This is a genomic window from Agrobacterium rubi TR3 = NBRC 13261 (assembly GCF_000739935.1).
Lineage (GTDB): Bacteria > Pseudomonadota > Alphaproteobacteria > Rhizobiales > Rhizobiaceae > Agrobacterium > Agrobacterium rubi.
Genome location: NZ_BBJU01000010.1, coordinates 115343 through 202506 on the forward strand (window position 1 = coordinate 115343; position 87164 = coordinate 202506).

Genomic DNA, 87164 nt, shown 5'->3' on the forward strand with positions numbered 1-87164 from the left:
CGATGGAAAGCCCAAGGCCAAGGCCCGCGGCCGTCTTTGCCCCCTCGTCCAGCCGCGCAAACTCCTTGAAGATGGTGCGGAACTTGGAAGACGGGATGCCGATGCCGGAATCGGAGACCTGAATGATTGCTTCCTTGCCCCGGCGGCGGACGCCGACGATGACCTTGCCGGAAATGGTATATTTGATGGCATTGGAGACGAGGTTCTGCACGAGGCGGCGCAGCAGGTTGATATCGGACTTCACCGTCAGCGAGGTGGGCATGACGATCAGTTCGAGGTTTCTCTCCCGTGCCAAGGGCGCGAAATCCGTCTCGACGCGTTTGAACAGATCATTGAGTGGGACCGATGCCATACGCGGTTTCATCGAGCCCGTATCGAGGCGGGATATATCGAGTACCGCCCCCAGGATCGTTTCAACGGATTCCAGCGCCGAATCGATGTTCTGGACAAGGGAGCCGTTCTCAGACGCGCCCACCCGCTCCACCAGCGCCGACGAATAAAGCCGGGCCGCGTTGAGCGGCTGGAGAATGTCGTGTCCGGCAGCAGCGAAGAAGCGCGTCTTGCCGATATTGGCCTCGTCGGCAGCGGCCCGTGCCTCGGCCAACTCATGGTTCACCCGCGTCAACTCGCCGGTGCGCTCTTCCACCCGCTGCTCCAGTGTTTCGTTTGCCTGCTTCAGCGCCTGATCGCTTGCTACCCGCTGGGTGATGTCGGTGAAGGTCGCGACGATGCCCTTGTCCGGCATGGCATTGGAGCGCACCTCGATGATGCGAGCACCTCCCGCCAGCACCAGCGAGAACGGCATGTCCATGGTCAGGAACAGGTCGATGGTCTGCTTTTGCTGACCCGCTGCGATATCGCCGCGCTCTTCCAGCATCGCAACGATCTCGTTGAGCGGCAGACCCACGCGCCCGAACTGTTCCGGCAGGTCCAGCAGCGTGCGGAACCGGCGGTTCCAGATGGTCAGTTGCTGCGAACTATCGAACACGGCAATCCCCTGCTCCATCTGCGCCAGCGCCGTTTGCAGCATGTCCTGATTATATTGCAGCGCTTCGCTGGCCTGATCCAGCAGCCAGACCGTGTCGGCACTGGTATCCTCCACCTTCTGCAGGATCAGCGACAGCACCAGCCGCGCCGAAGACGAGCCGATGGCACTGCCCAGCAATTGTTCGGAAAAATGAATAAGGGCCATGTCTGCCGGCTGGTCATCTTCCAGCTTGCGCCCGGCGGTTTTCTCGTAGGCCGACAGCGAGCGCAGCATGCGCTCCTCGCCCAGATAGCGTGCCACCGCCGTCTTGAGATCACCCACGCTGACGCGCGTTTTCCAGCCGCGCGTCGCAAATTGCGATCGCGAATGGCGCTTCACGAAAATGCCCGACTGGATGCGCTCCACTGGGCGCGGATTGCGCGACAGCGACCCCAGCACGAAGGCGGCGCAATTGACCAGCAGGCTGAGCGTGACGGCGTTGACCAGTGGGTCAGCGCCGGGACCGCTGAACACGGTTACGCCGGGCAGCAGGAAGCTCAGAACCGTCGTCGCGATGTGGGAATTGTCAGGCCCGCCGAGGCTGGGCAGAAACAGCAGATAACCCCAGACGAAGAACCCTGAACTCAGGCCCGCAATGGCCCCGCGCGCATTGGCCCGCCGCCAGACGAGCCCGCCCAGTAGGGACGGTGCCATTTGCGCGATTGCCGCGAATGCCAGCAAACCGATGGAGGCGAGACCCGACGCGCTGTCTGCGGCGCGATAATAGGCATAGCCCAAGAGCAGAACCGCGAAGATAGCGGTACGGCGAATGTTCAGCAGCGTCTTGGCAAAGTCGTCGCGATGCGCGGTGCGGTTCAACAGCTTCTGCCGCAGGAAAATCGGCATCACGATATCATTGGAGACCATGATGGAGAGAGCGACTGAAGCGACGATGACCATGGCGGTTGCCGCCGAGAAGCCACCGATGAAGGTGACCAGCGACACCACCGGCATCTGGTTCACCAGTGGCAATTGCAGCACATAGAGATCGGCGTCACCGCTGCTACCCAGCGTCAGCAGCCCGGCAATGGCAATCGGCAGCACGAAGATGTTGATGGCGATGAGGTAGAGCGGAAACAGCAGCCCCGCCATGCGCAACTCGTTCGGCGTGCGGTTCTCCACCACCGTTACATGGAACTGGCGCGGCAGGAGAATGATCGCGAAGGCCGAGAGCAGCGTCAGCACGATCCAGCGGCTGATCGGTGTCTGGTAGGACATGGCCTGCATGACCTGTTCGTTCTTCGACGCCAGTTCCCAGAGCTGCGACGGACCGTCGAATAGGAAGAACACGACATAGACACCCGCCGTACAGATGGCGACCAGCTTGACGACCGATTCCATTGAAATGGCGAGGATCAGCCCGTCCTGATGCTCCGTTGCATCCGTGTGGCGGGTGCCGAAGATGACGGCAAACCCAGCCATGACGACCGTCACCAGCAGCGGCAGATCGAGGAAATAGAGGTTGCCGCTGCCAATCCCGTAATCGCTCGGGTCCACCATGGCGGCGACCGAGTTGGACACGGCTTTCAGCTGCAAGGCGATATAGGGAATGGCCCCGACCAGCGCGATGATCGAGACCAACGTCGCCACCGTCGGATTCTTGCCATAGCGGGCCGCGATGAAATCGGCGACCGAGGTCAACTTTTCGGCCTTCGCCAGTTCCACGATGCGCCGCAGGATGGGCATGCCCAATGTGAAGGCGAGGATCGGTCCGGTATAGATGCCGAGGAACTCAAGCCCGCGCTCGGACGCCAGACCCACGCCGCCGAAATAGGTCCATGATGTGCAGTAGATCGCAAGGCTCAGCGCATAGACAATGGGCCTGCCCTTTTTCGAGGGCGGCTTGCCACGGCTCTTGGCGTCGCCATAACTTGCTACTGCAAACAGCAGCAGAATATAGGCGAATGCCGAACCGAATATGACCCACCCCGGAAGCACCTGGCTGTTCTCCCCCACCGTCCTCGCGGTCGAGCATAGGACAGTTCCACAAAAATGAGAATTGGCCAGGCCTTGGCATAAAGTTTAAGATGGCGGAACCAATCGTGTTTTTGTTGCGTATATCTGCACATTCGAAAATTGGATGTTATTGTGCGTTGGCCGTCGCGGATGCGACGGCTGAGAGAGGGCTTTAAAGAGGGACATCTGAATGCTCAACGAATTTAAAACCTTTATCGCCCGCGGCAACGTCATGGACCTCGCCGTGGGTGTGATCATCGGCGCTGCCTTCAGCAAGATCGTCGAATCGGTGGTCAACGATCTGATCATGCCGATTGTTGGCGCCATCTTCGGCGGGTTCGATTTTGCCAATTACTTCCTGCCGCTGAGCTCGAAAGTAACCGCTGAGTCGCTTGCCGCTGCGCGTGAGCAGGGTGCGGTTTTCGCCTATGGCAACTTCCTCACCGTCGTCATCAACTTCGTCATCCTCGCCTGGATCATCTTCCTGATGGTCAAGGGCGTGAACAAGCTGCGCTCGTCGGTCGAGCGTCAGAAGATCGAGGAAAAGAAGGAACCTGCTCCGCCGCCGGAAGACGTGCGTCTTCTCATGGAAATCCGCGATCTGCTGAAAACTTCTGGCACCAATCGCATCTGATCCATCAGAAAAATCCGTGATCTCTTCACGGAATATCATGCAAGACAGGCTTTTCATGCGCTAAAGAAGGCACTCACACTGGAGTGCCTTTTTTCATGTCGGTTCTGCAAAGTCTAAGTGCCCGTTCTCTGGCTGCGCCTGAAAGCGGCATCGTCGAGGTCAAGAAATACGCCCATGCGCGCGAAAACCTTTTGCCGCTCTGGGTCGGCGAAGGCGATCTTCCAACGCCTGCCTTCATCGCACAGGCGGCGGCAGATGCGCTGGCGGGCGGCGAGACCTTCTACACCTGGCAGCGCGGCATTCCAGAACTGCGCGAGGCGCTGAGCCGTTACTACCAGCGCCACTTTGCGGCCAGCCTCTCGTCCGACCATTTCTACGTTACCGGTTCCGGTATGCAGGCCATCGTCCTTGCCGTGCAAGCGCTGACATCGCCGGGGGACGAGCTTGTGTACCTCACGCCGACATGGCCCAATATCGTCGCGGCCATCGGCGTGGCCGGTGCCAAGGCGGTGCCTGTGGGTATCGATTTCACCAACGGCAAATGGGATATCGATGTCGCCAAGCTGGAACAGGCGATCACGCCGAAGACCAAGGCGCTGTTCATCAACACCCCATCCAACCCGACCGGCTGGACGGCGACGCTCGATAACCTGCGCGATATTCTAACCCTCGCCCGCAAGCATGGTCTCTGGATCATCGCCGACGAGATTTACGCGCTCTACCATTATGCCGGGACCCGCGCGTCATCCTTCCTCGACATCATGGAAGATGGCGACCGGATCGTGTTTGCCAATTCCTTCTCGAAAAACTGGTCGATGACCGGCTGGCGCGTCGGCTGGCTCGTCGCACCGCCTGAAATCGGGCAGGTCATCGAAAATCTCATCCAGTATTCCACCTCAGGTGTGGCGCAGTTCATGCAGCGTGGCGCCATTGCAGCGCTCGATCATGGAGATGACTTCATCAAACAGAATTTCGCCCGCGCCGCCCAATCCCGCGACATTCTCTGCGATGCGCTGATTGCCACCAATCGCGTCGAAACGCTCAAACCCGATGGGGCGCTTTACGCGTTCCTGAAAATCGATGGTGTCACCGATAGCCGCGCAGCCGCCTTCGACATCGTCGACAAGGTCGGCGTCGGTCTGGCACCCGGCACAGCCTTCGGTTCAGGGGGAGAGCTGTTCCTGCGCGCCTGCTTCCTGCGCAATCCGGCACAGATCGAAGACGCCGCAGATCGGCTGTCGCGCTACATTCTCGGCAAGAGCCTCTGACACCGGGAAAACCAGCTACCGAGAATCGAGTATGATTGTCGGTAGCTGCTTCTCGATGTCATGGATGTAGAAGTTCGGCGCGCGTTGCGCCTAATGCGTCATGGTGGCGGCGGGCTTGTCGGTCGTGCGATAGAAGGCCGCATGACGCAGACTATCGGCTAGAAATGCCGTGTTTTCATTCGGATCGGTCGACGGGTTCTGGAAATTGATGTGATTGATATTCACACAGGCCTGATCCTTGCCCAGCATCAGCTGTGCATAGATGGTCACGCCCTTCGGCTTGATTTCCAGATCCAGCGTGATTTCGGGATAGGTGTCCCAGTCGAGCGAATAATCGCCACCAATTCCGAAATAGACCGTGCCGGGATGGAAATAGAGCTCGGCAGCCGAATCCACCAGATCGGAAAGGCTGCTGTAATATTCAAATTTCAATAGTGAGATCAGATCTCCCGCATCGATCATACGAAGCTCGGCGGCCACAGGGCTAATCGCGCGAGCCAATATTTCTTCTCTTTCGGCCGAATATGAGCACTTTTTCATATTGATCAGTTTACCCGTCTTTTGCTTTGGCGTGCGGCGTAAACTTTATGGATAAGTTCCGCGACTGCCTTATAAAATACTGACGGTATGACACTATCGACCGAGACTTGCGCAAACATGGAGCGGGCAAGTGGCGGGTCTTCAAAAATCGGTATTCCGTTCTCGGTCGCGATTTCCCTGATCCTCAATGCGATCAAATCCTGACCTTTTGCAACCACGATCGGCGCGTCGCTCTCCTCTTTCACATAGCGAAGGGCAACGGCGTAGTGAGTCGGGTTGGTGATGACGAGCGTGGCGCGTGGCACGCCGTCCATCATTCTGCGGCGGGCGCGATCACGCGCAATCGAGCGCTGACGGGCCTTGACGACAGGGTCGCCCTGGGATTGTTTGTGTTCGTCCTTGATTTCCTGCTTGGTCATGCGCAGGTCGCTGTGCCATTTGTATTTGGTCCAGAAGTAGTCGCCCACGGCCAGAATGCCGGTGGAAAACAGAACGACGATCACCATCTTTTTCAGGATTTCGTAGCCTGTCGTCATGATGCTGTGCGGGTCGGTCATCAGGGCATTGAGAAGATTGTAGTAATCCTTCTTCAAAACCATGACCATGATGATCGCAACGACGACGACCTTGAACAGCGATTTGCCGAAATTGACCATGCCGTTGACGCTGTAGATGCGCTGAAAGCCTTTGACGACGGATATTCTCGACACCTGTGGGGTTATTCGATCCAGCACGAACTGCGGCAGGTTTTGCGCAAACGCCTGCCCGAGACCGAAGACAACGAGCATGATCGCTGCCGGCATCAACAGCGCACTCATTTCTTTCGACAGGTGCAGCCCCAGCGAAACCAGATCCGCGGCCGTGTTCAAACGCCATTGTTCCGGGCGCTCGATGATGTCTTTGAGCGTTTCGCCAAGCCTCTTGATACCATCGGGAACGAAGAAAACGAGATAGATGTAAATAGCAAGTGTCGAGGCAAAGAGAGAGGCTTCGTGCGAGGAAGGGACATTGCCCTTCTCCATCGCATCGCTCATTTTTTTCTCTGTTGCGTCTTCTGTTTTACTGTCTTTGTCTTCGCCGTCTGACAAGACACGTCCCCTGAACAAAAAAGGCCCGCCGGAATCGGCAGGCCGTAATTCGTAGGGTACAGAGGCTCACCTCTGCTCGCAAGCCATCCGTGGCTACCACACAGGTTTATCGACCAGCGAACGATCAGGCTGCGGCGGATTGTTCCGCCACGGCGGCTTCTTTCAGAAGGATCTGGCCGGAATTGGCCAGACGAATGGCTTCCTGTGCAACGGCGCGGCGAGCGATCGCCACTTCGCGGGTGTTGAGCGATGCCGCCGGCACAGCCAAGTCCGATTCGATCATGCGGCGCTGACGGGGGCTGATGCATGCCAGCACACATTCCTTGATTTCCATCGTGGCGCCGCGAAGCGCCATGGTGAGAATGTCGGCGGAAATGTCGTTGAGCAAAAGCACGCGGCTGCGCTGTGGCATGTAGAGAAGATCTTCGAACAGGAAAATCTTCGGCTTGACCTTGTTGGCGGCTTCCTTGCTGAGCGTTTCGAGCGAGCTGAGCAGGGTATCGACCTGCGGCTTGTCGAGTTCGTTCATCAGATCGGCGACCTTCGTCGAACCGGCTGCGTTGCGCTCGGCGTCGAGTTCCACGATCAGGTTCAGGACACGCTTTTCGATGATCTGGGTGGCGGCAGGGCTGACTTCCTTCATGTTGACCGTACGGTTCATGATGTCGGCGCGCTGCTCGTCGGGAATGGTCAGAAGAACCTTCGCACCGAAAGACGAAGGCAACATGGACAGGATATAGGCAATCGTCTGCGGATGCTCGCGCATCAGGAACTTGCCGATAATCAGCGGGTCTGCGTCCTGAAGCTGGTCCCAGATCGAGGTTTCGTAGGACTGGAATGCCGCACGACGACCCAGAAGGCCGTCGACCTCTTCAGGTGTCAAACCTTCCTCGAGAATGCTTTCGATGGCCTTGGCATTGTCCATAAGGCCAGTGCCTTCGGTGAACAGGTCTTCGAATTCAGCCACGATCACTGCGAGTTCATCGGGAGGAATGACCCGCAGCGTCTGGGCTGAATTGATGATGGTCTGCAACTCGGCCTGCGTGAAAAACTTGAGAAGCTTTCCCGCCACGCCTTTTCCCATCGCCAGAAGTACGGCGGCGGCCTTATCGGCCTGAGACAACGGTTTCCCTGCTAAAGGGTTACCGAAATCTTCAAAGTCCATCATGGTCTTTCCTCTCCGTCCCCACAGGGATTAGGCTTTCTTCGTACTCATCACTTCGATCAGCTTTACGCCAAAACGTGTATCGTCATCTTCCAGAACGGTAATCTCGCCACGCGCGATGCAACGGCCATTCACCATGATGTCCACAGGCTCGCCGATTCTGCGCTCAAGAGCGATCGTCGCACCTTCTTCCAGTCCCATCAATCCGGAAACCAGCATGCGGCTGGTGCCCAGAACGATCTGCACATCGATGGGGATATCCATGATCAGATCGAGATTGTCGGAGAGACCGCTGCCCAATGGCGATGGCGATCCCATGGCCGGTTCGGCAGAGCCGAAATCGGACGTTCCGAATGTGTCCATGCCACCGCCGAATGCAGCAAGATCGCCACCTTCCGGTTCAGCGGTCGTCGAACCGAAGTCGCCAAAATCGCCGAAGTCCGAAAGCGATCCTTCCGAATCACTTTTCAGCACACCGCGCAGATCGCCAATTGCCTGATCCAGATCGCCCGTATCATCGAGCGAAGCCATCAAATCATCTTCGGGTTTTGCTGTCTTTTTCGTAGCCATGCGCTAATTATTCCCTTTGAAACTTGCGTCAAGCTGCCCATGCCTCGTGGGGAGGCACGTTCAGGATTTAACCCATCAAATGTCTGAGAATTTCGTCATCCGTGGAGACGTTATTCTTTACCCGAACGGTGTATCGATCGCCTGCGCGGCCGAACTCGCAATTGTACATATTGGCGCCATTGGCGCTGACTTCGACGCAGATGTCGTCCTGGCGAATATCGCGGAATGGAATGACATCACCGGCGACCAGCCGCGAGATCGTCTTGAGCGTCAGGCTCTGCAAGCGTATCTTGGCTTCGAGCGTGACCTGCGAGCGCTTTACCTGCTCGGAAATCATCTCCATCCACTCTTCCTGCTTCTTTATCGCCTGCGCCGATGGTCTGGGCGCAACGATTGTCGTCTTCAACAGCGTGCGTTGAGGAACGACCAACACGATTTCGCAAGCCACCTTGCCGATATCAACCTTGAGGCGGATCAGCATGCCGAATTGTGCAGCCATGGCGTCTTCGAACGCGCTTTTGCCATTGCCGTTGAACGGTGGGTTGATCGTCGCTTCAAAACTGCCTTGCGCGTTGATGCCGGATTGCAGCACATCACCGATGCGCCCCATGACAAGGGCTGCAAGATCCAGTTCGATCTGGGACAGCGCCCGCACTTCCGGCTCGATGACCGTATCTGAGGCAGCGCCCAGCATCCGCTCCATCAACGCCATGATGAAAGAGGTACTGGTCGCCATCATGAAGTTGGAGCACCAGTTGCGCAACGAGCAGTCAGCGACGGCAAAATCCTTGTCGAGCTTGCGAACGAGATCGGTCATCAGGCCAGATTCGCAGCCGACATACTCGACCTCGATGGCGATGCCGGTTTCGCTGTGGAATATGTCGGGCAGGAAATTGCTGTAGAGCTGGCCGATTTCGGCACCTATCTTGGCGACTTTCTTGCTGTCCCCAAGACCACCCGTCAACTTTGCGAGAAGCGCCGGTTCCATGGTCGTGACAGTGGTCTGGGCAACATTTGCCATCATCAAGCCGCCTTCTGGTCGCCACCCGGGTTCATCATTTCCTGTTCAACGGCATCGATGGACGGACGCTCATAGTTGGAAATGGTCTTGCGTCCATATTCCAGCGCAACCTGCGGAACCGAGCCGTTCATATAGGCGAGCAAGGTCTGTTTCACGATGATGTAGAGACGGTGCTGCTTGGTGCGCACGATCTTGATCTGCGCCGACAGCGGATTACAGATGGAGTAGGACAGGATGATACCCAGCATGGTGCCGACGAGCGCTGCACCGATGAGGCCACCCAGAACTGCAGGCGATTCATTGATCTTGCCCATGGCTTTGATAACGCCGAGAACGGCGGCCACGATGCCGATGGCGGGGAAGGAATCGCCCATCGCGGTAATGGCATGATACGGCTTCATCTTGTCATGCAGAATGGTTTCGATTTCTTCGTCCATCAGCGCTTCGATCTCATGGCTGCGGGCGTTGCCGATGATGATGAGGCGAACGTAGTCGCAGATGAAGGACGTCAGTTCCTTGTTCTTCAGAACCGATGGAGCGGTCTGGAAAATCGAGGATTCCTCGGGGTTGTCGATATGGGCTTCGATCTCGTTGCGCGACTTCGTGCGCAGATCGCGCATCAGCGAGTAGAGAACACCGAGAACGTCCAGGTAGTTGCGCTCCTTGGGAACGGCAAACTTGAAGGCTTCGCCAAGCGCCTTACCGCTGTCCTTCACCACCTTCATGGGGTTGGCCATGATAAAGCCGCCAATACCCGCGCCGCCGATGATGACAAGCTCGAACGGCTGGAACAGCACGTTCAAATGGCCGCCCATGGCCATGTAGCCGCCGATAATACAGCCGAAGGTAATCACTAGTCCGATAAGAATGTTCATCTGAAGCTCGCGTCTGATGCCAATTTCGCATGTCAGGAATAGGTGACATGCCTTGTGCGAGGCTGGCTTATCAGCCGCCGTTGCCGCGCTTGTGATTTTGGCAGCGCCGACACTCGGTCGGAATATCCCGCAGACCCAGATGGCTGCGTTCAAAAGCTTCGCGCAAGCAAGCGCTTCTAGTTTCAGGGCATATACGAGGTTGCTGTGAAGCAGTGCGCCTTTTCTTCATTGTCCGAACAGGAGAGCACCATGCAATCAGGAATTTACGTCGGCATTTCCTCCCAGATCGCTTTGGAGCGCCGTCTCACAACCATCGCCGACAACATTGCCAACATGAATACGGTTGGCTTTCGCGGTACGGAAGTGAAGTTCGACCAGGTGATGAGCCAGACGCGCAACGATCTGAAGGCAGACATCGCCTTCGTGACGCAGGGCAGCGACTACCTTTCAACCCGCAACGGCGAAATGATAAAGACTGGCAACCCGCTGGATTTCGCCGTCAAGGGTGATGGATGGTTCGGCATCAACACTCCGGCCGGCCAGGTGATGACGCGTGACGGTCGTTTTTCCATGTCGGTGACGGGTGAACTGGTATCCACACAGGGCTATCCGGTTGTCGATGCCGGTGGCGCGCCCATTCAGCTCAACCCTGCCGCTGGTGAGCCGACGGTCGGCTCGGATGGGCGTATCGTTCAAAACGGCGCCACGGTTGCCCAGCTCGGCCTGTTCTCCGCCGATGCGAAAAAGGGCTTCGTGCGCTATGAAAACAGCGGCGTGATCTTTTCCGAAGCGCCGCAGCCAGTGGTCGACAATTCGGCCGTTGGTGTCATGCAGGGCTATGCCGAGCAATCCAACGTCAACGCCATCAGCCAGATGACCCAGCTCGTGCAGGTCAACCGCGCGTTCGACGGCATCTCTTCGCTGATGAAATCCACGGAGGATTCCTTCTCGCAGGCCATCCGCACCCTTGGTGGCGGACAGTAAGCGGCGGTTGACGTAAATGGACACCCAGATCGACATCGAAACAGATACGGTTACCGACACTCCCGTCGCGCCGCCGGCCCGATCAAACATCTTTCCAAAGCTGGAAGCGCTTGCGCAAATGATGGAAGCGCAGGTCGCAGCCGGCATGCCGATGTCGCACGGAGGAAAGGTCAGGACGATTGCGGCGGGCCACTACACCGTTTCCGGTCTGTCGGAACACGTGCGGCTGGGCGAATTCGTCGTGCACAAGAGTGTCGCGGGATTGCATCTGGGTGAAGTGGTTCGCGTCGAACCGGACCTGATCTATGTCTGCCCCATCGAGCCGGGCGATCCCATCGGGGTCAACGACATCGTGCTGCGCGAAGGCGAATTTCGCGTTCAGCCTGACGATAGTTGGTGCGGGCGCACCATCAACTCGCTGTGCAAGCCCATCGACAACAAGGGGCCTTTGTTGAAAGGCCCGAAAAAGCGTTCGGTCATGGCGCTGCCGCCGCCGTCGATGACGCGCAGCCGTGTCATCTCGGGTTTTCGCACCGGCGTCAAAGCCATCGACATCTTCACGCCACTCTGCTTCGGGCAGCGCCTTGGTATTTTTGCAGGTTCCGGCGTCGGTAAATCGACACTGCTCTCGATGCTGGCGAGAGCCGACGCCTTCGACAAGGTCGTGATTGCGCTTGTCGGCGAACGTGGTCGCGAAGTGCGTGAATTCATCGAGGACACGCTCGGTGACAACATGCACAAATCCATCGCCATCGTCGCGACCAGCGATGAAAGCCCGATGCTGCGCAAGATGGCACCGCTGGTGGCCATGACGATTGCCGAACACTTCCGCGACAAGGGCGAAAACGTCCTCTTCATCGCCGACAGCATCACCCGATTTGCCCACGCCATTCGCGAGGTGGCAATTGCTGCCGGAGAGCCCCCGATTGCGCGTGGTTATCCCGCATCCGTGTTTACCGAGCTTCCGCGCCTGCTGGAGCGTGCAGGACCCGGCCCTGAAGGCACGGGAACGGTCACGGCCATCATCTCCATTCTGGTGGATGGGGACAATCACAACGACCCGATTGCCGATTCCACACGCGGTATTCTCGACGGGCATATCGTACTGGACCGTGCGCTGGCAGATGAGGGCCGCTATCCGCCGATCAACCCGCTCGCCTCCATTTCGCGCCTGTCGCACAAGGCATGGACGCCGGACCAGCAGAAGCTGGTCTCACGGCTGAAATCGCTGATTCACAATTACGAAGAGACCAAGGACCTGCGCCTCATCGGCGGCTATCGACCGGGCGTGGACGCCGAACTCGACATGGCCGTCAAACAGGTGCCCTTCGTCTATGACGTGCTGAAACAATCGCCGGGCGACCGACCCGTTATCGATGCCTATGCCGAGCTTGCGAATGCATTGCGCAACGCACCCGTCAACAATCAGCCAGCGCCCTTGCAGCGGCGGGGATGACCATGAATCTGATCCAGACAAAGACAAACGAAACCATCAACCGGGATGCACGGCAAAGACGGTCGATCCGGGATTTCGACCGATATCTGACCGGCGGCCTCATCGTGGTCGCAGCGACCGCCGCAGCCCTGCCATGGTACGTATTCTTCAACCCGGAAAAATTCGGCATCAGTGGCAATGGCTGGGAAGCGCTCAAACATGTGCCACAAAGACAGGGCGGCGGCTTAACCAGCGTGATGCCACACGATAAAAGCATCGCCCCTGACACCAAGACCGACGCGGCGTCTCTTGAGGTCGATCCTCTGACGACAGCCACACTGCCGACCAGTGGAACAGGTGAAAGCCGAAGCGACAGAGGCGCCTCTCAACCCTTTCCAGGCGGCACCCGCTTCAAGCTGCTGCACGTCTCCAACGGCCGCGCCCTCATCGAAGACAAATCCGGCATGTTCCTCGTCCAAATCGGCTCCGTCCTCCCCGACGACAGCCGCCTGCTCTCGATGAACAATATCAATGGCAAATGGCAGATCGTGACATCAGCGGGCGAGGTTTACGCGGAGTAGGGATGCCGGGTATCTCAAGGGATACCTGTGCCCTAAAAACATGCCTGACTAATCGGCCGACATCGATCCAGCTATCGCAACACGTGAGACTGCAACACAGCAGCACCATGAGCTCAATCATTTCAAAGATGAAAAGTTAAATGGTGCCCGAAGGCGGATTTGAACCACCGACACGCGGATTTTCAATCCGGGCCGTTGATGTGGATTTCAATGCGATAACAGTCACGGATTTGTCTAGACGGCGGGCCGAAAGCAATCGGTTAGCGTAAGTTTGTCTAGAAGGCAAAACCTTGGTGGCGGTCGATAGTATCGAACCTACGGCACCTGATTCCGTCCAAAATAAAGTCTTCCAATCAACGATTTAACCAGCCTGCCGGCCATCGCCGGTGGGCCGCGCTCGTGCGCCGAAAGGAAACCAATGAGAGTTCTCTACTGCCACCCAACAGGTGAGCGCGGTGCGAAAGACTGCATCGCCTTCGTTGACGTTGAGCTCAATGACCACATCCGCCTATACGGATTGCGCCTGGTGCGGCAGCCCGACGGCGCGCACTTTCTGTTCTCGCCGCAAGCTGGCCCACGCCGCACGGCAACCTTTTCTAAGCCGCTTGCTGAAAGATTGACTGCCCTTGCGGTTGAAGCGATGGAGGGCCGCCGATGAGGGACATTGACTGGTTCGGAGCCGAACGACCAAAGTTCGCGGCCAACACTACGTCGAAGTTTCGCTTTCATCGCACGTTCGGCAACATCCCCCCGAAGAATTATATCGTTGACGGCTTCCTAGCCAAGGGGGAGGTCTCTTGCTTCTTCGGCGAGCCGGGAGCAACGAAGAGTACCATCGCCTTGGATATCGCTTGCCATGTCGCGAGCGGCCTTCCTTGGATGGGGCGCGGCGCTGGTATGTATTGCGAGGCAAATGCCACGGAACCCGCAGAGTGGCTGAGGGGTGACGTGCTGTACATTGCCCTTGAGCGCGCCGACCAGGTGCAGCGCCGTGTCGAAGCGTTCACCGATGAGCACAATCTTCAAGAGGCTATGAGGCTGGCCATCTATGACGGCGATCTGGACTTCATCGGTGATGATTCCGATCGCCTGTCGCAGATTGTCTACGATGTCGAGCAGCAGTCGTGGGATGTTGAGCAGGATACCGGAAGCGACGGGTTCAACGTGGACCTCATTGTCATCGACACCCTATCGCGCACATTAGGTAGCGGTTCTGACAGCGGCGGTGAAGAGACGGCCAAGCTGGCTCGTCATCTCCAGCGCACGTTGAAATGGACTGGCGCGCACATACTTCTTGTCCACCACACCCCGATCGGTGACGACAGCCGTCTGCGTGGGCATGGCAATTTGCTTGCCGCATTCGACCAGACAGTGCGCGTTCAAAAGCTAAAAGGTGGTTCGCTGGCCACGGTTCAGAAAGACAACGACGTTGCAGAGAACCTAAAGCCGAAGTTCGCCTACGGCATAAAGAGCCGAGTTGTGCAGGTCGATGAGCGCAGCGGCCGAGAAATCACGGCATCGGTTGTGGTGCCGCTGGAGCTCGATCAAGTCAAGCAGAAGCTGCCGAAGATCCCGAGCGCAAGCAACGATAACGCAGCCTCGGCCAGCAAGAGCGAAGAGCCGGTACTTGCCGCCCTATATTCAATTGGCAGGCCCGCAACGGAAGCGGAGTGGCGGGAAGCATTCGACACCCACAAAGAAGAGGGCTTGTCAGGCTCGGCTCATCGCAAACGCTTCTCTGTTGGCAAGCCTAACCTTGAGAAAAAAGGGCTGGTTTCGAAAGATGAAATTGGCCTCTGGAGCGTTACCGTTACCGCGTTACCATCTGCGTTACCGTAACGCCTCCTAGTAACGGTAACGATTTCTCACTGGGTTAAGGCGCAGGCGTTACCGCGTTACCGTTACCCCACCCCTTCTTAGAAGGGTGGGTACGTAACGTAACACGTAACGCTTCGCCCAGTTGGATCTTGAAAAGGGTGAGAGATTTGTAGGTCAGATTTCATACGTGCCTCACAGGAACTCATCTTCGTGTCTTTGCATTTGCGGGCCGTAAGGAGAATGCAAAATGAGCCAGACCAAAATCAAACGATATACCGCTGAGAAGCTTCAGGAAGTGTACTCGCTGAGTTTGCCGAAGGCTGTCGAGGTCTTAGATCGTTTCGGGGGAGATGCGCATCTGATCGACAAGATGATGAAACGCCTCGTGCGTTGACGTCCGGCAACGAGTGCGGCAAGCGCTTACCGGTGCCAAGCACTCATGGAGGTGTCAGCAGTGTGAGCCCGTACAACAGGTGAGCAAGTAGTTCGGGGATGGCGGACAACTCAAACCTAATCGGGTTCAATTTACCTACTCGTCGTCAGAGTCCTCATCCGCCACGACGATCGATTTTTGCTTTGCTTCCCTTTGTAGAGTTCGTTTGCTCGCCAAAAGTTCTTTCAATGCGGATGATGACCGTTCCCGCTTCTCTCGAACCTCATACCAATCTTTGAAAAGGCTCTCGATCAGCGCGAGCAGTATGCGGGCTTCATCGGGGGATATGTCAATAATCTGGTCGACATTGTTGTCCATATGAGCGCCTATGTCGCCCACGGCTCGGACGGCGAGCAGGTTTTCCCACATGTCGGAATCTATTCGATCTTTGACTAACGAGAGTTCCGCACCGAGGTTGCCCCTTTTGTTAGTAGGGATATCGAAGAAGTGGCGGACCATGCCTTGAAGGCAGCGACGCGACATAGCAGCTGAAGCCCTGCCACTAATATCTGCGATTCTCGCCGCTTCTCTGTACGTAATCGCAATCTCTTCTGGGACATTTGATGGCACAGATACAGAGACACCGTCTGGCAGGAGACTTTTGCTGAGCTCAATCTGCCAGTCGTTGATCTGATAACTCACGAATCCATTGGCGGATCTCGATGAATTATAGGGGCCGAAATCTACGTACAGAGAGAGCTCCCTGCAATCTTGGTCAGCGCACGAAATGGAAGTTATTGAGACAGCCCGATTTCCGTGTCTGGACACGCCGTTGACCAAAGCAATTGACCTAGTCAAATTATCTTTGCTTACTATAGAGTTATTGCTGCAAAACGGGCAGCGCCAACGAGAGCCAACAACTATCTCTGCCATGCACGCGCCCCGGTCTAAGTTTGCTTATATTTCTACCAACGCAGGATATAGACGAAAAGTGGTCGAAATGGAAAACCCCTCCTGCGGGAGCAAGAGGGGTTTCTTCATTACAGTCGAAAGATCCAGAAGAGTGGAGCCAAATTGATCCGGAGATCAAGAGCCACTCGGACGGAACCCGTCGACTGGTTGGCTTCGAGAAGAAAGATCGCCTGCATGGGCTTCTCCGCTCTCTATGACAGCAGGCTCTTGTTGTAGCCGCTTGCTGCCGTCCAACCATGTTTTGAGGGTTTTTTCCTTAAGCCTGGGTGACCCTCAACACACGCGGCTATTTCGTTGTTGATTAACAATTTGGGGAGTGTGACCTTTACGTTCAAGCCACCCCCCGAAATTTATTTCACACCACCCCACACGCTTTCCCGACGAAAAACCTAAAATGTCTTTGTCGACCAAAATTGACAGTAACCACAGACATTTCACTCTTTCGAAGGTGACGGCCTTATGGAAAAAGATATCCCGGTATTCGACCGGCGCGACACGCTGCCCGCTATTCTTGATGAGGGCGAATGGTCGCCAAGGCGCGCGCGGATGAAGCGCGGAGACGTCGTTCTCATGGCAGGCGATCCCCTGCCGAAAATCTTCCTCTCGATTGCCACTCAAGCTGAAGTCGAGCAGTTCTGCACCAATGGGACGGCCTGGTATTCGTCCGATCGTTTCAATGGCCAGGCGGCGAATGACAACGAGGACTGGCCGCTCCAGAAGCTTCTTCGCACGGAGGGCAAGGACCATTGCCTTGACCTCGCCATCCGCTACCGCGACCTGCACGACACGGCGTCACGGCCCACGCAGCTGATAGGCAAAGAATGCGAAAACCTATTCCTCGTAGAGAACCAGGACGATGAAGGCAGGCCCAAGGGTGTGAAGGTAGTCACTGGTAAGAAAGCGCAGGTCTACACGCAGCCGCGTCGGAACATGGCGGCACCCGTCCCGAAAAAGTGGAATGGCGACTGGCCAATACTTGCGGCGATCGACGCGAAGCGGGAATTGGCATTTGTCCGAGCCAAACTCGCCTACGTTCCCACCATCCTTGATGCGTTCGAATGGTCAGTGGTTGATGGTCTGACACTCGACGAGATCGGCAAACGGCTTGGCGCTGGTAGCAAAGGTGCCAAGGGCGAGGCTCGCGCCCGCGTCTTCGATGGCTTCGGCATCTTGGACCGCTACTGGAGCACTCAGGACAGGCTGACCGCATAGGGGTACCCCTTTTCCCCGCGCCAAAAGGTATAAGAGAGAGATTGGCTCGCAGCGATGCGGGCCTTTTGTTTTTGGGGCAGCCGTCACTGCTCTGAAGGTGGGTTGCCCCGCGCGGTGGCTCACCACCAATCCCCGTCACGGTGAGCACGGATGTACTGCCACCATGAAATCCCGAACGTCCCCGTTCGGTTTGATCGCGCGCACCAGCCCTGTTTCGTCTCTTCGGCAGAACGGCTGGTGCGCATGCGGTCATTTTTTTTAAAGCCCCAAAACATTCATTTTGAAAAACGAAAGGAGGCGCACCGTGCGAAAAGCTGCGGCATGCTTTGCCCTATCAAAAACACTTGGCATCGGTCTTGGTCGCGTCACGTCGCTGGCACAGCGCGCCTCTGACGCAGGCGTTCTGCCAAAAGCGGCGGGACGTACTTATCCACCCTTATCCGCTGACCAGATGGCGCGGCTGCTTATCGCTGTACTGGCTGACAACGGCCTGGGTACCGTCGGCGAGAGCGTGGAAAAGTTCGCTCGTATTCATTCCAGCGAGCTTTGCTTGTCGCTTGTCGAGGCTATCGCTGCCGCTTTCGATGGTGGCAGGACCAACCCTTTCGCCCCGGTCATCAAGAGCATGGTACTTCGTAATGATCTGGAAAACCCCGGTGTCGACATTCTAGCCGATGTCGGTGGCCATGGTGTTCACGCCGTCTTTGGTGCCACGCAGACCACTGGCGCTGTCAAGCAGTCGCTAGTGTCGGGATCGGCATTCGAAGCGCTGGCGCGAGAATGGCGGGCCGCGCAATGACCTCTGAAATATCGCAACTTCTCGAACAGATTAGAGAAGAGGCCGCTGAGGCTGACTTTCAAAAACGCCTGCAAGCATCCCAGATTGCCGAGCGCGAAAAGACCTCCAAAAAGCACCGGACGCCCGACCAGATCGCAACACACCGCGAAATGTACCGGGCCGCAAAGCGCCACGTCGAAACAATGGACACGTGGAACGCCGCAAACCCAGACAAAACCGCCCGACCGTATTTGCCGCACATGTTGGCCTACCTCGGCGCATTTTCTTACACAGAGAAAGACACCTGAATGACTGACACTATTGCAGAAAAAATCGAGCAGCTCGGCTCTGCTTTCAACGCCTCTACTTCCGATCTGTCTGAGCGAATTTCGGGGCTGGAGAAGCGCGCGGCCCGCGAGAAAGACAACGCCGGTTTCGACGATGCCGACAGTCTTGCATCTTCGCTGGTAAACAGCCCTGCGTTCAAGCAACTCAACGGTGGTGCTAATCGCGGTCGCGCCCTGGTCGAATCTGCGGCCATCACGTCGGGCAACACAACAGTCGGCACTGGCCGTTCTCTCGGCACATCTTTGGTACCCGCTGACCGACGCCCCGGCATCGTCACTCCTGCGCAGCGCGTCCTTACGGTTCGCGACCTCATCGCGCCTGGCACCACGACGGCAGGCAGCATTGAGTATGTGCAGGAAACTGGCTTCACCAACAATGCTGCACCCGTGGCCGAGACAACTTTGAAACCGTACTCGGATATCACTTTCGATTTGAAGACGGCTCCAGTCCGCACAGTTGCGCATCTCTTCAAGATTTCTAAGCAGATGCTTGACGATGTCGCGGGTTTGGTTTCCTACCTTGATCTGCGTGGCACCACCGGCCTGAAGATCGTCGAGGAAAATCAGCTCCTCTTTGGCTCTGGTACAGGTCAAAATTTGCAGGGCCTGATTCCGCAGGCGACTGAGTTCGACGAGAGCTTGCGCAAGGTTGGCGATACGCGCGTTGACACGATCCGCCGAGCAATTCAGCAGGTTCGCCGCGCTGAGTACCGCGCGACGGGCATTGTGATGAATCCGGACGACCTGGCAGAACTCGAACTGACAAAGGATGCAGACGGCAACTACATCATTGTCGATCCGGTCGAAGGTGGTCAGGGCCGCATTTGGCGTCTGCCTATTGTAGACACCACGGCCATGCCAGCGGGCCAGTTCCTCGTTGGTGCCTTGGCTACCGCTGCCCAAGTCTTTGACCGTCAGCAGGTCACGTTCGAGATCAGCACCGAGAACGTAGACGACTTTGAGCGCAACCTTGCGACGGCCCGAATTGAGGAGCGCTTGGCGCTTGCGGTTTATCGTCCTGAGTCTCTGGTAACGGGCGAATTTGAGGCATCTTAACTACCAATCCAGATGGCAGGGTTGCTCCTATCCCTGCCATCAAAGGCCAGTCGATGAGCCCCGTCGGCTGGCCACCCCTTTCACACACATGAGGACTACACATACCATCAGGCCGAATTATCAAATGGGTAAGAGACCGTGGCTTTGGCTTCATCCAGGCAGACGGCGATAGCGGCAACGCTGGCGAGTTCGTGCATATCAGCGCGATGCCTGACCATGAAGAGCCACGGCTAGGCCAGCGCTTCGACTTCGACAAAGTTGTTGGTGTCGACGGCCGATCAAAGGCAGTGAATGTGCGCGAGGTCACGAGCTGGGGTGAGGCCGCGTACCTTTAACGGGTGTCTCCGAAGTCCAGACCCATCGGCAGATGGGGACCGGCGAGGGTCATTCGCGTACACTTTTCCAATTCAAAATATGAGGGTCGGCTACCCCTGGCATATGAAAAAAGTCTAGACCTGCTTCGGCCAGGGACCGGCGGGGGAATGCAACGTTAATGCAAACACAGAAAAAAGCCTCCCGTGCGCGCAAGCGCGCGCGAGAAAACATTAGGTTTTTTGGCTTTCTTGGCCGATTCAGGAAGTCTTGTTGATAGTTGAGCGCGACCGGCGTGGCATGTGCGGCCCATGCCATAACATGGGGCAAGAAAAGCTAAATGCTCATGCCTAAGCGCTTCGCGGCTTCCTGCTTTATGTAGGCGACGGCTATATCCGGTACAATCGGGAAGTCTGGCAAGCTTATGGCCCGCGGTAGCCTCTCATCACCACATTGGACGAGAAGACTGTGATTTTTATTTGCACAAGTAGTGGCGTAATCACAGAGGTTGCTCAGGGACAGCGCTAGAACAGACCTCGCAGCCGCGAGCTTCGCAGTCCTTCGACCCTCTTCTAATCTTCGCTCTTGGTCGATCTGTGCACGAATAGCTTGAATACTTAGGTAGGCAGCAACCACCGCAGCAAGGCCGGTAATCAATGTCGTATCGACCCCACCCAAGCCTGCCGACAGCGCGTAACGCGTCGCTGAACAACTGCGGCCACGATCTCTCGTCGAGTGCAATCTCACGCCCGACTGCGAACAGCACCAAACCACCAATAAATCCAACAGCGACGGCAAGCGATTTTTTCATCTTCTGATGAAGCGCTCAATCTTGAGTCCCGTCGATACATGCCACCTGCAATCCACAAGGAAAATCTAAAATGACAGCACAGCCCTTTGCACTTATCGACGCCGACTTTGCCGACGGCACCTACAAATTCGGTCTGACATGGCCTCTGGCCACAGAATGGGAACGATCAACCGATCGAAGCCTCTACGCGACGCTTATCAATATCATGCGGACCGGTGTTGCCGCCCTGAACGATACCCGCGAACTGGTGCGGCTCGGTCTCATTGGCGGCGGCATGGCCCCCACGGACGCATTGCGCATGGTGCGCACAAATGTAGAGGAAAGGCCAGCTGCCGAGAACTTCGGCTTGGTCGTGAAGATCGTGGACGCGTTTTTCCACGGTAAGGGCGTGCCTGACGCGGACGGCGACGAACCAACAGATGGCTAAAACGCTCCAAGGCTGGGATCGAATTAAGCGCAGGCTTGAGAGGATACCGAAGGCCGTGCGCGAGCAGACGCAGCCGGTTATCACGTCGGCCGCACATGACATCGCCAGCGTGATGAAAGCCTTGGCACCGGTCGACGACGGCGATTTGAAGGACAGCATTGAAGTTACCCACGGCGGGCAGCGAACGCCGTCCCACAGCCAACCTGGTGGCGCTACCGTGGTTCCTGAGAATGCGGCGATGATCACCGCCGGCAATTCCAAGGTCCGCTACGCTCACCTCGTCGAATTTGGCACCTTAGCCGCGCGAGCGCAGCCATTCTTTTTCGTTGGCCATCGCATGGCAAGCAAGAAAGCCGCAGCAAAAATCAAACGCGGCATTTCCAAAGCAATTCGGAGCACCAAAAAAAATGGCAACTGAATATGAACGGATGGCGGTGTTGCTTGAGGCCCGCGTGACCGAATTCGAAAAGAAGATCGCCAGCGCCACCCGCAATGCTGATCGCAATTTCAAAAAGATAGAGAAGAGCGCCGAAGGCATGCGTGACCGCATCGGCAAGTCGGCAAGCGCGGCTGCGGCTAGTTTCGCTGGTGCATTTGCAGCCGGCGCTGCAATCAAGGCTGCCGTCCAACTCATGGACGCCTCCAAGCGGATCGAAAACTCTCTCAAGACAGCAGGCTTGTCAGGCCAGCAACTGACCGATGTTTATGAGCAGTTGTTTGCTTCCGCGCAGAAAAATGCAGCCCCCGTAGAATCACTGACCACCCTGTACTCCAAACTTTCCCTCACTCAGAATGAATTGGGCGTTGGCCAGGCTGAACTGATCGGCTTCACCGACAAGATCGCAATGGCATTGCGCGCGGGCGGCACATCAGCAACCGAAGCCTCCGGTGCATTGCTTCAGTTGTCGCAAGCGCTGGGTGGTGGCGTAGTTCGCGCCGAGGAATTCAATTCTGTCCTTGAAGGTGCGCCGACAATCGCCCAGGCCGCTGCGGCCGGCCTAAAAGAAGCGGGCGGCTCAGTCGCCAAGCTGCGCCAGCTTGTCGTTGACGGAAAGGTTTCGTCGCAGGCCTTCTTTCGCGCTTTCGATGTTGGTGCCGCCACACTTGAGGGCCGCCTAGCGGGTGCGCAATCCACCACAGCGAACAACTTCGTCCGGCTTCAAAACGTCTTGGTGGATACCGCTGGAAAAATCGACAAGGCCACCGGATCGAGCGAGAAACTTGGCTCGGGCATCAGTGAGCTTGCGGGCATCGTTCAAGATTTCGGGCGTGTCGTCGTCAGCGTGGCCGAGAGTGATCTTGGTAGGTTCGTCGGATGGATCACCGACGGGGTTGGGCAGGTAAATGAATTGAAGCGCGCGCTGGGCGGTCTGCCTGGTGTGTTCGACAAGATTTCAAAGCTCCAGAATGATGCCTTTCTCGGACGCCCGATCGGCTCGTCGCTCCAGCAAGAAAACATTCAGAATCGCATCAACACGGCCTTCGAAGAGACGGCTATGCCGAAGGTCTCGAAGAGTGGTCGGCTCCCGGCCGCACCAACGGTGGATCCAGTTTCCATCGACGACTACAAGGTGACCGTTACCAAATCCAAGTCGGGTGGCAGCAAGTCACAGCGCGAAAACGAATATCAGCGCGAGATCGAGCAGATCAAAGAACGGACTGCAGCATTGACCACGGCATACGCCGCACAGGCCGCGCTTAACCCGTTAGTGGACGACTATGGTTTTTCGGTAGAGAAGGCTGCTGCTAAGCAAGATCTTATCAATGCTGCGCAGAAGGCAGGCAAGGAAGTCACTCCCGCGCTTGCAGCTGAAATTGACGCCGCGGCAGAAGCATACGCTCGAGCCGGTTCGGCAGCCGAGCAACTTGCCGAGAAGCAGAATGAGATCCGCGAGTCGGCGCAGCAAGCGTTGGACACCGCCAAGGACGTGACACGCGGCATCATTGATGGCTTTGTCGAAGGCGCGAGTGCGGCCGACATCTTCAGGGACAGCCTCAAGAAGATTGCGGACTCTCTCCTCAACGACGTGCTCAACAGCATGTTTCAGGTCAAGAACTTTTCGGGTGCTGGCGGCGGAGGTGGTTTTCTAAGCAGCCTGTTCGGCGGTGGCGGTGGGGGCGGTGGCTTTCTCAGCGGCATTTTGAGCATGTTTGGTGGTTCAGGCGTACCGATGTATGCCAAGGGCACAAGCTCGGCACGACCCGGCATGGCAATTGTTGGTGAGGAAGGCCCGGAACTTGTGCGCTTCGGTGGCGGGGAAGAGGTTATACCTAATCACAAAATGGGCGCAACTCTCGGAAGCGTGCCTTCAATACAGCCGCCCAGCATTCCAAAATTGTCACCGCAACAGTCGCAGGCCAGCCCAACCATTGCCCCTGTTTACAACATCGATGCCCGCGGCGCCGACGGTGCGGCGATTGCCCGTCTTCAGGCGCAGCTTGACCGGCAGAACCGAGAATTCGCAGCGAACACAATGAAGGTGTTAAAGCAAGCGGGCCCACGCGGTATCAAAATCTAGGTATGGGCGGCATAGCGCCGCCCTTCCTATAAATACTTGACGAACGGACAAATAAAGGCTTATGTTCACTTTATGTTCTTATTGAGCTAACTAAGTATTCGGTGATTATGCTGATAATTCAACCAGCCATTGATTCTGGAGACATTATGCAGCTCGAAAACCTGAAGATTAATCGAATAGTAATGCACGAAGTGCTGAAGCGCGACGAGGATAGGCAGCCAAAAACACCTGTTTTTGGCGCGGCCCTCGAAGATCTGTCGCTTCCGGCTAAAGTGGCGTTTACGTTGCGCGTGACAGAGGCTCTTTCTGCACAAGCAAAAAGCATAGAGATGCAAATTTCTGATTTTTCGTCAGGGAGCATGGTTGATATCGCTTCAGACCTTTTGGAGGCAAATGACGAAATATTTCTAGAAAAATCTAGGCATATTGCAACTAAACTCGCATCTGCGCAAAAAGCCAGAAGTATTCCTGGGGGTGTTGTCATCACTTTTGATGGATCGTTTGGCGTTCCCAAACGGAACTTTTTAGGAGTAATCAAAGCGGAAACACAGAGCGGCTTTAGGCGGAGGAAAGACGCCGAAACAATTCTGACTGAGTTCCTCGAAAATATCTTCCTGACACCTGCAACAAGGTTATATAAGATTGGCTTCCTTCTCCAGGAGCCAAAAGACGAGAGCTTTGAATGGCGCGCGATTGTTTTTGACAGCAACATATCGAGTAACCATCGCGAAAGCGCCGCTCAATATTTCTATGAAGATTTTTTCGGATGCCTTTTCCCTTCAAATGGACCCTACGAAACATCTAAATTTTTTGATTTGACGAAAGACTTTGTAAGACGCGGGGCTTTCAGTCATGAGGAGCGCCGCGATTTGAATGACGCTCTGTACACTTTCATAAAGACGGAAAAAGCACCGACATTCACCGCGCAAGAGTTTGCCGACAGCTACCTTCCTAATGAACAAAAAGACAACTTCCGGCAGTTTCTAGCCTCAAAAAAATTCCCTGATCGTGCAGTCGTTCGGGACACCGCAAACATGGCAGGCCGTCTGCGACGTCGTAAGTTCAAATTCGGCGAAAATGTAGAATTTTCGGTATCTCCAGAGCTTCTGCACACTAAGGAGGTGACTATCGATGAAATTCCCGCTGACGCAGAGAGCGATGAACGGACATGGACTCAGATAACTATCCGGCGAAGGATTACTGATCAGTTGTGACAGACATAAGATCTCAATTCATTGATAGGTGGCAACGCGAGAAAGCCCTCTACGAGGCGTGGGGTCGGTTCGTGTCGGCCCACGTTCTCGAATTGATTCAACAACAGATCCCCATGCAAGACGCGGGATTTTTTCTTCGAATCCCAGTTAAACCACGAGTAAAAACAGACTCTTCTCTCCTTCAAAAAGCGTTTATCCGGAAGGCTTACAGCAATCCATACGATGACATAGAAGACAAAGTCGGCGTCCGATTTGTAGTTTTACTTAGTGAAGACGTTCGTTTGGTTGGAGGTTCTATAGAAGTATCTGACGCCTGGACAGTCGAGAAATCTAGAGACGGGGAAGCAGAGAGAAAGGCAAACCCGTCAACGTTCGGATATCAATCTTTACACTATGTCGTCAGGTGTAAAAATCGAATTGTATTCGATGGAGTCACCATACCCGAAAACATTCCGTGCGAAATACAGGTGAGAACTCTGCTTCAGCATGCCTATAGCGAATTAACACACGATACGATTTACAAACCAAGTGTCTCCACGACCCCCTCAATGGTGAGAGCTGCGGCCAAGAGCATGGCACTCATTGAAGCAACCGATGATTATTTTTCGCAAGTGGTGGAGCTAATCAGAGATTCTGGAAAAGAATATCAACTAATTGAAGAATTAGTATTCTCAAGATACAGAGAAATTACAGGAAAAAATCCAGTAACATCCCCTCTAAACACAGCGATTATCGATCATTACAAAGAAATTTTAGATTCAGAATTTAAGGTAAAATTTGAAAATTGGCTAGAAAGAAAGCCCTACGTGAAAGATGCGCTACAAGAACGTTCTCCCGTTGATATTTTATACGACGTGCCTGCTGTCCTACTTCTGATGTATGTTGTTTCAGAGAAACCAGAATCCGCAAAATTGGGAAGCCCCCTTACAGATGACGAGCTTGCACCTATTTATTCTCTATTCGGCCATGCGCTGCATGGTTAACCTATCTGCCAGCGCAATGTAGCCGATCACCGCAGCGTCTTTTTTTGACCGGTTTTTCCAGCCTTTCTCGCATTTTGCTCGCGCTCCCATTTTTCGAATTCATCTTCGATCGTGTCAGAGGCGAGATCAATGCCGCTTATGGCGTCGAGCTTCGCGTCTATCGCCTTCCTGTCCCACCTGCGCGTGCCAGGCACCGGGGGCGGCATCTTGTGCGTTGATACCCAGAGGGAGAACGTGGATTCGCCGATGCCGAGATAGGCGGCGGCTTCCTTGCGGCCGATCAAGCGGGGCGGTTCAGACATTGACTTTCGCCTTCTTATTCGACCGCCGCGATAGCGCGAGCAGGCTGTTGTGAAGCTGATAATCTGACGGAGCCGGAACAACTGCCCGTCTCGGCTCTTTTGCAGGCTCGCGTAGCACCTGCCATATCGCCAGCAAGTCAGCCTCTGAAAACAGAAAGTCCCGGCCGAACCTCGAGCAGCGACCATACTTCCTGGCGAGCTTGATGAGAGCCCGATTTGACAGCCGCAATATGTCTGCAGCTTCATTGGCGGTGTAGATTCTATCTAGAGTTTCTTGGCTCATGCACGCCCACCATCCTGCGCTTAGAAGCGCATTGAACATATCCCGTTCGGTGGTGACAGGCGGGTAGCCTTGCGGTTGGTGACCGCAGGTAGAGGTTAATGGCCGCTCAGTCGAGCGTCAACCGCCCGCCCCTGTCGGCGCGTCTGGCTCAAGATGCTCTGGATATTGAACGGTTTGTGATTGGTCCGTATCGAACTCGCCGGGAGACTTCAAGAGACGCACACCAGGGCCGCCGGCTGCGGATGCTTGACCATCATCGACAAACCTAATCCCGGCTTGTTCCAGAGCGGTAATGACAGCTGCAACGTTGTTCGTAGAATTAAGGAATCCGTTTCCAGAACCCTCCATCCTTTTAATAGTTGGTACCGACACGTTCGCACGTTCTGCCAGGTCCTTCTGAGAAATCTCAGCAAGCATGCGCGCGGCCGATATCTGATTCCCTGTCACATTTTGATCTTTAGGCATAAATTTGATCCAAAGGTATTGACTGTATTGTTTTTGTGATCCATAGGTATCACGTAGAAACAAACGGATCAACGAGGAGACCACCGAAATGACGCATGCAGACAGAAGAAGATTAGGAACCGTACACGTCACACCTCACGTGTCGCCCGTTTTCTTTCCAAGAAGATCGCGGGAAGCATTTGCAAATCTGCTGGAATCAGGAAACGCCGACCGCTTTCAGGTCGGCGATCAAATCGAATTCACCAAACCTGACGGTAATCGCTACTGGGTAACAATTTTCGCCATCGACCCTGATGGCAAGGTCGAGGCCGCTTTCTGGGATGGTCTCCCGAACTTCTTTGAAACCACACTCGATGCCCTTGAAGGGTTGCGCATCATTGGCTTCGACCGCGTATCCGTGGAGCAGCTTGCCGAATGGCGGCGCTGGCCGACGCGGCAGCACTAAAGTTTCCTCGCCAAATCAGGCGACCAAAGACAGCGGCGGTGTAGTCACCACCTCGGCCTCACCAGCAACGAACCGCCGCGGCCCTGCTCACCACAGGTTGAGTGGGGCCAAACTTTATTTCGAGCCCGTTGTGGACTTTTGGCATGTGAAATCCAAAAGACCCATTGTGATGACATAAGAGGAGGACACATGCGCGTAGCAAATGACAACAGCCCTCCGCGGCTTCTGACGAAGTCGCAAGCCGCTACTTATTGCGGGCTCAGCGTGCCGCCTTTCGGGTCAGTGTGCCCTGTGCGCGCAATCGCGTTAGGTGTTGGCGTTCGCATGGAGCGATATGATGTCCACGCTATCAACGCATGGATAGATCGCCTTGCTGGGCAGGAAGACGCACCGCGCACGGCCGACCAGTTACTGGATGCGCTATGACCGGGACGGTGGTTCGTATTAAAGGTCTCAAACGATACTTTGAGCCGAAGACTGGCAAATGGTATGCCTATCATCGCAAGTCCGGTCGGCGCATTGCTGCAGAGTTTGGTTCTGCTGAATTTTTTGCCGAATTGGCAGCTATCGAGGTAGACACCAAAGGCGAGGCAGCAAAGCCTGGCACGTTGGGAGCGTTGATCGTTTCCTATCGGACGTCAGCTGGCTTCCAGTCGATACAGACACGTAGTAAGTCCGATTATCAGAAGGTCCTCGAGTATCTTCGACCGCTTGCGGAATCACCTCTGACTGAGCTCACTCAAGGCTGGGTTGCGCGCCTTCGAGACAAGACCTTTCAGAAGAAGAGGCGCAAGTTTGCGAACTACACGCTTACCGTCTTGTCGATCATGTTCGAGCATGCGATTGAGCAGGAGTTAATGGCCGCCAACCCGGTCTCTAAGGTAAAGCGCGTCCGCAAAGCGATTGATGCGCCTGAGGCGAACAGGCCTTGGATGGATTCTGAGCGCGACGCAATTTCAGCCGCCCTACCCGCTCATATGCGTCTTCCCGTGATGTTGATGATGTATTGTGGACTTGACCCTCAGGACGCCCTCAAATTACCGCGTACGGCCGTTTCTGGAGGCAAGCTGGACACTAGGCGAGGCAAGACAGGAGTGCCTGTCTGGGTGCCGCTTCCCAAGCCGGTTGTTGATGCCATCACCGAGCAGCCGGAGCACAACGCAATCACGCTCTGCGCAAACAGCTACGGCAAGCCGTGGACCGTTTCGGGCTTCAGGGCGTCATGGCTTCCAGTGAGGGTAAAACTTGAAGAGGCTGGGCATGTCCAACCAGGCCTAACCCTCAAAGGCCTACGGCACACCGTCGCAACCATATTGCGCGAAATGGGTAAGGACTACTCAGCCATCGCAGAGATGCTCGGACAGAAGACAGAGGCCATGGCACGGCACTATTCCCGCCGCGCCGATATGTCGAAAAAGATGACCGAAACAATCGCCGACTTTGAGGCGGAGGTGAACAGAAGGAAAACACCAAGCGTCTAGAGAAAACCGAAAGTGTGTCTAGACGCGACAGGACTAACACATAGCAGGATGCCAAAACACCAAACAATATCATGTAGATAGAATGGTGCCCGAAGGCGGATTTGAACCACCGACACGCGGATTTTCAATCCGCTGCTCTACCAACTGAGCTATTCGGGCACTATAGGCTCGTCAGAACCTTCGCTTTTGGCCAGCGCCGGAGAAGCTTGCTGCCCCGGAAGTGAGCGGGGTTATAACATCTTGTTCGGCCATGGCAAGCGCTTGACGAAACTTTTTTGACAGTTTTTTCGGTCGCACGCGGCTGGGTCCTCAATCATCGTAAACCGGTGAAACTTTGTTGCGAAACACACAATTGGCTTGCGCCCCGCTTTTCCTTAAAGAACAAATGAGAGGGACCTCTCACCGCGCATATGAAACAGCCCCTATTCATCACGGTACAGCCAGGGGAACACATAAATGAAGAAGATGTCACTGATAACGCTTGCCATTGCAGCCGTCATGTTCACGGCTCCGGCTTACGCCGACGAAAGCGCACTTGCGACCATTAAGCACGCAGGCATTTTGAAAATCGGAACGACAGGCGATTACAAGCCCTTCAGCTACAAAAGCCCGTCGGGCGATCTGACGGGTGCCGACATTTCCATGGCGCAGGAACTGGCAGCCTCCTTGGGCGTCAAGCCGGAATTCGTGCCGACCACGTGGAAGACATTGCTGGAGGACTTCAAGGCCAACAAATTCGACGTTGTGGTGGGCGGCATTACGGTCAATCCGGCACGCGCCGAGGTTGGAGATTTCTCCGTGCCTGTTATCACCGACGGCAAGCGACCCATTGCCCGTTGCGAAGATCAGACGAAATATTCGACCGTAGACGCCATTAACCAGCCGTCCACCCGTGTCATCGTCAATCCGGGCGGTACCAACGACAAGTTCGCCCATGAGCATTTCACCAATGCCAAGATCGAAGTCTTTCCCGACAACCGGGTGATTTTTGACGAGATTGCTGCCAAGGAAGCGGATGTTATGGTGACCGACGGGGTAGAGGTTGACCTTCAGTCCAAACTCCACCCCGGTGTGTTGTGCCCAGTGAAAGTGGAAGAGCCTTTCACGCATTTCGAAAATGCGTATCTGGTGCGCAAGGACCCAGCGTTGAAAGCGGCCGTGGATGAGTTCGTTCGCCAGCAACTGGACGGCGGTGGCTGGAAGGCGAAGCTCGATGGCGCAATGAAGTAACACAAAAGGCCCTACCGCGAGCGGCAGGGCCTTTTGTGTTCGATATTACAGCAGTGGCTTCTGCTACTTCGAACCGGCAGATAGACCCAGTGCGAAGGGCACGGCGGCCACCAGCAGCGCCATGATCGGCGATGACGAGAAGATTCGGCCCGCAATCGAGGTGATGGCGACCGAACGTATGACGGGCAGCCAGTTTGCCACGTCTGCGCTGTGGCTGGATGTATGCGGCTTTGGCTGGTGTTTTCGTTCAGCCTGAAGCTTCTCCACCTGTTTTCTGATGGCATCGACCTGATGACGCAGCTCATCCACTTCTTTTCGAAGCGAGGCGTCGACGGATGTCTTCTCGGAGGCCTTTGCGCGGGCGGCGGGCTTTCTGGGTGTTGTGCTCATATCATCGTCCAGTTCATAAAGTTCGTCTTCAAGGTCTGATGGTTTGTCGAAACCATGGGAACGTACCGGCGCCCGCATTGAAATTCCTCTCGCTATACGCGTTTATCGCCGTGATGGTCACGGCTTGACGGTGGATAGTCTGCAAACGCGGAAGGCGGAAAAAGGATGCAGGATTTCAGTTCACAGGCTTGAGCGACTGCAAGATACCAACCAGTTCCTTGCTGTGTGCATCCTGCGTGGCTTTCGTGCCCCAATAGGTCACGACCAGCATTTTGCCTTCTCTGGGCGCGGCAAAACCGAGGGAAACTTCGACGGGGCCGTCTTCGTCCTTGCCGTCGAACTCGATGCTGCCGAATTTCATGCCATTGATCTCGACATCGCCAGAATCCGACTTGGTGCTGGCATCGATCTCCACGCCATTGTCGGTGAGGAACTTGATGGCGTCGTCGATGACCTTGTCCATGGTCTTGTCGCTGGCGACATCGATGGAGAAGTAGATTGCGGCATCGGGCGATGTGGCGTCAACGCCGGTCTCGGTTTCCTTCGGCTCCCAGTCATTGGGAATTTTGACCGATGCTATGGGCGCTTCGCTGGGAAACTTGAGTGTTTCGGCCTGCGCAAAAAACGGCGCCAGCACAAAGGCGGCGGCCAAGATGGTTCTTTTCATGGAAAAATCCTCTGGAATCGAGGCGCGCAATATCAGGTAAGCAATGGTGCCCCAGCCGTTGCCAAAATTGGATATAAAGGAAAAGCCGATATTATGTCATCAGAATAATATCAAGTAATGGAGAATGTTACGACCAGAGTTAACGTGGCCAAGGACGGCCATTCCCTGTAACGGTCCTCTATAATTTTTATATTATACACTGGCGCCGCAATTACAGATTGATATCGAGAGAGATCGACAAAGAAACAGGCCCCGAAGGGCCTGCTGATGGTTGCGTGATTTTGGTCTCAGGCGGCTTTTGCAGCAGCCCCATAAGGGTCGAACCTCCCGTAGAAGGTGTCGCCCTTGGCGGCCATGTCTTGCAGCAGCGAGGTGGGCTTGAAGTGCGGGCCGTAGGTTTGGCTGAGCTTTTCGGCCAGTTCCACGAAGGTCTTCACACCCATGCCATCGATGTAGGACAGCGCACCGCCGGTGTATGGCGCAAAGCCGAAGCCGAGGATTGAGCCGACATCGGCTTCGCGCGGATCGGTCACGATGCCTTCTTCGACCGTGCGTGCTGCTTCCAGAGCGATGGTAACGAGGAAGCGCTGTTTCAGCACGTCCATGTCGACGTCCTCCGGCTTCTGCTGCGGATAGAGACCTTTCAGGCCGGGCCAGAGAGATTTTTTGGCAGGCTTGGCCGGATAATCGTAAAAGCCCTTGGCGTTCTTGCGGCCAAAGCGGCCCTCGCCTTCCACCATCTTCTTGACCAGCTCCATGTGGCGCGGATCTACGGCCTTTTCGCCGAGATCGGCAACGGTGGCCTTGAGGATTTTGTAGGATAGGTCGATGGCGACTTCGTCGTTGAGCGCCAGTGGTCCCACAGGCATGCCAGCGAATTTCGCGGCATTTTCGATCATGGCGGCGGGCACGCCTTCGATCAGCATGTCATAGCTTTCCGCCATGTAACGCAGCACGCAGCGATTGACGAAGAAGCCGCGGGTATCGTTGACGACAATCGGCGTCTTCTTGATCTTGGCGACGTAATCCAGAGCCACGGCCAGCGCCTTGTCGCCGGTTTCCTTGCCGATGATAACTTCCGTCAGCATCATCTTTTCGACAGGCGAGAAGAAGTGAATGCCGATGAAATCGGTCGGGCGCTTGGAATTCTGCGCCAGACCGGTGATGGGCAAAGTGGAGGTATTGGAAGCGAAGATCGCGCCTTCGGGAAGGACGGCTTCCACGGCTTCGATCACGGCTTTCTTCACGTCGCGGTCTTCGAACACGGCTTCTATGACGAGGTTTGCGGTCTTCAGCGAAGCGTAATCCGAGCTTGGTGTGATGCGGGCGAGGATGGCGGCACCCTCTTCCTGGGTCATGCGGCCTTTGTTGACGCTGTCCTTGACCAGACCTTCGCAAGTGGTCTTGCCCTTGGCAGCAGCTTCGTCATCGCGGTCGATGAGGGTGACATCGAGACCAGCGACGGCGGTGACGTAAGCGATGGACGCGCCCATGAAGCCCGCACCGACGATGCCGACATGCTTCAGATCGCTCTTGGGCTGGCCAGCTGGACGGCGGGCGCCCTTGCCGAGTTCCTGCATGGAAATGAACAGCGAGCGGATCATCGCAAACGCTTCTTTCGAGCGAAGGATTTCCGTGAAGTAACGCTGCTCCACTTTCAGGGCGGTGTCGAAAGGCAATTGCAGGCCTTCATAGACGCATTTGAGAATAGCGAGGGCTGCCGGGTAATTGCCAGCACTTTCGCGGCGCAGAATGGCCGGGGCTGCGGGCCAGAGCTGGGCCGCAGCTGGTGTCCAGATGCCGCCGCCGGGGGCCTTGAAGCCCTTTTCATCCCATGGGGCGACTGGTTTCAGGCCGTCCTTGATCATCTGCTTGGCGGCGGGGATGAGCTGATCCGGCTCCACCACCTGATGCACGAGGTTCATGGACTTCGCACGGCTTGCCGTCAGCGACTGGCCGGTCGTCATCATCTGCAGCGCGGACTGCGCATCAGTAAGGCGCGAGACACGCTGCGTACCACCGGCACCGGGGAAGATGCCGACCTTGATTTCCGGCAGCGCCAGCTTAACGCTCTTGGCGTTGGAGGCAACGCGGCCATGGCAGGCCAGCGAAAGTTCCAGCGCGCCACCCATGCAGGTGCCATTGATGGCGGACACCCATGGCTTGCCGTTGGTCTCGATCTTGCGGAACAGGCCATTCATCTTGCCGACGAGATCGAACAGCTTCTTGGACGCTTCATCCGGGTTCTTGGCCTTCTCTTCATTGTAGAAGGAGAACATGGACTTGATCATCGACAGGTCCGCGCCGCCGGAAAAGCTGCTCTTGCCCGATGTGAATACCACGCCTCTGACGGCGGCATCCGCGACGGTGGCATCCACGATGGCATCCAGCTCTTCCAGCACTTGGGCTGTGAAGACATTCATGGATTTTTCCGGCATGTCCCAGGTGACGAGGGCAATGCCGTCTGCGTCTGTTTCGACGGTGAAATTGGTATAAGTGCTCATAGTGGGATTCCTCTTCCCTGAATTTTTCGATGCCGCCTGCCCACTCTCTCCGTCATTCCGGCCTTGAGCCGGAATCCAGTGACGCGACGTCTGTCGCGTCAAAGAACCCTTTCGCGCGGCAGACGCCGCGCTGCTGGATCCCGGCTCAAGGCCGGGATGACGGACGTAAGGGCAGCGACGCTACGCATTCAAACCCGCTCGATAACCGTTGCCGTGCCCATGCCCGCGCCGATGCAGAGCGTGACCAGTGCGGTGTTGAGATCGCGGCGTTCCAGTTCGTCCAGAACCGTGCCGAGGATCATCGCGCCGGTGGCACCCAGAGGGTGGCCCATGGCAATCGCGCCGCCGTTCACGTTCATCTTGTCGTGGCTGATATCGAAGGCCTGAAGGTAACGCAGCACGACGGCGGCGAAGGCTTCGTTGAGTTCGAAGAGATCGATATCGGCAATCGACATGCCGGTTTTCGCCAGCAGCTTTTCGGTCACGTCAACCGGACCGGTCAGCATCAGCGCGGGGTCGGAGCCGATATTGGCGAAGGAGCGGATGCGGGCGCGGGGTTTCAGGCCCATGCTCTCGCCGCCAGCCTTGGAGCCGACCAGAACCGCAGCGGCACCATCGACGATGCCGGATGAGTTACCCGCATGGTGGACGTAGTTGATGCGCTCCACTTCCGGGTGGGCCATGATGCCAACAGCTTCGAAGCCGCCCATTTCGCCCGGCATCTGGAAGGATGCGTTGAGCGAGGCTAGCGCCTGCATTTCAGTGCCGGGACGCATATGCTCATCGCGGTCGAGGATTGTGATGCCGTTCTGGTCTTTCACGGGGACCACGGAATTCTTGAAATAGCCGTTCTCCCAGGCGTGGGCGGCGCGTTTTTGGCTCTCTACCGCGAAAGCATCGACATCATCACGGCTGAAACCGTATTTGGTGGCGATGAGATCGGCGGACACGCCCTGCGGCATGAAGTAAGCCGGGAAGCTGACCGAGGGGTCCATGTACCAGGCACCGCCGGACATGCCCATGCCGACGCGCGACATGCTTTCCACGCCGCCTGCAATCACGATCTCGTCAGCGCCCGCGGCAACCTTTCCGGCTGCGAAATTGATGGCGTCGAGTCCCGAGGCGCAGAAACGCGAAATCTGCATGCCCGGTGCCTTGGTCGAATAACCGGCCTCGAAGGCCGCACCCTTGGCAATGACGGCACCGGCATCCATGACAGGATCGACACAGCCCATGATGATGTCATCGACGGTGGATGTATCGAGCCCGTTGCGGTCGCGAATGGCTTCCAGCGTCTTGGCGGCAAGGCGAACGGACGGCACTTCGTGCAGCGAACCATCCTTCTTGCCACGCCCGCGCGGGGTGCGGACGTGGTCGTAGATGTATACGTCAGTCATTTCTCATCTCCCTGTCGGCATCTGCATGCCTTCGAAATCTTTGGAGGCCGTGAGTGGACCCCTCACTTGCGATTTCTAGCACTTAGCTGAAGCTAAGATGCTGAAATCGCTTTCTCTCCCACAAGGGGAGAGATAAACACGCCGCGCTCTCCGCGCCCTACCTCTCCCTCCTGAGCTTGTCGAAGGGGTGGGAGAGGACACAAAATCAAGATCTTAGCGAAGCTAAGTCTTAGATTTTGTTGGTGAGGGGTTTGCCCCTTGCTCCCACCCTCAAAACGCTTCCGCAGCCAACTCCATCATCGTATCGGCACCTGCCTCAATGCGGATTTTGCGAACCGCCGTTTCCGGCAAAATGCGCTCCATGAAGAACTTCGCCGTTACGAGCTTGGTCTTGAGGTACTGCTCGTCAGAGGCAGAACCAGAAGACAAGGCAGCCTGCGCGGCCTTGGCCATGCGGGCCTGCATGTAACCGAGCACGACCAGACCGAAGAGGTGCATGTAATCTGTGGAACCGGCACCGGCATTGTCGGGCTTCGCCATGGCGTGCTGCATGAACCACATGGTGGCTGCCTGCAGGTCGTTCAGGCCCTTCTTGAGGCCCTTGGTGTAGAGTGTCAGGGCTTCATCGCTACGGTTTTCCTCGCAGAAATCACCGATTTCCTTGAACAGCGCCATCACGGCACGTCCGCCATTGAGGCCCAGCTTGCGGCCCACGAGGTCGAGCGCCTGAATGCCGTTGGCACCCTCGTAGATCATGGTGATGCGCGCATCGCGCACATACTGGCTCATGCCGTGTTCTTCGATATAGCCGTGACCGCCGAAGACCTGCTGGGCCATGACGGCGTGGTCGAAGCCCTTGTCGGTCAGCACACCCTTGAGGATGGGGGTGACGAGGCCGAGAATATCGTCAGCCGCCTGACGTTCCTTCTCATCTGCTGCGCGATGAGCGATGTCGGATTGCAGCGCGGTCCACAGAAGGAAGGCGCGGCTGGCTTCATTATAGGCCTTGATGGTCATCAGCGTGCGGCGGATGTCAGGATGGACGATGATCGGATCGGCCTTCTTGTCCGGTGCCTTGGCACCTGAAAGAGAGCGACCCTGAATGCGCTCACGGGCATATTCCACGGCGTTCTGATAGGCGATTTCGCCAACCGACAGGCCTTGCAGGCCAACGCCGAGGCGGGCTTCGTTCATCATCACGAACATGGCCGAAAGGCCTTTGTTCTCGGCGCCAATGAGGTAGCCGGTCGCGTCATCGTAATTCATGACGCAGGTGGCGTTGCCGTGAATGCCCATCTTGTGCTCAAGCGCACCGCAGACCACGCCGTTGCGGCTGCCGGCCGAGCCATCCTCATTGACGAGGAACTTCGGCACGATGAACAGCGAGATACCCTTGGTCCCCTCTGGCGCGCCTTCGATGCGGGCGAGAACCAGATGGATGATGTTGCTGGTCATGGAATGTTCGCCAGCCGAGATGAAAATCTTCTGGCCAGAAATCTTGTAAGAACCGTCGCCCTGCGGCACGGCCTTGGTGCGCAGAAGGCCGAGGTCGGTGCCGCAATGGGGCTCGGTCAGGTTCATGGTGCCGGACCATGTGCCCTCGACCATCTTCGGCAGATAGGTCTGCTTCTGCTCGTCGGAGCCATGCGCCAGAACGGCAGCGATCGCGCCCTGCGTCAGGCCCGGATACATCATCAGCGACAGGTTGGCCGACGACATATATTCGCCGATGGCGGCGTGAAGCGTATAGGGAAGGCCTTGGCCCCCATATTCAGGCGGCACGGCTAGGCCGGTCCAGCCGCCTTCGCAATAGGCATCGTAGGCCTGCTTGAAACCATCCGGCACAGAGACCGAACCATCTTCGGCACGCTTGCAACCCTGCTGGTCGCCAGACAGGTTGAGCGGGAAAAGCTGTTCTTCAGCCAGCTTTGCGGCTTCGCCGGTGATCGCCTCGATCATATCGGGCGTGGCGTCTTCAAAACCGGGAAGATTGTTGTAGCGCTCGATACCGAGCACGTCGTTCAGAATGAAAAGCGTATCTTTAACAGGGGCCTTGTAAACAGGCATTACCGATGATCCTCCGCATCGCTCGCCGGAGATCATCCGGCCTCAAGATAGGTCAACAATATTTGACGTGCGCGTAAACGTCAAATGGCTTTCAGAACAAAATTTCGTCAGGGAAGGCTGGGATGTTGGACGAGAAACGTTGCGGCTATGTGAAAGCGGCACGCAGTTTTTACACAACTGGATGGCGTAATCTTACCGCAAGCGGTGCGCGCAGGGCTTAAATGAGTACGAAGCCGCACTTTGATTCAAATGAGGACGCACAATCCAAGAAAATCAGCGCATTTACCGCCTTATGCACAGCGATTACGTCAATCCAATAATTATAATTAGATATTTCTAAATCAATTTAATGGTGAAATTTCGCCATTTTGGCAAGTTTCGCACAAGCTAAATGCTGAAGAAATCGTTAAACAAGGAACCTCTAATTAATAAATAATTAACCACACTTCGTCAATTGTTCCTCTTCAGGGGACTGCTTCGGGAATCGTGGGGGTCCTTTAATGAAATCGAAAAGACCTATGTTCGCCTCGACGGTGTCGACCAGAAGGGGGAACACCATCGGGCAAAGACGAAGCGGGCAGGACGATGAACGGATTGCGATCGAATTCCCAGCAGCATAGCGACAGATCGTCTCTGGATGCGCTCAATCGCACTATCGAAGGCCTGGAAGCCCGGATAGAGGATTTGCTGGGCGCCACCACCGCTCGCCCTTCCCTCGACAATCAAACGACACGCGTCGAAACCGAACGCCCGGCGCCTCAGTCCCGCCCGACGAGAGCCTCCACATCCGCCCGTTTCGATCCGGTCAATGAAATTCGCCAGCGCCAGCAGGCGCTCGATGCCCGTTGGGAACGCCAGAGAGCCGAAGCGCCACGCGGCGAAACCGTGATCGAGCGTGATCTCGACCGTCGTTACGTCGAGCGCGACTACCGCGCTTCGACCGCTATTCCCCCAGCGCGTCCGCGCCCCACAGCCCGTTACGAGCGCTCAGCCCCTGCCCCCGCTCCCCAAGCTCAGAGTGATGCGGCGCTGCGCGAAGTCGCAGAAGCGCTGGTCAGCCTGCGCCAGGAACTGAAGCACGAGATTTCCGAAGGCGTTGCCCGCGAAATGCAGGGCGTGCGTTCCGAACTGCGCAACATCAGATCCTTTGCAGAAGATCAGGATTTCGCCGAAGACATTCGCGAGGACGTCGCACGTTTGGCCGCCAGCATCGAGCGGATGGGGGCAGCCACTTCGCCCGACGCCGAAGCGTTGCGCAGCGAATTCGAAGAACTGCGCGTTTTGATGGATCAGGTCGCCCGTGAAGACAGCGTGCACCGGATCGAACGTCGCTGGGAGACAGTCGAAGACACCTTGCGCGGTTTTGACCCCGCGCCGTTGCAGGACGAAATCATTGGTCTGGCCTATCGGCTGGACGATATCAAAACCCAGCTCGCCTCCATGAACGGCAGCGGCCCGGTCCGTGCGCTGGAAGAAAAGCTTCTGACCATCGCCAGTGCCGTCGAGCATCTGGGCAAGCACGTTCAGCCCAACGAACGCATATTTTCCGAGCACTTCTCCGGTGTTGACCAGCGGCTTGACGAAATCAGCCGTGCCATTGCTGCCGCCGGAAACAGGCCCGCCCCCACCTTCGACCCCGCCCTTGCCGAGCGCCTGGAAAGCCGCCTGAGCGCGCTGGCGTCGCAGATCGACACGCTGAAGGACGTTTCTGACGCAGAAGAAAAGCCATCGGACGCGCTCGGTGCCCGTCTCGACGCGCTGACGAACCGCATCGAGGAATTGTCTAACGAACGCAGCGTTTCCGAGCTCGGCGAACGGCTGGATCAGCTTTCCAAGATGATGGAGCGTTCGCAGCGCCCGTCCAGCCAGCCGGAACTGACATCGGCGCTGACAGAGATTTCGCGTAAGATCGATGAACTTGGAACCGGTGCCGTCAACGACAAGCTGGCCGAACGGCTGGAGAAGATCGCGCGCCGCATCGAGGAAATCGAAGCCAAGCCCGCACCGGCAAAGGCCGTATCCTACGACACAGCCTTCAAGCGCCTGGAAGACCGTTTGAGCGACATCGCCGCCAAACTGGACGAGACCAAGGCTCCTGTTGCAGCTGACCCAGCTGGCATGTCGCCGGAACTCGACCAGCGCATGTCCGCTATCGAAGAATACATGGCGTCGAGCGATGAATACATCATCGAAGCCGCTCGCCAGGCGGCGGAAGCCGTTCTGGAAGCGCACACGCGCAACAATCTGGCGCAGAACGCCAGCAGCTCCGATATCGCCATCCTGACCGAACTGGCGAACGATCTTCGCAAGCTGGAAGGTTTGAGCCGCAACACCGAAGAGCGCACCCACCGCACGTTTGAAGCGCTGCATGAAACGCTGGTGCAGATTGCTGGCCGCCTCGACAATCTCGACAACCGCAATGCGCCGCGGACCGCGACCTCTCCTTCTGCCAATGGCGAGAACGACTGGGCGGATTACGATGGCGCACGCATGCCTGCCGCCAGCTTTCCCGAAGAAGGCCTGATCGGCAAGCAGGACCGTACGACGTTCGAAAGCGACCTGTCGCGCCAACTCGATGCCGAAATGGCGACCGATACGCTGGTGCCGCCTGCCGCTGCAAAGCCCGCAGCACAGGAAAAGCGTGGCCTGCTGTCCAGCCTGACCAGCCGTTTCAAATCCAGTGCTGCCAAGACCGATGAGGCGTCGCAGCCGGAGGTTACCGCACGTACGCAGGTTGATCCCGCGCCCTCGCTCGACCCGGTCGATGCTTTGCAGGCGGATATTGAAACCGAGTTGCTAGAGCCCGGCTCCGGTGCGCCGGATATCAAGAAAATCCTCGAGCGCGTCCGTGCCAGCCAGACGGCGGCAGCCCGTGCAGGCACAGGCGACAGCGACAACCGCGCGGACTTCATTGCCGCTGCCCGCCGTGCAGCCCAGGCCGCAGCGCAGGAAAGCGTTCCAGATAAGGGTTCTGCATCCCGACCTCAGCGCGCAGCGACGGCTGAACAGCAGAGCTCTGCCCTGTCGCGTTACCGTCGTCCGCTGCTGCTGGGTATCGGTGCCATTCTGCTGGCTATGATGGCAATGCCCGCCGTCAAGTCCTTTATCGGTGGCGAGCCTGCATCCATCGCGGTCGAGCCGAAGGTGATCGAGCCCAAAGCCACCGAGCCCTTGTCTTCTGTTCCAGCCGTGCCAGCTGCCCCTGTGAACGCAGCACCTGCCAGCGTCGAACCTGCCGTAACCATTCCATCCGACACAATGATCGATGAGAATGTCCAGGCAGCGGCCGAGCGTATGCAGGTCGGTCCCGACGCCAAGACCAACCAGATCGACCCGCGTCCGATTGGCGGCTCACCGCTTCCTGAGGAAGCACCCGCCATCCAAACGCCTGCTCCTGACCGTGGGGCCGACATTGCCGAACAGGCGCCTGCCGCCGCACAGGTGGACGAGGTTCAGCAGCAAATCCTGGCAACGGCCGACACCATCGCCGTACCGACAGCCATCAAGCCGGCATCGCTCTCCGAGGCAGCCGCCAAGGGTGACCGTCAGGCCCTGTTTGAAATCGGCGCGCGCTACACCGATGGTCGCGGCGTTGCTGCCGACCGCACCGAAGCTGCCAAATGGTACAAGCTGGCCGCCGACCGTGGTTTTGCGCCTGCGCAATATCGCCTTGGCAACATGTACGAGAAGGCCAACGGCGTAGAGCGTAATCTTTCCGAAGCCAAGCGCTACTACCAGATGGCCGCAGATCAGGGCAACGCCGGTGCCATGCACAATCTGGCCGTTCTGCTCGCATCCGACGCTGCTGGTGCACCGGATTTCAAGGCTGCTGGCGACTGGTTCATCAAGGCTTCCAACCTCGGCGTTCGTGACAGCCAGTTCAACCTTGCCATTCTTTATGCCCGCGGCAGCGGCGTGCAACAGAGCTTGGAAGAATCCTACAAGTGGTTTGCCATTGCCGCCCGTGACGGCGACGCCGATGCTGGGCAGAAGCGCGACGATGTGGCCAAGGCCATGCGGCCGGAACAACTTGCTAGCGCCAAGGCGAAGGTCGACGCGTGGCAGGTAACGCCCATGAGCGATGACGCCAATTCGGTAAATCTTCCCGCCGAATGGACCGGCGGCGAAGAGGTCAAGACATCGTCCGTCGACATGCAGAAGGCGATCCGCAACATTCAAGCCATTCTCAACAACAATGGCTTCAAGGCGGGCGAACCGGACGGAAAGCTGGGCCGCGCGACCGTGACGGCGATCAAAAACTTCCAGAAGTCCGTTGGACAGACGCCCGATGGCCGCATTACCGACGAGCTGGTCACCGCATTGCTGGCCCGCAACAAGTAATTCCGGTCTTTGCCGATCTTTTCAAATTATCAACGTATTTGCCGTTGAATAATTGACAGTCATGCCCGCCACGGGCATGACCGGTAAGGTCGCAAGGCTTTCTGCCTTCGCCATTCAGACAGATACCACCCCTTCGTGGTAAAGCCCGCCTCACGGCGGCTTTGCCTTTTTGCACGGAACCATGTCCGAGGTCCTGATGTGACTGTCTATCTGCCCATCGCGGAACTATCGGTGAATATCTTCATCATTCTGGGCATGGGCGCAGCTGTGGGGTTTCTGTCGGGCATGTTCGGTGTCGGCGGTGGCTTTCTCATCACGCCGCTTTTGATCTTTTACAACATCCCCCCCGTTGTTGCCGTGGCCACCGGCGCCAACCAGGTGGTCGCCTCTTCCGTTTCAGGCTCCATCAGTCACTTCCGGCGCGGCACGCTGGACGTAAAGCTCGGCGGCATGTTGCTGATCGGCGGTCTATGCGGGGCGACGGTCGGCGTGTGGCTGTTTACGCTGTTGCGCAGCATCGGTCAGCTAGACCTCATCATCTCGCTTCTCTACGTCATCCTGCTGTCGACCGTCGGCGCATTGATGCTGAAGGAAAGCATCTCGGCCATCCGCCGCTCTTCCCGCAACGAAAAGGTGACGCTGCGCCGTCCCGGCCATCACAACTGGGTCCACCGCCTGCCTCTGAAGATGCGGTTCAAGAAATCGAAGCTCTATCTCAGCGTCATTCCCATCATCGTGCTGGGGTTCGGCATCGGCGTGCTGACCTCGGTCATGGGTGTCGGCGGTGGCTTCATCATGGTGCCCGCCATGATCTATCTCTTGCGCGTGCCCACCAATGTCGTCGTCGGCACCTCGCTGTTCCAGATCATTTTCGTTACCGCCTATACGACCATCGTGCAGGCGGCGACAAACTTTTCCGTCGATATCGTGCTGGCCTTCATTCTCATGCTGGCAGGCGTCATCGGTGCGCAATATGGCGTCCGTGTCGGCCAGAAACTGCGTGGCGAACAGCTGCGTGCCCTTTTGGCGCTGCTGGTGCTGGCGGTGGGCATTCGCCTTGCCATCGGGCTGGTGCTGAGACCCGAAGACCTGTTTTCGGTGGCTGTCGGAGGGCTGGGCTATTGATCCGCATCGCCCTTCTCGCCGCCGCCCTGAGCGCGTTTTGCACATCCGCACTGGCGCAAACGCCGCCGCTGCCGATCGCGCCCGATGCCACCGGGCAATCGCGAACCCTGCAGGAAAACATCGAGATCGGCGCATCGACCACCGAAATCTCCATTGCCTCGGATTTTCGTGGCGCTGATTTCACCATGTTCGGCGCGCTGAACAATGCCGACCAGCTGCTGTTGGCCATCGGGCAGTACGACATCGTGGTGACGCTGGAAGGCCCAAATGAATATTCCACCGTGCGCAAGAAAAGCCGGGTGGCGGGCATCTGGATCAACACCAGCGCGATCACCTTTGCCCCGCTGCCGGAATCCTATTCCATGGCCAGCACCCGCAATATCGACAACATCGCAACGCCGGGCACGCTGAAAGCCATGGGCCTGGGCGTCGATCACCTGCCGCTGCGCAGCGCGGTATTTTCCGGCGTGCCCGACAATGTCTACGACTTCCAAGATGCCTATCGCCGCCTGAAACTGTCGAGCGGTATTTACCGCAACGACACGACCGGCGTGCGGCTGGAACGCACCGGCCTGTTCTGGGCGACGCTGCGCCTACCCGCCAACGTCCCCAACGGCGTTCACACGGCGCGTGCCTATCTGTTCAAGAGCGGCATGCCCGTGGCGCAGAAGGAATTGCGACTGCGCGTGGTGAAGACCGGCATGGAGCAGGCGATTACCGATGCCGCGCACCAGACGCCGGTGGTCTATGGCATGCTGTGCGTGCTGCTGGCCGTCGTGACGGGTTGGGGTGCGAGTCTTCTGTTCCGTCGCGATTGAGCGTCACGAAAACTTCACGAAGCGATCCTATTCATCAGTCGAGACTGAGCGATTTTCAGGATGAAAACATGCGCCTCGACCGGATTTTTCTTGCGGCCTTCATCACTTTCACCACCTCCATTTCCGCGCATGCCGAGACATTAGTCAGCGACAAATATATTGCACTGATGCGCCATGGCGTGCGACCGCAGACCAGCAGCAAGGAACTCGCGCAGATGTCTGCCAAACAATGGCCGATGTGGGATGCGCAGGACGGTCAGTTGACGCCGCACGGGGCCAAGGCCGCTGCGCAACTGGCCAAGTGGGAAGTTGGCATGCTTGCTTCGAAAGGTCTCGTGCCTTCAAGCGGATGCCCTGCACCGGATACCATCTTCGGTTGGGCCAACAGCACGGTTCAACGCACGATCGATACCGGCAATGTGGTCCTGTCGGCGATGTTTGAGGGGTGCGGGCTCAAAGTTGGTTCTTTTAAGGGTGATGGTCCCGACCCGCTCTATGAGGCATCCTCAACGGCGCTTGGCGCAATCGACGTCGAAAAGGCAAAGGCCGCTATTCTGCAGGCCGCTGGCGGCAGCTTCGACAGGATGAAGGAAAAGGCCGCACCATTGATGAAGGAGATGGATGCGATCCTAGGCTGCGACGCGGCCGATAGCGCCTGTTCGCTTCAAAACCGTCCGTGGGCGCTTGACGTCAAAGCGGCCAAGAATGACAAGCCAGCGAGCGTTTCCGTCAAAGGGCCGCTTGCCGAAGCCGGCACCGCCGTTCAGGTTTTTCTGCTGCAATATGCCAATGGCTTTCCGCCCGATCAGGTCGCCTTCGGCAAGGCTTCGACGGCGGACGACATCATCCGCCTGTCCGCCCTGCGCCAGATGAAATACGATGTTGGCAACCGCGTACCCTATCTGGCGCAGCGCGATGCATCGGACTTCCTCAACCAGATTTTGCTGTCGCTTGATACGAAGCCCTCCAAGGACGGACCGCCGGATGCAAAATTCCTGTTGTTCATGGGCAGCGATACGCAGCAGGCCGAAATCGCGACGATGCTCGGCATTCACTGGAAAATCCCGCCCTATCTGGACGACGAGACACCGCCAACCGGGGCTTTGACCTTCGAGCGGCTGCATGACGCAACAGGCAAGAGCTATGTTCGCATGGGGTTCGTTGCGCCATCTCTCGACCAAATTCGCAACGCCTCTGTGATCGATGAGCAGTCACCGCCCCTTCAGGCAGCTATTGCCGTGGCCGGATGCGAAAGCGAAGCGAGGGATGGAGCCTGCCCGCTTGACCGTTTTCTGGAGCTGGCCGGTGCGCAGATCGACAAGAGTGCTGTTACAGCCAATGCCTATCATTGAAGGCAATCAGCCGAGCAGGTTGTTGAACCGAACCGAATAAATCCGGTCCCGGCCCAGAAGATGCGCGACCAGCGCCGAATGATCGAACAGGCCATTCATCGCCTTGTGGCGCAAATCAAGCCCGCCGCTCAACACACCGAAGGCTGGCATCAGCATGCGGGTTCCGTCAGTGGCAAAGCAGGGGCGGCGTACCGATTTGTCGCGGCGGCGCACGGTTGCGGCGGGGTGGAGGTGGCCGGCGATTTCGCCCGGCGATGCGCACGGTTTCGGTTCGTGCCGGAAGACGAGGTTGCCGTAGAACATTTCATCCGACGAGGAGCCCGGCAAATCCACCGTACCATCGGGGTCGTGATTGCCGTTGATCCAGATCCACTCGCGGCCCTTCGCCATCTCCTTGATGAGATCGCGAAGCGGCAGCGGCAGGTGCTGCGAGCCGATGCGATCGTGGAAATTATCGCCAAGGCTGACGACGATCTTCGGGTCGTAGCGGGTGATCAGCGACGACAGGATTTTGAGCGTGGCGATGGTGTCGTAGGGCGGCAGGAGGCGGCCTCGGCGGGCAAAGGCAGCACCCTTTTCCAGGTGCAAATCCGAGACGACCAGCAGCGAGAGGTCGGGCAGGTACAGCCCGCCCAGCGGATCGCACCAGCCGGCGACGCCGTTGATGGCGGTTTCCGAGCCGAGGCATTCGAAGCCGGTGGCAAATTTGTCGCTCAGGGCAAGTCGGCTCAGCACGTTTCGGTTTTGTCCTTCATTTTTTGCAAGCGGATGCATCATGACATCGCATCCGCAATCAGCTCATCGGCGGCTTCGGCCAGCACGTCATCCATGGCTTGGCCCGGCACCGTCTCGCGCCCGATTTCCATCATGACCGGAACGGCCAGCGGCGAGACATGCTCCAGAGCGCAATGGGTGGTGTGGCCCTTGATTCGCCTTAGCATATCGCCAAGACGGCCAATGTCCAAAAGTCCGGCTGCGGCATCGCGCCGCGTGGCTTCCAGCAGGATGTGATCGGGCTCATGGCTGCGAAGAACGTCATAAATAAGATCGGCAGACACCGTCACCTGCCGCCCGGTCTTTTCCTTGCCGGGGTGGCGGCGCTCGATGAGGCCGGAAATGATCGCGCAATTGCGGAAGGTGCGTTTGAGCATGAAGGATTCGTCGAGCCATGCTTCGAGATCATCGCCCAGCATGTCCTCATCCAAGAGATCGGGCAGCGACAGGCGGTCGGATTGCAGGCGTCTGCCAATATCTTCCAGCGCCCATATGGCCAGTGAATAATCGGTGGCGACGAAGCCCATGGGCTTGGCCCCTGCCCGCTCCAGCCGCCGCGTCAAGAGCATGCCGAGCGTCTGGTGCGCCAGCCGCCCCTCGAAGGGGTACATGACCATGAAGAAGCGCTTGCGGAAGGGGAAGGTCTCGACCAGCAGCTCATCCCGTTTGGGGATGATGGATTTCTCCTTCTGGATCGCCAGCCAGTCGCGCACCTGATCCGGCAAGGCGTGCCAACGGGCGGGATCGGCCAGCATGGAGCGGACCTGATCTGCCAGATAGGTGGAGAGAGGAAACTTGCCGCCTGCATAGGACGGGATTTTCGGGTCCATGGAAAAGGCCTGACTGACGAGGCATTCGCTCTCGCGGATGCCTTCGAAGCGCAGCACCTTGCCCGCGAAGAGGAAGGTATCGCCCTGCACCAGTTGCTCTAGAAAATGCTCCTCGACCTTGCCGAGCGTCATGCCGCCGCGACCGATGGTGCCCTTAGCATTGCGCTTGACCATGCGGACATTCAGTTCTGCCGCCTCGACAATGGTGCCGAGATTGAGGCGATATTGCATGGCGACCTGCGGGTTGGAGACGCGCCACAGGCCGTCCTTCGTCTGGCGAATGCGGGCGTAACGCTCATAGGTGCGCAGGGCATAACCACCGGTGGCGGTGAAGTCGACGATGCGGTCGAACATCTCGCGCGGCAGGTTGGCGTATGGCGAAGCGGTGGTGACTTCGCGGTAGAGGTCATCGGCGTCAAAGGGTTCGGCGCAGGCCATGCCGAGGACATGCTGGGCCAGCACATCCAGCGCGCCCTCGGCTATCGGCGGCGTATCCTGCGCGCCGATGTAGTTGGCATCCAGTGCTGCGCGGCATTCCATGACCTCGAAGCGGTTGGCGGGCACGAGGATGGCCTTGGAGGGTTCGTCCATGCGGTGATTGGCACGGCCGATGCGCTGGGCAAGGCGGCTGGCCCCCTTGGGCGCACCGACATGCACGACGAGATCGACATCGCCCCAGTCGATACCGAGATCAAGCGTGGAGGTGGCGACGACGGCGCGCAACTTGTTATCCGCCATGGCCGCTTCCACCTTTCGGCGCTGGCCCGCATCCAGCGAGCCGTGGTGCAGCGCAATCGGCAGATTGTCGTCGTTGATGGTCCAGAGTTCCTGAAAGATGCGCTCGGCCTGCGAGCGGGTGTTGACGAAGATCAGCGTCGTCTTGTGGGCTTTCAAGGCCGGGTAGAGATCCTGCATGGCGTAACGCGCCGAATGGCCGGACCAGGGAATGCGTTCTTCCGTGCCGAGAATGGCGATGTCTGGCTTTGCGCCACCATCGACGATGATGAGACCGGCGGTGGGTTCGCCTTTTGCCTGCGGGCTGAGATAGCGTTGCAAATCCATCGGATCTGCCACCGTCGCAGAAAGACCGATGGTGCGCATGGCGGGGGCGTGTTTGCGGATGCGGGCAATGGCCAGCGACAGCAGATGGCCGCGCTTGGAGGTGACGAGCGAATGCAGCTCGTCCAGCACGACATATTTCAGGTCTTTGAAGAAGCGTTCGGCTTCCTTGTTGGCGAGCAGCAACGAGACTTGTTCGGGCGTCGTCAGCAGAATGTCGGGTGGTTTCAGCTTCTGTCGCTGGCGTTTGGACTGCGGCGTATCGCCGGTACGGGTTTCGACCGAAATGGGCAGGCCCATTTCCGACACCGGCTTCATCAGGTTACGCTCGATGTCGACAGCCAGCGCTTTGAGCGGCGAGATGTAGAGCGTGTGGACGCCGACGAAGGCCGAGCCGGGTGGAACCTTGCCGCGTTCTGCCAGATCGGTCAGCGAGGCCATAAAGCCGCCCAGAGTCTTGCCCGCCCCGGTTGGCGCTATCAGCAGCATGTTTTCGCCGGATCGCGCACGAGCGGATAATTCCAGCTGATGGGCGCGCGGGCTCCAGCCCTTTTCGCCGAACCATTTCTGGAAGGATAAAGGCAAGGTGCCGACGTCTACGCCGGAGATGGGGGGCTCTGTGTGTTTCACTGCTCTAAAGTAGTGAAACACGGGCGAAAAAGAAGGGCCTTACATCGCGATATAGCGATCGTTTCGGTGATTGACGGCGATGACGAGGTTCATGACCAGCGCGCCGAGGATGGAGCAGAGAATGATGAAGGGGGTGGCGACGAAGAAGGCGCAGATGAGGACCGTGCAGTCAAACGCCAATTGCGCAAGGCCTGCGCGGATGCCGAAACGGTCTTGCAGGTAAAGCGCCAGAATGCCGAAGCCGCCAAGGCTGGTGCGGTGGCGAAACAGGGCCAACATGCCGGCGGCGACCGTGAGCCCGCCAAAGAGGGCCGCGACGATGGGGTTGACGTTTTGCAGCACGATGAGGTGCGGCAGATATTCCGACAGGACAGACGTCAGCGCGATGGCGCAGAAGGTCTTGATGGTGAAGGCCAGGCCGAGGCGGCGCAGAGCGAGATAATAGAACGGCATGTTAGCGAGGAAGAACAGCAGGCCAAAGCTGAGGCCCGTAGCATAGTGCAGCAGAAAGGCGACGCCGACGACACCGCCGGTCAAAAGTCCACCGCCTGACAGAAGCACCACACCGAGCGAGGCAAGCATGCTGCCCGCGACGACGGCTTGTGCATCTTCCACGAGGGAATGCTTATCTGATGTCGACGCCCAAAACCTGATGCGCTTGCGCTCTGCTATGTCGCTCATGATTGTCCCCGCGTTGCAGTCTTAACTCTTTGCGCCGCGTTGGCCGAAAATTCAAGCGTTCAGCGCACGACGATATAGCGATCCGAGCGATGATTGATGGCGAGGAAGAGGTTGAGTACGAAGGCGCCGACGATGGAGTAAAGCACCGTTTCGGGATTGATGACGGCAAAGGCGGCGATCATGACGCAGCTATCGAAGGCAAGCTGGATGAGACCGGCACGGATGCCGAAACGGTCCTGAATGTAGATGGCGAGAATGCCGATGCCGCCGAGGCTGGCGCGGTGGCGATAGAGCGCCAGAAGGCCGTAACCCAGGAGAAGACCGCCGAGCAGAGCGGCCCAGAGCGGATTGATGCTTTCCACCACCATCCACCGGCTTTCCAGTTCCGTCAGCACCGACACGAGGCCGATGGCGATGAAGGTTTTGAGCGAGAAGGCAAGGCCCAAGCGGCGGAAGGACAGGTAGTAGAAGGGAAGATTGACGAGGAAAAACAGCAGACCGAAGCTGATGCCGAAGGCGTAGTGCAGAAGAAAGGCGACGCCCGCCGTGCCGCCGGTGAGCAGGCCGACCTTGGCGAGAAGGTAGAAACCGAGTGCGGAGACGATGCTTCCGGTGACGATGCCCTGAATGTCTTCCACCGGCGCGTGCTTGGCCGGATCGGCACTCCACATGCCATAGACGCTTCTCGTGAATGCCATGCGCGCTACCCCGAAATGGAACTGTCAGTTTTATGAGAGTGCATCGCCGCATCGTCATTCTTGCGATTGGATCGGCTCAACGGGGTCTATTTTGCACTGCAAGAGGCCGCGTTTCAATATCGATACGTAAGCAAGGCTGACCTATCGATAAAAAGGCAAGAAACGAAAAGATCAGGTGGGTTTTCTGGCAAGAAACAGAATGCCGGAGAGGGGTTTTCCGGCGTCCTTGCGAATGGTGGTTTTGCGGGTGTCCAGCGTTTGCAGGCCGGATGTGTCCAGCAAGGCGCGAACATAGGCTTCCGAATGGGCGTAACGCAGGGATGGCAGGAGGATAAAGCCTTCCTCGTTCCCTGCATCCTCTACCGAAAAGGCGAAGGTTCCGCCCGGTGCCAGCAGCGCCAGGACGAGCGGCATGACGGTTTCGAGACTGCCGAGATACATCATGACATCGGCGGCTGCGACCAGATCGGCGCGGTGATGGGGAAGGTCATCGGCAAAGAGGCCGGATGTTTCTGCTGCGAGCGAAAGATCAGCTTGCGCCAGATGGTGGTAGATGGTCTTTTCTTCGGCCTTGGCCAGCATGTTGGTGGAGATGTCGAAGCCTTCGAGGCGCTGCGTCCAATTGCGGATTTCGAGACCCAGCAGGCCGGTGCCGCAGCCGATATCGACTGTGCAGGTGAATTGGTCGCCAATTGGTTTTGCGGTTTCGATTAGGGCTGCCAGTTTCTGCGGCACGCTGTACTCAAGCTTTTCGACCAGCGAGGTTTCGAAACGGTCGGCGTAATCATCGAACAGGCCTTCGACATAGGCGCTTGGCGGTTGCTCCGGTGTTTCGGCGGCGCCGAGTACGGCGAGTTTGAGTGGGGCTGCGAAGATACCCTCGGGGTCCAGGCGATCAACGGTCTCATAGGCGGCTATGGCCTTGTCCCTCTGCCCCGCCTTGTCGCAATAGTCTCCCAGCTGGACCCAGCCGGCGGCCCATGATGGTGTGAGTTCCAGCGCCTGCTCCATCAGTTCGGCAGCAGCAGTGTGATCTGCGCTTTCCGCCAGCATGCGGGCGTAATCTGCGCGCCGGTCTGCGATGGCATCGCCGGACGAAAACTGGTGTGGGGCCATGCACGCTTTCCTGAAAGAGGTGGGCTGTCTTTCATCAGGCCATAAAAAAACTCAAGTCCTATTTCATGGCACCGGCAAATATGGCGCTGATAATGCGCCGACGCTTGCATTGAGGCACCATGCTTTCTATGTCTTGGCTGAATTCAGGAGATTTTGCAGATGGCCGGTGAGGTGGATAAGGTGCTGGGTGACAGTGTAGCGCGCACGATCATAAAGTTGCTGGTCGTATCTCTGATCGTCGGCTTCGTCATGGCTGTCTTCGGCCTGACACCATGGAACATCATCTATGGCGTCAGAAATTTCGTGCTCGACCTCTGGCACAGCGGCTTCCGCGCTCTGGGCAGCATCGGCGACTATCTGCTGGCGGGTGCCGTGATCGTCGTCCCCGTTTTCATCATCCTTCGCCTTTTGAGCTTCCGCCGCTGATATGACCCAACATTCCCTGCTTACCTTTTCCCGACGCGGCTTCGTGCTGGTGTCTGCCAGTGCCGCTCTTTCGGCCTGCGTTTCCACGCCCACAAACAAGGGTGTGGCCTCCGGCACGCGCGATGAAACGGCTGCGGCCCTGCCCATGGTCAACGAGCTTCGCCGCTCGAAGGGCCTACCCTTACTTTCGGTCAACAGCGCCGCCCAACAGGCCGCCGCTTATCAGGCCAACCGCATGGTGAAAGCGCAGAAAATGGCGCATCTCATCGGCCTAACCGACAGTTTTCTCATCCGCATGAAGGACGGCGGCGTGCCGCTGCCTGCGGCTGAAAATGTTGCGGCTGGGCAGGATACGGTCGAACGCGTGGTGAAGGCGTGGATTAGCTCTCCGCACCATCTGGAGAATATGCTGGGCAATTATGGCGGGCTGGGTGTGGCGGTTGCCTATGATGCGGCGGCGAAGAATAGGCCGTATTGGGCGATGGTGCTTTGCCGGTGATGGGGTTGGATTAGAGGCCTCTCGACCTGTAATTCTCCGTCACCCCGCACTTGAAGGCATGGCGTTGCGGCTTGGTTTCTTCTCCCCGCCGGGGAGAAGGCGGAAAAAAGCGACCGTTACACGCTCTTTCAAACGTTTCCGTCGTCATGCTCGGGCTTGTCCCGGGCATCTGCTACGTTGCGATTTTGGAGGCGTGATTAGATCCTAGGGACAAGCCCTAGGATGATGGAGGTGGGAGCCTCGTATTTATCCGCTAAATCGTCCGCTCGGCCCAGCCATCCACCGCGCTATCGCGCAATTCTCGGATATTCCCAACCCGTTCACGCTCCACCAATGTGGAAAGCCCGCGCACGATGCGGCCCGGAAGAGCCGGCCCCTCATAAACCATGCAGGAATAAAGCTGCACGAGATCGGCACCGGCGCGGATTTTTTCCAGCGCGGTTTCGGCGGATGACACACCGCCGACGCCGATGATGGGCAGAGCGGGGCCGACGCGTTTGCGCATTTTCGCGAGAACCGTGGTGGAGAGATCGAACAGCGGCTTGCCGGACAGGCCGCCGGTTTCGTGATTATTGGGGCCGGGGCGCAGGCCATCGCGCGACAGCGTGGTGTTGGAGACGATGAGGCCGTCGAGATTATGGGCCAGCACTTCTGCGGCGATATCGTCCAGTCCCTCCTCCGTCAGATCAGGCGCGATCTTCAAGAAGACCGGAATGGGGCGGTTCAGCTTCTGTGCCTCGGCATCGCGCTTTTCCAGCACGGCTTTCAACAGGGCAGACAGGCTTTCGCGCGCCTGCAAATCACGCAGGCCCGGCGTGTTGGGCGAGGAGATGTTGGCGGTAAAATAGGAGGCGACGGAGGCGAAGGTTTCGATGCCCTTTACGTAATCCGAGATACGATCTTCACTATCCTTGTTGGCACCGATATTGACGCCGACGAGGCCGCGCAGGCCAGCGGCGATGAGGCGCGCGAGGGCTGCGGCATGGCCTTCATTGTTGAAACCGAGGCGGTTGATAACGGCATCGTTTTCCACGAGGCGGAAGATGCGCGGTTTAGGATTGCCCGATTGCGGGCGCGGCGTGACCGTGCCGATCTCTGTAAAGCCGAAACCCAGCTTCAGCAATGGGCCGGGCACTTCCGCGTTCTTGTCATAACCAGCCGCCATGCCAAGTGGGTTGGGGAAGACGAGGCCAGCGACCGTCTGTTGCAGGCGCGGATCGTGCGGCACCATGCAGGTGGGGATGAAGCCGGAGCGCAGCGCGGTGATCGACATGCCGTGGGCCACTTCCGGGTCTATCAGAAACAGGCCGCGCCGACCGATCGAGGAAAAAATTCCGCTCATCATGCAATCTCCGGAAACTGGTGGGCGCCTTCATCATCAAGTGTCAGCGGTGTTTCCCAAAGGACCGCGTTCAAGGGCAGAGGCGCGTAAAGATGTGGGAATTGATCGCCACCGCGTGAGGTTTCGAACACCAGCTTGTCACCCAGCGCGCCACCATCGACGGCGACCAGCAGAAGATCGTCCTGACCGGCAAAGTGCTTGAGCGCAGTTTCCTTGACCTGGGCTGCGGTGGAGAAATGAATGTAACCATCCTTGAGGTCTATGGCTGCGCCCTTGAAAACACCCGCTTCCTTCGCGTCCCGCCAAAGGTCTGTCGGTACGATCTTGTAAATGACCTGATTGATAATCGGGGGCGTTTCACTCATGCGGCGTCTCCTTCATATGCGGGCGGTTTGCCGCAAATGCCTGTGCTTGTCCACCGCTTCACACAGAATTTTGCGCATTGACGGCGCGGTATGGGCCTTGGGACGTATTGAGCGCTTGTGTTGCGTCGACATTTACGCAATCCTTGGGTTCTGGGGTCTTGATGTCTGAGAAGGCTTCCCGAAAAATGATGCGCACATGAAATGCTCTTGGGAGGGGGCGCGGCATGTCACAGCTGACCATCATCATCGCCGATGACCATCCCCTGTTTCGCGGCGCGTTGTGCCAGGCGGTTGCGGGGTTGGACGGCGACAATACCATTATCGAGGCCGGTGATTTCGAGGCGGCAAAGACAGCAGCCGCTGACCAGCCGGATGCCGATCTCATGTTGCTGGACCTCGCCATGCCGGGTGTCAGCGGGTTTTCCGGGCTGATGGCGCTTCGGGCAGAGTTTTCCAGCCTGCCCATCGTCATCGTTTCCGCGACCGACGATCCGGCCACCATGCGCCGCGCCATCGAGCTTGGCGCGTCCGGCTTCATCTCCAAATCATCCGGCATCGAGGACATGCGCGCCGGTATTCGCGCCGTGCTGGAGGGTGATGTCTGGATACCGGCATCCTGTCAGACCGGGCTGGATCATGATCCCGATATGGCCGACCTGATCAATCGTCTGCGAACCCTCACACCACAGCAAAACCGCGTGCTGGGCATGCTCGGCGAAGGTTTACTGAACAAGCAGATCGCCTATGAGTTGAGCGTATCGGAAGCCACGATCAAGGCGCATGTCTCGGCGATATTGTTGAAACTGAAAGTCGATAGCCGGACACAGGCCGTCATTCAGCTTTCAAAGATCAATATGTCGACTTTGGTTGCATAAAGATAAGGATTTTATTCCTTTTATTACTTTACTCTTTGGACACATTTGGCTAGGTTCCACTTTATATCGAAGAGAGCCGCGTGACGACGCCGCTCCACCCGGGCCCTGAACATGCTGTCACACGATAATATCTGGAGTGCGATCGACACGCTTGCCGACCGGAACCAGCTTTCGCCGTCCGGGTTGGCGCGCAAGGCGGGGCTGGACCCGACATCGTTCAACAAATCCAAGCGGGTGGGACCGGATGGACGCCAGCGCTGGCCATCGACCGAATCCATCTCCAAGGTTCTGGAAGCAACCGGCGCGACGATCGACCAATTCTTCGGCTTTGCCATGGGGCACGCGAACAAAAACGCCCTGCCCGACGGCAATTTTCCGCCCCAGACGGGTGCCATTCCCCTGATCGGTTTTGCCCAGGCGGGCTCCGGTGGCTTTTTCGACGATGGTGGTTTTCCCGCCGGCCAAGGTTGGGACGTGGTGGACTTTCCCTCTTCGCCCGCCAACAAGGCTGGTGCCTATGCGCTGGAAGTACAAGGCGACAGCATGATGCCGCTGTACCGCGATGGCGATGTGCTGATCGTGGAGCCGGGCGCGCAGGTGCGGCGCGGTGACCGCGTGGTGGTGAAAACCCGGGATGGCGAGGTCATGGCCAAGGTCCTAGCCCGCCAGACGGCCAAAACCATCGAGCTTTTCTCGCTCAACCCTGAGCATCCCAACCGCAGTTTCGATCTCAACGAGGTGGAATGGATGGCGCGGATTATCTGGGCCAGCCAGTAATTCGCGTTAAAACATTCCGTAAGGGAAATAGCGGCGGTAGATTTCTTCCAGACGCCCGTTACGCGACAGCGCAGCCAGCGCCTGATCGAAGGCGGGGACCAGCTTGTTTTCCGGATCGACCGTCATGATCGACAGACCCTCGCCCAAAAAGCGGTCCGACATATAGGGGCCATCGAACATGGCGCAGCAGCCACTGGACGCCGTGCCGGCAACCCAGAACGGCAGGCGCAGGCCATCGGCAAAGACGGCGTCGATCTTGCCGGATTTCAGGGCCTCATACATCGGCTCGTAACCATCGAAACCATTGACCAGAACGGCCGGGAAAAAGGCTTTCAGCATCGCCTCATGGCGGGAGTTGGTGACCACGCCGACTTTTTTGCCAGACAGAGCACTGGCCGATTGCCCATCCAGCTTAACCGCTTTGTTCACCGCGAAGCGAGCAGGCAAAAGCGTATAGGGCCGTGTAAAACTGAAACTCTTGCGCAGATCGGAGCTGGAGGCGATGCCCGACATGACAGCCTCACCCTCACCCATTTCCACCGCTGCTTCCAGCTCGTCGAACGGCAGCGCCTGTACCTGGCATTTGTTTTCGATCTTAAGCTGTGCGCAGATCTCTCGGGCAAGATCGACGTGGAAACCCACCAGACGCCCATCCTGATCGGTAAAGTTAAACGGCGGGAAATCCACCGACATCAAAAAACGCACGCGGGAGACAGTCGATAGATCTGCACCGGGCATGCGCTCCTGCGCATCGAACAGCACAGGCAGGCGCCCAGTTTGTGCCAAATCCTGCGCGTGCGGCTGAATCGGGGCTGAAAAAATGATCGCACCGGCCAAGAAAGCAAAAATACTACTAATTTTCAGGGGTGCAACTATGGGGCGCATGTATATCATCCGGACGTGCATTGTTGGGGCGCTACCATTGACGGTGGCTGATTGTGTATGTCGCGTTTTGAAGAATATACACAAGTCTCGCAAAACGCGATGCTGGTGCAAGGCGAAATTCTAGCATTCGATCCGTTGGAAGATGATCCATTCTCGCTGTTTGGCAAAACCACGCCGGAGCGGGACGACGTTGCCTTTCTGAAATCGCTTGGGTTGGGCAAACCGCATATCGAACGATATACCGCGCGAGCCCAACGCAATGGATCGAGTTTCGAGGCGGAGTTGCTGGCCGACGGGTTGGTGACAGAAGACGCCTATTTCGGTGCCTTCGCCCGCTTTTTGCGACTGCCATTCAGCGCTGAGCTGGATGGGGCAATCGTGGTGGACACACCGTCGCTCGACATTCAGTTGCTGGAAACGCGCATGGTGCGCCTGTCTCCAGCCGACGCCAAACCCTATATCGCTGTTACCCCCGACATAGAGAGCATCGAGCGGCTGAAGGCAGCACTCGACACCAGACCGATGGTTGCCGCCGACCTCATCGTCACCACGCCGTCCGCGCTTCGAAAAGCCGTGTGGACGGCGGGTGCGGAACGACGGACCCGGCAAACTATCAACGCGCTCTTTGAAGCGACGCCGCTCTATTCCGCACGCATTACCTTGCATGGAAAACAGGGGTTTCTGCTCGGCATGTGCGCAGCCTGTCTTGTCGGATCGATGCTTCTGTCGCCAGCGCTGACATTTCAGCTTTTGCACATTGTCACGGCCGCGCTTTACATGGCAGCCGTGCTCTTTCGTCTTGTTCCCAAGCGGGATGAGCCTTTCAGGCGCAACCTCGCTGTTATCGAGCAGTCGAACGACGAGCAATTGCCTGTTTACACCATTCTCGTCGCTCTCTACCGCGAAGAAGCGGTGGCGGAGCAGCTCATCAACGCGCTTGACCGGCTCGACTGGCCGAAATCCCGGCTGGATATCAAACTCGTTTGCGAAGCCGACGACGCCGCCACCATCGATGCGATCATCCGCCTCAACCCCGGTTATCACATCGAACTCGTCCGCGTGCCGCCATCCTTGCCGCGAACAAAACCGAAGGCACTGACCTATGCTCTGTCGGGCGCGCGCGGAGAGTTCATCGCGGTTTACGATGCGGAAGACCGCCCCCATCCCAAACAATTGCGAGAAGCCTACGCCCGCTTTCGCACAGAGACAGACCAGCTTGCGTGTCTGCAAGCGCCGCTCATTATCAGCAATGCCAATGCCTCCTGGATCACCTCATCCTTTTCGCTGGAATATTCGGCCTTGTTTCGGCGCATGTTGCCCATGCTGGCGCGCATGAAGATGCCTCTTCCGCTCGGCGGGACGTCCAATCACTTTCGCACTGCCATCTTGCGAAAGGTCGGAGCATGGGACCCCTATAATGTCACTGAGGATGCCGATCTTGGGCTGCGGTTGCACAGGCTGGGCTACCAATCCGATGTCATCAGCTACCAGACACTCGAGGACGCGCCGACAGACATTTTCGTTTGGCTAAACCAGCGCAGCCGCTGGTTCAAGGGCTGGCTACAAAGTTGGCTGGTGATGATGCGCTCGCCAGTGGCCATTTCCAGGGAAATGGGGTGGAAGGCCTATCTTGTTTTCCATCTGCTAATCGGCGGGATGCTGCTGTCGTCGCTCACGCATCCACTGTTTATTCTGTACGTTCTCTATATCGGCCACATCATCTGGACAGAGGGAATGGCGGCGCTGTCAGCCTCTCAGCTCGTGATGTTCAGTATCGACATGCTCAACATTGTCGCCAGCTACACGATCTTTCTACTGATGGGCAGACGCGCGATGATACCGCATGAGCGCAAGCTTGTTGGCAAACGGTGGCTCTATACCCCGCTCTATTGGCTGATGCTATCCGTTGCTGCGTGGCGCGCGCTTTACGAGCTTCGCTACAAACCCTTCGTGTGGAACAAGACGCCACACAAGCCGAGATCAAGAAATCACTAAAATTTTAATTAAATTAACTGGTTTTTACTTGGATTTTATCAATAAGGAGACTTACAGGCAGTACGAATACCATTTTTAGCTTGATAAGTATTGTCTGTTGCATGGTATGACACATAGGTCTGGGCACACCACTTCACGTGGTTGATTTCCTGTTCGGAGAGATTAAACCCTTCCGAACCTGCACTTCCAGCTGCACCACCAGTAAAGGCAATGGGGGAGTTGCCATAACCAGAAGCCTGCGTCTGCGCCTGTGTTTCATAGGCAGGGGCGATGAGGCTCAGCGCGCTCGCGGGCGCAGCAATGCCTGCCGACAAACCGGCGCCTAAAGCAAATGCAGAAATGATTTTTACCATCTTGGACATTGGTAATTCCTTTTCTCTTCGGGAAACCAACGTGAGTTGAATGGCTTTTGTTCCAGCGCAGCAAAGATTAGCAAAAGTAGAGTAGCTAACGGCCGAAGAGACGACGTTAAGATTTGCGTCTTATCTGGAAACCATGCGGTGTTTGGGCGGCCGCGAGATGAGATTAAAATCGCGATCTTGCGTCGCCTGATCGATCGGTAAATCGACAGGAGTAAGAGGCAAAAAACGCAACGATACCAGATGATTGGAGCGGGTGAAGGGAATCGAACCCTCGTATTCAGCTTGGGAAGCTGCTGCTCTACCATTGAGCTACACCCGCGCAGACCTGAGGGTCTGATAGTTCCTGGGGGCTGTCAAGCTTTGTGGTTATTCGGCGCGGAAGTGTTTTGAGAGTTTCAGGCCCTGCGCTTGGTAATTGGAGCCGAGGCCTGAGCCGTAGAGGCCTTCGGGTTTGGTGAGCATGTGTTCATAGACAAGTCGACCGACGATCTGGCCGTGTTCCAGGATGAAGGGGACTTCATGGCTGCGGACTTCGAGGACGGCGCGGCTGCCGGTGCCGCCGGCGCTGGCGTGGCCGAAGCCGGGGTCGAAGAAGCCTGCGTAGTGGACGCGGAATTCGCCAACGAGCGGATCGAAGGGTGTCATTTCGGCAGCGTAGAGCGGCGGAACGTGGACGGCTTCTTGCGAGACGAGGATGTAGAATTCATCCGGGTCGAGAATGAGTTCGGCGCGACCTCGCGAATAGATTGGGTCCCAGAAATCCAGCACGTCATGGGCCGCCTTCTGGTCGACATCGACAACCGCCGTGTGATGCTTGCCGCGGTAACCGATCAGCCCGAGTTCGCCGAAGCCCTGGAGATCGATGGACAGGGCAATGCCGCCGCCGGAGACGTTGGGCGTCTCGCTGGCAACCAATATCTCGCTTTCGTGCAGGGCCAGCAGCTCGGTATCGGCCAGCACGGAATGACCGATGCGGAAGCGGATTTGCGAAAGGCGGGAGCCCTGGCGCACGACGATGGGGAAGGTGCGCGGGCTGATTTCGAGATAGAGCGGGCCGTTATAGGCTGCTGGAATCTTGTCGAATTCCTGCGCGTGGTCGGTGATGACTCGGGTGAAGATGTCGAGACGGCCCGTGGAGCTTTTCGGGTTTGCCGAGGCCGACATGCCCTGCGGGAGTGCGAGAGCTTCCATCAAGGGCACGATGTAGACGCAGCCCGTTTCCAAAACCGCGCCGTCGCTGAGATCGATCTCGTGCAGGCTGAGCCGCGTGAGCTTTTCGATGACCTTTGTCGTGGGGCCGGGCATGAAGCTGGCGCGGACGCGATAGGCTTTCGCGCCCAGGCGCAGATCGAGGCTGGCGGGCTGAATCTGGTCGGCATCCAGCGACCGTTCGCTCGTCAATTGGCCTGAAGCGAACAGTTCCCGGATCGCGCCATCCGCAAGTATGCCCGTCGTTCTCGTCATCGTTTGATCATCCCTTTTCACGGCGACAAAACCAAAAGCCAGGCATTGACGCAAGTCGTTAACGGAGTTAAGGCAATCTTATCCCGTGGTGATTTGGCCGGTCGGCTTGCAGCCACGTTAAATAAGTGGCTAAAAAGACCGGGTGCGCTTGTAACCGGTCTGCTTTTGCGGCCGGTTTTTTTGTTTGTAAGGTGATGACATGAGCAAGAAATGGCGCCCGGCAACACAGCTGGTACACGGCGGCACGCTGCGGTCCGGATATGGCGAGACCTCCGAGGCAATCTACCTGACCCAGGGCTTCGTCTATGACAGCTCGGAAGCGGCGGAAGCCCGTTTCAAGGGCGAAACCGAGGGCTTTATCTACGCCCGCTACGCCAGCCCTACCAATGACATGTTTGAAAAGCGCATGTGCCTTCTGGAAGGCGCCGAAGATGCACGCGCCACGGCATCCGGCATGGCCGCTGTCAGCGCTGCCATTCTGTGCCAGTTGAAGGCAGGCGATCACATCGTTGCTGCCCGCGCGCTCTTCGGTTCCTGCCGCTGGGTCGTCGAAACGCTGGCTCCGAAATACGGCATCGAATGCACCCTGGTCGATGGCCGTGATCTGGCCAACTGGGAAAAGGCAATCCAGCCCAACACCAAGCTGTTCTTCCTAGAAAGCCCGACGAACCCGACGCTGGAAGTTGTCGATATCGCCGGTGTTGCCAAGCTTGCAAACCAGATCGGTGCGAAGCTGGTGGTCGACAACGTGTTCGCGACGCCGCTCTTCCAGAAGCCATTGGAGTTGGGGGCGCATATCGTCGTCTACTCCGCAACCAAGCATATCGATGGCCAGGGCCGTTGCCTCGGTGGCGTCGTGCTCTCTGACAAAAAGTGGATCGAGGAAGAGCTTCAGGATTATTTCCGTCATACGGGTCCTGCCATGTCGCCCTTCAACGCCTGGACCTTGCTGAAGGGCATCGAGACGTTGCCACTGCGCGTGCGCCAGCAGACGGCCAATGCTGCCAAGATTGCTGACTTCCTCGCCGAGCAGAACAAGGTCGCCAAGGTGATCTATCCCGGCCGAGCCGACCACCCACAGGCTGATATCATTGCCAAGCAGATGACGGGCGGTTCGACGCTAGTCTGCTTTGAATTGAAGGGTGGTAAGGAAGCGGCATTCAAGCTGCAAAACGCGCTTGAAGTCGTCAAGATTTCCAACAATCTGGGTGACGCCAAGAGCCTGATTACGCATCCCGGCACGACCACCCACAAGAACCTGACGGACGAGGCGCGTGCTGAGCTCGGCATTTCCGGCGGCACGTTGCGCCTGTCCTGCGGCATCGAAGATACCGATGATCTGCTGGAGGATTTCGCGGCCGCCATCGCGAAGGTTTCCGCCTGATCCGAAGACTACGGCCCGGCGCTCAGACCGGGCCGTCACTGCCCTACCTCGATGGCACGTGCTGCGTCACAACGCGTTCAAGACCGGTCACCATGCCCAACAAAAGATATGGTAACGGGATGTTACCGTTAAAGTGATATCCGCTGGACCAAGTGCGCCGTCATTATAGCCATCGAAATCCTGCGACCACTTGCAGTTTCTTGACGATGACTTGCGCGTTTGGTGTAGAATGTTTGAACAAGCAATGACTTAGGGCCGCGTGAATGTATCGAGCCGTGACAAGAGACATCGAGGTCACCGTCGACCCCTATTATCTTGAGAAGCAATCCGACCCGGATGACAGCCGTTATGTCTGGGGCTACACCGTTGTGATTTCCAACCACTCCGACGTGGCCGTGACGCTGCTCAACCGGTACTGGAACATCACCGACGAAACCGGCCAGGTGGACGAAGTGTCCGGCCCGGGCGTGGTCGGCGAGCAACCGCACCTCAAATCAGGCGACACCTATGAATATTCGTCGGGCTGCCCGCTGGATACACCATCCGGCATGATGTTCGGCCATTATGAAATGAAGGCCGATAATGGCGAAGTCTTCATCGTCGCCATTCCTGCATTTTCTCTGGATAGCCCCGGTTTGACCCGCGTGCTGAATTGAAAAAGGCGGGATATCATCCCGCCCTGTCCTCAGTTCACCGCTTCCAGTTCCTCGATCGGATAATGATACGTCGTGGAGCAAAACTCGCAGGTGACGGAAATGATGCCGTTTTCTTGGCTGTCTTGAATTTCCTCCGCAGAAAACCCTGACAGAACGCCCTTGATCTTGTCGCGCGAGCAATTGCAGCGGTCGAGGATCAGTTGCGGATCGTAGACGCGAACGCCCTGCTCGTGGAACAAGCGAAACAGTAGTTTTTCGGCCGGCACCTGTGGGTCCGTCAATTCGTCCATGTCGACCGTGTCGACAAGAGCGACGGCTTCGGTCCAGGCGTCGTCTTCCGAATACTCGGCCGCACCGTCATCGCCATCGCCGCCGTGCAGATCACGCTGACGAAGACGCTCCGGTGCCTGTGGCAGGAACTGGGCGATAATGCCACCTGCGCGCCAGCCGCGGCGCAGATTGCCATTGGCATCGCGGTCGAAGAGTTCGGCGACGCCAAGTCGGACACGGGTGGGCAACTGCTCGGACTGGCGGAAATAGGTGCCCGCAATGTCTTCCAGTGAAGACCCATCCAGGGGAACGATGCCCTGATATGGCTGCATGCCGACGCCCTGGTCGATGGTGAAGGCAAGGATGCCGTCGCCCAGCAACTGTTCCGGCGAGGTCTGGCCCGAAGCCATCGCCTCCGCCAGCCGCTCCTCGTCGAAGCGAGCATAGGCGCGCATGCTGTCAGGCGCGGAAAAATCCGCTACCAGCAGGTCCACGGGGCCATCGCTTTTGGTCTGAAGCGTCAGCTTGCCGGAAAATTTGAGAGACGTGCCGATGAGTGCCGTCAGAACCACGGCCTCCGCCAAAAGGCGGGCGACCACCGGCGGGTAATCATGGCGCGCCAGAATGGCGTTGAGAAGCGGGCCGACCTGGACGGCGCGTCCGCGCACATCCAGCCCTTCCACCTGAAAAGGAACGACCTTGTCATCGCCAGCCAATTCGAGATCGTCCAGCTGTACCGTCGCGTCTGCCATATCCTAACTCCTTGACGTCCGTCGCCTGTGCTTGCGCAGATTGATCGAAACCGAGAGGCAACGACCGACAGGCGTGATGTTCGTATCGCACAAATAGACCGGGGGCGATGAAAACGGAACCACTGCCCCAGCTTAACTTTCGCTAAACGGGCAGATTATCTGAAAACAGCGTTGTTGGTCCGACCCGTGCTCTTGCGAGACGCGAACCGGCACCAGGCCATCGGGCGGCGAACAGGTGATGAAAGGCCGCCGTTTCAAAAACGGCGGCATTGAACTGCGCTAAAAATAGGAAGCCATGCCTGAAATTCAAGCGCTTCCGTGCGGCCTCCACGTGCGACCGGTCAGATGACGCCCATGCACCAGGCGATGATGGCCTTTTGCGCGTGCAGGCGGTTTTCGGCCTCGTCGAAGACCACGGACTGCGGACCATCGATGACCCCATCCGTCACCTCCTCGCCGCGGTGCGCCGGCAGGCAGTGCATGAACAGCGCGTCCTTGTTGGCCTTACCCATCAGGGCAGCATTGACCTGATAGGGCTGGAAGATGTTGTGACCGCGGGCCTTGTGTTCCTGGTTCATGGACACCCAAGTGTCGGTCACAACGCAATCGGCACCCTCCACGGCCCGTTCTGCATCATGATACAGCATGATTTCGCCGCCATTGTTGCGTGCCCAGTTGAGGAACCGGTCATGCGGTTCGGAACCCATCGGCACGGCCATGTTCATGCGGTAACCGAAGCGGGCCGCACCTTCCACCAGCGAATGCAGCACGTTGTTGCCGTCGCCCGTCCAGGCAATCGTCTTGCCTTTGACGGGGCCGCGATGCTCTTCGAAGGTCAGAATATCGGCCATGATCTGGCAGGGATGGGTATCGTCTGTAAGGCCGTTGATGACGGGAACGGTGGCGTGTTCGGCCAACTCCAGCAGGCGCGAATGGTCTGTGGTGCGGATCATGATGGCATCCACATAGCGCGACAGAACCTTGGCCGTATCGCCAATGGTTTCGGCGCGACCAAGCTGCATTTCCGTGCCGGACAAAAACAGCGTCTCGCCGCCCAGTTGGCGCATGCCGACATCGAAGGAGACGCGGGTGCGGGTAGACGGCTTTTCGAAGATCATCGCCAGCATCTTGCCGGCCAGCGGCTTTTCCGCTGTGCCGTTCTTGGTGGCGATCTTGCGGGTGCGGGCGTCGTCCATAATAACCCGCAGGTCTTCCGAACCGACGGCCGAAAGGTCTAGAAAATGCTTTGCTGATGCCATTTCAATACAGTCCCATTGATGCAGGCCGCGCGGCGCGCTTGCCTGGACAGTGCGCTTTTCAAGCGCTTTTTGCCATTTTCGTGGTGAGGCTTTCCGCGGCACGCTCAAGCCGGGCCAAACCTTCTCGCGCCTCTTCCGCCGTCACCACAAGCGGCGGCAGCAGACGGATGACGTTATCGCCCGCCGGAACGCCCAGAAGACGCTCGGCACGAATGGCATGCAGCAGATCGGAGGACGGCACTTTCGCCTTCACGCCGATCAGCAGGCCCTCGCCTCTGATTTCTTCGATCACGTCGGGGTAGCGGTCCTTCAGCGATGCGAGGCCCTGGCGGAACACCAGCGTCACATCCCGTACCTGCTGCAAAAAGCCGTCAGCCAGAACGATATCCAGCACCGCATTACCGCAGGCCATGGCCAGCGGGTTGCCGCCATAGGTCGTGCCGTGGACGCCAGCCGTCATGCCGGAAGCCGCTTGCGCCGTCGCGAGGCATGCGCCGAACGGGAAGCCACCGCCGATACCCTTGGCCACCGCCATGATGTCAGGCGTCACACCCGACCATTCGTGCGCAAAGAACTTGCCGGTACGGCCGACGCCGGTCTGCACTTCATCGAAAATCAGCAGCAGGCCGTGTTCGTCACACAGTGCCCGAAGTTCCCGCAGGAATTCCGGCGAAACGGGGCGCACACCGCCCTCGCCTTGGATGGGCTCGATCAGCAAGGCTGCCGTTTCCGGAACGATGGCCGCCTTCAGCGCATCAAGATCGTTGAACGGCACCTGGTCGAAACCTTCGACCTTGGGGCCGAAGCCCTCGATATATTTCTGCTGGCCACCGGCTGCGATGGTCGCCAGCGTGCGTCCATGGAAGGCGCCCTCAAAGGTGATGATGCGGAATTTTTCCGGATGACTGTGGGTGTAATGGTAGCGGCGCGCGGTTTTGATCGCGCATTCCAGGGATTCCGCACCCGAATTGGTGAAGAACACCTTATCCGCAAAAGTTGCATCCGTCAGCCGCTTGGCCAGCACTTCCTGTCCCGCAACCTCATAAAGATTGGACAGGTGCCAGACCTTTTCCGCCTGCGATTTCAGGGCATCCACCATGTGCGGATGGCTGTGGCCAACCGAAGTAACGGCCACGCCCGCGCCGAAATCCAGATATCGCTCGCCGTTTTCCGTGACGAGCCAAACGCCCTCTCCTCGCTCAAAGCGCAGCGGGGCTCTGGAAAACGTATCGAACAATGGCGCGGTGTCGGCCATGGCTGTATCACTCCCTGCGCAAAGGCGCTGTCAAGAGGGCTTACCGGTTTCCCGTGCCTGAAAATCAAAAATGCCGCCTCGCGGCGGCTTGGTGTCTTTCCTGTACTACGCGATCACTATTGCCACTTCACTTGGCGATGTCAACAAATGTCCGCATTTTCCGGCATTCTCAAGCCATGGTATGGGATTTTGGACAGCATACGAAGTGTTGCTTTTCTGACTCACAAATGCAGCAAGTTGGGGAAAACCGGAAAATCGATTCGAGATGATTCCCGGGACTCTTGTCAGAGAGTCAGCCGACGATTAGGTTAATCTTCAATTACTAGACTGCAAGCGGCGGAACTAGTCACCTACAATCTGGCGGACACTCTGCGCGTGGTTCACTCCGCGGCATTAGAGATTGATTCTGCCTGCGCGACAAGCGGAGAAGCGGCATGAACTGGACTGATGAACGCGTTGAGAGATTGAAAAGGCTGTGGGCCGAGGGCCTGAGCGCCAGCCAGATCGCAGCACAACTTGGCGGTGTCAGCCGCAACGCCGTCATCGGTAAAGTCCACCGTTTGAACCTGCCAGGCCGCGCGAAAGCCGGCGGCACTGTCTCGACATCACGCCCCGCCGCAGCAAAGCGTCCGGCAGCAGCGACAACCTCTTCTGCTCCTCGCGCTGCAAACACCTTCCAGGCCCGCGCAGCAACACCACGTCCAACCATGCGCACGGCACCGAAGGACGATCAGGACAGCGACAGCGCACAGGTTTTGGAATATGTGCCGGTCAACACCTCGGTCCTGCCGACATCGCTTCGCCTGACATTGACGGAACTGACGGAACGCACCTGCAAATGGCCGGTCGGCGATCCACTGAAGGACGATTTCCACTTCTGCGGCTGCGACGCCTCGGAATCCTCGCCATACTGCAAGTTCCACGCAAAGATGGCTTACCAGCCGGTTAGCGAACGTCGCAGAGCCTAATGGCCAGCGCACATTGCGAGACACAAGGAAGCGGGTCCATTGGCCCGCTTTTTTTATGTCTGGAACTGACGGAAGACTTTAAAGACGGGGCCGATAGGATCGGCAAGCTTCGATTAACGCGTCAACAACGTGCGCGTCACTGTGGTAGGCCAAGATTTCACGCCACTCGCGTGCATCCTGCGCGGTGATAAGCTCCGGCAGGCGGTTCCGCAACCACTCATCGTCCGCCAAATGCTCGATAAAGCCGACGGCGACAGCAGTGTTGGCCTTTTTGTGCGGGGCCGACAGACAATAGCGCGCATAATCGATGATGCGCCGGGATTTTTCCATGTCGCCGCTTCTGACGGAATCGTCAAACAACAGACGCAGCTCTATCCACGCGGCCGACGGCGACCAAGCCTGCGATGTTGTCCTCGGATATCGGGCGCAGTTTCTATAGCCTTACGACGCCATGTACTCATCTTAGCGGCCTAGCTGTGTCTGCTCAAGATGACGTAAGCCTCCCATGAAACGGGAGGTTTTGCGACCAAATTTACGTTCGTGGAAAAGCAATTCTGCGGAACGTCAAAGACGGAGCCCACAAGGCACAATGGCTGCGCGGAGATGCACCAGCATCTCTCATCGGCGGTTCAAGCGCCACGTGCACTCAGGCACAAATGACAACAAGTCCTGCCCAGCCAGATCGCAGCCCTTCATTCGAACGGCTGCTGGATCATGGCGGATAGCTCAGCCCTGGCGGGCTTTGCGGTTGGCATAGCGGCGATCGCGCTCTGCCTTGCGGGCTGCTTCGTCTTCGATGACGCGGGCGATGCGGTTTTTATCGGCAAGCTTGCGGGCGTCTTCTTCAGCACTTGCGGCGGCTTCGAGTTCGGCCTGCTTTTGGGCGGCTTCTGCTTCGAGGCGGATTTTGTCGTCGCGTTTCTGCTGGTCGCGTTCGGCCTGGCGCGCTCTGCGGGCTTCGGCAACGGCGATCTGTTCGGCCTGCTTGGCTTCAAGCGTTGGCGCAGCAGCTTCCTTGGCTTCGCGATAGGCCTTCAAAAGAGCGGCCTTTGCGTCGGCGGCGGCGCCGCGGCGTTCGGAAACTTCGTTGTTTTTGATATTTCGAGTGTTTCTCAAATCTCTATTCCAGTTGAGTGGTCATACCGATCTTGCGATCAGGATTTCTTACCACGTTTCGTAGGAGCGGGTGGCGGGTTCAGGCTATCTTGCAATTCCTTGGCAAGACGTGCTTCGCGCAGTCTGAGCGTCTTTTCGTCACGCGCCTGCGTAATCGAATTGATCTCCTCAACCGCATGGCCGCGGGCAAAAAACTGTGTCTGCGTGGCGCCGAATGCGATTTCGGCCTGCTTGCGCGATTTGCTGTGTGTTTCAGACATGAAATTTCCTTCCTGTCGCGTCGGCCTGAAATCGGGATCGATTTTCTGGAAGTCCGATGCGTGGTGGATCGACAGCCTGGAGCCTGTTTTACGCCATAAAGGCACAGTACCCGAAGCGGGTGCCGCCGAGCGGCACAAAAAAAGGCCAGGCAACGTGCCTGACCTCGGTTGGTCTCATGCTTTCAACAGTGCCAGTACATCCGTGGTCAAGGGAAAGCAGATCCCGTTATTTAAGCAGCCTGGAGGTTGCAAGCAGACATTTTGCCCGACTTGTTGTCGCGCTCAAGGTCGTAGCTCAGCTTCTGGCCTTCAACGATTTCGCGCATACCTGCACGCTCTACAGCGGAGATGTGTACGAATGCGTCTGTGCCCCCGTTGTCAGGCTGAATGAAGCCGAAGCCCTTGGTGGAGTTAAACCATTTTACTGTGCCTGTGGTCATAATGAACCCTTTCAAAGCATAAGAGATAGATCGCAGAACTTACGCCCTGCGTGCGATTATAGCGATTTTTTTGAAGAAAGGGTTAGTTCAAAACGCGGTGCTAATCGCGCGGCAACCAAAGCTCAGCAAGAAAAATATCGATAAACCATTGATAGAGCTTTATCGCCGGATAGTCAAACTTTAATTTTCAGATAATGACGATCGGACTTCGTCTTCATATCCATCTGCTTTCGTGATCTGTTGCTTGAGAACACCGACACGATCATTCGACGGGGTGCCCTAATCACTGTTTTTATTCACGAAATTGACATTTAAGGCGTTCAAATATTCCTGTGATGATACCACATCAAATCCGGGAGACCGTCAGGAAAATATATCTTCGGTCTACGCTTATGGACAGGAGACGCCCTCACCTGCCTAACATAGGTAGGCAATCTAAACGCAAAACGCGCACCGCTGATCCCCAGAGATCAACATGGCGCGCGTTCTTGAAACACATCCTATCACGAATAAGCACGTGACGACTTCAGGCTTCCATGGAATATCCCGCGCCGCGCACGGTGCGGATGACATCCTGCATGTTGGAGAAGTTGAGTGCCTTGCGCAGGCGACCAACATGGACGTCGACGGTTCGTTCATCCACATAGATGTCGTGGCCCCAGACGCCGTCGAGAAGCTGGGAACGCGAGAAGACGCGGCCGGGCGAGACCATCAGGAATTCCAGCAGGCGGAATTCGGTCGGTCCCAGGCGGACTTCTCGGGTCTTGCGATGAACGCGGTGAGTTTCGCGATCCAGTTCGATATCGCCGCATTTCAGAACCGAAGACAGAACCTCGGGGCGGGCGCGGCGCAGCATGGCTTTAACGCGTGCCATCAGTTCCGGCGTGGAGAAAGGTTTGACCACATAGTCGTCGGCGCCGGTGGCCAGACCACGCACGCGTTCGCTTTCCTCGCCCCGCGCGGTCAGCATGATGATCGGCAGGCGTTCCGTTTCCGGGCGCATCCGCAGGCGGCGGCACAGTTCGATGCCGGAAACGCCTGGCAGCATCCAGTCAAGAATGAGCAGATCCGGCGTGCGCTCCTGCAAGCGGATTTCCGCTTCATCACCACGCGGGATCGTGTCCACGTCGTAACCTTCGGATTCCAGATTGTAGCGAAGAAGAACGCTCAATGCTTCTTCATCTTCAACAACGGCTATTTTCGGCACCATGACTATGGGACTCCGCCAGGCTTATAGGGAACTCACTCGGTGACTGCACCGAGCGTATTGGAACTGTCGTCCTTGGGACGCTCGCCTTCCGGCTGACTACCGGTGGCCATGTAATAGATGGTTTCGGCAATGTTGGTGGCATGGTCGCCGACGCGCTCGATGTTTTTGGCGCAGAACAGAAGATGTGTGCATGTGGTGATGTTGCGCGGATCTTCCATCATATAGGTCAACAGCTCGCGAAACAGCGAGGTGTACATGGCGTCGATTTCCTCGTCGCGCTCACGAATGGTCTGTGCCTTTTCCGCCGAACGGGTGGAATAGACATCCAGAACGTCCTTCAACTGCACCAGCGCCAGTTCGGACAGATGCTCGAGACCGCGTGCCAGCTTGCGAGGCACGCCGGTACCGGCAACAGCGATAACGCGCTTGGCCGTATTCTTACCCAAGTCGCCGACGCGCTCCAGATCGGCTGCGATGCGCAGCGAACCGATGATTTCGCGAAGGTCGGCGGCCATGGGCTGGCGCTTGGCGATGGTGACGATAGCCTTGTCACCGATTTCGCGTTCGGCATTGTCCAGGATCGTGTCGTCCGAGATAACCTTCTGGGCCAGGGCGGCATCGGAGTTGACGAGGGCGCGCAACGCATCGCTGCACATCTGCTCCGCCAGACCGCCCATTTCGGCGATGCGGCGGCTCAGGAACTTCAACTCTTCGTCGTAGGCAGACATGATGTGCGAATTGGTCGGCATGGTCGAATTCTCCAGTTTCGGTGCGGCTGACCACAAGCCCTGTCAGGCTCGAGCGGTTCGACGCGACGGGTTGCAATCAGCGACAGGATCAGCCGAAGCGACCCATGATGTAATCCTGCGTGCGCTGGTCATCCGGGTTGGTGAACATCTTGTCGGTGTCGTTTTCCTCAACGAGATGACCCAGATGGAACATGGCGGTGCGCTGCGAAACGCGGGCGGCCTGCTGCATCGAGTGCGTCACGATGACGATGGTGTAGTTGGAGCGAAGCTCGTGGATCAGTTCCTCGACCTTGGCGGTAGCAATCGGGTCGAGCGCCGAGCATGGCTCGTCCATCAGGATGACTTCTGGGCTGACGGCAATGGCACGGGCGATGCACAGACGCTGCTGCTGACCACCGGAAAGACCTGTGCCGGACTCCAGCAGACGATCCTTGGCTTCGTTCCAAAGACCGGCCTTTTGAAGGCTGGCTTCGACGATCTGGTCCATATCCGCCTTGTTGCGGGCAAGACCGTGAATGCGTGGGCCGTAGGCGATGTTCTCATAGATCGACTTCGGGAACGGGTTCGGCTTCTGGAACACCATGCCGACACGCGCACGCAGCTCCACCACATCGATGTTGCTGTCGTAGATGTCTTCGCCATCGAGCGTGATCTTGCCCGTGACGCGGCAACCGTCGATCGTGTCGTTCATGCGGTTCAGTGTCCGCAGAAACGTCGACTTGCCACAGCCCGAAGGACCGATGAGCGCGGTAACGGTATTTTCACGAACGTTGAGGTTCACGTCATAGAGCGCACGCTTGTCGCTGTAATAGACGGAAACGTCCTTGCCGATCATCTTATGAGAAACGTCATTCATCTTCTTGTCTAGCGCCTTTTCCATTGCTGCTTCCGACAACATATTCATCGTTTTAAGCTCCTTCTACCAGCGCCGCTCGAAGCGACGCCGCAAGAGAATTGCGCCAACATTCATGACAACGAGGAACATCAGCAGGATGATGATAGCGCCGGATGTCCGTTCGACAAAGGCGCGCTCTGCCTCGTTTGCCCACATATAGATCTGCACCGGCAAGGCCGTGGACGGGTCCATCGGCGTTGTCGGGTAGTTTGCGACGAAGGCGACCATGCCGATGAGCAGCAGAGGTGCGGTTTCGCCAAGCGCATGGGCCAGACCAATGATGGTGCCGGTGAGAATACCCGGCATGGCCAGCGGCAGCACATGGTGAAAGATCGTCTGCATCTTCGAGGCGCCGAGCCCCAGAGCCGCAGCGCGGATCGATGGCGGCACGGCCTTCAATGCGGCACGGGTGGCGATGATGATCGTCGGCAGGGTCATCAGCGTCAGCACGAAGCCACCGACCAGAGAGGCCGAGCGCGGGAAGCCCATGAAATTGATGAAGACCGACAGGCCGAGCAGACCGTAAACAATCGACGGCACGGCTGCGAGGTTGTTGATGTTGACTTCGATGAGGTCGGTGATGCGGTTCTTGGGCGCAAACTCTTCCAGATAGATCGATGCTGCCACGCCAATCGGCAGCGAGAGCACCAGAACGATCATCATCATATAGAAGGAACCGATCAGCGCCACGCCCACGCCGGCAGCTTCCGGTCGGCTCGATGCGCCGTTGAGAAAAATGCCTGTGTTGAACTGCTTGGCGAGCTGACCGTTGGCGACCAGCTGGTCCATCCACTTGACCTGCTGGTCGGAGACACGACGGTTGGCTTCTTCACCGGTCATGTCGAACTGACCCTTGAAGGCAGAGTCGATATCGCCAGAGGCCAGAAGCGCGACGTTACGTGTCGTTCCGATCACGCTGGGATCGGATGTCACGAGATCACGCAACTGGGTGCGAACACTGTCCGAAACCATGGTGCCAATGGTGCGCAGAGCCGTGCGGTCGTCCAGAGAGACGCCGAGTGCCCTGGCAACCGCGTTGCGAGCCAGAACAGGATAGTTCGCCGTCACCAGCTTGGTCGGATTGGTCGCGCGCTGATTATCAGGGTCGATGATCTGTTCGGAAAACTCCACCGGAACGGTGATCGTCGTCTGCTGGAAGGCCGTGTAACCCTTGCCGACAACCGACCAGATGAGAAGGAACAGAAAGATCAGGCCAAAAGAAATCGCGGCGACACCGTAGGTGCGGAAGCGGCGCTCTGCAGCATAGCGGCGTTTGATGCCGATATCACGACGGGCCGTCTTTGGCGCGACTGGCACGCCAGCCGCCGAAGAAACAACGTCGGTCATTCGTACTGCTCCCGGTATTTGCGCACAATGAAGAGCGCGTAGATATTAAGGCATAGCGTGATGGCAAAGAGCGTGATGCCAAGCGCAAAGGCAACGAGGGTCTGCGGCGAGGTGAATTCAAGGTCGCCGGTCAACTGGCTGACGATCTTCACCGTCACCGTGGTCATGGGTTCGAACGGGCTGATCTGCAAGCGGGCAGCCACACCGGCGGCCAGAACCACGATCATCGTCTCACCGATTGCACGCGATGCCGTCATCAGGATGGCTCCGACGATGCCAGGCAGAGCAGCCGGCAGGATAACGCGCTTGATGGTCTCGGACCGGGTGGCGCCCAGGCCAAGCGAACCGTCACGCATCGTGCGGGGCACGGCGGTGATGATATCGTCCGACAGCGACGACACATAAGGAATGAGCATGATGCCCATCACGAAGCCCGCCGTCAGAACGCTCTGCGCTTGGATGAAGGAGGTATAATCACCGGTCGTAAGGCCATTGATTTGCGAGGAGATGTCACGCAGGAACGGACCAACGGTGGTGAGCGCGAAGAAACCGTAGACGATGGTCGGGATACCGGCCAGAACTTCCAGCAGCGGCTTTGCGATGGAGCGCACGCGGCGCGAGGCGTATTCCGCCATGTAGATGGCTGAGAACAGGCCGACCGGAACAGCCACCAGCATGGCCACGAAGCCAATATAGAGGGTACCCGCCAGAAGCGGAATGAGGCCGAACTGACCGGCAGATTCGGTTGCGCCTGCAGCCGCAAAGCGCGGATCCCAGACGGTTCCGAAGAAGAATTCGTGGGCCGGAACCATGTTGAAGAACTGAATGGCTTCCGTCAGCATCGACATGACGATGCCGATCGTGGTCAAGATCGCGAGGGAAGATGCGAGCAGCAAAGCGCCGAGGATCACGCGCTCGACCTTGTTTCTGGCACGGAAGCGAGGCGCTATGGCGCGGATGGCATAGAGGGCACCCAGCAAGGCGGCACCCAGCACCACGATAATCATGCCGATGCGGCTGGATGTGGTCATGGTGTTGAGCGTCTGTGCGGCCTCGACCATGTAGGGTTCAGGATCACCGGCAATGGCAACGCCCTTGGCGGCCAGCAGCGGGCGAACTGGCGCACCGGATTCGACGGCGGCGTGTTCTTCCGGTGTCAGACGCTGAAGGCCGCGGGCGATGGAGCCGACCATGCCATAGTTCAGGCTCTGCTGCGCCTCGGACTGGGCACGAATATTTTCAGGAAACTCGGCACGAACCGCTGCCGTGATGACCATCGGGCTGATGATGAGCCAAACGGCGAGAATGAAGGCGGACGGCAATATTGCCCATACAAGCGCATAAGAGCCATGGTAACCGGCGCGAGAATGCATGGATGACGGACGACCACCTGCCAGCGCAACCGCACGACGCGTGCCAAGCACGTAACTGGTGATGCCGATCAACGCCAGTATCAGCAAAATGATAGGTGTGTTCATGAAACTTTCCTCGACACGCCACATGGCGCGATGCGGTATCGGGCACTTTCAAACGCGATAAAAATTTCGGCGGCTTGACCGAAGATGTCCTGTGTTCAGCGTCAGCCGACACAGCCCGGCTTGATACACAAGGTGACCACCGGGTTTAAGCGTTTCGATAAACGGCAGGCAACACTCCACAGAAGGATGAAAGCGCGACCCGGAGGCCGCGCTCTCAGCATGATTACATCGTGGTGCCAGCTTCGAACTTCGAACGGATTTCCTTGCGCTCTGCCTCAGGCGCGGAAACCAGGCCGTAGTTTGCCAGTGGCGAGTCAGGGCCGATCATTTCGTCAGACAGGAAGAAATCAACATATTCCTTCAGACCAGGAATAACGCCGACATGTGCCTTCTTGACGTAGAAGAACAGCGGACGCGACACTGGGTACTTGCCGCTTGCAACGGTCTCAGTCGACGGAACAACGTCGCTGACGGTCGCAACTTTCAGCTTGTCCTTGTTGTTTTCGTAAAATGCGAGACCGAACACGCCGAGGCCACCCTTGTTGGCATCGATACGGGCCAGCGTTTCCGTGTAGTCGCCGTCGATATCGACAGCGGCGCCGTCTTTGCGAACTGCGATGCACTTGGCGGCAGCCTGCTTGGCGTCTGGCACGAGGGTCTTGAGAGCCTCGGTTGCGCCAGCTTCCTTGCAGCCGTCAGCCATGATCTTCTCTTCGAAGACTTCGCGTGTGCCGTGCTTGGAGCCAGGGATGTAAGCGGCAATCGCGACATCCGGCAGGTCCTTGTTGATTTCTGTCCACTTCTTGTAAGGGTTGGCAACGAGCTTGCCGTCCTTGACGATTTCAGCGGCGAGACCGAGGTAAAGGTCCTTCGGTACCAGCTTGAGGTCCTTGTTGGACTTGTCCATGGCGAACACGATGCCGTCGTAACCGATCTTGACTTCCTGAACGTCTGTGACGCCAGCCGTCTTGCAGGCTGCAAGTTCGTCGGCCTTGATCGGACGCGATGCATTGGCGATATCGATGGTGCCTTCGCCAACGCCCGAGCAGAACGCCTTCAAGCCGCCACCCGTGCCGCCGGACTCAACAACCGGAGCCTTGAAGTCTGGGAAGGTTTCAGCGAAGGTTTCAGCAACGATCTTTGCGTAAGGCAGAACGGTGGACGAACCGGCAACCTGGATCTGGTCGCGAGCAGCGGCAGCACCTGCGAAGGCAACCGAAGCCACCAAGGCTGCGGCGGACAATTTAACGATGTTCATATAACTCTCCCGTATGGGGCCCGTGGCGGGCATGTGTGGACGCTGCCGGCAGTAGCTTTTACCCTCTGCCCAATCTGGGCTGCCCCGGCGGCCTCTTCATAACCAGTATTGCCACACCCTTTTATGTCACTTCGATGAAGTATTTGTGACAGGTTAAATTACTGATTTTCATATGAATTTTTTGTAACGCCACGATCTATGCGAGTCTTGTGTTAAAATCGCACCGTAAAGTCCGTGCCGACATCAAGCTCCGAGCGGATAATCAGCCGGGCGCGGTGGCGGGTGAGAATGTGTTTGACAATGGCAAGCCCCAGACCCGTGCCTTTTTTCGAGCGACTGTCTGCAACGCTCACTCTGTAAAAGCGCTCGGTCAGACGCGGCACGTGCTCGGCTGGAATGCCAGGACCCTTGTCCACCACGCTGACTTCGACCGGCTTGCCGGCATCCGAGCGCAGGCTGACATCCACCACCTTGCCGTCCTGCCCGTATTTGCACGCGTTTTCGACAAGGTTCTGGAACACCTGCACCAGTTCGTCGCGGTCCCCCGTCACCTCTACCTTGCCGTCTGGCATATGCAGTTTGATGGAGACATCGAGGTCTTGCGCCAACGGAAGCAGCGCATCGCGTACATGGCCCAGCAACGGCACGAGATCGACCTTCTGATCTGGTGCGATATTCGCCCGCAACTCGAGCCGCGACAGCGACATCAGGTCATCCACAAGGCGGCTCATGCGGGTGGCCTGATCCAGCATGATGCCCAAGAACCGCTCCCGCGCCTTTGGATCATCGCGGGCCGGGCCCTGCATGGTTTCGATGAAGCCGCGCAACGATGCCAAGGGCGTGCGCAGTTCGTGGCTGGCATTGGCAACGAAGTCGCTGCGCATCCGGTCTATGCGTCGCAATTCGGAGATGTCACGGAACGACAGAACATAGATCGGCGCACTCGCCTCGCGATGCGTCTCGGCCTTGGCAATGCGAACGATGAAGACGCGCTCCGACGGCAGACGCTCGGAATGCTCGACCTGATTGGCCTCGCCTGTTGCGATCGACTCTCTGATAACATCGAGCAGGCCTGGGGAACGCAGACGACCGGATATGTGCGAGCCAACCGGCAGCACGCCGAATGCGCGTTCGGCAGCGGCGTTTTCGAAGAGAACGCTGGCATTGCGGTCCAGAATGAAAACCGGCGTATCGAGCGCGGCAAGCCCGGAACGCACGCCAGCAATCAGGCTCTCGCTGACGACTTGGGCATCGTCGGACGGCTCGGCTGCCTCCACTCGCGCCTGCACCTTCAAAGCGGTTCCGGAACTGACGGCCAGAATGGCCAGAACAGCAGCACACCACAAAACGGCAGGCACATAAGGAGACAGCAATTCGAGAGAGGCGACGACGGCGAGGATCGAGACGACCAGAATGGGCAACCAGCTGTGGCGAAGCTTGTTCAAATATCGTCCCGATGCACTGCCTTCATTCCTCGCCATCTCCATTCACCTCGCCTTTCGCCGCAATTCGCGCATCGAAACAGTTTATCGCTCTTTCATGACAGAGATTCATCACTATGTCTTTTCCCACAGTTTGATATCCATGCGCAGTGGAGGCTCGTCTCGTTGGGCTTCGCCACAACCAGCACTCAGGGAGCAATGATGAGCGAAAACGCCAAGGACCGTTCGGTAGAACTTCAGATCAACGGAAAAACCCGCATCTTCAACATCGATGATCCGGTTCTGCCGGACTGGGTGGAAGACAACAAGCTGTCGGCCGGTGGCTTTCCCTACGATAAGAAGATGAAGCGGGAGGAATACGACGAGACACTGGAGGCGCTACAGATCGAGTTGGTCAAGGTGCAATCCTGGCTACAGGCGACCGGCACCCGCGTCATGTCCGTTTTCGAGGGACGTGACGCCGCCGGAAAAGGTGGCGCCATTTCCGTCATCAAGGAATATCTCAACCCCCGTAACGCGCGTGTCGTTGCCTTGACCAAGCCGACCGAAACCGAGCGTGGGCAATGGTATTTCCAGCGTTACATTTCCCATTTTCCGACAGCTGGCGAGTTCGTGATGTACGACCGTTCCTGGTACAACCGGGCAGGCGTCGAGCCGATCATGGGCTTTTGCACACCGGAAGAACACAAGCGTTTCCTGAAAGAGGCTCCGCGCCTTGAAAAGATGGTCGTCCATGAGGGCACCTATCTGTTCAAGTTCTGGCTGGATACGGGCCGCGAAACCCAGCTTGACCGTTTTCACGATCGTCGGCACAGCCCTTTGAAAGCCTGGAAACTGTCCGACATGGACATTGCCGCCCTGACGAAGTGGGACGACTACACAGCGATGCGTGACCTGATGCTGGAAAAGACCCATAATGACGAAGCGCCCTGGACCGTCATCCGTGCCAATGACAAGCGCCGCGCCCGCATCAACCTCATCAAACACATTTTGAAAACACTGGATTATGAGGGCAAGGACAAGACGGTGATCGGCGATATCGATCACAAAATTCTCGGGTCCGGGCCGGATTTTCTGAAATAGAGCCTCGCGGCAGCAGCCGCGACGTCACCCCGGCGACCGGGGTGACGGAGAGGATATCCCTCACTCGCCCGGCAAAATACGCGCCGAATAGAGATTGACCGGGCGTCCATTGCCATCGATATCGCTGTTGATGATGATGCTGCCCGGGGCGTTTGGCGCCAATGTCCGGTCAAAGTTCACGTTGATCAACATATCCGCACGCTCCGGCGTTGCTGTGAAGCGGTGGCGGGCACAATCGCCGAGGCTTCCGAAATCGCAACTGATGGACAACTGCGTCTGGCGGTCGCTGGAGGATTGCAAGGTGATTGCGATGGTCGAGGACTTGCCCGCCATTTCACGCAAAACGTCGGCCGGAACGGTGATGGCGATATTGCCGTCCGCTTCCGCGACGCGCGAGGTTAGTTTCACCGCTTTTCCAGCGGCCGTGGCGATCGGCTCGACGGCAGCAAGTGAACCCGCCTGAAGACCCTGATTGCCGCGCTCGGCATTGAAAACCTCTTCCCAGGCATCGGAAAAACCACGCCCGGCTTCAACGCTTGGCTGTGGTGCGGCTTCCGCACCGGTAAAATCTTCTGATTGCACCTCTGGTGGCGGGTTGGGCACCCCAGTGTCGCGCTCCGATGGGCTCAACAGGATGCCGGAACTGTAAATCCACCAGGCACCACATCCGAGAAACGCCAGAAGCGTGAAATAGATGAACAGCCGGGCAACGACGCCCTTCTTGCGGCGGGCTTTTGCCGCACGTTCCGGCGTGAAGGACAAAGATGCCGCATCGGCAACGGGCGCAGACCGCGCGTCGGGCGCGATCACCCCGCGTTCGGCATGAAAATCAACACCATCGCCACGGATTGTGGTTGGCGCTTCGTTTTGCCGTTCGCCGCGAACTTCTGCCTCGACCGGCAAAACGTCTTCCTCTTCGTCGCGCGGTGACGGCGGTGTGACCTGGGGGGTAGCATTTACGGCAGGTTGGGCGGGTGCAGATGTGCGTGATGCTTCGCGCCGCACATGATCTTCGACCACGCTCAGCAGGCGGTTTCGCTCTTCGGCCTCGATCGTGTGAACGAGAGACTCGAGCCGCTGGCGCTGCTGTGCCACGACCTCCGGGTCGTCTATGCCCTGCTTGCGCAAACCGGCTTCCAGCGCCTGGCGCGATGATTGGTAAATCCGTGCCCGCACTTCGGCGCTCGATCGGTCCGATTTCTCGAGGGCATTCCTGATTGCCGTTTCCAGTCCGCTCACTATCGGTCCTTTTCTCGCCATCCGAAAGGCTTTTGCGGCATTGCGCCATAGGTTTACGATTCGGTAACCTCTCGCTTGCCCAACCGCAAGAGAAGTCTTTGGCAAATATCGGAATGGCTTGGGGAAAAGATGGCCAAAGCGGCGGTGACGCTGAGATGGCCATGCTCAAAGCACTCCGCATGTGCGTACCCTGTGCTATCCGCCACCCTCGCCTTTTTCGCTTTTCATATCCCATCGGCTTCGCTACATCTTACGTGCGCGTAAACGTCATTCATGGGAGGAAACATGCTGCCGTCCGTACTCAGGGACAATCTTCGACTGCCGGTGATTGCCTCGCCGCTATTCATCATCTCGCATCCGGACCTGACGCTGGCGCAATGCAAAGCCGGTGTCGTCGGCGCATTTCCGGCGCTCAATGCCCGCCCTGAAAGCCAATTGGACGAATGGCTGGCGATGATGACAGAGGATTTGGCGAGCTATAATGCCGCAAACCCTGAGACACCGGCAGCGCCCTTTGCCGTCAACCAGATCGTCCATACCTCCAACAAGCGGCTGGAGCATGATCTGGGTCTTTGCGTGAAATATAAGGTGCCGATCGTCATCTCCTCGCTGGGGGCTGTGCCGGAGGTGAATGCCGCGATCCATTCCTATGGCGGCATCGTGCTGCATGACGTTATCAACAACCGCCACGCCAATTCCGCCATCCGCAAGGGGGCAGACGGGCTGATTGCGGTGGCGACAGGCGCGGGCGGCCATGCGGGCACGCTATCGCCCTTCGCGCTGGTGCAAGAAATCCGCGAATGGTTCGACGGCCCGCTGCTTCTGGCAGGCGCCATCGCCAATGGCGGCGCTATTCTCGCCGCCCAGGCCATGGGCGCCGACATGGCCTATATCGGCTCTCCCTTCATCGCCACGACGGAAGCGCGCGCGACCGATGCCTACAAGCAAGCCATCGTGGACGCCCAAGCCAACGACATCGTCTACTCCAACTATTTCACCGGCATTCACGGCAACTACATGAAAGCCTCCATCCTCGCAGCCGGTATGGACCCGGACAACCTGCCGGAAGCCGACCCTTCGAAAATGGATTTCGGAGCAGCAACCAGTGGCGCGAAAGCGTGGAAAGATATTTGGGGCGCTGGCCAAGGCGTGGGCGCGGTGAAAGCCGTGGAGCCCGTTGCCGCCGTGGTCGAGCGGCTCTCCCGGGAATACGACGCCGCCAAGGCCCGCATTCTGGCGTGAAGGAGCTTGCTTGGGTGGCGATACGGGATTTTTAGTCGAACCCGTATTCAAGGCTTGAAATCCATCCCCAATGCCTGTATCAGCCCGCCATACGTCTCGCCGACACATATTCGGCGCTTGGCAAGCCGCTTTAGCTCAGGTGGTAGAGCACATCATTCGTAATGATGGGGTCGCAGGTTCGAGTCCTGCAAGCGGCACCAGTCTTTGTAACGGCACTCAATCTCATGTTACGCTTTTTTATTGATATGCTTGCTGTGAAAGCTCAGCATTAAGCCGCGCTTACTTAAAATCGCCAATTTGGTAATTTCCCGTTGTTCCCAAATTGGGAATGCCGTACAGTCTGCATCATGCAGATCATCGCGAAGTCTACATTGAAGCTGTTTTGGGAGCGCCATGCTCAGGCCGAAACACCATTGAAGACGTGGTACGCGATTGTCAGCAAGGCAGAGTGGAGCAGACCTTCAGACGTCAAGACAGCGTTTGGTTCAACAGTGGATTTCGTTTCGGATAACCGCGTGATTTTCGACATTTCAGGCAACAAATATCGCCTGATTGTCCATGTCGCATATGCTTGCAAACGCGTTTTGATCAAGTTTGTCGGCACCCATAAAGACTACGACCAGATCGACCCGGAGACAGTGTAATGGACAATATTCGCGCCATCAAAACCGATGCTGATCTTGCTTGGGCCATTGCGGAGATCAGCCCTTATTTTGACAATCCGCCTGATCTCGGAACGCCTGATGCCGACAGGTTCGATGTGCTAGCTACGCTCATCGAAGCCTTTGAGGACAAACATCACCACATCGACGCGCCTGAACCTGTGGAATTGATCAAAACGCATATGGAGATGACCGGTCGGACTCAAAGTGATCTTGCCGCGCTTTTCGGTTCACGCTCGCGCGCCTCAGAAGTCCTGAATAGGAAACGCGCTCTTACTGTGGATATGATCCATAGGCTGCATAAGGAGTGGGGCATCCCCGCGGAATGTCTAGTGGAGCCGTATCATCTTTGCGAACGAAAATACGCATAAGGAAAGCCGCAAGCATCACTGCTGCGGCTGAACTGTCGTCCTCCGGATCAACGTCCCATCTTGGCTTTGTGGTGAAAGCTGCCTGTCGCCGTTGAGGAAGGCGATGCTCAGCACGATGCCCACGAGCACGCATAGCATTGCTACGAAAATCAGGCCGGATTTGTCTATTGGCTTCTTCATGCCTCGCTAACATAACCGTGAATGTGAAGATGATGGGGCGAAAAACACGATTTTTTAACGGCGGACATATTTGGTTATGAAAGCGTGAAGGCACGTCTTTGCGTGCCTTCGTTTGTTAAGGTTTTTGGTTCTCGCAAATAGCGTCAAATGATGCCGCCACTGCCACCTTTCGATGCCGGGCGTTCGGCTGCGATCTTAGCGCGGTAGCCGCTGGCACGGTAGGTGGCAACGGGGTCGATGGCACCGTTTGATCTCTTCCGCGCTTCGGCAAGAATAGGCTCGACATCGGTGCGATAGGCGCGTTTCAGCGTGTCGGATGCCATCAGCGCATCATTGTCCTGCTGGAAGCCATCGAGGGCCGTGCGGTCCACCAGCAGCGCCTGCGCATAGGCGCGGCGGATTTCGTTGGCGCTGGAGATGAGGCTTTCGATGGGGTCGGTTACATTGTGCGACTGGTCGATCATGTGGGCCGGGTGGAAGCCCTTGACGCCGCGGTGGTCGGCATCGACAAGCTCGTTGAAGACCAGAAACAGGCGGTAGGGATCGATGGAGCCTGCATCCAGATCGTCATCGCCATATTTGCTGTCATTGAAATGGAAGCCGCCGAGCTTGCCGAACTGGATGAGGCGGGCGACGATCATTTCGATGTTGGTGTTGGGCGCGTGGTGGCCGAGATCGACAAGGCAGAAGGCCTTGTCGCCCAGCGTATTGGCGATGAGGTAGTTCGTGCCCCAATCCTGCACCACGGTCGAATAAAAAGCGGGCTCATACATCTTGTGTTCGGAAAAGATGCGCCAGTCATCCGGCAGCGCCGTGTAGATATCGGCCATGGCGGAGAGATACCGCTCGAAGCTTTTGGTAAAATTGCTCTGGCCGGGGAAGTTGGAGCCATCGCCCACCCACACCGTCAGTGCCTTGGAGCCGAGGGCGTTGCCGATTTCGATACATTCGATGTTGTGGTCAACAGCCTGTTGGCGCGTGGCGGCATCTGCGTGGCTCAGCGAGCCGTATTTGTAGGAATGCGGCTGGTCGGGCGCATCCGAAAACGTGTTGGAGTTCATCGCATCAAAGCCGAGACCCAGCGCATCGGCATGGGCTCTCAGCGCCTTCGGGTCCTGTTTGTCCCAGGGAATATGCAGCGAGACGTTTGGCGTTGCTGCTGTCAGCTGGTTGATAACGGCGCAATCATCCAGCTTGTCGAAAATGCCGCGCGGCTCGCCCTTTCCGGGAAAGCGGGCAAAGCGCGTGCCGCCGGTACCCACACCCCAGGACGGGACGGCCACGAAGAATTTCGACACCTGCTCAGTAATGGCTTCGATATCGATATTGCGCCGCGCCAGATGCTCGCCCAGCGCATCATAGTCTGACCCGTGGGCCGCCTGGCGCTTTTCGTTCTCGCGCTCGACAATATCGGCGGCAATCTTCAGTTCAACCATGTGTTCCTCCCGGTCCGCGTCCCCGCATTTGAAACCAATCCGGCGTTTCCCACGTTATGGGGGCAGCAACAAACAGACGGGATATTCAATCGTGGACGTAATTCGTATTATTCTTGCCATTTTCCTGCCGCCAGTCGGCGTGTTCCTTCAGGTTGGCCTTGGCCTGCACTTCTGGCTCAACATCCTGCTGACGCTCTGCGGCTATATTCCCGGCATCATCCATGCCATCTGGGTTATTCTGCGCAAATAAGCCTATCTCACCCGCATTTAGCGGGTGAAACTTTGCGCATTGCCCGCATCGACATTGATGATGTTGCCGGTTGATTTGGCCGATGCATCCGATGTCAGGAAGTAGATCGCTTCCGCTATATCCTCCGGGAAAACATTCAGCTTCAGCATGGAGCGATTGCGATAATGCTCCTCGAGATCGGTCACTTCGATCTTCGAGGAAGCAGCCCGCTGCTCACGCCACTCGCCATTCCAGATTTTCGAACCGCGCAGAACCGCGTCCGGGTTGACAGTGTTTACGCGAATGCCAGCGTCGGCTCCCTCAAGTGCTAGGCAGCGCGCGAGGTGGATTTCCGCAGCCTTTGCCGTGCAATAGGCAGAAGCGTTTGGCGAAGAGGCCAGACCGTTCTTCGATGCCACGAAAACGACATTGCCGCCGAGCTTTTGACGACGAAACAGCCGGAAGGCTTCCCGTGAGACGAGGAAATAACCTGTTGCCAGAATGTCGATATTCTTGTTCCACATGGCAAGCGTCGTGTCTTCGACAGGTGCAGAGGAGGCAATGCCGGCGTTGGAGACGAGAATATCGATGCCGCCAAATTCAACGCTGGCTTCGATAAAGGCTGACAGCACCGCGTCTTCCTTCGTCACGTCAAGCTTGACGGTGCGAACGGCATCCGCGCTGAAACGCTTTTCGAAATCCGACTTGGTGGCGTCCAGGGCACTTTCGTCAATATCGGCCAGCACCACACACGCACCTTCATTCGCCAGACGCTCCGCCGTCGCGCGCCCGATGCCGCCAGCACCGCCCGTGATGAAAGCGACGCGGCCAGCCAAGCTCTTCGGCTTTGGCATACGCTGAAGCTTCGCCTCTTCGAGCAACCAGTATTCGATATCGAAGGCTTCCTGCTCCGGCAGCCCCTGATAATCCGAGACCGTGGAAGCGCCGCGCATGACGTTGATGGCGTTGACGTAAAACTCACCGGCAATGCGCGCGGTGGCCTTGTCTTTCGCGAAAGACAGCAGACCGACGCCGGGAATGAGGAAGATCACCGGGTTGGGATCCCGCATCCCAGGCGAGTTGTCGTGCTTGCACGTCTTGTAATATCTGACGTAATCGGCGCGGTAATCGGCAAGCGCCTGATCAAGACCGCCAAGCAGCGCATCCACATCGGGATTTGCCGTATCGAGATCGAGGATCAGCGGGCGGATTTTGGTTCGCAGAAAATGGTCTGGGCAGGATGTGCCGAGCGCACCCAGCGGCTTCAAATCCTTGGAATTGACGAATTCTAGCAGGGCGTCCTGATCATCGAAATGACCGAGCTTGCGCTCGTCACGACCGATCCGGCCACGAATTTCAGGCATCAGGCGGGCTGCGATGTCTCGGCGCTGTTCTGGTGACAGGCTTTTGGCAACCACACCACCGAAAATAGTCTTACCTTCCGTCTCCTTGGCAAACCAGGTGATCGCCTTGTTGATGATCTCCAGCGTCAGCTCGTAGCAGGCCTTGGCATCATTATCCCAGGTAAACAGGCCATGGCTTTCCAGCACCACGCCCTTGGCGGCGGGGTTTGCCTTGACGAAGGCTTCGAGGTCGAGACCCAGCTGGAAGCCGGGGCGCCGCCATGGCAGCCAGCCGATATCGGACCCGAAAATCTGCTGCGTCAGCTCTTTGGAGTTTTTCGAGGCGGCAATGGCGATGATCGCATCCGGGTGCATGTGATCGACATGATCGAACGGCACGAAACCGTGCAGCGGCGTATCGATGGAGGCGGCGCGCGGGTTGAGATTGAAGGTGCAATGGGGCAGGAAACCAACCATGCGGTCTTCGTCTTCCACGCCCTTATAGATGCCTTTCAGCGCCTCCAGCTTGTCGAGATAAAGCGTGGCAAAACCATCCAGCTTGATGGTGCCTACATCTCCGCCCGAACCCTTGACCCACATGACGCGGACCTTTTCGCCCGTCAACGGGTCATTCTCAAGCACCTTGGCGGAGGTATTGCCGCCGCCATAATTGGTGATGCGCTTGTCTGCACCCAGGAGATTGGAGCGATAGAGCAGCTTGCCCGGCTCATCGAGTGTTGCCGCATAGGCATCATCCCAGCGGTTTTCGAGAAGACCCGTCTGGCCCATCGCAATATCCTCCCATGTCGTTTATCTGCAGACTTTCAAACCAGCCCGCCTCCCAATGCAGGCAGGTATCGCGCATTCAAAACGACAATGTCAATCATAAACGATCATAAATTTTCATGCTGCATCGCAACATTGTTTATTTTGATCGAACTTGATTGACAACATCAGAACTTTACGAATAACTGACCATCAGGAGGACCCCATGCACGAAAGCGAACGCCATCGCATCATCTTGAGCGCCATACAGGAAAAGCCTGTGGTGACGGTGCAGGATATTGCCGAACTGACGGACGCTTCCGAAGCGACGATCCGGCGCGATATCGCCTCCTTGCATGTGCAGGGAAAGCTGCGGCGGGTACGCGGCGGGGCAGAAGCGGTGCATCCGCCGCAGCTTGGAAATCTGGCCGCTCGGCCATTTCGGGTTTCTGAATCGGTCAATATCGATAAGAAACGCGCAATTGCGCGCAAGGCGGTGGATCTCTGTGAGGAAGGCGACGCCATCATCATCAATGGTGGCACCACGACCTTCCAGATGGTGCATTACATGTCGGCCCGCCGTTTGCAGGTCATGACCAATTCCTTCGCCATTGCCGAACATCTGGTCAAGCATTCCAAGTGCAATGTCAGCGTTCCCGGCGGCGCGATCTATCGCGACCAGAGCCTTATATTGTCGCCCTTTGAAAACGACGCGATCCGCAATTTTTATGCGCGCAGGATCTTCATTGGCGCGCAGGGTGTCGGCGCGCTCGGCATCATGGAGTCGGATGCGCTCGTCATTCAGAGCGAACAGAAATTGATGCGGCAGGCGGAAGAGCTGATCGTGATGATCGACTCCTCCAAGTTCCGCAAACGCTCAAGCCTTATTCTCTGCCCGCTGGAAAACGTGTCCACCATCATTACCGATGAGGGCATTTCAGACGAGGCAGCGCGGATGGTGGAGGCAGCGGGCGTAACGTTGATCGTGGCCGGACCGGCGGTGGCGACGCAGACGCGACCGCCGGACGAGGAGGATTCCGCTTCGGTTGCTTGAGGAGCACCGCAGCGGAGAATGAAGTTCAATCGGGAGGAGAACCAACATGAAACTGTCACGCAGAAGATTAAGCCAGGCCCTGGCACTGAGCGTCGCCATCGGCGTTGCCGGTTTTGGCAGCATGGCGCAGGCGAAAGACATCAAGATCGCGCTTGTGGTCAAATCGCTCGGCAACGGCTTCTTTGAAGCTGCCAACAAGGGCGCGCAGGAAGCCGCCAAGGAACTCGGCGGCGTCGAGATCATCTATACCGGCCCGACCACGACCACAGCCGAAGGCCAGATCGAGGTCATCAATTCGCTGATCGCGCAGGGCGTGGATGCCATCGCCATTTCCGCCAACGATCCGGACGCGGTTGTGCCAGCCCTCAAGAAGGCAGCCCAGCGCGGCATCAAGGTTATCTCATGGGATAGCGGCGTGGCCCCGGCAGGCCGCATTCTCCAGCTCAACCCATCCTCCAACGCGCTGATCGGCAAGATGTGCCTGCAACTGGCTGCCGCGCATCTGGAAGGCGGCAAGGGCGATTTCGCCATCCTCTCTGCCACCACGACATCTACGAACCAGAATATCTGGATTGACGAGATGAAGAAGCAGCTGAAGGACTTCCCCGGCCTCAATCTCGTCACGACAGTTTACGGGGACGACCTTGCCGACAAGAGCTACCGCGAAGCCCAGGGTCTTCTCACCTCGCAGCCCAATGTGAAGGTCATTGTCGCCCCGACAACCGTTGGCGTGCTGGCTGCATCGCAGGCGGTGAAGGATGCGGGCAAGATCGGCCAGGTCTTCGTCACCGGCCTCGGCCTTCCTTCCGAAATGGCGGGTGCCATCAAGTCGGGTGCGACGAAGGAATTCGCCATCTGGAACCCTATCGACCTCGGCTATTCCGCCACCCAGATCGCCTACCGCCTCGTCAAGGGCGAAGCAGACGGCAAGCCGGGTTCGGAAATCGCAGCCGGACGCATGGGCAAGATCAAGGTCGGCGAGAACAGCGAAGCCGCGATGGCCGATCCGTTTGTTTATGACGCGAAGAATATCGATCAGTTCTCGAAGATTTTCTGATGTGATGGAGCTGAGGGTGGGGCTTACCCCCCTCTGCCCTGCCGGGCATCTCCCCCTCAAGGGGGGAGATCGGCAAGACGCATGCGCGCCACTTCAAACTCGACAATCGAGAACTTCGAAAGGTTGCGACAATCCGATCTCCCCCCTTGAGGG

The 87164-nt window shown here is 57.5% G+C and carries 82 protein-coding genes, 3 tRNA genes and 1 riboswitch (1 of these 86 cut by a window edge); of the genes, 41 read left to right on the top strand and 44 right to left on the bottom strand.

Going from position 1 to position 87164, the window contains the following annotated elements; all coding sequences use genetic code 11:
* Positions 1–2965 carry the 5' portion of a PAS domain-containing hybrid sensor histidine kinase/response regulator gene (locus tag RRU01S_RS08525; protein WP_045229927.1) on the bottom strand. 545 nt of this gene lie to the left of the window's left edge, so 2965 of the gene's 3510 nt are visible here — the first part of the coding sequence; it begins with the start codon at positions 2963–2965; the stop codon falls past the left edge of the window.
* Positions 2966–3173: 208 nt separating this feature from the next.
* On the opposite strand from RRU01S_RS08525, the gene mscL reads away from it, so the two are divergent.
* Both mscL and RRU01S_RS08535 read left to right on the top strand, forming a co-directional pair.
* A complete protein-coding gene (mscL, locus tag RRU01S_RS08530; RefSeq protein WP_045229844.1) occupies positions 3174–3617 on the top strand; it encodes a large conductance mechanosensitive channel protein MscL in 444 nt (147 codons plus the stop codon).
* Between the two features lie 95 nt (positions 3618–3712).
* Positions 3713–4885, top strand: a complete 1173-nt coding sequence (locus RRU01S_RS08535; RefSeq protein WP_045229845.1) for a pyridoxal phosphate-dependent aminotransferase — start codon at positions 3713–3715, stop codon at positions 4883–4885.
* Positions 4886–4975: 90 nt separating this feature from the next.
* Here the strand turns inward: RRU01S_RS08535 and RRU01S_RS08540 are convergent, their stop codons facing one another.
* From RRU01S_RS08540 to motA, 6 genes are all read right to left on the bottom strand, one after another.
* Positions 4976–5425 carry a BspJ family T4SS effector nucleomodulin gene (locus RRU01S_RS08540; protein WP_045229846.1) on the bottom strand — a complete coding sequence of 150 codons (450 nt, stop codon included), beginning with the start codon at positions 5423–5425 and terminating at the stop codon, positions 4976–4978.
* 5 nt (positions 5426–5430) lie between these two features.
* A complete protein-coding gene (gene flhB / locus RRU01S_RS08545) occupies positions 5431–6513 on the bottom strand; it encodes a flagellar biosynthesis protein FlhB (RefSeq protein ID WP_045229847.1) in 1083 nt (360 codons plus the stop codon).
* A gap of 124 nt (positions 6514–6637) precedes the next feature.
* Positions 6638–7681 (bottom strand): flagellar motor switch protein FliG, encoded by a 1044-nt coding sequence (gene fliG / locus RRU01S_RS08550; RefSeq protein WP_045229848.1) that lies wholly within the window; start codon positions 7679–7681, stop codon positions 6638–6640.
* Positions 7682–7708: 27 nt separating this feature from the next.
* Complete coding sequence (gene fliN / locus RRU01S_RS08555) at positions 7709–8248, bottom strand: flagellar motor switch protein FliN (protein WP_045229849.1); 540 nt, start codon at positions 8246–8248, stop codon at positions 7709–7711.
* 67 nt (positions 8249–8315) lie between these two features.
* Entirely contained in the window at positions 8316–9275 is a 960-nt protein-coding gene (locus RRU01S_RS08560; protein WP_412674281.1) for a FliM/FliN family flagellar motor switch protein, read from the bottom strand.
* Positions 9272–10144 carry a flagellar motor stator protein MotA gene (gene motA / locus RRU01S_RS08565; RefSeq protein ID WP_045229929.1) on the bottom strand — a complete coding sequence of 291 codons (873 nt, stop codon included), beginning with the start codon at positions 10142–10144 and terminating at the stop codon, positions 9272–9274. Before motA ends, RRU01S_RS08560 begins: the two co-directional genes overlap by 4 nt.
* A gap of 249 nt (positions 10145–10393) precedes the next feature.
* On the opposite strand from motA, the gene flgF reads away from it, so the two are divergent.
* From flgF to RRU01S_RS26185, 6 genes are all read left to right on the top strand, one after another.
* On the top strand, positions 10394–11128 hold the full coding sequence (flgF, locus tag RRU01S_RS08570; protein ID WP_045229850.1) for a flagellar basal-body rod protein FlgF: 735 nt from the start codon (positions 10394–10396) through the stop codon (positions 11126–11128).
* Positions 11129–11246: 118 nt separating this feature from the next.
* Complete coding sequence (gene fliI / locus RRU01S_RS08575; RefSeq protein ID WP_045229930.1) at positions 11247–12584, top strand: flagellar protein export ATPase FliI; 1338 nt, start codon at positions 11247–11249, stop codon at positions 12582–12584.
* A 2-nt stretch (positions 12585–12586) separates the two neighbouring features.
* The gene (locus RRU01S_RS08580; RefSeq protein WP_045229931.1) at positions 12587–13144 is read left to right on the top strand and encodes a hypothetical protein; all 558 of its coding nucleotides are present in this window, start codon (positions 12587–12589) and stop codon (positions 13142–13144) included.
* A 418-nt stretch (positions 13145–13562) separates the two neighbouring features.
* The gene (locus tag RRU01S_RS25280) at positions 13563–13802 is read left to right on the top strand and encodes a hypothetical protein (protein ID WP_081880034.1); all 240 of its coding nucleotides are present in this window, start codon (positions 13563–13565) and stop codon (positions 13800–13802) included.
* On the top strand, positions 13799–14983 hold the full coding sequence (locus RRU01S_RS08585; RefSeq protein WP_045229851.1) for an AAA family ATPase: 1185 nt from the start codon (positions 13799–13801) through the stop codon (positions 14981–14983). The genes RRU01S_RS25280 and RRU01S_RS08585 overlap by 4 nt, the downstream gene beginning before the upstream one ends.
* A gap of 226 nt (positions 14984–15209) precedes the next feature.
* The gene (locus tag RRU01S_RS26185) at positions 15210–15356 is read left to right on the top strand and encodes a hypothetical protein (protein ID WP_165572216.1); all 147 of its coding nucleotides are present in this window, start codon (positions 15210–15212) and stop codon (positions 15354–15356) included.
* Between the two features lie 135 nt (positions 15357–15491).
* Here RRU01S_RS26185 and RRU01S_RS08590 read toward each other — a convergent pair whose 3' ends face one another.
* Positions 15492–16037: a DUF4145 domain-containing protein gene (locus RRU01S_RS08590; protein WP_052816037.1), complete on the bottom strand. Its 546-nt coding sequence runs from the start codon at positions 16035–16037 to the stop codon at positions 15492–15494.
* 729 nt (positions 16038–16766) lie between these two features.
* On the opposite strand from RRU01S_RS08590, the gene RRU01S_RS08595 reads away from it, so the two are divergent.
* The 9 genes from RRU01S_RS08595 (at position 16767) to RRU01S_RS08640 (ending at position 25966) form a co-directional block, all read left to right on the top strand.
* The gene (locus RRU01S_RS08595; protein ID WP_045229852.1) at positions 16767–17519 is read left to right on the top strand and encodes a hypothetical protein; all 753 of its coding nucleotides are present in this window, start codon (positions 16767–16769) and stop codon (positions 17517–17519) included.
* 304 nt (positions 17520–17823) lie between these two features.
* Entirely contained in the window at positions 17824–18318 is a 495-nt protein-coding gene (locus tag RRU01S_RS08600) for a hypothetical protein (protein WP_112498948.1), read from the top strand.
* Positions 18315–18605, top strand: coding sequence for a hypothetical protein (locus tag RRU01S_RS08605; RefSeq protein ID WP_131367778.1), 291 nt, complete (start codon positions 18315–18317; stop codon positions 18603–18605). Before RRU01S_RS08600 ends, RRU01S_RS08605 begins: the two co-directional genes overlap by 4 nt.
* The gene (locus RRU01S_RS08610; protein ID WP_045229855.1) at positions 18606–19700 is read left to right on the top strand and encodes a phage major capsid protein; all 1095 of its coding nucleotides are present in this window, start codon (positions 18606–18608) and stop codon (positions 19698–19700) included. It begins immediately after the preceding gene.
* A 1193-nt stretch (positions 19701–20893) separates the two neighbouring features.
* On the top strand, positions 20894–21250 hold the full coding sequence (locus RRU01S_RS08620; protein ID WP_045229857.1) for a gene transfer agent family protein: 357 nt from the start codon (positions 20894–20896) through the stop codon (positions 21248–21250).
* Complete coding sequence (locus RRU01S_RS08625) at positions 21243–21668, top strand: HK97-gp10 family putative phage morphogenesis protein (protein ID WP_045229858.1); 426 nt, start codon at positions 21243–21245, stop codon at positions 21666–21668. The genes RRU01S_RS08620 and RRU01S_RS08625 overlap by 8 nt, the downstream gene beginning before the upstream one ends.
* Complete coding sequence (locus RRU01S_RS25010; RefSeq protein WP_131367779.1) at positions 21577–23769, top strand: tape measure protein; 2193 nt, start codon at positions 21577–21579, stop codon at positions 23767–23769. The genes RRU01S_RS08625 and RRU01S_RS25010 overlap by 92 nt, the downstream gene beginning before the upstream one ends.
* 146 nt (positions 23770–23915) lie before the next feature.
* Positions 23916–24983, top strand: coding sequence for a nucleoid-associated protein (locus tag RRU01S_RS08635; protein ID WP_165572217.1), 1068 nt, complete (start codon positions 23916–23918; stop codon positions 24981–24983).
* A gap of 71 nt (positions 24984–25054) precedes the next feature.
* A complete protein-coding gene (locus tag RRU01S_RS08640) occupies positions 25055–25966 on the top strand; it encodes a GTP pyrophosphokinase (protein WP_131367781.1) in 912 nt (303 codons plus the stop codon).
* A gap of 26 nt (positions 25967–25992) precedes the next feature.
* Here the strand turns inward: RRU01S_RS08640 and RRU01S_RS08645 are convergent, their stop codons facing one another.
* Together RRU01S_RS08645 and RRU01S_RS08655 are read right to left on the bottom strand one after the other, a co-directional pair.
* Positions 25993–26250 (bottom strand): helix-turn-helix transcriptional regulator, encoded by a 258-nt coding sequence (locus RRU01S_RS08645; protein WP_234936120.1) that lies wholly within the window; start codon positions 26248–26250, stop codon positions 25993–25995.
* Between the two features lie 418 nt (positions 26251–26668).
* On the bottom strand, positions 26669–27088 hold the full coding sequence (locus RRU01S_RS08655) for a helix-turn-helix domain-containing protein (RefSeq protein WP_327787058.1): 420 nt from the start codon (positions 27086–27088) through the stop codon (positions 26669–26671).
* Between the two features lie 16 nt (positions 27089–27104).
* Here RRU01S_RS08655 and RRU01S_RS08660 point away from each other — a divergent pair, with 16 nt between their 5' ends.
* The 3 genes from RRU01S_RS08660 (at position 27105) to RRU01S_RS08670 (ending at position 28942) form a co-directional block, all read left to right on the top strand.
* The gene (locus tag RRU01S_RS08660) at positions 27105–27461 is read left to right on the top strand and encodes a hypothetical protein (RefSeq protein ID WP_131367782.1); all 357 of its coding nucleotides are present in this window, start codon (positions 27105–27107) and stop codon (positions 27459–27461) included.
* A gap of 189 nt (positions 27462–27650) precedes the next feature.
* Positions 27651–27887, top strand: a complete 237-nt coding sequence (locus RRU01S_RS08665) for a hypothetical protein (RefSeq protein WP_045229864.1) — start codon at positions 27651–27653, stop codon at positions 27885–27887.
* Positions 27884–28942, top strand: coding sequence for a tyrosine-type recombinase/integrase (locus RRU01S_RS08670; protein ID WP_045229865.1), 1059 nt, complete (start codon positions 27884–27886; stop codon positions 28940–28942). Before RRU01S_RS08665 ends, RRU01S_RS08670 begins: the two co-directional genes overlap by 4 nt.
* Positions 28943–29025: 83 nt before the next feature.
* Here the strand turns inward: RRU01S_RS08670 and RRU01S_RS08675 are convergent.
* Positions 29026–29101, bottom strand: a tRNA-Phe gene (locus RRU01S_RS08675).
* Between the two features lie 297 nt (positions 29102–29398).
* On the opposite strand from RRU01S_RS08675, the gene RRU01S_RS08680 reads away from it, so the two are divergent.
* Entirely contained in the window at positions 29399–30172 is a 774-nt protein-coding gene (locus tag RRU01S_RS08680) for a transporter substrate-binding domain-containing protein (RefSeq protein WP_045229866.1), read from the top strand.
* A 63-nt stretch (positions 30173–30235) separates the two neighbouring features.
* On the opposite strand, the gene RRU01S_RS08685 is transcribed toward RRU01S_RS08680, so the two are convergent.
* The 5 genes from RRU01S_RS08685 to RRU01S_RS08705 form a co-directional block, all read right to left on the bottom strand.
* Entirely contained in the window at positions 30236–30562 is a 327-nt protein-coding gene (locus RRU01S_RS08685) for a hypothetical protein (RefSeq protein ID WP_234936121.1), read from the bottom strand.
* 175 nt (positions 30563–30737) lie between these two features.
* Positions 30738–31229 (bottom strand): hypothetical protein, encoded by a 492-nt coding sequence (locus tag RRU01S_RS08690; protein WP_045229935.1) that lies wholly within the window; start codon positions 31227–31229, stop codon positions 30738–30740.
* 287 nt (positions 31230–31516) lie between these two features.
* The gene (locus RRU01S_RS08695; RefSeq protein ID WP_045229868.1) at positions 31517–33733 is read right to left on the bottom strand and encodes an FAD-dependent oxidoreductase; all 2217 of its coding nucleotides are present in this window, start codon (positions 33731–33733) and stop codon (positions 31517–31519) included.
* A gap of 188 nt (positions 33734–33921) precedes the next feature.
* Positions 33922–35130, bottom strand: coding sequence for an acetyl-CoA C-acetyltransferase (locus tag RRU01S_RS08700; RefSeq protein WP_045229869.1), 1209 nt, complete (start codon positions 35128–35130; stop codon positions 33922–33924).
* Positions 35131–35400: 270 nt separating this feature from the next.
* Positions 35401–37197, bottom strand: a complete 1797-nt coding sequence (locus RRU01S_RS08705; protein WP_045229870.1) for an acyl-CoA dehydrogenase C-terminal domain-containing protein — start codon at positions 37195–37197, stop codon at positions 35401–35403.
* A gap of 585 nt (positions 37198–37782) precedes the next feature.
* On the opposite strand from RRU01S_RS08705, the gene RRU01S_RS08710 reads away from it, so the two are divergent.
* From RRU01S_RS08710 to RRU01S_RS08725, 4 genes are all read left to right on the top strand, one after another.
* Positions 37783–41538: a peptidoglycan-binding protein gene (locus RRU01S_RS08710; RefSeq protein ID WP_045229871.1), complete on the top strand. Its 3756-nt coding sequence runs from the start codon at positions 37783–37785 to the stop codon at positions 41536–41538.
* A gap of 198 nt (positions 41539–41736) precedes the next feature.
* Complete coding sequence (locus tag RRU01S_RS08715; protein ID WP_045229872.1) at positions 41737–42663, top strand: sulfite exporter TauE/SafE family protein; 927 nt, start codon at positions 41737–41739, stop codon at positions 42661–42663.
* Positions 42660–43481 carry a TIGR02186 family protein gene (locus RRU01S_RS08720; RefSeq protein ID WP_045229873.1) on the top strand — a complete coding sequence of 274 codons (822 nt, stop codon included), beginning with the start codon at positions 42660–42662 and terminating at the stop codon, positions 43479–43481. Before RRU01S_RS08715 ends, RRU01S_RS08720 begins: the two co-directional genes overlap by 4 nt.
* Before the next feature lie 68 nt (positions 43482–43549).
* Entirely contained in the window at positions 43550–44833 is a 1284-nt protein-coding gene (locus RRU01S_RS08725) for a histidine-type phosphatase (RefSeq protein ID WP_052816043.1), read from the top strand.
* A 6-nt stretch (positions 44834–44839) separates the two neighbouring features.
* Here RRU01S_RS08725 and pdeM read toward each other — a convergent pair whose 3' ends face one another.
* The 5 genes from pdeM to RRU01S_RS08750 form a co-directional block, all read right to left on the bottom strand.
* A complete protein-coding gene (pdeM, locus tag RRU01S_RS08730; RefSeq protein ID WP_045229937.1) occupies positions 44840–45568 on the bottom strand; it encodes a ligase-associated DNA damage response endonuclease PdeM in 729 nt (242 codons plus the stop codon).
* Between the two features lie 38 nt (positions 45569–45606).
* On the bottom strand, positions 45607–48126 hold the full coding sequence (locus RRU01S_RS08735) for a ligase-associated DNA damage response DEXH box helicase (RefSeq protein ID WP_045229874.1): 2520 nt from the start codon (positions 48124–48126) through the stop codon (positions 45607–45609).
* A gap of 39 nt (positions 48127–48165) precedes the next feature.
* Positions 48166–48807 carry a YitT family protein gene (locus tag RRU01S_RS25800; protein WP_045229875.1) on the bottom strand — a complete coding sequence of 214 codons (642 nt, stop codon included), beginning with the start codon at positions 48805–48807 and terminating at the stop codon, positions 48166–48168.
* Between the two features lie 59 nt (positions 48808–48866).
* Positions 48867–49478, bottom strand: coding sequence for a YitT family protein (locus tag RRU01S_RS08745; RefSeq protein WP_045229938.1), 612 nt, complete (start codon positions 49476–49478; stop codon positions 48867–48869).
* Positions 49479–49676: 198 nt separating this feature from the next.
* On the bottom strand, positions 49677–50621 hold the full coding sequence (locus tag RRU01S_RS08750) for a class I SAM-dependent methyltransferase (protein WP_045229876.1): 945 nt from the start codon (positions 50619–50621) through the stop codon (positions 49677–49679).
* Positions 50622–50780: 159 nt separating this feature from the next.
* On the opposite strand from RRU01S_RS08750, the gene RRU01S_RS08755 reads away from it, so the two are divergent.
* Complete coding sequence (locus tag RRU01S_RS08755) at positions 50781–51047, top strand: DUF6460 domain-containing protein (protein ID WP_045229877.1); 267 nt, start codon at positions 50781–50783, stop codon at positions 51045–51047.
* 1 nt (position 51048) lies between these two features.
* Positions 51049–51546: a CAP domain-containing protein gene (locus RRU01S_RS08760; RefSeq protein ID WP_045229878.1), complete on the top strand. Its 498-nt coding sequence runs from the start codon at positions 51049–51051 to the stop codon at positions 51544–51546.
* Between the two features lie 253 nt (positions 51547–51799).
* Here RRU01S_RS08760 and RRU01S_RS08765 read toward each other — a convergent pair whose 3' ends face one another.
* Together RRU01S_RS08765 and RRU01S_RS08770 are read right to left on the bottom strand one after the other, a co-directional pair.
* Complete coding sequence (locus tag RRU01S_RS08765) at positions 51800–52888, bottom strand: quinone-dependent dihydroorotate dehydrogenase (protein WP_045229879.1); 1089 nt, start codon at positions 52886–52888, stop codon at positions 51800–51802.
* The gene (locus RRU01S_RS08770) at positions 52888–53253 is read right to left on the bottom strand and encodes a DUF952 domain-containing protein (RefSeq protein WP_045229880.1); all 366 of its coding nucleotides are present in this window, start codon (positions 53251–53253) and stop codon (positions 52888–52890) included. Before RRU01S_RS08770 ends, RRU01S_RS08765 begins: the two co-directional genes overlap by 1 nt.
* Before the next feature lie 224 nt (positions 53254–53477).
* Between RRU01S_RS08770 and RRU01S_RS08775 the strand changes: the two genes are divergently transcribed.
* Complete coding sequence (locus tag RRU01S_RS08775) at positions 53478–54128, top strand: response regulator (RefSeq protein WP_045229881.1); 651 nt, start codon at positions 53478–53480, stop codon at positions 54126–54128.
* Between the two features lie 111 nt (positions 54129–54239).
* Positions 54240–54905 carry a S24 family peptidase gene (locus RRU01S_RS08780; RefSeq protein WP_045229882.1) on the top strand — a complete coding sequence of 222 codons (666 nt, stop codon included), beginning with the start codon at positions 54240–54242 and terminating at the stop codon, positions 54903–54905.
* A 6-nt stretch (positions 54906–54911) separates the two neighbouring features.
* Here RRU01S_RS08780 and RRU01S_RS08785 read toward each other — a convergent pair whose 3' ends face one another.
* On the bottom strand, positions 54912–55673 hold the full coding sequence (locus RRU01S_RS08785; RefSeq protein ID WP_045229939.1) for a transporter substrate-binding domain-containing protein: 762 nt from the start codon (positions 55671–55673) through the stop codon (positions 54912–54914).
* A 174-nt stretch (positions 55674–55847) separates the two neighbouring features.
* Between RRU01S_RS08785 and RRU01S_RS08790 the strand changes: the two genes are divergently transcribed.
* Positions 55848–57785 (top strand): glycosyltransferase family 2 protein, encoded by a 1938-nt coding sequence (locus RRU01S_RS08790; RefSeq protein ID WP_045229883.1) that lies wholly within the window; start codon positions 55848–55850, stop codon positions 57783–57785.
* A 38-nt stretch (positions 57786–57823) separates the two neighbouring features.
* Here the strand turns inward: RRU01S_RS08790 and RRU01S_RS08795 are convergent, their stop codons facing one another.
* The 3 genes from RRU01S_RS08795 to RRU01S_RS08805 form a co-directional block, all read right to left on the bottom strand.
* Positions 57824–58147, bottom strand: coding sequence for a BA14K family protein (locus RRU01S_RS08795; protein WP_045229884.1), 324 nt, complete (start codon positions 58145–58147; stop codon positions 57824–57826).
* 245 nt (positions 58148–58392) lie between these two features.
* Positions 58393–58466 (bottom strand) — tRNA-Gly (locus RRU01S_RS08800).
* Positions 58467–58513: 47 nt separating this feature from the next.
* Entirely contained in the window at positions 58514–59611 is a 1098-nt protein-coding gene (locus RRU01S_RS08805) for a 2'-deoxycytidine 5'-triphosphate deaminase (protein WP_045229885.1), read from the bottom strand.
* Positions 59612–59686: 75 nt separating this feature from the next.
* Positions 59687–59765, top strand: a riboswitch (SAM riboswitch).
* Positions 59766–59810: 45 nt separating this feature from the next.
* Between RRU01S_RS08805 and RRU01S_RS08810 the strand changes: the two genes are divergently transcribed.
* Together RRU01S_RS08810 and apaG are read left to right on the top strand one after the other, a co-directional pair.
* Positions 59811–60995 carry an O-succinylhomoserine sulfhydrylase gene (locus tag RRU01S_RS08810; protein WP_045229886.1) on the top strand — a complete coding sequence of 395 codons (1185 nt, stop codon included), beginning with the start codon at positions 59811–59813 and terminating at the stop codon, positions 60993–60995.
* A 263-nt stretch (positions 60996–61258) separates the two neighbouring features.
* Complete coding sequence (gene apaG, locus RRU01S_RS08815) at positions 61259–61651, top strand: Co2+/Mg2+ efflux facilitator ApaG/CorD (RefSeq protein ID WP_045229887.1); 393 nt, start codon at positions 61259–61261, stop codon at positions 61649–61651.
* 29 nt (positions 61652–61680) lie between these two features.
* On the opposite strand, the gene RRU01S_RS08820 is transcribed toward apaG, so the two are convergent.
* The 3 genes from RRU01S_RS08820 to RRU01S_RS08830 all read right to left on the bottom strand — a co-directional run bounded on the left by RRU01S_RS08820 (position 61681) and on the right by RRU01S_RS08830 (position 65187).
* Positions 61681–62673 carry an Hsp33 family molecular chaperone gene (locus RRU01S_RS08820; protein ID WP_045229888.1) on the bottom strand — a complete coding sequence of 331 codons (993 nt, stop codon included), beginning with the start codon at positions 62671–62673 and terminating at the stop codon, positions 61681–61683.
* Positions 62674–63014: 341 nt separating this feature from the next.
* Positions 63015–63932: an ornithine carbamoyltransferase gene (gene argF, locus RRU01S_RS08825; RefSeq protein WP_045229889.1), complete on the bottom strand. Its 918-nt coding sequence runs from the start codon at positions 63930–63932 to the stop codon at positions 63015–63017.
* Between the two features lie 58 nt (positions 63933–63990).
* Positions 63991–65187 carry an aspartate aminotransferase family protein gene (locus tag RRU01S_RS08830; RefSeq protein WP_045229890.1) on the bottom strand — a complete coding sequence of 399 codons (1197 nt, stop codon included), beginning with the start codon at positions 65185–65187 and terminating at the stop codon, positions 63991–63993.
* A gap of 434 nt (positions 65188–65621) precedes the next feature.
* Here RRU01S_RS08830 and RRU01S_RS08835 point away from each other — a divergent pair, with 434 nt between their 5' ends.
* Positions 65622–66155 (top strand): GcrA family cell cycle regulator, encoded by a 534-nt coding sequence (locus RRU01S_RS08835; RefSeq protein WP_045229891.1) that lies wholly within the window; start codon positions 65622–65624, stop codon positions 66153–66155.
* 78 nt (positions 66156–66233) lie between these two features.
* Here RRU01S_RS08835 and RRU01S_RS08840 read toward each other — a convergent pair whose 3' ends face one another.
* From RRU01S_RS08840 to phoR, 11 genes are all read right to left on the bottom strand, one after another.
* Entirely contained in the window at positions 66234–66515 is a 282-nt protein-coding gene (locus RRU01S_RS08840) for a hypothetical protein (protein ID WP_045229892.1), read from the bottom strand.
* Positions 66516–66881: 366 nt separating this feature from the next.
* A complete protein-coding gene (locus RRU01S_RS08845) occupies positions 66882–67271 on the bottom strand; it encodes a DUF6481 family protein (RefSeq protein WP_045229893.1) in 390 nt (129 codons plus the stop codon).
* A gap of 38 nt (positions 67272–67309) precedes the next feature.
* A complete protein-coding gene (locus RRU01S_RS08850; protein WP_045229894.1) occupies positions 67310–67531 on the bottom strand; it encodes a hypothetical protein in 222 nt (73 codons plus the stop codon).
* Between the two features lie 230 nt (positions 67532–67761).
* Positions 67762–67971 carry a cold-shock protein gene (locus RRU01S_RS08855; RefSeq protein WP_045229895.1) on the bottom strand — a complete coding sequence of 70 codons (210 nt, stop codon included), beginning with the start codon at positions 67969–67971 and terminating at the stop codon, positions 67762–67764.
* 526 nt (positions 67972–68497) lie between these two features.
* Entirely contained in the window at positions 68498–69181 is a 684-nt protein-coding gene (gene phoB / locus RRU01S_RS08860) for a phosphate regulon transcriptional regulator PhoB (RefSeq protein WP_045229896.1), read from the bottom strand.
* Positions 69182–69213: 32 nt separating this feature from the next.
* Complete coding sequence (gene phoU / locus RRU01S_RS08865; RefSeq protein ID WP_045229897.1) at positions 69214–69930, bottom strand: phosphate signaling complex protein PhoU; 717 nt, start codon at positions 69928–69930, stop codon at positions 69214–69216.
* A gap of 88 nt (positions 69931–70018) precedes the next feature.
* A complete protein-coding gene (gene pstB, locus RRU01S_RS08870; protein ID WP_045229898.1) occupies positions 70019–70834 on the bottom strand; it encodes a phosphate ABC transporter ATP-binding protein PstB in 816 nt (271 codons plus the stop codon).
* Positions 70835–70849: 15 nt separating this feature from the next.
* Positions 70850–72172 carry a phosphate ABC transporter permease PstA gene (gene pstA / locus RRU01S_RS08875; RefSeq protein ID WP_045229899.1) on the bottom strand — a complete coding sequence of 441 codons (1323 nt, stop codon included), beginning with the start codon at positions 72170–72172 and terminating at the stop codon, positions 70850–70852.
* Positions 72169–73650, bottom strand: coding sequence for a phosphate ABC transporter permease subunit PstC (gene pstC / locus RRU01S_RS08880; protein WP_045229940.1), 1482 nt, complete (start codon positions 73648–73650; stop codon positions 72169–72171). The genes pstA and pstC overlap by 4 nt, the downstream gene beginning before the upstream one ends.
* A 223-nt stretch (positions 73651–73873) precedes the next feature.
* The gene (locus RRU01S_RS08885) at positions 73874–74908 is read right to left on the bottom strand and encodes a substrate-binding domain-containing protein (protein ID WP_045229900.1); all 1035 of its coding nucleotides are present in this window, start codon (positions 74906–74908) and stop codon (positions 73874–73876) included.
* 212 nt (positions 74909–75120) lie between these two features.
* The gene (gene phoR, locus RRU01S_RS08890) at positions 75121–76389 is read right to left on the bottom strand and encodes a phosphate regulon sensor histidine kinase PhoR (RefSeq protein ID WP_045229941.1); all 1269 of its coding nucleotides are present in this window, start codon (positions 76387–76389) and stop codon (positions 75121–75123) included.
* A 162-nt stretch (positions 76390–76551) separates the two neighbouring features.
* Between phoR and ppk2 the strand changes: the two genes are divergently transcribed.
* Positions 76552–77433, top strand: a complete 882-nt coding sequence (gene ppk2 / locus RRU01S_RS08895; RefSeq protein ID WP_045229942.1) for a polyphosphate kinase 2 — start codon at positions 76552–76554, stop codon at positions 77431–77433.
* Positions 77434–77493: 60 nt separating this feature from the next.
* On the opposite strand, the gene RRU01S_RS08900 is transcribed toward ppk2, so the two are convergent.
* Positions 77494–78672: a hypothetical protein gene (locus RRU01S_RS08900; RefSeq protein WP_045229901.1), complete on the bottom strand. Its 1179-nt coding sequence runs from the start codon at positions 78670–78672 to the stop codon at positions 77494–77496.
* A gap of 285 nt (positions 78673–78957) precedes the next feature.
* On the opposite strand from RRU01S_RS08900, the gene RRU01S_RS08905 reads away from it, so the two are divergent.
* From RRU01S_RS08905 to RRU01S_RS08920, 4 genes are all read left to right on the top strand, one after another.
* Complete coding sequence (locus RRU01S_RS08905) at positions 78958–79914, top strand: NAD(P)H-dependent flavin oxidoreductase (protein ID WP_045229902.1); 957 nt, start codon at positions 78958–78960, stop codon at positions 79912–79914.
* 124 nt (positions 79915–80038) lie between these two features.
* Positions 80039–80114 (top strand) — tRNA-Thr (locus tag RRU01S_RS08910).
* 147 nt (positions 80115–80261) lie between these two features.
* Positions 80262–80558: a type II toxin-antitoxin system HigB family toxin gene (locus RRU01S_RS08915; RefSeq protein ID WP_045229903.1), complete on the top strand. Its 297-nt coding sequence runs from the start codon at positions 80262–80264 to the stop codon at positions 80556–80558.
* Complete coding sequence (locus tag RRU01S_RS08920) at positions 80558–80947, top strand: helix-turn-helix domain-containing protein (protein ID WP_045229904.1); 390 nt, start codon at positions 80558–80560, stop codon at positions 80945–80947. The genes RRU01S_RS08915 and RRU01S_RS08920 overlap by 1 nt, the downstream gene beginning before the upstream one ends.
* 323 nt (positions 80948–81270) lie before the next feature.
* On the opposite strand, the gene rhaI is transcribed toward RRU01S_RS08920, so the two are convergent.
* Positions 81271–82563: an L-rhamnose catabolism isomerase gene (gene rhaI, locus RRU01S_RS08925; RefSeq protein WP_045229905.1), complete on the bottom strand. Its 1293-nt coding sequence runs from the start codon at positions 82561–82563 to the stop codon at positions 81271–81273.
* Between the two features lie 91 nt (positions 82564–82654).
* Here rhaI and RRU01S_RS25290 point away from each other — a divergent pair, with 91 nt between their 5' ends.
* Entirely contained in the window at positions 82655–82813 is a 159-nt protein-coding gene (locus RRU01S_RS25290) for a YqaE/Pmp3 family membrane protein (protein ID WP_042618061.1), read from the top strand.
* 17 nt (positions 82814–82830) lie between these two features.
* Here RRU01S_RS25290 and RRU01S_RS08935 read toward each other — a convergent pair whose 3' ends face one another.
* A complete protein-coding gene (locus RRU01S_RS08935; RefSeq protein WP_045229906.1) occupies positions 82831–84924 on the bottom strand; it encodes a bifunctional rhamnulose-1-phosphate aldolase/short-chain dehydrogenase in 2094 nt (697 codons plus the stop codon).
* 202 nt (positions 84925–85126) lie between these two features.
* Between RRU01S_RS08935 and RRU01S_RS08940 the strand changes: the two genes are divergently transcribed.
* Entirely contained in the window at positions 85127–85954 is an 828-nt protein-coding gene (locus RRU01S_RS08940) for a DeoR/GlpR family DNA-binding transcription regulator (RefSeq protein ID WP_045229907.1), read from the top strand.
* A 46-nt stretch (positions 85955–86000) separates the two neighbouring features.
* Entirely contained in the window at positions 86001–87011 is a 1011-nt protein-coding gene (gene rhaS / locus RRU01S_RS08945) for a rhamnose ABC transporter substrate-binding protein (protein ID WP_045229908.1), read from the top strand.
* Positions 87012–87164: the final 153 nt, after the last annotated feature.

What these genes read in the sequence shown, in the direction of transcription:
- RRU01S_RS08535 (WP_045229845.1), top strand. Translation starts at nt 3,713, where the DNA reads ATGTCGGTTCTGCAAAGTCTAAGTGCCCGTTCTCTGGCTGCGCCTGAA.
- RRU01S_RS08710 (WP_045229871.1), top strand. Translation starts at nt 37,783, where the DNA reads ATGAACGGATTGCGATCGAATTCCCAGCAGCATAGCGACAGATCGTCT.
- RRU01S_RS08835 (WP_045229891.1), top strand. Translation starts at nt 65,622, where the DNA reads ATGAACTGGACTGATGAACGCGTTGAGAGATTGAAAAGGCTGTGGGCC.
- pstA (WP_045229899.1), bottom strand. Translation starts at nt 72,172, where the DNA reads ATGACCGACGTTGTTTCTTCGGCGGCTGGCGTGCCAGTCGCGCCAAAG.
- pstB (WP_045229898.1), bottom strand. Translation starts at nt 70,834, where the DNA reads ATGAATATGTTGTCGGAAGCAGCAATGGAAAAGGCGCTAGACAAGAAG.
- RRU01S_RS08620 (WP_045229857.1), top strand. Translation starts at nt 20,894, where the DNA reads ATGACAGCACAGCCCTTTGCACTTATCGACGCCGACTTTGCCGACGGC.
- RRU01S_RS08885 (WP_045229900.1), bottom strand. Translation starts at nt 74,908, where the DNA reads ATGAACATCGTTAAATTGTCCGCCGCAGCCTTGGTGGCTTCGGTTGCC.
- RRU01S_RS08795 (WP_045229884.1), bottom strand. Translation starts at nt 58,147, where the DNA reads ATGTCCAAGATGGTAAAAATCATTTCTGCATTTGCTTTAGGCGCCGGT.
- RRU01S_RS08725 (WP_052816043.1), top strand. Translation starts at nt 43,550, where the DNA reads ATGCGCCTCGACCGGATTTTTCTTGCGGCCTTCATCACTTTCACCACC.
- RRU01S_RS08635 (WP_165572217.1), top strand. Translation starts at nt 23,916, where the DNA reads ATGCAGCTCGAAAACCTGAAGATTAATCGAATAGTAATGCACGAAGTG.
- motA (WP_045229929.1), bottom strand. Translation starts at nt 10,144, where the DNA reads ATGAACATTCTTATCGGACTAGTGATTACCTTCGGCTGTATTATCGGC.
- RRU01S_RS08760 (WP_045229878.1), top strand. Translation starts at nt 51,049, where the DNA reads ATGACCCAACATTCCCTGCTTACCTTTTCCCGACGCGGCTTCGTGCTG.
- RRU01S_RS08670 (WP_045229865.1), top strand. Translation starts at nt 27,884, where the DNA reads ATGACCGGGACGGTGGTTCGTATTAAAGGTCTCAAACGATACTTTGAG.
- rhaI (WP_045229905.1), bottom strand. Translation starts at nt 82,563, where the DNA reads ATGGTTGAACTGAAGATTGCCGCCGATATTGTCGAGCGCGAGAACGAA.
- RRU01S_RS08830 (WP_045229890.1), bottom strand. Translation starts at nt 65,187, where the DNA reads ATGGCCGACACCGCGCCATTGTTCGATACGTTTTCCAGAGCCCCGCTG.
- RRU01S_RS08805 (WP_045229885.1), bottom strand. Translation starts at nt 59,611, where the DNA reads ATGACGAGAACGACGGGCATACTTGCGGATGGCGCGATCCGGGAACTG.
- flgF (WP_045229850.1), top strand. Translation starts at nt 10,394, where the DNA reads ATGCAATCAGGAATTTACGTCGGCATTTCCTCCCAGATCGCTTTGGAG.
- fliG (WP_045229848.1), bottom strand. Translation starts at nt 7,681, where the DNA reads ATGATGGACTTTGAAGATTTCGGTAACCCTTTAGCAGGGAAACCGTTG.
- RRU01S_RS08595 (WP_045229852.1), top strand. Translation starts at nt 16,767, where the DNA reads ATGGAAAAAGATATCCCGGTATTCGACCGGCGCGACACGCTGCCCGCT.
- RRU01S_RS26185 (WP_165572216.1), top strand. Translation starts at nt 15,210, where the DNA reads ATGAGCCAGACCAAAATCAAACGATATACCGCTGAGAAGCTTCAGGAA.
- RRU01S_RS08700 (WP_045229869.1), bottom strand. Translation starts at nt 35,130, where the DNA reads ATGACTGACGTATACATCTACGACCACGTCCGCACCCCGCGCGGGCGT.
- RRU01S_RS08935 (WP_045229906.1), bottom strand. Translation starts at nt 84,924, where the DNA reads ATGGGCCAGACGGGTCTTCTCGAAAACCGCTGGGATGATGCCTATGCG.
- mscL (WP_045229844.1), top strand. Translation starts at nt 3,174, where the DNA reads ATGCTCAACGAATTTAAAACCTTTATCGCCCGCGGCAACGTCATGGAC.
- RRU01S_RS08790 (WP_045229883.1), top strand. Translation starts at nt 55,848, where the DNA reads ATGTCGCGTTTTGAAGAATATACACAAGTCTCGCAAAACGCGATGCTG.
- RRU01S_RS08775 (WP_045229881.1), top strand. Translation starts at nt 53,478, where the DNA reads ATGTCACAGCTGACCATCATCATCGCCGATGACCATCCCCTGTTTCGC.
- RRU01S_RS08915 (WP_045229903.1), top strand. Translation starts at nt 80,262, where the DNA reads ATGCAGATCATCGCGAAGTCTACATTGAAGCTGTTTTGGGAGCGCCAT.
- RRU01S_RS08695 (WP_045229868.1), bottom strand. Translation starts at nt 33,733, where the DNA reads ATGAGCACTTATACCAATTTCACCGTCGAAACAGACGCAGACGGCATT.
- RRU01S_RS08605 (WP_131367778.1), top strand. Translation starts at nt 18,315, where the DNA reads ATGACCTCTGAAATATCGCAACTTCTCGAACAGATTAGAGAAGAGGCC.
- RRU01S_RS08855 (WP_045229895.1), bottom strand. Translation starts at nt 67,971, where the DNA reads ATGACCACAGGCACAGTAAAATGGTTTAACTCCACCAAGGGCTTCGGC.
- RRU01S_RS08755 (WP_045229877.1), top strand. Translation starts at nt 50,781, where the DNA reads ATGGCCGGTGAGGTGGATAAGGTGCTGGGTGACAGTGTAGCGCGCACG.
- pstC (WP_045229940.1), bottom strand. Translation starts at nt 73,650, where the DNA reads ATGAACACACCTATCATTTTGCTGATACTGGCGTTGATCGGCATCACC.
- fliI (WP_045229930.1), top strand. Translation starts at nt 11,247, where the DNA reads ATGATGGAAGCGCAGGTCGCAGCCGGCATGCCGATGTCGCACGGAGGA.
- RRU01S_RS08625 (WP_045229858.1), top strand. Translation starts at nt 21,243, where the DNA reads ATGGCTAAAACGCTCCAAGGCTGGGATCGAATTAAGCGCAGGCTTGAG.
- RRU01S_RS08580 (WP_045229931.1), top strand. Translation starts at nt 12,587, where the DNA reads ATGAATCTGATCCAGACAAAGACAAACGAAACCATCAACCGGGATGCA.
- RRU01S_RS08665 (WP_045229864.1), top strand. Translation starts at nt 27,651, where the DNA reads ATGCGCGTAGCAAATGACAACAGCCCTCCGCGGCTTCTGACGAAGTCG.
- phoR (WP_045229941.1), bottom strand. Translation starts at nt 76,389, where the DNA reads ATGGCGAGGAATGAAGGCAGTGCATCGGGACGATATTTGAACAAGCTT.
- RRU01S_RS08540 (WP_045229846.1), bottom strand. Translation starts at nt 5,425, where the DNA reads ATGAAAAAGTGCTCATATTCGGCCGAAAGAGAAGAAATATTGGCTCGC.
- RRU01S_RS08765 (WP_045229879.1), bottom strand. Translation starts at nt 52,888, where the DNA reads ATGAGCGGAATTTTTTCCTCGATCGGTCGGCGCGGCCTGTTTCTGATA.
- RRU01S_RS08585 (WP_045229851.1), top strand. Translation starts at nt 13,799, where the DNA reads ATGAGGGACATTGACTGGTTCGGAGCCGAACGACCAAAGTTCGCGGCC.
- apaG (WP_045229887.1), top strand. Translation starts at nt 61,259, where the DNA reads ATGTATCGAGCCGTGACAAGAGACATCGAGGTCACCGTCGACCCCTAT.
- RRU01S_RS25800 (WP_045229875.1), bottom strand. Translation starts at nt 48,807, where the DNA reads ATGAGCGACATAGCAGAGCGCAAGCGCATCAGGTTTTGGGCGTCGACA.
- RRU01S_RS08770 (WP_045229880.1), bottom strand. Translation starts at nt 53,253, where the DNA reads ATGAGTGAAACGCCCCCGATTATCAATCAGGTCATTTACAAGATCGTA.
- RRU01S_RS08685 (WP_234936121.1), bottom strand. Translation starts at nt 30,562, where the DNA reads ATGAGCACAACACCCAGAAAGCCCGCCGCCCGCGCAAAGGCCTCCGAG.
- RRU01S_RS08680 (WP_045229866.1), top strand. Translation starts at nt 29,399, where the DNA reads ATGAAGAAGATGTCACTGATAACGCTTGCCATTGCAGCCGTCATGTTC.
- phoB (WP_045229896.1), bottom strand. Translation starts at nt 69,181, where the DNA reads ATGGTGCCGAAAATAGCCGTTGTTGAAGATGAAGAAGCATTGAGCGTT.
- RRU01S_RS08850 (WP_045229894.1), bottom strand. Translation starts at nt 67,531, where the DNA reads ATGTCTGAAACACACAGCAAATCGCGCAAGCAGGCCGAAATCGCATTC.
- RRU01S_RS08705 (WP_045229870.1), bottom strand. Translation starts at nt 37,197, where the DNA reads ATGCCTGTTTACAAGGCCCCTGTTAAAGATACGCTTTTCATTCTGAAC.
- RRU01S_RS08780 (WP_045229882.1), top strand. Translation starts at nt 54,240, where the DNA reads ATGCTGTCACACGATAATATCTGGAGTGCGATCGACACGCTTGCCGAC.
- RRU01S_RS08690 (WP_045229935.1), bottom strand. Translation starts at nt 31,229, where the DNA reads ATGAAAAGAACCATCTTGGCCGCCGCCTTTGTGCTGGCGCCGTTTTTT.
- fliN (WP_045229849.1), bottom strand. Translation starts at nt 8,248, where the DNA reads ATGGCTACGAAAAAGACAGCAAAACCCGAAGATGATTTGATGGCTTCG.
- RRU01S_RS08750 (WP_045229876.1), bottom strand. Translation starts at nt 50,621, where the DNA reads ATGGCCCCACACCAGTTTTCGTCCGGCGATGCCATCGCAGACCGGCGC.
- ppk2 (WP_045229942.1), top strand. Translation starts at nt 76,552, where the DNA reads ATGAGCGAAAACGCCAAGGACCGTTCGGTAGAACTTCAGATCAACGGA.
- argF (WP_045229889.1), bottom strand. Translation starts at nt 63,932, where the DNA reads ATGGCATCAGCAAAGCATTTTCTAGACCTTTCGGCCGTCGGTTCGGAA.
- RRU01S_RS08820 (WP_045229888.1), bottom strand. Translation starts at nt 62,673, where the DNA reads ATGGCAGACGCGACGGTACAGCTGGACGATCTCGAATTGGCTGGCGAT.
- RRU01S_RS08810 (WP_045229886.1), top strand. Translation starts at nt 59,811, where the DNA reads ATGAGCAAGAAATGGCGCCCGGCAACACAGCTGGTACACGGCGGCACG.
- RRU01S_RS08920 (WP_045229904.1), top strand. Translation starts at nt 80,558, where the DNA reads ATGGACAATATTCGCGCCATCAAAACCGATGCTGATCTTGCTTGGGCC.
- RRU01S_RS08745 (WP_045229938.1), bottom strand. Translation starts at nt 49,478, where the DNA reads ATGTGGAGTGCCGATCCGGCCAAGCACGCGCCGGTGGAAGACATTCAG.
- RRU01S_RS08660 (WP_131367782.1), top strand. Translation starts at nt 27,105, where the DNA reads ATGACGCATGCAGACAGAAGAAGATTAGGAACCGTACACGTCACACCT.
- RRU01S_RS08610 (WP_045229855.1), top strand. Translation starts at nt 18,606, where the DNA reads ATGACTGACACTATTGCAGAAAAAATCGAGCAGCTCGGCTCTGCTTTC.
- RRU01S_RS08940 (WP_045229907.1), top strand. Translation starts at nt 85,127, where the DNA reads ATGCACGAAAGCGAACGCCATCGCATCATCTTGAGCGCCATACAGGAA.
- RRU01S_RS08905 (WP_045229902.1), top strand. Translation starts at nt 78,958, where the DNA reads ATGCTGCCGTCCGTACTCAGGGACAATCTTCGACTGCCGGTGATTGCC.
- rhaS (WP_045229908.1), top strand. Translation starts at nt 86,001, where the DNA reads ATGAAACTGTCACGCAGAAGATTAAGCCAGGCCCTGGCACTGAGCGTC.
- phoU (WP_045229897.1), bottom strand. Translation starts at nt 69,930, where the DNA reads ATGCCGACCAATTCGCACATCATGTCTGCCTACGACGAAGAGTTGAAG.
- RRU01S_RS25280 (WP_081880034.1), top strand. Translation starts at nt 13,563, where the DNA reads ATGAGAGTTCTCTACTGCCACCCAACAGGTGAGCGCGGTGCGAAAGAC.